General features: G+C 64.0%; 113 protein-coding genes, 1 pseudogene and 1 riboswitch (2 of these 115 running past the window's edge). Of the genes and pseudogenes, 62 read left to right on the top strand and 52 right to left on the bottom strand.

The genetic code is table 11. The annotated features are described in order from the left end of the window. The 6 genes from flgK to GWG65_RS03905 all read left to right on the top strand — a co-directional run. Positions 1–1,032, top strand: the 3' portion of a protein-coding gene (gene flgK / locus GWG65_RS03880) for a flagellar hook-associated protein FlgK (protein ID WP_275194056.1). Its footprint begins 852 nt before the window's first position; 1,032 of the gene's 1,884 nt are visible here — the last part of the coding sequence; its start codon lies beyond the left edge, outside the window; the stop codon is at positions 1,030–1,032. A gap of 20 nt (positions 1,033–1,052) precedes the next feature. Further along, a complete protein-coding gene (locus GWG65_RS03885) occupies positions 1,053–2,927 on the top strand; it encodes a flagellar protein (RefSeq protein ID WP_275194057.1) in 1,875 nt (624 codons plus the stop codon). 70 nt (positions 2,928–2,997) lie between these two features. After that, on the top strand, positions 2,998–3,780 hold the full coding sequence (locus GWG65_RS03890; RefSeq protein WP_275194058.1) for a hypothetical protein: 783 nt from the start codon (positions 2,998–3,000) through the stop codon (positions 3,778–3,780). Next, on the top strand, positions 3,770–5,419 hold the full coding sequence (locus GWG65_RS03895) for a hypothetical protein (RefSeq protein WP_275194059.1): 1,650 nt from the start codon (positions 3,770–3,772) through the stop codon (positions 5,417–5,419). The genes GWG65_RS03890 and GWG65_RS03895 overlap by 11 nt, the downstream gene beginning before the upstream one ends. Position 5,420: 1 nt before the next feature. Next, complete coding sequence (locus GWG65_RS03900; RefSeq protein WP_275194060.1) at positions 5,421–6,674, top strand: hypothetical protein; 1,254 nt, start codon at positions 5,421–5,423, stop codon at positions 6,672–6,674. After that, positions 6,671–8,170 carry an aspartate aminotransferase family protein gene (locus tag GWG65_RS03905; RefSeq protein WP_275194061.1) on the top strand — a complete coding sequence of 500 codons (1,500 nt, stop codon included), beginning with the start codon at positions 6,671–6,673 and terminating at the stop codon, positions 8,168–8,170. The genes GWG65_RS03900 and GWG65_RS03905 overlap by 4 nt, the downstream gene beginning before the upstream one ends. 76 nt (positions 8,171–8,246) lie before the next feature. Here the strand turns inward: GWG65_RS03905 and flbT are convergent, their stop codons facing one another. Beyond that, positions 8,247–8,684, bottom strand: coding sequence for a flagellar biosynthesis repressor FlbT (gene flbT / locus GWG65_RS03910; RefSeq protein WP_275194062.1), 438 nt, complete (start codon positions 8,682–8,684; stop codon positions 8,247–8,249). A gap of 324 nt (positions 8,685–9,008) precedes the next feature. Between flbT and GWG65_RS03915 the strand changes: the two genes are divergently transcribed. The 4 genes from GWG65_RS03915 to flaF all read left to right on the top strand — a co-directional run bounded on the left by GWG65_RS03915 (position 9,009) and on the right by flaF (position 16,968). Beyond that, positions 9,009–11,252 carry a DUF1522 domain-containing protein gene (locus GWG65_RS03915; protein ID WP_275194063.1) on the top strand — a complete coding sequence of 748 codons (2,244 nt, stop codon included), beginning with the start codon at positions 9,009–9,011 and terminating at the stop codon, positions 11,250–11,252. A 325-nt stretch (positions 11,253–11,577) separates the two neighbouring features. Next, positions 11,578–13,821, top strand: coding sequence for a DUF1522 domain-containing protein (locus GWG65_RS03920; RefSeq protein WP_275194065.1), 2,244 nt, complete (start codon positions 11,578–11,580; stop codon positions 13,819–13,821). Between the two features lie 246 nt (positions 13,822–14,067). Further along, positions 14,068–16,308: a DUF1522 domain-containing protein gene (locus tag GWG65_RS03925; protein ID WP_275194066.1), complete on the top strand. Its 2,241-nt coding sequence runs from the start codon at positions 14,068–14,070 to the stop codon at positions 16,306–16,308. 291 nt (positions 16,309–16,599) lie between these two features. After that, positions 16,600–16,968, top strand: coding sequence for a flagellar biosynthesis regulator FlaF (gene flaF, locus GWG65_RS03930; protein ID WP_275194067.1), 369 nt, complete (start codon positions 16,600–16,602; stop codon positions 16,966–16,968). Positions 16,969–17,060: 92 nt separating this feature from the next. On the opposite strand, the gene GWG65_RS03935 is transcribed toward flaF, so the two are convergent. The 4 genes from GWG65_RS03935 to GWG65_RS03950 form a co-directional block, all read right to left on the bottom strand. Then, complete coding sequence (locus GWG65_RS03935) at positions 17,061–17,420, bottom strand: hypothetical protein (protein WP_275194068.1); 360 nt, start codon at positions 17,418–17,420, stop codon at positions 17,061–17,063. Between the two features lie 159 nt (positions 17,421–17,579). Continuing rightward, positions 17,580–18,077 carry a hypothetical protein gene (locus tag GWG65_RS03940; RefSeq protein ID WP_275194069.1) on the bottom strand — a complete coding sequence of 166 codons (498 nt, stop codon included), beginning with the start codon at positions 18,075–18,077 and terminating at the stop codon, positions 17,580–17,582. A 12-nt stretch (positions 18,078–18,089) separates the two neighbouring features. Continuing rightward, positions 18,090–18,455, bottom strand: a complete 366-nt coding sequence (gene flgJ, locus GWG65_RS03945) for a flagellar assembly peptidoglycan hydrolase FlgJ (protein ID WP_275194071.1) — start codon at positions 18,453–18,455, stop codon at positions 18,090–18,092. After that, a complete protein-coding gene (locus GWG65_RS03950) occupies positions 18,455–19,579 on the bottom strand; it encodes a flagellar basal body P-ring protein FlgI (protein WP_275194073.1) in 1,125 nt (374 codons plus the stop codon). The genes flgJ and GWG65_RS03950 overlap by 1 nt, the downstream gene beginning before the upstream one ends. Positions 19,580–19,849: 270 nt before the next feature. Here GWG65_RS03950 and GWG65_RS03955 point away from each other — a divergent pair, with 270 nt between their 5' ends. Beyond that, a complete protein-coding gene (locus tag GWG65_RS03955) occupies positions 19,850–20,263 on the top strand; it encodes a flagellar assembly protein FliX (protein ID WP_275194074.1) in 414 nt (137 codons plus the stop codon). 3 nt (positions 20,264–20,266) lie between these two features. On the opposite strand, the gene GWG65_RS03960 is transcribed toward GWG65_RS03955, so the two are convergent. Beyond that, positions 20,267–20,638, bottom strand: coding sequence for a helix-turn-helix domain-containing protein (locus GWG65_RS03960; protein ID WP_275194075.1), 372 nt, complete (start codon positions 20,636–20,638; stop codon positions 20,267–20,269). Between the two features lie 154 nt (positions 20,639–20,792). Here GWG65_RS03960 and GWG65_RS03965 point away from each other — a divergent pair, with 154 nt between their 5' ends. The 3 genes from GWG65_RS03965 to GWG65_RS03975 all read left to right on the top strand — a co-directional run bounded on the left by GWG65_RS03965 (position 20,793) and on the right by GWG65_RS03975 (position 23,300). Then, positions 20,793–21,404, top strand: a complete 612-nt coding sequence (locus GWG65_RS03965; protein ID WP_275194076.1) for an NAD(P)-dependent oxidoreductase — start codon at positions 20,793–20,795, stop codon at positions 21,402–21,404. A gap of 213 nt (positions 21,405–21,617) precedes the next feature. Then, positions 21,618–21,983: an RNA polymerase-binding protein DksA gene (gene dksA, locus GWG65_RS03970; RefSeq protein ID WP_085966600.1), complete on the top strand. Its 366-nt coding sequence runs from the start codon at positions 21,618–21,620 to the stop codon at positions 21,981–21,983. Positions 21,984–22,520: 537 nt separating this feature from the next. Further along, positions 22,521–23,300, top strand: coding sequence for a fumarylacetoacetate hydrolase family protein (locus GWG65_RS03975; RefSeq protein WP_275194084.1), 780 nt, complete (start codon positions 22,521–22,523; stop codon positions 23,298–23,300). 304 nt (positions 23,301–23,604) lie between these two features. On the opposite strand, the gene flgH is transcribed toward GWG65_RS03975, so the two are convergent. From flgH to flgF, 4 genes are read right to left on the bottom strand one after another with little or no spacing between them, the layout of a single operon-like run. After that, positions 23,605–24,369: a flagellar basal body L-ring protein FlgH gene (gene flgH, locus GWG65_RS03980; RefSeq protein WP_275194086.1), complete on the bottom strand. Its 765-nt coding sequence runs from the start codon at positions 24,367–24,369 to the stop codon at positions 23,605–23,607. A gap of 3 nt (positions 24,370–24,372) precedes the next feature. Further along, positions 24,373–25,482: a flagellar basal body P-ring formation chaperone FlgA gene (gene flgA, locus GWG65_RS03985; RefSeq protein WP_275194087.1), complete on the bottom strand. Its 1,110-nt coding sequence runs from the start codon at positions 25,480–25,482 to the stop codon at positions 24,373–24,375. 10 nt (positions 25,483–25,492) lie between these two features. Beyond that, positions 25,493–26,281, bottom strand: coding sequence for a flagellar basal-body rod protein FlgG (flgG, locus tag GWG65_RS03990; RefSeq protein ID WP_148742065.1), 789 nt, complete (start codon positions 26,279–26,281; stop codon positions 25,493–25,495). A 16-nt stretch (positions 26,282–26,297) separates the two neighbouring features. Continuing rightward, the gene (gene flgF / locus GWG65_RS03995) at positions 26,298–27,059 is read right to left on the bottom strand and encodes a flagellar basal-body rod protein FlgF (RefSeq protein ID WP_275194088.1); all 762 of its coding nucleotides are present in this window, start codon (positions 27,057–27,059) and stop codon (positions 26,298–26,300) included. Between the two features lie 386 nt (positions 27,060–27,445). Here flgF and fliL point away from each other — a divergent pair, with 386 nt between their 5' ends. From fliL to GWG65_RS04020, 5 genes are all read left to right on the top strand, one after another. Further along, positions 27,446–27,946, top strand: a complete 501-nt coding sequence (gene fliL / locus GWG65_RS04000; RefSeq protein ID WP_275194089.1) for a flagellar basal body-associated protein FliL — start codon at positions 27,446–27,448, stop codon at positions 27,944–27,946. A 19-nt stretch (positions 27,947–27,965) separates the two neighbouring features. After that, a complete protein-coding gene (gene fliM / locus GWG65_RS04005; protein WP_148742071.1) occupies positions 27,966–29,168 on the top strand; it encodes a flagellar motor switch protein FliM in 1,203 nt (400 codons plus the stop codon). Beyond that, the gene (locus GWG65_RS04010) at positions 29,165–29,611 is read left to right on the top strand and encodes a DUF6468 domain-containing protein (protein ID WP_275194090.1); all 447 of its coding nucleotides are present in this window, start codon (positions 29,165–29,167) and stop codon (positions 29,609–29,611) included. Before fliM ends, GWG65_RS04010 begins: the two co-directional genes overlap by 4 nt. Before the next feature lie 9 nt (positions 29,612–29,620). Next, on the top strand, positions 29,621–30,382 hold the full coding sequence (locus GWG65_RS04015; RefSeq protein WP_275194091.1) for a flagellar protein FlbB: 762 nt from the start codon (positions 29,621–29,623) through the stop codon (positions 30,380–30,382). Between the two features lie 102 nt (positions 30,383–30,484). Next, positions 30,485–34,219 (top strand): tetratricopeptide repeat protein, encoded by a 3,735-nt coding sequence (locus GWG65_RS04020; RefSeq protein WP_275194092.1) that lies wholly within the window; start codon positions 30,485–30,487, stop codon positions 34,217–34,219. A 27-nt stretch (positions 34,220–34,246) separates the two neighbouring features. Here GWG65_RS04020 and fliP read toward each other — a convergent pair whose 3' ends face one another. Together fliP and GWG65_RS04030 are read right to left on the bottom strand one after the other, a co-directional pair. Next, positions 34,247–34,999, bottom strand: a complete 753-nt coding sequence (fliP, locus tag GWG65_RS04025) for a flagellar type III secretion system pore protein FliP (RefSeq protein WP_275194093.1) — start codon at positions 34,997–34,999, stop codon at positions 34,247–34,249. Further along, entirely contained in the window at positions 34,996–35,958 is a 963-nt protein-coding gene (locus GWG65_RS04030; RefSeq protein WP_275194094.1) for a flagellar biosynthetic protein FliO, read from the bottom strand. Before GWG65_RS04030 ends, fliP begins: the two co-directional genes overlap by 4 nt. A gap of 345 nt (positions 35,959–36,303) precedes the next feature. Between GWG65_RS04030 and flgB the strand changes: the two genes are divergently transcribed. From flgB to atzF, 10 genes are all read left to right on the top strand, one after another. Then, on the top strand, positions 36,304–36,708 hold the full coding sequence (gene flgB, locus GWG65_RS04035; protein ID WP_275194095.1) for a flagellar basal body rod protein FlgB: 405 nt from the start codon (positions 36,304–36,306) through the stop codon (positions 36,706–36,708). 12 nt (positions 36,709–36,720) lie between these two features. After that, positions 36,721–37,146, top strand: coding sequence for a flagellar basal body rod protein FlgC (gene flgC / locus GWG65_RS04040; RefSeq protein ID WP_275194096.1), 426 nt, complete (start codon positions 36,721–36,723; stop codon positions 37,144–37,146). A 17-nt stretch (positions 37,147–37,163) separates the two neighbouring features. Then, entirely contained in the window at positions 37,164–37,472 is a 309-nt protein-coding gene (fliE, locus tag GWG65_RS04045; protein WP_275194097.1) for a flagellar hook-basal body complex protein FliE, read from the top strand. Positions 37,473–37,629: 157 nt separating this feature from the next. Further along, positions 37,630–37,893, top strand: coding sequence for a flagellar biosynthesis protein FliQ (gene fliQ / locus GWG65_RS04050; RefSeq protein ID WP_015684971.1), 264 nt, complete (start codon positions 37,630–37,632; stop codon positions 37,891–37,893). A gap of 17 nt (positions 37,894–37,910) precedes the next feature. Further along, a complete protein-coding gene (gene fliR, locus GWG65_RS04055; protein WP_275194098.1) occupies positions 37,911–38,681 on the top strand; it encodes a flagellar biosynthetic protein FliR in 771 nt (256 codons plus the stop codon). A 9-nt stretch (positions 38,682–38,690) separates the two neighbouring features. After that, the gene (gene flhB / locus GWG65_RS04060; protein ID WP_275194099.1) at positions 38,691–39,770 is read left to right on the top strand and encodes a flagellar biosynthesis protein FlhB; all 1,080 of its coding nucleotides are present in this window, start codon (positions 38,691–38,693) and stop codon (positions 39,768–39,770) included. Positions 39,771–39,924: 154 nt separating this feature from the next. Beyond that, positions 39,925–42,501, top strand: coding sequence for a PAS domain-containing protein (locus GWG65_RS04065; protein WP_275194100.1), 2,577 nt, complete (start codon positions 39,925–39,927; stop codon positions 42,499–42,501). A 172-nt stretch (positions 42,502–42,673) separates the two neighbouring features. After that, entirely contained in the window at positions 42,674–43,669 is a 996-nt protein-coding gene (locus tag GWG65_RS04070; RefSeq protein WP_275194101.1) for a Tim44 domain-containing protein, read from the top strand. A 140-nt stretch (positions 43,670–43,809) separates the two neighbouring features. Then, entirely contained in the window at positions 43,810–44,499 is a 690-nt protein-coding gene (locus tag GWG65_RS04075) for a lectin (protein WP_275194102.1), read from the top strand. A gap of 307 nt (positions 44,500–44,806) precedes the next feature. Next, complete coding sequence (atzF, locus tag GWG65_RS04080; RefSeq protein ID WP_275194103.1) at positions 44,807–46,189, top strand: allophanate hydrolase; 1,383 nt, start codon at positions 44,807–44,809, stop codon at positions 46,187–46,189. A gap of 74 nt (positions 46,190–46,263) precedes the next feature. Here the strand turns inward: atzF and GWG65_RS04085 are convergent, their stop codons facing one another. From GWG65_RS04085 to GWG65_RS04100, 4 genes are all read right to left on the bottom strand, one after another. Further along, positions 46,264–46,989: a Crp/Fnr family transcriptional regulator gene (locus GWG65_RS04085; protein WP_275194104.1), complete on the bottom strand. Its 726-nt coding sequence runs from the start codon at positions 46,987–46,989 to the stop codon at positions 46,264–46,266. Between the two features lie 88 nt (positions 46,990–47,077). After that, complete coding sequence (locus GWG65_RS04090; RefSeq protein ID WP_275194106.1) at positions 47,078–47,938, bottom strand: ABC transporter ATP-binding protein; 861 nt, start codon at positions 47,936–47,938, stop codon at positions 47,078–47,080. After that, on the bottom strand, positions 47,938–48,786 hold the full coding sequence (locus GWG65_RS04095) for an ABC transporter permease (RefSeq protein ID WP_275194107.1): 849 nt from the start codon (positions 48,784–48,786) through the stop codon (positions 47,938–47,940). The genes GWG65_RS04090 and GWG65_RS04095 overlap by 1 nt, the downstream gene beginning before the upstream one ends. After that, positions 48,777–49,778, bottom strand: a complete 1,002-nt coding sequence (locus GWG65_RS04100; RefSeq protein WP_275194108.1) for an NrtA/SsuA/CpmA family ABC transporter substrate-binding protein — start codon at positions 49,776–49,778, stop codon at positions 48,777–48,779. Before GWG65_RS04100 ends, GWG65_RS04095 begins: the two co-directional genes overlap by 10 nt. Positions 49,779–50,098: 320 nt before the next feature. Here GWG65_RS04100 and GWG65_RS04105 point away from each other — a divergent pair, with 320 nt between their 5' ends. After that, entirely contained in the window at positions 50,099–50,806 is a 708-nt protein-coding gene (locus GWG65_RS04105; protein WP_275194109.1) for a glutathione S-transferase, read from the top strand. A gap of 64 nt (positions 50,807–50,870) precedes the next feature. On the opposite strand, the gene GWG65_RS04110 is transcribed toward GWG65_RS04105, so the two are convergent. The 3 genes from GWG65_RS04110 to GWG65_RS04120 form a co-directional block, all read right to left on the bottom strand. Beyond that, entirely contained in the window at positions 50,871–51,545 is a 675-nt protein-coding gene (locus tag GWG65_RS04110) for an isoprenylcysteine carboxylmethyltransferase family protein (RefSeq protein ID WP_275194110.1), read from the bottom strand. 123 nt (positions 51,546–51,668) lie between these two features. Then, entirely contained in the window at positions 51,669–51,842 is a 174-nt protein-coding gene (locus GWG65_RS04115) for a hypothetical protein (RefSeq protein WP_275194111.1), read from the bottom strand. A 302-nt stretch (positions 51,843–52,144) separates the two neighbouring features. Continuing rightward, the gene (locus tag GWG65_RS04120; RefSeq protein ID WP_275194113.1) at positions 52,145–52,624 is read right to left on the bottom strand and encodes a hypothetical protein; all 480 of its coding nucleotides are present in this window, start codon (positions 52,622–52,624) and stop codon (positions 52,145–52,147) included. A gap of 87 nt (positions 52,625–52,711) precedes the next feature. Between GWG65_RS04120 and GWG65_RS04125 the strand changes: the two genes are divergently transcribed. From GWG65_RS04125 to GWG65_RS04135, 3 genes are all read left to right on the top strand, one after another. Beyond that, complete coding sequence (locus GWG65_RS04125) at positions 52,712–52,951, top strand: hypothetical protein (RefSeq protein WP_275194114.1); 240 nt, start codon at positions 52,712–52,714, stop codon at positions 52,949–52,951. Positions 52,952–52,987: 36 nt separating this feature from the next. Next, positions 52,988–53,221 (top strand): type II toxin-antitoxin system RelE/ParE family toxin, encoded by a 234-nt coding sequence (locus tag GWG65_RS04130; protein WP_275194281.1) that lies wholly within the window; start codon positions 52,988–52,990, stop codon positions 53,219–53,221. Between the two features lie 115 nt (positions 53,222–53,336). Next, positions 53,337–55,007: a fumarate hydratase gene (locus GWG65_RS04135; RefSeq protein ID WP_275194115.1), complete on the top strand. Its 1,671-nt coding sequence runs from the start codon at positions 53,337–53,339 to the stop codon at positions 55,005–55,007. Between the two features lie 127 nt (positions 55,008–55,134). On the opposite strand, the gene GWG65_RS04140 is transcribed toward GWG65_RS04135, so the two are convergent. From GWG65_RS04140 to GWG65_RS04165, 6 genes are all read right to left on the bottom strand, one after another. Beyond that, positions 55,135–56,058, bottom strand: a complete 924-nt coding sequence (locus GWG65_RS04140) for an SH3 domain-containing protein (RefSeq protein ID WP_275194116.1) — start codon at positions 56,056–56,058, stop codon at positions 55,135–55,137. A 12-nt stretch (positions 56,059–56,070) separates the two neighbouring features. Further along, positions 56,071–56,367 carry a hypothetical protein gene (locus GWG65_RS04145; RefSeq protein WP_275194117.1) on the bottom strand — a complete coding sequence of 99 codons (297 nt, stop codon included), beginning with the start codon at positions 56,365–56,367 and terminating at the stop codon, positions 56,071–56,073. Between the two features lie 96 nt (positions 56,368–56,463). Next, the gene (locus GWG65_RS04150) at positions 56,464–57,018 is read right to left on the bottom strand and encodes a septation protein IspZ (RefSeq protein ID WP_275194118.1); all 555 of its coding nucleotides are present in this window, start codon (positions 57,016–57,018) and stop codon (positions 56,464–56,466) included. Positions 57,019–57,046: 28 nt separating this feature from the next. Next, on the bottom strand, positions 57,047–57,619 hold the full coding sequence (locus tag GWG65_RS04155; protein WP_275194119.1) for a hypothetical protein: 573 nt from the start codon (positions 57,617–57,619) through the stop codon (positions 57,047–57,049). Between the two features lie 75 nt (positions 57,620–57,694). Beyond that, a complete protein-coding gene (locus tag GWG65_RS04160) occupies positions 57,695–57,958 on the bottom strand; it encodes a hypothetical protein (RefSeq protein WP_275194120.1) in 264 nt (87 codons plus the stop codon). 142 nt (positions 57,959–58,100) lie between these two features. Beyond that, complete coding sequence (locus GWG65_RS04165) at positions 58,101–59,498, bottom strand: carotenoid oxygenase family protein (RefSeq protein WP_275194121.1); 1,398 nt, start codon at positions 59,496–59,498, stop codon at positions 58,101–58,103. Between the two features lie 105 nt (positions 59,499–59,603). Between GWG65_RS04165 and GWG65_RS04170 the strand changes: the two genes are divergently transcribed. Continuing rightward, entirely contained in the window at positions 59,604–60,332 is a 729-nt protein-coding gene (locus GWG65_RS04170) for a TetR/AcrR family transcriptional regulator (RefSeq protein WP_275194122.1), read from the top strand. Positions 60,333–60,356: 24 nt separating this feature from the next. On the opposite strand, the gene GWG65_RS04175 is transcribed toward GWG65_RS04170, so the two are convergent. Beyond that, the gene (locus GWG65_RS04175; protein ID WP_275194123.1) at positions 60,357–60,995 is read right to left on the bottom strand and encodes a hypothetical protein; all 639 of its coding nucleotides are present in this window, start codon (positions 60,993–60,995) and stop codon (positions 60,357–60,359) included. Between the two features lie 130 nt (positions 60,996–61,125). Here GWG65_RS04175 and GWG65_RS04180 point away from each other — a divergent pair, with 130 nt between their 5' ends. Next, positions 61,126–61,692, top strand: coding sequence for an SET domain-containing protein (locus GWG65_RS04180; RefSeq protein WP_275194125.1), 567 nt, complete (start codon positions 61,126–61,128; stop codon positions 61,690–61,692). Between the two features lie 140 nt (positions 61,693–61,832). Here the strand turns inward: GWG65_RS04180 and GWG65_RS04185 are convergent, their stop codons facing one another. Both GWG65_RS04185 and GWG65_RS04190 read right to left on the bottom strand, forming a co-directional pair. Next, on the bottom strand, positions 61,833–62,231 hold the full coding sequence (locus GWG65_RS04185; protein ID WP_275194126.1) for a hypothetical protein: 399 nt from the start codon (positions 62,229–62,231) through the stop codon (positions 61,833–61,835). Between the two features lie 42 nt (positions 62,232–62,273). Continuing rightward, on the bottom strand, positions 62,274–62,504 hold the full coding sequence (locus GWG65_RS04190; RefSeq protein WP_275194128.1) for a hypothetical protein: 231 nt from the start codon (positions 62,502–62,504) through the stop codon (positions 62,274–62,276). A 100-nt stretch (positions 62,505–62,604) separates the two neighbouring features. On the opposite strand from GWG65_RS04190, the gene GWG65_RS04195 reads away from it, so the two are divergent. Together GWG65_RS04195 and GWG65_RS04200 are read left to right on the top strand one after the other, a co-directional pair. Further along, positions 62,605–63,426: a helix-turn-helix transcriptional regulator gene (locus GWG65_RS04195; protein ID WP_275194129.1), complete on the top strand. Its 822-nt coding sequence runs from the start codon at positions 62,605–62,607 to the stop codon at positions 63,424–63,426. A 69-nt stretch (positions 63,427–63,495) separates the two neighbouring features. Then, positions 63,496–64,161 (top strand): DsbA family oxidoreductase, encoded by a 666-nt coding sequence (locus GWG65_RS04200; RefSeq protein WP_275194130.1) that lies wholly within the window; start codon positions 63,496–63,498, stop codon positions 64,159–64,161. 7 nt (positions 64,162–64,168) lie between these two features. On the opposite strand, the gene GWG65_RS04205 is transcribed toward GWG65_RS04200, so the two are convergent. The 5 genes from GWG65_RS04205 to GWG65_RS04225 form a co-directional block, all read right to left on the bottom strand. Next, positions 64,169–65,338, bottom strand: coding sequence for a GNAT family N-acetyltransferase (locus tag GWG65_RS04205; RefSeq protein WP_275194131.1), 1,170 nt, complete (start codon positions 65,336–65,338; stop codon positions 64,169–64,171). A 152-nt stretch (positions 65,339–65,490) separates the two neighbouring features. Further along, positions 65,491–66,930, bottom strand: a complete 1,440-nt coding sequence (gene ccoG, locus GWG65_RS04210; RefSeq protein ID WP_275194133.1) for a cytochrome c oxidase accessory protein CcoG — start codon at positions 66,928–66,930, stop codon at positions 65,491–65,493. A gap of 37 nt (positions 66,931–66,967) precedes the next feature. Continuing rightward, entirely contained in the window at positions 66,968–67,171 is a 204-nt protein-coding gene (locus GWG65_RS04215; protein ID WP_275194134.1) for a DUF2892 domain-containing protein, read from the bottom strand. A gap of 29 nt (positions 67,172–67,200) precedes the next feature. Beyond that, the gene (trxC, locus tag GWG65_RS04220) at positions 67,201–67,644 is read right to left on the bottom strand and encodes a thioredoxin TrxC (RefSeq protein ID WP_275194135.1); all 444 of its coding nucleotides are present in this window, start codon (positions 67,642–67,644) and stop codon (positions 67,201–67,203) included. Next, on the bottom strand, positions 67,641–68,927 hold the full coding sequence (locus GWG65_RS04225; protein WP_275194137.1) for an FAD/NAD(P)-binding oxidoreductase: 1,287 nt from the start codon (positions 68,925–68,927) through the stop codon (positions 67,641–67,643). The genes trxC and GWG65_RS04225 overlap by 4 nt, the downstream gene beginning before the upstream one ends. Before the next feature lie 110 nt (positions 68,928–69,037). On the opposite strand from GWG65_RS04225, the gene GWG65_RS04230 reads away from it, so the two are divergent. From GWG65_RS04230 to GWG65_RS04245, 4 genes are all read left to right on the top strand, one after another. Next, positions 69,038–69,337 carry a metalloregulator ArsR/SmtB family transcription factor gene (locus GWG65_RS04230; RefSeq protein WP_275194138.1) on the top strand — a complete coding sequence of 100 codons (300 nt, stop codon included), beginning with the start codon at positions 69,038–69,040 and terminating at the stop codon, positions 69,335–69,337. Positions 69,338–69,460: 123 nt separating this feature from the next. Beyond that, positions 69,461–70,450: an efflux RND transporter periplasmic adaptor subunit gene (locus tag GWG65_RS04235; protein ID WP_275194139.1), complete on the top strand. Its 990-nt coding sequence runs from the start codon at positions 69,461–69,463 to the stop codon at positions 70,448–70,450. Next, complete coding sequence (locus tag GWG65_RS04240; RefSeq protein ID WP_275194140.1) at positions 70,447–73,671, top strand: efflux RND transporter permease subunit; 3,225 nt, start codon at positions 70,447–70,449, stop codon at positions 73,669–73,671. The genes GWG65_RS04235 and GWG65_RS04240 overlap by 4 nt, the downstream gene beginning before the upstream one ends. 10 nt (positions 73,672–73,681) lie before the next feature. Beyond that, on the top strand, positions 73,682–74,038 hold the full coding sequence (locus GWG65_RS04245) for a carboxymuconolactone decarboxylase family protein (RefSeq protein ID WP_275194141.1): 357 nt from the start codon (positions 73,682–73,684) through the stop codon (positions 74,036–74,038). A gap of 105 nt (positions 74,039–74,143) precedes the next feature. Here GWG65_RS04245 and GWG65_RS04250 read toward each other — a convergent pair whose 3' ends face one another. Together GWG65_RS04250 and GWG65_RS04255 are read right to left on the bottom strand one after the other, a co-directional pair. Then, positions 74,144–74,470: a hypothetical protein gene (locus GWG65_RS04250; protein ID WP_275194142.1), complete on the bottom strand. Its 327-nt coding sequence runs from the start codon at positions 74,468–74,470 to the stop codon at positions 74,144–74,146. 111 nt (positions 74,471–74,581) lie between these two features. Beyond that, positions 74,582–74,986 carry a hypothetical protein gene (locus GWG65_RS04255; RefSeq protein WP_275194143.1) on the bottom strand — a complete coding sequence of 135 codons (405 nt, stop codon included), beginning with the start codon at positions 74,984–74,986 and terminating at the stop codon, positions 74,582–74,584. Between the two features lie 152 nt (positions 74,987–75,138). Between GWG65_RS04255 and GWG65_RS04260 the strand changes: the two genes are divergently transcribed. Further along, positions 75,139–75,372 carry a hypothetical protein gene (locus GWG65_RS04260; RefSeq protein WP_275194144.1) on the top strand — a complete coding sequence of 78 codons (234 nt, stop codon included), beginning with the start codon at positions 75,139–75,141 and terminating at the stop codon, positions 75,370–75,372. Between the two features lie 125 nt (positions 75,373–75,497). Here GWG65_RS04260 and GWG65_RS04265 read toward each other — a convergent pair whose 3' ends face one another. Next, on the bottom strand, positions 75,498–75,830 hold the full coding sequence (locus GWG65_RS04265) for a PilZ domain-containing protein (protein WP_275194146.1): 333 nt from the start codon (positions 75,828–75,830) through the stop codon (positions 75,498–75,500). 96 nt (positions 75,831–75,926) lie between these two features. On the opposite strand from GWG65_RS04265, the gene GWG65_RS04270 reads away from it, so the two are divergent. After that, complete coding sequence (locus GWG65_RS04270) at positions 75,927–76,220, top strand: HdeA family protein (protein ID WP_275194148.1); 294 nt, start codon at positions 75,927–75,929, stop codon at positions 76,218–76,220. Positions 76,221–76,299: 79 nt separating this feature from the next. Here the strand turns inward: GWG65_RS04270 and GWG65_RS04275 are convergent, their stop codons facing one another. Further along, positions 76,300–76,764 carry a PaaI family thioesterase gene (locus GWG65_RS04275; protein WP_275194149.1) on the bottom strand — a complete coding sequence of 155 codons (465 nt, stop codon included), beginning with the start codon at positions 76,762–76,764 and terminating at the stop codon, positions 76,300–76,302. Positions 76,765–77,127: 363 nt separating this feature from the next. Here GWG65_RS04275 and GWG65_RS04280 point away from each other — a divergent pair, with 363 nt between their 5' ends. After that, complete coding sequence (locus GWG65_RS04280; RefSeq protein WP_275194150.1) at positions 77,128–77,421, top strand: hypothetical protein; 294 nt, start codon at positions 77,128–77,130, stop codon at positions 77,419–77,421. A 102-nt stretch (positions 77,422–77,523) separates the two neighbouring features. After that, positions 77,524–77,778, top strand: a complete 255-nt coding sequence (locus GWG65_RS04285; protein ID WP_275194151.1) for a hypothetical protein — start codon at positions 77,524–77,526, stop codon at positions 77,776–77,778. 22 nt (positions 77,779–77,800) lie between these two features. Here the strand turns inward: GWG65_RS04285 and GWG65_RS04290 are convergent, their stop codons facing one another. Both GWG65_RS04290 and GWG65_RS04295 read right to left on the bottom strand, forming a co-directional pair. After that, on the bottom strand, positions 77,801–78,034 hold the full coding sequence (locus tag GWG65_RS04290; RefSeq protein WP_148744873.1) for a hypothetical protein: 234 nt from the start codon (positions 78,032–78,034) through the stop codon (positions 77,801–77,803). Positions 78,035–78,211: 177 nt separating this feature from the next. Beyond that, the gene (locus GWG65_RS04295; protein ID WP_275194154.1) at positions 78,212–78,400 is read right to left on the bottom strand and encodes a hypothetical protein; all 189 of its coding nucleotides are present in this window, start codon (positions 78,398–78,400) and stop codon (positions 78,212–78,214) included. A 419-nt stretch (positions 78,401–78,819) separates the two neighbouring features. Here GWG65_RS04295 and GWG65_RS04300 point away from each other — a divergent pair, with 419 nt between their 5' ends. Beyond that, the gene (locus tag GWG65_RS04300) at positions 78,820–79,059 is read left to right on the top strand and encodes a DUF2798 domain-containing protein (protein ID WP_275194282.1); all 240 of its coding nucleotides are present in this window, start codon (positions 78,820–78,822) and stop codon (positions 79,057–79,059) included. Between the two features lie 623 nt (positions 79,060–79,682). On the opposite strand, the gene GWG65_RS04305 is transcribed toward GWG65_RS04300, so the two are convergent. After that, a complete protein-coding gene (locus GWG65_RS04305) occupies positions 79,683–79,850 on the bottom strand; it encodes a hypothetical protein (RefSeq protein WP_275194155.1) in 168 nt (55 codons plus the stop codon). 286 nt (positions 79,851–80,136) lie between these two features. Next, positions 80,137–80,340, bottom strand: a complete 204-nt coding sequence (locus tag GWG65_RS04310) for a hypothetical protein (RefSeq protein ID WP_275194157.1) — start codon at positions 80,338–80,340, stop codon at positions 80,137–80,139. Positions 80,341–81,521: 1,181 nt separating this feature from the next. On the opposite strand from GWG65_RS04310, the gene recA reads away from it, so the two are divergent. Continuing rightward, positions 81,522–82,610 carry a recombinase RecA gene (gene recA, locus GWG65_RS04315; RefSeq protein WP_247386114.1) on the top strand — a complete coding sequence of 363 codons (1,089 nt, stop codon included), beginning with the start codon at positions 81,522–81,524 and terminating at the stop codon, positions 82,608–82,610. 396 nt (positions 82,611–83,006) lie between these two features. Here the strand turns inward: recA and gcvP are convergent, their stop codons facing one another. From gcvP to gcvT, 3 genes are all read right to left on the bottom strand, one after another. Continuing rightward, entirely contained in the window at positions 83,007–85,874 is a 2,868-nt protein-coding gene (gene gcvP / locus GWG65_RS04320; RefSeq protein ID WP_275194283.1) for an aminomethyl-transferring glycine dehydrogenase, read from the bottom strand. A gap of 152 nt (positions 85,875–86,026) precedes the next feature. After that, the gene (gene gcvH / locus GWG65_RS04325) at positions 86,027–86,395 is read right to left on the bottom strand and encodes a glycine cleavage system protein GcvH (protein ID WP_275194161.1); all 369 of its coding nucleotides are present in this window, start codon (positions 86,393–86,395) and stop codon (positions 86,027–86,029) included. Between the two features lie 9 nt (positions 86,396–86,404). Further along, a complete protein-coding gene (gcvT, locus tag GWG65_RS04330) occupies positions 86,405–87,553 on the bottom strand; it encodes a glycine cleavage system aminomethyltransferase GcvT (RefSeq protein ID WP_275194163.1) in 1,149 nt (382 codons plus the stop codon). Positions 87,554–87,698: 145 nt separating this feature from the next. Further along, positions 87,699–87,788: riboswitch (glycine riboswitch) on the bottom strand. A gap of 232 nt (positions 87,789–88,020) precedes the next feature. On the opposite strand from gcvT, the gene alaS reads away from it, so the two are divergent. Both alaS and GWG65_RS04340 read left to right on the top strand, forming a co-directional pair. Continuing rightward, positions 88,021–90,729, top strand: coding sequence for an alanine--tRNA ligase (alaS, locus tag GWG65_RS04335; RefSeq protein ID WP_275194164.1), 2,709 nt, complete (start codon positions 88,021–88,023; stop codon positions 90,727–90,729). Positions 90,730–90,733: 4 nt separating this feature from the next. Further along, the gene (locus GWG65_RS04340; RefSeq protein ID WP_275194165.1) at positions 90,734–91,960 is read left to right on the top strand and encodes a cyclic nucleotide-gated ion channel; all 1,227 of its coding nucleotides are present in this window, start codon (positions 90,734–90,736) and stop codon (positions 91,958–91,960) included. Between the two features lie 142 nt (positions 91,961–92,102). Here the strand turns inward: GWG65_RS04340 and GWG65_RS04345 are convergent, their stop codons facing one another. After that, positions 92,103–93,317, bottom strand: coding sequence for an NADP-dependent isocitrate dehydrogenase (locus GWG65_RS04345; protein ID WP_275194168.1), 1,215 nt, complete (start codon positions 93,315–93,317; stop codon positions 92,103–92,105). A gap of 335 nt (positions 93,318–93,652) precedes the next feature. Between GWG65_RS04345 and GWG65_RS04350 the strand changes: the two genes are divergently transcribed. Next, positions 93,653–94,858, top strand: a complete 1,206-nt coding sequence (locus tag GWG65_RS04350) for a TrmJ/YjtD family RNA methyltransferase (protein WP_275194170.1) — start codon at positions 93,653–93,655, stop codon at positions 94,856–94,858. Between the two features lie 413 nt (positions 94,859–95,271). On the opposite strand, the pseudogene GWG65_RS04355 reads toward GWG65_RS04350, so the two are convergent. Beyond that, positions 95,272–95,454: pseudogene (locus tag GWG65_RS04355) on the bottom strand (hypothetical protein); the annotation flags it as partial. A 518-nt stretch (positions 95,455–95,972) separates the two neighbouring features. Between GWG65_RS04355 and GWG65_RS04360 the strand changes: the two are divergent. Further along, positions 95,973–96,416: a DoxX family protein gene (locus tag GWG65_RS04360; protein WP_275194172.1), complete on the top strand. Its 444-nt coding sequence runs from the start codon at positions 95,973–95,975 to the stop codon at positions 96,414–96,416. A 6-nt stretch (positions 96,417–96,422) separates the two neighbouring features. Here the strand turns inward: GWG65_RS04360 and GWG65_RS04365 are convergent, their stop codons facing one another. Beyond that, on the bottom strand, positions 96,423–96,572 hold the full coding sequence (locus GWG65_RS04365; protein ID WP_275194175.1) for a hypothetical protein: 150 nt from the start codon (positions 96,570–96,572) through the stop codon (positions 96,423–96,425). Between GWG65_RS04365 and GWG65_RS04370 the strand changes: the two genes are divergently transcribed. Beyond that, a complete protein-coding gene (locus GWG65_RS04370; RefSeq protein WP_275194176.1) occupies positions 96,571–96,756 on the top strand; it encodes a hypothetical protein in 186 nt (61 codons plus the stop codon). The genes GWG65_RS04365 and GWG65_RS04370 overlap by 2 nt on opposite strands. 90 nt (positions 96,757–96,846) lie before the next feature. Here the strand turns inward: GWG65_RS04370 and GWG65_RS04375 are convergent, their stop codons facing one another. Further along, positions 96,847–97,515, bottom strand: a complete 669-nt coding sequence (locus tag GWG65_RS04375) for a TetR/AcrR family transcriptional regulator (RefSeq protein WP_275194177.1) — start codon at positions 97,513–97,515, stop codon at positions 96,847–96,849. 246 nt (positions 97,516–97,761) lie between these two features. On the opposite strand from GWG65_RS04375, the gene GWG65_RS04380 reads away from it, so the two are divergent. The 3 genes from GWG65_RS04380 to GWG65_RS04390 are packed head-to-tail and all read left to right on the top strand — an operon-like array spanning position 97,762 to position 100,385. Beyond that, positions 97,762–98,304, top strand: coding sequence for an OsmC family protein (locus GWG65_RS04380; RefSeq protein ID WP_275194179.1), 543 nt, complete (start codon positions 97,762–97,764; stop codon positions 98,302–98,304). Between the two features lie 36 nt (positions 98,305–98,340). Further along, entirely contained in the window at positions 98,341–99,453 is a 1,113-nt protein-coding gene (locus GWG65_RS04385) for an acyl-CoA dehydrogenase family protein (protein ID WP_275194180.1), read from the top strand. Between the two features lie 53 nt (positions 99,454–99,506). Beyond that, positions 99,507–100,385, top strand: coding sequence for a sulfurtransferase (locus tag GWG65_RS04390; protein ID WP_275194182.1), 879 nt, complete (start codon positions 99,507–99,509; stop codon positions 100,383–100,385). A gap of 222 nt (positions 100,386–100,607) precedes the next feature. Here the strand turns inward: GWG65_RS04390 and GWG65_RS04395 are convergent, their stop codons facing one another. Then, positions 100,608–102,542: a sigma 54-interacting transcriptional regulator gene (locus tag GWG65_RS04395; RefSeq protein WP_275194183.1), complete on the bottom strand. Its 1,935-nt coding sequence runs from the start codon at positions 102,540–102,542 to the stop codon at positions 100,608–100,610. Between the two features lie 159 nt (positions 102,543–102,701). Here GWG65_RS04395 and GWG65_RS04400 point away from each other — a divergent pair, with 159 nt between their 5' ends. The 4 genes from GWG65_RS04400 to cynS all read left to right on the top strand — a co-directional run bounded on the left by GWG65_RS04400 (position 102,702) and on the right by cynS (position 106,446). Beyond that, positions 102,702–104,084, top strand: a complete 1,383-nt coding sequence (locus tag GWG65_RS04400; protein ID WP_275194184.1) for a CmpA/NrtA family ABC transporter substrate-binding protein — start codon at positions 102,702–102,704, stop codon at positions 104,082–104,084. A gap of 40 nt (positions 104,085–104,124) precedes the next feature. Continuing rightward, a complete protein-coding gene (ntrB, locus tag GWG65_RS04405) occupies positions 104,125–104,964 on the top strand; it encodes a nitrate ABC transporter permease (protein WP_275194185.1) in 840 nt (279 codons plus the stop codon). Between the two features lie 5 nt (positions 104,965–104,969). After that, the gene (locus GWG65_RS04410; protein WP_275194186.1) at positions 104,970–105,890 is read left to right on the top strand and encodes an ABC transporter ATP-binding protein; all 921 of its coding nucleotides are present in this window, start codon (positions 104,970–104,972) and stop codon (positions 105,888–105,890) included. 73 nt (positions 105,891–105,963) lie between these two features. Further along, the gene (cynS, locus tag GWG65_RS04415) at positions 105,964–106,446 is read left to right on the top strand and encodes a cyanase (protein WP_275194187.1); all 483 of its coding nucleotides are present in this window, start codon (positions 105,964–105,966) and stop codon (positions 106,444–106,446) included. On the opposite strand, the gene GWG65_RS04420 is transcribed toward cynS, so the two are convergent. Beyond that, positions 106,433–107,260 carry an isocitrate lyase/phosphoenolpyruvate mutase family protein gene (locus GWG65_RS04420; protein ID WP_275194188.1) on the bottom strand — a complete coding sequence of 276 codons (828 nt, stop codon included), beginning with the start codon at positions 107,258–107,260 and terminating at the stop codon, positions 106,433–106,435. The genes cynS and GWG65_RS04420 overlap by 14 nt on opposite strands. A 112-nt stretch (positions 107,261–107,372) precedes the next feature. Here GWG65_RS04420 and GWG65_RS04425 point away from each other — a divergent pair, with 112 nt between their 5' ends. Next, the gene (locus tag GWG65_RS04425) at positions 107,373–108,347 is read left to right on the top strand and encodes a LysR family transcriptional regulator (protein ID WP_275194189.1); all 975 of its coding nucleotides are present in this window, start codon (positions 107,373–107,375) and stop codon (positions 108,345–108,347) included. An 11-nt stretch (positions 108,348–108,358) separates the two neighbouring features. Here the strand turns inward: GWG65_RS04425 and GWG65_RS04430 are convergent, their stop codons facing one another. Continuing rightward, positions 108,359–108,682, bottom strand: a complete 324-nt coding sequence (locus tag GWG65_RS04430) for a DUF1476 domain-containing protein (RefSeq protein WP_275194190.1) — start codon at positions 108,680–108,682, stop codon at positions 108,359–108,361. A 308-nt stretch (positions 108,683–108,990) separates the two neighbouring features. On the opposite strand from GWG65_RS04430, the gene purC reads away from it, so the two are divergent. After that, positions 108,991–109,758: a phosphoribosylaminoimidazolesuccinocarboxamide synthase gene (gene purC / locus GWG65_RS04435; protein WP_008974302.1), complete on the top strand. Its 768-nt coding sequence runs from the start codon at positions 108,991–108,993 to the stop codon at positions 109,756–109,758. A gap of 13 nt (positions 109,759–109,771) precedes the next feature. Then, positions 109,772–110,011 (top strand): phosphoribosylformylglycinamidine synthase subunit PurS, encoded by a 240-nt coding sequence (purS, locus tag GWG65_RS04440; RefSeq protein ID WP_275194191.1) that lies wholly within the window; start codon positions 109,772–109,774, stop codon positions 110,009–110,011. 171 nt (positions 110,012–110,182) lie between these two features. Here the strand turns inward: purS and corA are convergent, their stop codons facing one another. Further along, positions 110,183–110,835 carry the 3' portion of a magnesium/cobalt transporter CorA gene (corA, locus tag GWG65_RS04445; protein ID WP_275194192.1) on the bottom strand. 364 nt of this gene lie beyond the right edge of the window, so 653 of the gene's 1,017 nt are visible here — the last part of the coding sequence; its start codon lies off the right edge, out of view; its stop codon occupies positions 110,183–110,185.

The following is a 110,835-nucleotide window of genomic DNA, read 5'->3' on the forward strand; positions in this document are numbered from 1 at the left end:
GTGTCTTCGGGCCAGATCGCGGCCGATCTGAAGCTGCGCGACCAGACGCTGGTGCAGGCGCAGAACCAGATCGACCAGCTCGCCGCGACAATGTCGAGCGCACTCTCGGATAAGACGACGGCCGGCAGCGCGGTCTCCGGCCCACCCGCCGGCTTCGACCTTGACCTTGCCGGGGCAGCGCCAGGCAACAGTGTCAACATCACCTACACGGACACGACCACCAACACGCAGCGCCAGATCACGCTTGTCAATGTGACCGATCCCGCGGCGCTGCCGCTCCAGAACGCCACCAACGCCAACCCGATGCAGATCGGGGTGAACTTCTCCGGCGGCATGGGCGCGATCGCCTCGGCGCTCAACACCGCGCTCTCCAGTTCGCATTTGTCGTTCGCCGCCGCCCCGTCGCCGGCCACCGCGACGACGCTGCGCGTCACGGACGACAACAGCGGTCTCGCCAAGATCAATTCGGCGTCGAGCACCAAGACCGTCTCCTCGCTAACCTCCGGTGGTCCGCAGCTGCCGCTGTTCACCGACGGCGGCCAGGCGCTTTATACCGGCGCGAGCACGGCCTCGGGCTCGCAGATGACCGGCCTTGCCGGACGCATCGCTGTGAACACACAGCTGGTCAACGATCCGACCAGGTTGTCAGTCTACAGCACCTCGCCGGTGACACCCGCGGGCGACACCACGCGCTCGGACTATCTCTATTCGCAGCTCACCTCGGCGGTGTTCTCCTATTCGCCGCAGAGCGGTCTCGGCTCGGCGAGCCAGCCCTTCACCGGCAGCGTCTCGAACTATCTCCAGCAGTTCCTGAGCGTCCAGGGCAACGCCGCGACCCAGGCGACCCAGCTCCAGCAGGGCCAGAGCGTAGTGGTCTCGACGCTCCAAGCCAAGTTCAACTCGACCTCCAGCGTCAACCTGGACTCGGAGATGTCGAACCTGATCCAGCTCCAGAATGCCTATGCCGCCAACGCCCACGTGATGTCGGTGGTGCAGAGCATGATGAACACGTTGCTCCAGGCTCAAGTGTAACCAGTACAGGGCTCTGAAACATGTCGATCAGCAGCATCAACTACTCCTCGTCGATTCTCGGCTCGCAGATCCGCAACATCAATCAGCAGCTCACCGACCTGTCGACGCAGCTGTCGACCGGCAAGCTGTCGCAGAATTATTCCGGGATGGGCACCAACGAGGGCTTCGCGATCGCCTCGCGCGCGCAGCTCTCCAACATCGCCGCCTATACGGATACGATCACCAACGTCAACGTCAACATCAACCTCGCCAACACGGCGTTGCAGGCGCTGACGACGATCCGCAGCACGGTGCAGACGGGCGCCGCGAACACCGCGCAGTCCCTCAACGTCAACGGACAGACTGTCGCGCAGAACACCGCTGCGGCCCAGTTCGGCTCGATGGTCGGCGTTCTCAACACGGAGTCGGGCAACCGCTATCTGTTCTCGGGAACCGCCTTCAACACGCAGCCGGTCGCGGATGCCGGGGACATCATCAACGGCACCACCACGCAGGCCGGCTTCAAGACCGTGATGGCGGAGCGCCAGGCCGCCGATCTCGGTGCCAATGGGATGGGACGGCTGGTGCAGACACAGCCGACACCGAGCTCAGTGCAGGTGTCGGAGGACGCCGCCGGCTCGCCGTTCGGGCTCAAGATCGCCGCGGTCTCCTCGACGCTGACGGGTGCGACCGTCACCGGGCCGAGCGGCTCGCCGGTGTCGTTCTCGGTCGATCTCAACGGCACCAATCCGAGCAACGGCGACAAGCTGAGCCTCAAGTTCACGCTGCCGGACGGCACGACCGAGCAGATCGACCTGACCGCATCCACGGCCACGCCGACGCCGGTCGGCAGCTTCGCGATCGATACGACCACCCCTGCCAACACCGCCTCGAACCTCAATACGGCGCTCAACACCGCGATCCAGAAGCTCGCCAACACCTCGCTGGTGGCGGCATCCGCCATCGTCGCCGGCGACAATTTCTTCAACACCGCGAGCTCGGCGATCGGCGCGCCCGTGAACAACCAGGCGGCGACGCCTGCGCCGATCACCGGCGCGACGGCGCTGTCCGGGACGAGCCCCTCGGACTCGATCTCGCCCGGCTTCGTCGCCGGCGACAGCATCACCGTCAACGGCACCACGCTCACCTTCGTCAATTCAGGCGCGACCGGCAACCAGATCAACGTCACCGACAGCATCCAGAGCCTGCTCGGCAAGATCGACCAGATCACGGGGACTTCGAAGCCCTCGACGGTCCATGGCGGCGCGATCACGATCAATACCGACGATGCTGCTAGCCTGAACATCACGAGTTCGAATACGGGAGCGCTCGGTTCGCTCGGATACAGTTCGTCGCCGATCACCGCCACGCAGCCGCCGCTGCGCGTCGGCTCTTCGCCGGCGAGCTCCGCGACCAGCCTGGTGAACGGCTCGGCCAATACCGTGAAATGGTACCAGGGCAATGACGGCCCCGGCTCGCCCCGCTCGACCGCAATGGCGCGGGTCGACGATTCCATCACCGTGCAATATGGCGCGCAGGCCAATGAGGATGCGATCCGCCGGCAGCTGCAGGCGACCGCCGTGTTCGGGACGTTCTCGACCTCGCCGACCGGACAGTATTCGGGCGGACAGGTTGCGGCGCTCAGCCTGCGCACGACCCAGGCGCTGACCCAGCAGCCCGGGCAGCAGCGTATCGAGGACATCCAGACCGACATCGCGATGGCCCAGAACACGATGAAGGATGCGACCACGCGGCAGACCCAGGCCAAGGCCCAACTCCAGACCATCATCGACCAGGCGGAGTCGGCCTCGCCGGACCAGGTGGCGAGCGAGATCCTTTCGCTCCAGAACGCACTCCAGGCGTCCTATCAGACGACCTCGAAGCTCGCGCAGCTCTCGCTCGTCAAATTCCTGTAGGGCTCATTAAGGCGGCGTTAACCATGCCTGTTTACCTCTTGGTGAGGATTTGAGCGGGGCGGAGCCGTCGATGTCGGACAGGATGCAACTGGTGGTCGCGACGCCGTGCTTTGGCGGGCAGGTGTCGAGCATCTATGCAAGCTCGATCTTCGCACTCCAGCGCGCCGTGCATGGCATGTCCAATCTCGAACTGAAGGTGCTGCTGCGCGACGGCGACGCGCTGATCACGCGCGCGCGGGCCAATCTGGTCGCGATGTTCCTGGACGATCCCAAGGCGACGCATTTCCTGTTCATCGACGCCGACATCGGCTTCAAGCCGGAGCAGGTGTTCCGGCTGATCGAATGCGGGGCCGACGTCGTCGCCGGCTGCTATCCGATCAAGCGCGTCAACTGGGACAAGGCGAAGCGGGCGATCCAGGCGGGCAGGGACGATGTGCCGGCGGCCTCGCTCGACTACGTGCTCGAGATCGACGATCCCGACCGCATCGTGGTGGTCAACGGTTTTACGCGCGTACGTTATGCCGGCACCGGGTTCCTGATGATCCGGCGCCACGTGCTGGAGGCGATGTGCCGCCATCCGAACCACGCCGCTCTTCAGTTCTTCCGCGAGCATTCGCACGACTCGCTGGCGGCGAGCCAGAACCGGTTCGCGCTGTTCGAATGCATGATAGATCCGGTGACCGGCACTTATCTTTCCGAGGACTTCGCCTTCTGCAAGCGCTGGACCGACATCGGCGGCGAGATCTGGGCCGACATCCAGAGCTCGCTCGATCACGTCGGGCCGTCGGTCTTCCACGGCGACATCGCCTCGCAATTCGCGCCGACGCCCGCTGCGGCGGCCGATGCGGCGTGAGCGTTCCGGGATGAGCGCCAGCGCATCCCGTCCGTCAGACCCGGAGCGGGCGTCCAACGGCGGCTCGCGCTACCGCTTGCGCGATCTCTTCACACCGCTCGATACGCTGCTCGTCTGCGGTGGAGATCCGCGGCTGGCGCTCGATCCGACAGACCGCGTCAACGTCTATGGTTGTACGCCCTCGCCGGAGCCAGAGATCTGGAATTTCGCCTCCTCGACCGCGGCATCGATCTCGCAGGCCGCTTATGACCGCGCTGCGCTGGCGCGCGAAGAACTCATGCACAAATGTCTTTTCGACGAGGTCGAAGTCGCCTTCGATGCGCGTTGCGAGGACGTGCGCGGCGAATTGCGCGGCCACCTCCAACTCTCGCCGCGGGTGGACATCGTATTCTCGCCGTCCGGCACGGACTCCCAGCTCCACGCCCTGTTCCTGGCACGTGCGGTGCTCGGCGTGCCGCCGGTGACCATCGTGGTCGGCACCGACCAGACCGGTAGCGGGACGGCGTACACCGCGCGCGGTCGCCATTTCAGCGCGATGACAGCGGGCGGCTTTGCCGTGCGCAAGGACGGTGCGGTGGCGGGCCTCGCCGGCGACAGCATCGCGGTGCCGCTGCTCGACACCGCGTCCGACATTGCGATGCGTCCGGATGCGGATGCCGCAGTGCTGCGCGCGGTCGAGGTCACGATCGCGCAGGGCGCGTCCGTGCTGCTTCAGATCATGGATTCGTCAAAGCTCGGCTGGCGAGCGCCGAGCGCGGCCTGCCTCGACGAGATCGCGCGGCGTTGGCCCGGCAAGGTTCAGGTCGTCGTCGATGCCTGCCAGGCCCGGCTCGGGCGCCGGCGGCTGCGCTCCTACCTCGACCGCGGCTACATGGTGTTGATCACCGGCTCGAAATTCTTCGGCGGGCCAGCCTTCAGCGGCGCTCTGCTGGTGCCGAAAGGTCTTTCGCGGTTGATCGACCGGGCCGGTGGCATCGCGCCGGGATTGCTCGACTATGCCGGCCGCAGCGACTGGCCGCAGGCGTGGATCACCTTGCGCTCGCATTTCGAGCGCCGGCCCAATTTCGGCCAATGGCTGCGCTGGGAGGCGGCGCTCACCGAGATCGGCAGCTACTATGCCGTGCCGGGCGCCTTCCGTGCCAAGGCACTGGCCGAACTTGCTGCGGGCATCGACTGCATGATCGCGCTGTCGCCGTCGCTCCAGGCCGTTCCGTCCGCGCATGCGAAGGCCGGTGTGGACGACGAGGAATTCGCCCAAGCGACGATCTTTCCGTTCACGCTGCTGCGAGACGGCAGACCGGTCTCGAATGCCGAGACCAGCGCCGTTCATCGCGCGCTGGCGGCCGACATGAACGGCGAGATCAGCGGCAGTGCTGCTGACCGCCAGATTGCCGCGCAGCGCTGCCTGATCGGCCAGCCGGTTCGGCTGGAGCGGCCGGACGGCGCGTCGCAGGCCGTGCTGCGGCTCTGTCTCGGCGCACGGCTGGTGACGGAGGCCTGGTCGGCTGATGCCGCGCAGGCGCAACGCAATGTGCAGCACATCCTCGATCGTATCGCCCACGTCCTGGTGAAGATCGAGCTGCTGCTTGGCCGTGCGAGTGGTGCGGCCGTACCGAAAAAGTCCGCGTTCGAGGTGTGAGATGCAGCATCCAGTTTCTACGCCGATCGGTGTGACCGCGCCGGACTATGCCGACCGCATCGGCTTTGCGCAGTTGACGCGCCGCGCCTTCGAAGGTGTCGATCTGCACCCGTTGCGCGACCAGCTCGTCACGCGGATCGCGGCGGGGACGGCACTGGCGGGCGAAGGCCTCGATCTGTCGCTGATTACCCAGCTTCTCGGCGACAAGGCGCAGGGGCTTGCGATCCAGTCGGAGGTGCTCACCTTCCATCAATTGTTTCGTACACCCTGCACAGGGCCGAAACCCGGCTTGCGTGTGCTCGCGCTTGCGGCTGACATCGACATGGGCGGCAACACGCCGATCGAATTCCTGCTCGAAGGCTCCGACATCGAGCTGTTGACGCTTTATGTGGTCAAAGGCGTCGGCTTGCCGGAGAAATTGCCCGATCACGACGTTGCCATCGTGGTCGCATCCGATTCCGAGGAATGCCGCGAGGCGCTCGCGCTGATCGAAAAGGCCGCACCGCACTGGCCGCGGCCGCTGCTCAATCGCCCCGATCTCATCGGCAACCTCGATCGCGACAAGCTGTATCGGCTGCTGAAGGGCGTGTCCGGTCTCGATATTCCGGCGACGGTCCATGCGACGCGCGCGCAATTATCGAACCTGTCCGCGGGGCGGATCGCGTGCGAGGACATCGCGGGCGAATTGCACTTTCCAATGATCGCGCGGCCGCGCGGCTCGCATGCCGGCGTCGGGCTCGGAAAGCTCGACGACGCGTCGGCGCTCGCCGCCTATCTTGCCGAGCGGGAAGAGCAGGACTTCTTCGTTGCGCGTTTCGTCGATTATGCGAGCCCTGACGGGCTCTACCGCAAATATCGTCTCGCAATGGTCGACGGCAAGCCTTACGCCTGCCATATGGCGATCGCCGATCGCTGGGACATCTGGTATCTCAACGCCTACATGGCGTTCAGCGAGGAGAAGCGTGCTGAAGAAGCTATCTTCATGCTCGACTTCGATCACGCGTTCGCGGCGCGTCACCGCAGCGCGCTCGACGAGATGTGCAGGCGCGTTGGCCTCGATTATTTCATCGTCGATTGTGCCGAGAACCAGGATCGCGAGCTTCTGGTGTTCGAGGCCGACAATACCGCCGTCGTGCACAACATGGATTCGCCGGTCGTGTTTCCGTACAAGCCGCCGCAGATGCGCAAGATCTTTGCCGCGTTCGCGGCGATGCTGTCGCGGCACGCGAAAGCGAACGAGGGGCGCGCCACATGAACGAGATCGTCCGCAACACGCAACCGGCCGTCACCCATGCCTCGCTCGATCCGCAGGACTGGAACGAGGTTCGCGCGCTCGCCCATCGCATGCTGGACGAGACCATCGACAGCATTGCCAATGTTCGCGCGCGGCCGGTCTGGCAGCCGATACCCGAGGATGTTCGCGCGGCGTTCAGGACTGACGTTCCGCGCGGGCCAACCGGCCTTGCGGACGTCTATCGCGAATTCTCGGAGAGCGTCGCGCCTTATGCGACCGGCAATGTCCATCCCGGCTTCATGGGCTGGGTGCATGGCGGCGGCACCACGGTCGGCATGCTCGCGGAGATGCTGGCAGCGGGACTCAACGCCAATCTCGGCGGGCGCGACCACATGCCGATCGAGGTCGAACGCCAGATCGTCGACTGGATGCGTCGCCTGTTCGAGTTTCCGGAGGGCGCGAGCGGCATCTTCGTCACGGGCACATCGATGGCCAATCTGATGGCCGTGCTGGTGGCACGCACCAGCGCACTCGGCGCGCTGGCACGGCAGCACGGCATCGGCAACGACGGCGCGCTGCTCACGGCCTATACCTCGCAAGCCGCGCATGGCTGCATCTCCCGGGCGATTGATATCGCCGGGCTCGGCACCGATGCGCTGCGCAAGATCAGGGTTGATGCCGATCATCGCATCGACGTCGCCGCCCTGCGCACACAGATCGCGATCGATCGCGAGGTCGGCTTCAAGCCGTTCCTGGTGGTTGCATCCGCCGGCACGGTCGATATCGGCGCGATCGATGATCTCAAATCGCTGGCGCAGCTGTGCCACGAGGAGGGAATCTGGTTTCACGTCGACGGTGCTTTCGGCGCGCTCGCGATTCTCTCGCCCGAGCTTGCGCCATTGCTCGGCGGCATCGAGCTTGCGGATTCCATCGCGCTCGATTTCCACAAATGGGGGCAGGTGCCCTACGACGCGGGCTTCCTGCTGGTCCGCGACGGCGAGCAGCACCGACAGGCGTTTGCGCAACCGGCGGCCTATCTGCAGCGCGAGGCGAGGGGGCTTGCGGCCGGCGCGGTCTGGCCCTGCGATCTCGGCCCCGATCTGTCGCGCGGCTTCCGCGCGCTGAAAACCTGGTTCACGCTGAAGACGTTCGGCACCGAACGGCTCGGTGCAGTGATCGCGCGAAGCTGTGCGCTGGCAAAATATCTGGAGACGCGGGTTCTTGCCGAGCCGCGGCTGGAATTATTGGCTCCGGTCAATCTCAACATCGTCTGCTTCCGCTACCGTGCCGCCGATGAGATCAATCGCGAGATCGTCGCCGACATCCAGGAGTCCGGCATTGCGGCGCCGTCGAGCACGATGCTGGACGGCACATTCGCGATCCGTGCCGCGATCGTCAATCATCGCACGGACGAGGGAGACATCGATGCGCTGGTGTCGGCGGTCCTGGAGTTTGGCGCGCGGCGAACCGGCGATGGTCTGATCGAGGTCGAGGCGCCGCCGCTCGCGGCGCCGTGAGATCAATGCCGACTGAAATGAAAAACGCCCCGGACCAGGTCCGGGGCGTTTTTCGTTTGGATGCGCGGAAGCCTGCTCAGGCGGCCGAGCTGACGTCGCCCTTGACGTCGCTTTTGGGATGCGTGGCCTCGTATTGATCCCGGAGTTTGTCTTCATAAGCGATCAGCTTGCGGGCGTCCTTGAGGGCCCTGTACAGATCGCCGCTCATGATGTGGTTGTTGATGTCCTCGATGATCGGCCAGGCGCTCGGCACGGCGGTGACGATGTCACGCACCAGGTTGAAATAGGTGCCGTGCTGGCTCTGCGGATCCGGCGAGATGTACATCAGCTGCACCGCGAGATAGACGAGCTTGGCCGGGGTGTCGGCGGTTTCGGGCGTGAGGATGTCGCGCTCGCGCAGGATCGGCACGTTGTCGCCGTCGATCAGAAGGCGGGCGCGCTGATCGGTGTTGGTGATCACGCAGTTGCCGACAATGATGCGTTCGTGTGGTCTGAGTTCGACCTTGAGAGCCATGCCTGTTCTCCATCTGCCGCGTTGTAACGAGCCTCGCGCGTGCCCTGTCAATGATGGCTGCCGGCCCTGATTTGGGTCCAATCCTTGCTGAATGTGGTTAACGGGTTGTAAACGCCGGCCGTCATCGCGGAAACGTGAGCGATTTCAAAGCGCTGATTTCTTGCGCAGTCCGGACTTGGGCCTCCAGGGGGGCCCTCGGAGGCCCGGCGCAGACAAACCCGGGGTTTCATTTCACGGATTGTTAGAGGCTTGGACGCACGTTGCGCCCCGTCGTTTGATCAATCTTGGTCAGACAGGACGCGTAGCTACCAGAAAGGTAACAGTATGTCCGGTATCGTTCTCTCCTCCTCGGTTCGCCAGAACCTGCTCTCTCTCCAGTCCACCGCCGACCTGCTCGCCACCACCCAGTCCCGTTTGTCGACTGGCAAGAAGGTGAACTCGGCGCTCGACAACCCCACCAACTTCTTCACGGCGCAGTCGCTCGACAACCGCGCCAGCGACATCAACAATCTGCTCGATGGCATCGCCAACGGCGTGCAGGTGCTCCAGGCCGCCAACACCGGCATCACCTCGCTGCAGAAGCTGCTCGACTCGGCCAAGTCGATCGCCAACCAGGCGCTGCAGACCACGGTCGGTTACTCGACCAAGTCCAACGTCTCGACCACCATCGCGGGTGCGACCTCGACCGACCTGCGCGGCACCACGACCTACACCAGCGCGACCGCGCTCTCCAACGTGCTGTTCTCCGGCGCGGCTGGTGGCGTCACGGCAGCGACCTCGACGACCACGCTGGGCGCGTCGGCCGTGGCCAGCTATACGGGCACCGCGATCAACGCGGCGACCACGGCGGCCAGCCTCCTGAACGGCACGGCTGCTGTCAGTGACGCCAACGCCGGCGTTGTCGCGGGTGACACTTTCACTGTCAACGGCAAGACCATCACCTTTGCTTCGGGTGACGCGCCGGGTACGGCACCGACTGGATTCACCAAGGTCGCTGCGTCGGCCGGCGTGACCACCGGCAACGTCTATACGGATGCGAGCGGCAATTCGCTCGTCTATCTTGGTTCTACGACGAAGGCCTCGGTCGGTGACGTGCTGACCGCGATTGACGTCGCCAGCGGTGTGCAGAGCAACGTCGCCGGTACTTTGACGCTGAACACCAGCCAGACCGCCTCGACCGTCAACGGCAGCGGTGCGCTGCTCCTCGAGAGCTCGACCGGTGCGGATCTGAGCGTTTCGGGCAAGGCCGACATCCTCAAGGCTCTCGGGCTGACCACCGCGACCGGTACCGGTAGTGCCACTGTCACTGCGGCTCGCGTCACTGCATCGGGCAGCCTCGGCTCGTTCGTGCAGGATGGATCGACCCTGAACGTCAACGGCAAGACCATCACCTTCCAGAACGGTGGAACCCCCGCTGCGGCGCAGGTTGCGAGTGGCTCGGGCGTGAGCGGCAACGTTGTGACCGACGGCAGCGGCAACTCGACGGTCTATCTCAACAAGGGTACGATTGCCGACGTGCTGAAGGCGATCGATCTCGCCACCGGCGTGCAGACCGCATCCAACTCCGGCGGTACGGCGACCCTGAGCACCGCAACCGGTCAGACCAACTCCTCGCTGGTCGCCGGTTCGCTGCATATCTCCACCGGCGCCAACGCGGATCTGTCGATCACCGGCACCGGCAATGCGCTGTCCTCGCTCGGCCTGACCGGTTCGACCGGCACCGGCACCGCCTTCACCGCGAGCCGTTCTGCGGCGTCGGGCGGCGTCTCGGGCAAGACCTTGACCTTCTCCTCCTTCAACGGCGGCACGGCGGTCAACGTCACCTTCGGCGACGGCACTGGTGGCACGGTCAAGACGCTCGATCAGCTCAATACGGCGCTTCAGGCCAACAACCTGAGCGCCACGATCGACGCCAACGGCCTGCTCACGGTCTCGGCGACCAACGACTACGCCTCCTCGACCATCGGTTCGGCTGTCGCGGGTGGCACCATCGGCGGCACGATCACATCGGCTCTGAGCTGGTCGAACGCCACGGCGCCCGTCGCTGACGCAGTTGCCCAGGCCACCCGTACCAACCTGGTGTCCCAGTACAACAACATCCTGACACAGATCGACACGACCTCGCTGGATGCTTCGTTCAACGGTGTCAACCTGCTCAACGGCGACCAGCTCAAGCTGGTTTTCGACGAGACCGGCAAGTCGAACCTGAACATCACCGGCGTGACCTTCAACTCGAAGGGTCTGGGTCTGGCCGGCCTGGTGCAGGGCACCGACTTCATCGACAACGCCGCGACCAACAAGGTGCTGACCAGCCTGAACTCGGCCTCGAGCACCCTGCGGTCGGAAGCCTCGACCCTGGGTTCGAACCTCTCCATCGTGCAGATCCGCCAGGACTTCAACAAGAACCTGATCAACGTGCTGCAGACCGGCTCGTCCAACCTGACGCTGGCCGACACCAACGAGGAAGCGGCCAACAGCCAGGCGCTGTCGACCCGCCAGTCGATCGCGGTGTCCGCGCTGTCGCTGGCCAACCAGTCGCAGCAGAGCGTGCTCCAGCTGCTCCGCTAATAGCGGCTGACATCGCAATCAAGTCATGGCGGCGGGGCTTCGGCCCCGCCGCTTTCTTTTTGCGCAGAGCGATCGCGAAGGGGCCTGATCGCTCCTGGAAAAGTAACCGTTGGTTATGGTTAACGGGACGCAAACGCCACAAAATATCAAGGGATTTCAAGCGGATCATTATTGGGGCAAACGTGCTGGCGCCGCCTTATGGTGAACCAGCGCTTACGGTTGCCGAGCGGGTTTCACCCTTTGTTAGCCATGTCCGCGCAGGCTGTGCGCGTCACTCGATCCGAAACGGTCGAACGAAGACGCGTAAACCAGAAGGGTAAGAGTTATGTCCGGTATCGTTCTCTCTGCGTCGGTTCGTCAGAACCTGCTCTCTCTCCAGTCCACCGCCGACCTGCTCGCCACCACCCAGTCCCGTTTGTCGACTGGCAAGAAGGTGAACTCGGCGCTCGACAACCCCACCAACTTCTTCACGGCACAGTCGCTCGACAACCGCGCGAGCGACATCAACAACCTGCTCGACGGCATCGCCAACGGCGTGCAGGTGCTCCAGGCCGCCAACACCGGCATCACCTCGCTGTCGAAGCTGCTCGACAGCGCGAAGTCGATCGCCAACCAGGCGCTGCAGACCACGGTCGGCTACTCGACCAAGTCGAACGTCTCGACCACGATCGCGGGCGCAACCTCGTCCGACCTGCGCGGCACCACGACCTATTCCAGCGCGACCGCGCTTTCCAACGTGCTGTTCTCCGGCACAGCTGGTGGCGTCACGGCAGCGATCTCGACGACCACGCTGGGCGCATCGGCCGTGGCCACCTATACGGGCACCGCGATCAACGCGGCGACCACGGCGGCCAGCCTCCTGAACGGCACGGCTGCTGTCAGTGACGCCAACGCCGGCGTTGTCGCGGGTGACACCTTCACTGTCAACGGCAAGACCATCACCTTTGCTTCGGGTGACGCGCCGGGTACGGCACCGACTGGATTCACCAAGGTCGCTGCGTCGGCCGGCGTGACCACCGGCAACGTCTATACGGATGCGAGCGGCAATTCGCTCGTCTATCTTGGTTCTACGACGAAGGCCTCGGTCGGTGACGTGCTGACCGCGATTGACGTCGCCAGCGGTGTGCAGAGCAACGTCGCCGGTACTTTGACGCTGAACACCAGCCAGACCGCCTCGACCGTCAACGGCAGCGGTGCGCTGCTCCTCGAGAGCTCGACCGGTGCGGATCTGAGCGTTTCGGGCAAGGCCGACATCCTCAAGGCTCTGGGGCTGACCACGGCGACCGGTACCGGTAGTGCCACTGTCACTGCGGCTCGCGTCACTGCATCGGGCAGCCTCGGCTCGTTCGTGCAGGATGGATCGACCCTGAACGTCAACGGCAAGACCATCACCTTCCAGAACGGTGGAACCCCCGCTGCGGCGCAGGTTGCGAGTGGCTCGGGCGTGAGCGGCAACGTTGTGACCGACGGCAGCGGCAACTCGACGGTCTATCTCAACAAGGGTACGATTGCCGACGTGCTGAAGGCGATCGATCTCGCCACCGGCGTGCAGACCGCATCCAACTCCGGCGGTACGGCGACCCTGAGCACCGCAACCGGTCAGACCAACTCCTCGCTGGTCGCCGGTTCGCTGCATATCTCCACCGGCGCCAATGCGGATCTGTCGATCACCGGCTCGGGCAATGCGCTGTCCTCGCTCGGCCTGACCGGTTCGACCGGCACCGGGACCGCCTTCACCGCGAGCCGCACGCCCGCGTCAGGTAGTATCTCGGGCAAGACCTTGACCTTCTCCTCCTTCAACGGCGGCACGGCGGTCAACGTCACCATCGGCGACGGCACCAATGGCACGGTCAAGACGCTCGATCAGCTCAATACGGCGCTTCAGGCCAACAACCTTGCGGCCACGATCGATGCCAACGGCCTGCTCACGATCTCGACGACCAACGAGTATGCTTCCTCGACAATCGGCTCGGCAGTCGCAGGCGGCGTGATCGGCGGCACGATCACCTCGGCCCTGAGCTGGACGAATGCGACGACGCCGACTGTTGATCCCGTGGCGCAGGCCACCCGCTCCAACCTGGTGTCCCAGTACAACAACATCCTGGCGCAGATCGACACCACGTCGGTCGACGCGTCCTTCAACGGCGTCAACCTGCTCAACGGTGATCAGCTCAAGCTCGTCTTCGACGAGACGGCCAAGTCGACCCTGAATATTACCGGCGTGACCTTCAACTCGAAGGGTCTCGGCCTCGCCGGCCTGGTTCAGGGCAGCGACTTCATCGATAACGCCGCGACCAACAAGGTGCTCGTCAGCCTGAACTCGGCCTCGAGCACCCTGCGGTCGGAAGCCTCGACCCTGGGTTCGAACCTCTCGGTCGTGCAGATCCGTCAGGACTTCAACAAGAACCTGATCAACGTGCTGCAGACCGGCTCGTCCAACCTGACGCTGGCCGACACCAACGAAGAAGCGGCCAACAGCCAGGCGCTGTCGACCCGCCAATCGATCGCCGTCTCCGCCCTATCGCTGGCCAACCAGTCGCAGCAGAGCGTGCTTCAGCTGCTCCGCTAACAAACGACGGAAATCATAAGGTAAATATGGCGGCGGGGCCTCGGCGGCCCCGCCGCTTTTTTGCGTGTGCGGGAACCGCGCAGAGTCCGCGGTCCAAGCCGGGAAGACGCGCTAACCCGGCATTAACCGTATCCCTTAAACCGCCGTTAACCATACTTTAAAGGACAGCCCCTAAAACTGGACAAAAGCCCGCTTTCCAGATCGGCGAGCCCCGATTCGTACCCGGTTCAAGAGGAAGACCAGCCAATGTCCAACATCGTTCTCTCGGCGTCGGTTCGCCAGAACCTGTTGTCGCTGCAGTCGACGGCCGACCTGCTGGCCACGACACAGCAGCGCCTCTCGACCGGCAAGAAGGTCAACACGGCGCTCGACAACCCCACCAACTTCTTCACCGCACAGGGGCTGGACAACCGGGCGAGCGATATCAGCAACCTGCTCGACGGCATCAACAACGGCGTGCAGGTGCTCCAGGCCGCCAACACCGGCATCACCTCGCTGCAAAAGCTGATCGACAGCGCCAAATCGATCGCGAACCAGGCGCTCCAGACCACGGTCGGCTATTCGACCAAGTCGAACATCACGACCACGATCCCCGGCGCAACGCCTGCCGATCTTCGCGGCACCACGAGCTACACGTACGCAACTGCAACCGGTAATGTCATCACCAACGGTACTGCTGGTGGTACGACTCCGATCACCGGCGCGACCACGCTCGGTGGCATCTCGCAGCCACTGGCAGGATTTGCTGCTCCCGACGGTGCCGGTACGGCAAATAGCCTTGCGGCGGGCCTCACCTTGCTCGGCACGCCCAGTGCCACCACCATCGCGGCGAACGGCGCGCCGTCAGACGGCGATGTGATGATCGTCGACGGCAAGACCATCACGTTCAGGGCCGGCGCTGCGCCTGCGGTGGCCAGCGTTCCCGCCGGTTCCGGCAGGAACAACAACGTCGTCACCGACGGCAATGGCAATTCGACCGTTTACCTCGGGACAAATGCCATCCCGGCCGCGACCGTCCAGGACGTGATGGATGCGATCGATCTCGCGAGTGGCGTGCAAAAGGCCGCTATCACAGGCGGCACCGCGACGTTGTCGAGCTCGTCAGGCACCAACGCAGCCATCGCCGGCGGTGTTCTGACCCTCACCACCGGAACGGGCGCCGATCTCAGCGTCACCGGCAAGGCCGACTTCCTCAAGGCGCTCGGTCTGACGACCGCGACCGGCTCTGGCAACGTCAGTGTTACCAAGGCGCGGCTGACGACCTCGGCGACGCTGGGCACGCTTGTTGACGACGGCTCCACGCTGAACGTTGACGGCAAGACGGTGTCGTTCAAGAACGCGGCGGTTCCTGCTGCCGCTCCGACGGGGTCCACCAAGATCGGCAACATCGTGACGGACAACAATGGCAACTCCGTCGTCTATCTCCAGGGCGCAAGCGTTCAGGATTCACTGAATGCGATCGACCTGGCCTCGGGCGCCGGCATCGTCAGCGGCGGTGCCGTGGTTGCGGCGAGCGGTTCGTCGCTTTCTTCGGTCGTCAACGGAGCTCTCAAGCTCAGCACCGGCACCACGGCGGATTTGTCGATCACCGGCACGGGCAACGCGCTGTCCGCGTTCGGCCTGACCGGTCCGACCGGCACCGGCACGGCCTTTACTGCTGGTCGCGCGCCCGGAGCGGGCAGCATCTCGGGCAAGACCCTGACCTTTACCTCGTTCAACGGCGGCACGCCGGTCAACGTGACCTTTGGTGATGGTACCAACGGCACCGTCAAGACGCTCGATCAACTGAACTCTCAGCTGCAGGCGAACCATCTGACCGCGACGATCGACGCCAACGGCGTGCTCACGATCACCACCGTCAACGAGTATGCCTCCTCGACGCTCGGCTCGGTGACTGCCGGGGGCGCGGTCGGCGGCACGATCACGGGTGTGATCGCTTTCACGACCGCCCAGCCGCCGATCCAGGATCCGGTCGCGCAGACGGCGCGCTCAAACCTGGTCAACCAGTTCAACAACATTTTGGCGCAGATCGACACGACTTCGCAGGATGCTTCCTTCAACGGCGTGAACCTGCTTAATGGCGATACGCTGAAGCTGATCTTCAACGAGACCGGCAGCTCGACACTCGGCATCAACGGCGTGGTCTTCAACGCGGCGGGCCTCGGTCTCAGCAACCTCGTCAACGGTATCGACTTCATCGACAATGGCGCCACCAACAGGGTGCTGACCAGCCTGAACGCCGCCTCGAGCACGCTGCGCTCGGAAGGTTCTGCGCTCGGTTCGAACCTCTCGATCGTGCAGGTGCGTCAGGATTTCTCGAAGAACCTGATCAACGTGCTGCAGACGGGCTCGTCCAACCTGACGCTGGCCGACACCAACGAGGAAGCGGCCAACAGCCAGGCGCTCTCGACCCGCCAGTCGATCGCGGTCTCGGCGCTGTCGCTCGCCAACCAGTCGCAGCAGAGCGTGCTGCAGCTGCTGCGCTAATCCCGAGCTTGAGAATCTCCGCATCCGAAATCGCGGCGAGGCCAGGGCCTCGCCGTTCCTTTTGAGCGAGATTGCTAAGACAAGATTAGCCGAAATCAGCGCATGATAGACGCGATCGTTTACAGCGCACGCACGCGCATCTAGCTTGGGCTTGAGGAAGAATCCGCGGCCCGTAATTGTCCGGAGTGCTTCCACTCTCTCACGTAAGCAAATCTTAAGCGGTGCTGCCTAGGGTTGGGAACAAATCCTTAAGCGCGTTCAACGGGCTAGGTAACCTCCAAGGTGTGATTGATGTCGAATTCCGCTGCCTCGGCTTACGCGCGTGTTGCCACGACCACAGCATCTCCTCGCGACGTCGAGGCGCAGACCCTGCTCAAGGCAGCGAACAAGCTTCAGGATGCGATCAACAACGCCGATCCGCTCAGCGAGCAGACGATGCAGGCCCTGATGTTCAATCGCAAGCTCTGGACCATCTTCCTCAGCGAAGCGATGCGCGATAACAATCCGCAGCCGATCGACGTCCGGCAGAAGATCGCCAACATCAGCGTGTTCGTGCTGAGCCAGACCGCCGCGCTGCAGATGAGCCCGCAGTTCGATCACTTCCGCCCGTTGATCGAGATCAACCGCAATATCGCTGCTGGTCTTTCCGGCCGGCCGTGACCGACACCCGCAAAGCCCAGAACGTCGTCACAGATCCCGCGACCGGCTCGACGTATCTCGACACCGCCGTCGCGACGCTCGATGCGTGATCGTCAGGCGCTGAGGTCCGTATTGAGCGGACGCGAGGGCTCGGACTTCAGATCAAGTGCATGGAAATAGGCTCGCCGGCGCAGCATCGCTTCGTCGGGGAATTGATTGACCACCGCCTCGGTCCTCTCGTTGACGACCTGGAAGACGAAGGATGCAGCCGCCTGGTCGAACACGACCTGGCGCGAGACGTTTTCGTTGCTGTGCAGATCGTTGCGCACAGCCGCGCTGGTATCGCTTGCGGCGACCGTCTGGCTCACCGGCAAATCGGTCTGTACGGCCTCATTCGCCGCCGCGTTCGACGTCGTTACGATCTGCACGGGGGCCGGTATCCCCACCGGCCTGATGCTGAAATCTGTACTCATGGCAGCCTCCTGGTTGCCTAACGTGAGTCAAATCCCAACCCCTCTCAATACGCAACCATGGAACACCAGGTTTGAAGACCCGGTTAGCGAACGTACCTAATTGCGCGACGATATCGCCGCGTGAATTTTCGTAAAATTGCAGGTGGTTTTCGCGCCCGCTCAGAGCGAGCGGCTGACCGCGAGCGGCGTGATATGGCGCGGGCCCGGGGTCGCGCGGCGCCCCGCCGCCGTATAGGTGTTCGGCACGTTGCGCTTCTGGATCTCGGCATTGACGCCGCGCACGACGCTCTCGGAGACCGCGTGGGCGGTGGCGAGCACGGTGAGATTGACCTGGAGCATGGCGCGGAAGGCGTCGTGGTGGCGATGCAGCGTCGAGAGCAGCTCGGGCGCGGATTTCGCCAGCTGGGCCTGGTTCGCCTTGAGCTGACTGACGGCCCCGACATAGTTTCGCGACAGCTCCTGCTTCTTGCTTTCGAGTGTCATCGCCTCGCGGACCTTGCCGGCGCGGACGAGCTCGGTCTCATGCTCGATCAGGCCGAGCAGGGCGTTCATCGCATCCATCAGGCCTTCGGCAAGCTTGCGCGCCTCGGCGCTGCCGGGCGTGCTGTTCGGGCGCTGCCCGGGCATCGGCTGACGAGAGGCGTTGAAGTGGTTCATGTCGAGGGGACCTTATGCCGTGCGGATGGTTTTCGCCTGCTGCAGGATGAGGGTGCGGTAGACTTCGGTGGCGACGCCGACGCCGCCGGCCTTGGCGAAGTTCTTGGAATATTGCTCGGTCAGCATCGAGCGCCACACGCCGGTGCCCGGCGTGTCGCCGAAGGGGCCTTCGCCCTTCAGGCCCGAGGTCATCTGCGAGAACATGCTGTTGAGGAACATGGCCTCGAAATCGGTGGCGGTCTTCTGCGCCTTGGTCTGCTGCTGCGGCGAGACCTTTTGCAGCGCGGCGGCGAGCTCGAAATCGGGCCGACCGTTGCGGCTCTCCACGGAGAACGCAGAGGAGACGACGTGCGCGGTGTTGATCATGCCCGTCTGCATCACATCACCTCGATGTCGGCTTCGATCGCGCCCGCCGCCTTGATGGCTTGGAGGATGCTGATGAGGTCGCGCGGGCCGATGCCGAGGCCGTTGAGACCGTCGACGAGCTGCTGGAGCGAGACGCCGTCCTTGACGACGGCGAACTTCTTGCCGTCCTCGGTGACGGTGACGCCGGTTCGTGGCGTTACCACGGTCCGCCCTCGCGACAGCGGGTTGGGCTGGCTCACCTGCGGGCTCTCGGAGATGGTGACAGTGAGGTTGCCTTGCGCGACCGCGACGGTGGCGACGCGGACGTCGCGGCCCATCACGATGATGCCCGAGCGCTCGTCGATGATGATCTTGGCGGCGAGATCGGGATCGACCTGGAGCTGCTCGATCTCGGTGAGGAAGGCGACCACGTTGCCCTTGAACTCCGGCGGGATCGAAAGCTGTACGGTCGAGGGGTCGATCGGCTCGGCGGTCTTGACCCCGAGATAGTCGTTGACGGCCGCCGCGATGCGCTTGGCGGTGGTGAAGTCGGCGTTGCGCAGCGCAAGGCGTACGTTCGGCAGGCGATTGAGTGCGAACTCGATCTCGCGTTCGATGATGGCGCCGTTCGCGATACGCCCCACGGTCGGCACTCCGCGCACGATTTTCGCCGCTTCGCCCTCGGCCTGGAAGCCGGAGATTGCGAGCGAGCCCTGGGCTACCGCATAGACGTTGCCGTCGGCGCCGAGGAGGGGGGTAACGAGCAGGGTGCCGCCCTGGAGGTTCTTGGCGTCGCCGAGCGCCGAGACGGTGACGTCCATGCGCGTGCCTTGCGTCGCGAAGGCCGGCAGATTGCCGGTCACCATCACGGCGGCGACGTTGCCGGTGCGGATGGTGGCGCCGCGGATGTTGACGCCCATGCGCTCGAGCATCGCCTGCAGCGACTGCTTGGTGAAGGGAATGTTGTTGAGGGTGTCGCCGGTGCCGTTGAGGCCGACAACGAGGCCGTAGCCGATGAGCTGGTTCTGCCGGACGCCTTCGATATTGGCGAGGTCCTTGATGCGTGAGGTCGCATTGACGGACGCGGCCGAGAGCGCCAGCGCTGACAGCGCGGCGCAGGCCACCCCGAAAAATCTCACCCAACGAACGCCTGGCATCCTCTGCTCCCCGAGGCTCCTCAAATCTCGGACCTGTTCGACACTCCCATGACGAGCTGGTCCGACGCTTTCCTTGCGAGCGTTGTGCCAACGTCGGATAATGGGGTTAGGCGGTTGAATAGGTTGAATAAATCTGTTTCGACCGGTGTCAGCGGATGTTCGCCCTGAGGAGCGAAACTGCCGCCTGGCGGCAGTTTTTGCCGGGCTGTTTACGCATCATTAACCATAAAGCGGCGAAGCTTGCGGCCATCGACCACCCGGATTGCTTCGATGCGCATCTACGGACCGAACGGCACCACGCTCGGAACGCCGGCCAGCCAGGCCAGGCGGACGGGCTCCGGTACCTTCGTGCTGCCCGACACCTCGTCGGCGCAGGAGACGCGGGCGACCGCAGCGCCAAAGGCCACAGCCAATATCGACGCGCTGCTCGCGATGCAGGGCGTCGAGGAAGATCCGGTCGAGCGTCGCAAGCGCTCGGTCGCCCGCGGCAAGACCGCGCTCGACGTGCTCGACGATCTCAAGATGGGGCTTCTTGCCGGTAATCTCGACGCTTCGACCGTGATGCGGCTGCGCGATGCCGCCGCGAACCTGAAATCGTCCTCAGGCGATTCCGGCCTCGATGCCGTGCTCTCCGAGATCGAGCTGCGTGTCGAGGTCGAGCTGGCGAAGGCCGGGCAGGCGTAGCGCTTACGCCGCTTCCTCTTTCAGCTGTGAATCGTAGCGTCGCTGGGCGGCGAGCACGTCTTTCAGATTCTGTTCGGCCCAGTCGCGCAAGGGATCGACGGCAGCGGCGAGGGTCACACCGAGCTGCGTGATCGAATACTCCACTGTCACCGGCACGGTCGCGATGGCGCGGCGCTTGATCAGGCCATCGCGTTCGAGCGATTTGAGAACCTGGCTCAGCATTTTCTGCGAGATGCCTTCAATCGTGCGACGCAACCGGTTGAAGCGCATCGGCTCCTCCCGCAGCAGCAGCAGGATCAGCACCGCCCATTTGTCGCCGACGCGGTCGAGGATCTGGCGCGTCGGGCAATCGGCGGCATAGACGTCGGGCTTCATTGCTCGTTCCTCGCGATCCGTTTCGATTTGGCCTGCTGGTCGCGCTTACCGGTTACTCCCGCGTAATCAGGTAAGCACAAAGTGCTCTCTTAACACCAGCATTCCTTGCGATATCTAGTAACCACTAGTTACCACAGAAGCAAAGGAGCCTTCCATGAAAATCGCAGTTGCCGGCGCCTCGGGCCGGGCCGGGTCCGAAATTACCAAGGAACTGTCCCGCCGCGGCCATAGCGTCACCGCGATCGCGCGGAATCCCGAGAAGATTGCGGCGCTGCCGAACGTCAGGCCGACCAAGGGCGACGTGCTCGATCAGGCTGGTCTGAGCAAGCTGTGGGCCGGGCACGACGTTGCCGTGAGTTCCGTGCACTTCCTCGCCAGCGATCCACACAAACTGGTCGGCGCGGCCAAGGACTCGAAGGTGGGGCGCTACCTCGTCGTCGGCGGAGCCGGCAGTCTGGAGGTCGCTCCTGGCGTCAAGCTGGTCACAACTCCCGGTTTTCCGGCCCAATACAAGGCTGAGGCTGAGGCGGGTTCCGCCTTCCTCGATCTGTTGCGGCAGGAAAAGGACCTGAACTGGACCTTCATCTCGCCGTCGGCCCTGTTCATCGAGGGCGAACGGACGGCTAAGTTCCGGCTCGGGACGGATCAGCTTCTCGCAGATGCGAACGGCAAAAGCTGGATCACCTTCGCCGACTACGCCATCGCGCTCGCCGACGAGATCGAGCGTCCCGCCCACCTCAGGCAGCGCTTCACGGTCGGCTACTGAGTCTCGGCCGTCCCCGGGCCCTTGCGGATAAACCTTCCTGTGCAAGGGCTTGGGGGCGGGCCCCCAGATAGGAGGGAAATATTGTCTGTCACAGGACGCCGCTATATAAGCCCGGCTCAACGCACTCCGTTCCGTGTGCGAGTCGTTGCTTAGACAGATAGGCCGCCCTTGGAAAAGTTGAAAAATTACCGACCAACCGAAAAAGAGCCTTTCATGAACGACAGGCAGAAGGAGTACTTCCGTTTGAAGCTCCTGGCCTGGAAGGATGAGATCCTCAAAGAGTCCAAGCTCACCCTGCAAGCGTTGCAGGAGGAGAACGTGAACCACCCCGATCTCGCCGATCGGGCTTCGTCCGAAACCGACCGTGCCATCGAGCTCCGCGCCCGCGACCGCCAGCGCAAATTGATCGCCAAGATCGACGCCGCGCTCCAGCGCATCGAGGACAACACCTATGGCTATTGCGAGGAAACCGGCGAGCCTATCTCGTTGAAGCGGCTCGAGGCCCGGCCCATCGCGACGCTCTCGGTGGAGGCGCAGGAGCGCCACGAGAAGCGCGAGAAGGTCTATCGCGACGAATAAAGTCCGAGCCGCAGAGTTGCGGCTCTTTGTTTTTGTGGACGCAAAGCGCCGCCTCGCGCCGCGGTTGGCGTTGTGTGCTGTTTTTCAGCCGTCCGCCCCAAGCCCGCCGCCGCAATCGCGAAAACTGAATCGCGATCAATGGGCTAGACTCAACTCCTCCGAGCTCACGTGAGTTCAGATGAGAAACAGCATTCACCTCAAGTGCGAGAAGTTTTGCGAGTCGCATCAACGGGATCGACTCGAATGTTGAGGCGCCGGGCGAGCAACATCAAGCATCGCTGCACTCACGCGTTTCGCGTCATCTGCAGCAATGCTGCAGGATGAGCACCCCTCCATAAAGCCTCGCGCAACTCAAATTTTTCCTTAAACGCCGGCACGAGGCGGCAACTGTTCCGCGACGGGGTTGGCCTGCTCTTGCGGGTGGTCCGGCCTGGCTTGGTCGAGGCGGGACGCTGTACGGCCGCGCCCATGCTTGTCAGGCGGGGGCGGGGATGCTCCACTGCCACGCATGATCGCGTAGCGTGGGAGGCGGCGCCGATGGACAAAATTCTCCAAGCCGCAAAGGCGATCGCGCTCGCGCGCCGCAATCACGCGCCGCTCGCGGCGCTGGAGCGTCCTCCCGCCGACGAAGCCGAGGGCTATCAAGTCCAGCGTGCGCTCCACGATCTCCTGCTGCCGCATCTCGGGCCGCTGGTCGGCTACAAGATCGGCTGCACCAGCCAGGTGATGCAGGACTATATCGGCATCCCGCATCCCTGCGGCGGCGGGGTGTTCCAGAAGGGCGTGCATGAGAGCGGGGTGAAGCTCGCCGCCTCCGACTATGTCCGCGTCGGCGTCGAATGCGAAATCGCGGTCCGGCTGAAGCGCGACCTCGCGCCCGGCGAGGCGCCGTTCACGGCCGAATGGGTCGGCGAAGCCGTCGATGCCTATCATCCCGCGATCGAGATCGTCGACGACCGCTATGTGAAGTGGGAGACGATGGGCGCGCCCACGCTGATCGCGGACGATTTCTTCGCCGCCGGCTGCGTGCTGGGGCCGTCGGTTCCGCGCTCGTCCGTGCCGGACCTGAAGACAGTCAAGGGCCGCGCCATCGTGGGCGGCGAAGAGGTCAGCCACGGCACCGGCGCCGACGTGCTCGGCCACCCCCACAACGCCCTCGCCTGGCTCGCCAACCATCTCGCCGCCGAAGGCAAGGGGCTGCATGCGGGCCAGCTTGTGTTGACGGGCAGCCTCGTCAAGACGCTGTGGCTGAAGGCGGGCGACAAGGTGCGGATGGAGCTGGACGGGCTGGGGACGGTGGAGGCGGAGTTTACGTGATGGTGCAGCGGCACTCTCCATAGTCATTATAGTCATTCCCCGCGAAGGCGGGGAATCCAGTACGCCGCGTCACATGGATGCAACCACGGATGTCTCAGAGTACTGGATCGTCCGCCTTCGCGGACGATGACACTGGAGCGCGTGGCTAGGCTCGCGCTCATCATTATTCGTGGTCGCGGACCAATCGGCCAAATCGCTACCGCAAAATACATGCGGCCCTCGCCAGGGGAGCTAGCGAGGGCCGCGTCGTACATCGTCGTTCGCGCCTAGGTTCGCGAACACGATGTGGGAGCTTGGGAGAAGGCTAGAAGGGCAGCAGCACGTCCATGACTTGCTGGCCGTAGCGCGGCTGTTGCACGTCCATGATCTGGCCGCGGCCGCCATAGGCGATGCGGGCCTGGGCGATCTTGGTGGAATCGATGGTGTTGTCGCTCTGGATGTCCTCGGGGCGGACGATGCCGGCGACCACGAGCTCGCGGATCTCGTAATTGACGCGGATCTCCTGTTTGCCTTCGACCACGAGGTTGCCATTCGGCAGCACTTGCGTCACGACCGCGGCGACGTTGGTCTGCAAAGCTTCCTTGCGCTCGACGCTGCCTTTGCCCTCGCTGGATGCGGTGGAGTCGGCAGTCAGGATGCGGCCGGGCAAGATCTTGTTGGCCTGGGTGATCGTCTTGGCGCCGAGGAAGTCGCTGATCCCGGAATTTTCCGAGTTGGTGCGGCTGCGCTGGGTGTCGTTCTCGATGTTGGCCTTGTCGGTGATGTTGACGGCCACCGTCAGGAGGTCCCCGACCTGGTGGGCGCGTTGATCCTTGAAGAACGCGCGGCTGCCGCTGCGCCACAGCGAATTCGGATTGTAGGAGGCGACTTCCGGCTTCGGCATCGGCATCTGCACCGGCTTGTAGCCGGGCTGCGTCGTCGGATTGTCGATCGCCGACAGTTTCGGCTGCTCGCCGATCTGCGACAAGCGGTCGATCGAGGAGCAGCCGCTCGCGAGCGCACAGGTTGCGAGCAGCAAACCGGCGAGCGCGAGGCGACGAAGACGGGAAGCCGAACTGAAAGCGGACATGACTTACTCTGACTTGGCTTGAGCTTGCAGGAATTGAGCTGGCGGGATCTGGGTTTGCGAGATTTTGGTCTGCGAGGCCGGAGCAGGGGCAGCCGCGGCCGGCGTTTCGCGCTGGAGCGACGAGGTCTGCTCGACCGCAGGGGCCATCGGCACGGACTGGCTGGCGCCCTGGACCGTGACCTGGCCGCGGCCGGTGACGACGCCGGACAGCGTGCGCTTGGTCTGGATGTTGAGCACGCTGACGATGTCGCCTTCGGCTCCGCTCTCGACCGCCTTGCCGCGCGTGGTGAGGTAGAGGCCGGGCACCTGGTAAATGATGGTGACGTTCTGGTCGCGCTGCACGAATTCGGGCCGTGCCATGTCGGCAACCCGGATCGGCGTGCCCGCCCGCATCGGCCGGCGGAGCTGCATGCCAACCGCGCGGTCGCGCGAGGCGGGCTCGCCCGTAACCTCTGCTTTCGGCCGGCGCTCCAGAGCGACGTCGGAGGATTTCAGCATCTCGGTGCGCTCGATGTCCCGCGTCAGCACGGCGACCTCTACGGTCTCGATCGCGGTGCCAGTGAAGCGCAGCTTGGTCGGCGCCGGGTTGTTGTCGTTGCTGATCTCGAAGGTCAGGTCGAAACGGCCGCTGCGTGCGTCGTAACGCGTCGCGACCGGCTGGAGCGCGCCGCTGTTGGAGGCATCCAGCCGCATCTCGGAGATGCCGCGGTCGAGGGTGATGGTGATGTTGGCGGCATCGCCGAGGCCGAAGCGGCGCTCCAGCGCCGAGGCGACCGCGTTTTCGAGGTCCTTGTTGCCGAGCGTGCGGGCGAGGCGGGTGACCGCGACCTCCTTGATGTCGCCGGTCATTACGCCGATCACCTGCTTGGCCCGCAGCACGCTCAGGACCTGCGCGACCGGCAGCGCGCCGGTGGTGCCGAGATCGGGCGAGCGGTACACCGGGATCAGCGCGGCCGAGCCCGCATTGTCGATGAGATCGCCGACCCGCACCAGGTCGGAGGTGACGGTGACGCTGGCACGCAGCGTCGGCGCGGCAATGCCGTCGTCGGCGGCCTGCGCCGGCAGCGCCAACGCGACGAGGGCAGAGATGGTGGCGAGCGTGGTGCGGATCATCGTCATCACCTCAGCGGAACAGCGCCGTGGTCGATTGCATCATCTGGTCGGCGGCGCTGATGACTTTGGCGTTCATCTCGTAGGCGCGCTGGGCCGCGATCAGGTCACTCATCTCCGAGACGACGTCGACATTGGCCTGCTCCAGGCTGCCCTGCGTGAGCTTGCCGTAGCCTTCGGCGTTCGCGGTGCCGTCCTGCGGCGGGCCGGAGGAGGGCGTCTCGGTGAACTGGTTGTTGCCGACGGGCTGAAGGCCCGCCTTGTTGATGAAACGGGTCACGCCGATCTGGCCCTGGACGGCCGAGGTCGACGAACCCGGCAGGGTCACCGAGACCTGGCCCTGCTCGTTGACGGTGAGGCCGGAGGCGTTGTTCGGGATGGTGATGGTCGGCTGTACCGGGTTGCCCTGCGCGGTGACGATGCGGCCCTGATTGTCCATCTGGAAGGTGCCGTCGCGGGTGTACTGGAAGGTGCCGTCGGGCATCAGGATCTTGAAGAAGCCTTCGCCTGAGATCGCGAGGTCGAGATCGTTGCCAGTCTGCGACAGCGTGCCCTGCGTCATGCTGCGCGGCGTGCCGACGGTCTTGACGCCGCCGCCGATGTCGACGCCGACAGGCACGATGGTGCCTTGGTCCGAGGCCTGGGCGCCGACGCGGCGGACGTGCTCGTAGATCAGGTCCTGGAACGCCGCCGTCTGCTTCTTGAAGCCGGTGGTGCGCAGGTTGGCGATGTTATTGGAGATCACCTGAACGTTGAGTTCCTGTGCCGCCATTCCGGTCGCTGCGGTATGAAGCGCCTGCATGTCAGTTCTCCCTTAATCAGGCCGGAACGTCGGCGAGCTTCTCGATCGCCGACTTGTGCATGTCGCTCTGCTGCTGGAGCAGGCTGGCGATGGAGGTGTAGCTGCGCATCACCTCCACCATGCGGCTCATCTCGCCGACCGAGTTCACGTTCGACTTCTCGATGTAGCCCTGGCGCACGTTCGACCTGGCGTCGGCCTGCGGGGTCGCGGAGCCGACGTCATAGAGATTGGCGCCGAGCTTGGTCAGCCTGGCCGGATCGTCGAACGAGGCCATGCGGATCTTGCCGCGGATCGAGTCGGTCTTTGCCGTGCCCTCGAGCACGGTGACGGTGCCGTCGGGTGCGACGTTGATGTCGTGATCGGTCGGTTGGAAGGTGATCGGGCCGCCGGTGCCGAGCACGAGGTTGCCGTCGGAGGTGACGAGCTGGCCGGTGCTGTTGAGCGAGAACTTGCCATCGCGGGTGTAGCGCTCGCCGCCATTGGCCTGCACAGCGAAAAAGGCGTTACCGTCGATGGCCATGTCGAGCGGATTATTGGTCGGCTCCATCGGCCCCTGGCCGACGTCGCGGAAGGTGCCACGGTCCTGCACATAGGACACGCGGCGGTCGGAGCCGACGAAATTGTCCTCGCGTGCGTTCGAGTTGAGATACTCCTCGAACAGAGAATGGTCGGCCTTGAAGCCGTTGGTGTTGGCATTGGCGACGTTGTTGGCGATGACATCCATCTGCCGTTCCAACGTCATCTGCCGTGACAAGCCGATCAGAAGCGCGTTCTGCATCGGATCAATCTCCCCTGAGTGGGGCCCGCCGCGTCGCTCTCCCAAGCGTCTTGGCCAACCCCGTGAACGAGACCGTCAGGTTCTCCCAAACCGTTGGGTCTCGCTCCCTTCTGAGCGAAAGCCGTGCCAACTCGGAAAATATCGTTATTACAAATACTTGGCTGTTTATCGCGGGCGCCGAGGGGCGGCAGAAAGGGTCTGTTGACCATGTTTGCCCGGCAGAATTTTCCTAGCTGAGACCCAATCGAAAGATTCCGTTAACCATTATTACCGTAGCGTTTGCGTGCAAGAGGAGCGCATTGCGCTGGGGCATTCGTATCGCGTCATTGTCTGCCAGGGGGCTTCGCTCTTTCGATCCGACTTAGAGATGAGCGAGCCCGGCAACCATGGCAGAGAATGAAGCGGAAGGCGGTGCAGCCGCCGAAGGGGCAGAAGCCGCTGCGCCGAAGAACAAGCTCAAGCTCATCATCATGGCCATCGGCCTGCTCGCCATCCTCGGCGGCGGCGCGGCGACCTGGTTCTTCTTCTTTCGTCACGGCGACGATGAGCATCATGCCGAGGCGGCGGCGCCGCCGAAGCCGCCGGCTTTTGTCGACGTGCCCGACATCATGGTCAACCTCGCCGGCACGCCCGGGGAGCGCGTGCAATATCTGCGGCTGAAGATCGTGCTGGAGCTGAAGGAAGAGAAGCAGATCGAGGCGATCAAGCCGACGATGCCGCGCGTCACCGACATCTTCCAGACCTATGTGCGGGAACTGCGCCCATCCGACCTCAACGGCTCCGCGGGCGTCTTTCGCCTCAAGGAAGAGCTGACCAAGCGCGTCAATGCCGCGGTCGCGCCGATCCAGGTCGGCGCGGTGCTGTTCAAGGAAGTCGTGATCCAGTGAACAGGGTGGACTAGGGATCATGGCGGGCAACGACCAGGTCGATCAGGATGCAATTGCCGCCCAATGGGAGGCCTCGCTTGATTCCGAGGATCCCGCTGAGGCCGCGAAGGCTGCTTCCGAGAATGAATTGTCCGAGACCATGGCCCTGCAATGGGCGGCCATGGTCGAGGACGGCAGCCGCGATCTCGGCAGCGGCAAGAACTCCGGCGAGCGCGTGCTGTCGCAGGAGGAGATCGACAATCTCCTCGGTTTCACCGTCGGCGACGTCACCCTCGACGATCATTCCGGCATTCGCGCGATCATCGATTCGGCGATGGTCTCCTACGAGCGTCTGCCGATGCTCGAAATCGTCTTCGACCGCCTGGTGCGGCTGATGACGACCAGCTTGCGCAATTTCACCTCCGACAACGTCGAAGTTTCGCTCGACCGCATCACCTCGGTGCGCTTCGGCGACTACATGAACTCGATCCCGCTGCCGGCCGTCCTCACCGTCTTCAAGGCCGAGGAGTGGGAAAACTTCGGCATGGCGACGGTCGATTCCAACCTGATCTACTCGATGATCGACGTGCTGCTCGGCGGCCGCCGCGGCACCAGCCAGCTTCGCATCGAGGGCCGGCCCTACACCACGATCGAGACCGAGCTGGTCAAGCGCCTGGTCGAGGTGGTCCTGGCCGATGCCGAGCAGGCGTTCCGGCCGCTGTCGCCGGTGACCTTCACGATCGACCGGCTCGAGACCAATCCGCGTTTCGCCGCGATCAGCCGTCCTGCCAACGCCGCGATCCTGGTGCGCCTGCGCATCGACATGGAAGACCGCGGCGGCAACATCGAACTCCTGTTGCCCTATGCGACCATCGAACCGATCCGGGGCGTCCTGCTCCAGATGTTCATGGGCGAAAAGTTCGGCCGCGATCAGATCTGGGAAGGCCATTTCGCCACCGAGATCGGGCAGGCCGAGATCTCCGTCGACGCGGTGCTCTACGAGGCCGACATTCCGCTCAAGCAGCTGATGCGGCTGAAGGTCGGCGACACGTTGCCGCTCGAAATGCGGGCGGATGCCAACGTCACCGTGCGCTGCGGCGACGTCACCCTTACCGAAGGACGCATGGGCCGGGTCGGCGACCGCGTCGCGATACGGGTGACGAAACCCCTGCGCAAGCCAAGTACGACACTTGCGATGTTCGAGAAAGTGGACGAGCAGAACAAGATGATGGAGGCCCCATGAACCACTCCCTGGGAATGGCGATCGAGACGCTGGTGGCTATCCTGCTGATGCTCACGATCGGTTACTGTATCCTGCTCAACAAGCGGCTGATGCGGCTGAAGGCGGACGAGCACTCGCTGAAGGCGGTCATCGCCGAGCTGATCACCGCGACCGAGATCGCCGAGCGCGCGATCGGCGGGCTGAAGCTCGCCGTCCGCGACGTCAACGAGAATCTCGGCAGCCAGCTCGCCGCCGCCACCCAGATGTCGGACCAGCTCTACAAGCAGCTGGGGGAAGCCGACAACGTGGTGCGGCGTCTCTCCAAGATCGCGATCGCCGCGCGACCGGTCACGAATCCGGAAATGGCTGCCGCGCCCGCGGCCAGGCCCTCGGCGGCGAAGGCGGTTGCGGCTGCGGCCGAAGCATTCTCCGAGCGCCGAAGGTCCAACGGTCTGGCTGCATAAAGTCAAGGTATGAAGTCCTTTCGTAACATCCGCGTCATTCCCGTCGTCCTGGTTGCGGTCGCAGGTCTCGCCATGCTGAAGGTCGCGGGCCTCGCGATCAACGGCGGCTATGTCTTCGACTACAAGCCGAATTCGGCGAAGAAGTCGTGGGCACAGGAGAACCTGAATTTCCCGACCGGGCGGGAAGACCCCGACATCACGGGATCGACGCATGGTGCGCCGAAGGAGGCGCCCAAGCCGGCCGCGCCCGAGACCAAGCCCGAGGGCACCGTGGTCAAGGTCGAGGAGTCCCAACCGCAGGTCTCGGCCTCGGAGCGCGCGATCCTGGAGCGGCTGCAGTCGCGCCGCCAGGAGATCGAGGCCCGCCAGCGCGAGATCGACATCCGCGAGAGCCTGTTGAAGTCGGCCGAGAAGCGCATCGAGAACAAGGTCGAGGAGATGAAGGCGGTGGAATCCCGCATCTCCACCACCCAGGCCGAGCAGAAGGCCGCCGAAGCCCAGCGCATGAAGGGCCTCGTGACCATGTATGAAGGCATGAAGCCCAAGGACGCTGCGCGGGTGTTCGACCGGCTGGAGATGGGCGTGCTAATCGAGATCGCCTCGCAAATCGCCCCGCGAAAGATGTCGGACATCCTCGGCCTGATGTCGTCCGAGGCCGCCGAGCGGCTGACGGTCGAGATGGCGCGGCGTGCCAATGGCGGCGGAGACCAGTCCGCCTCGGCCGGAGATCTCCCGAAGATCGATGGCAAGCCGACGCAAAAGCCGAATTGAGGGCTCATACTTAAGAAGTCCTTAATTGCCAAAATCTACAGTTCACGGAACGGGCCGGCGCCAGTGCCGGCATGGACGGTCGAACCGGAAGAAATGCCGCCAATGGCGCGAGAGGCTGCCGCTGGATTGTTGTCGCGAGCCCGCGCCATGGCGCGAGGACTGTCGCGCCATGTCCGCAAGGCGCCCGTGCTGGCAGCCTGCCTTCTGATCGGCCTCAGCGCGGCTGCCCGTGCCGCCGACCCGATCCGCGGCGAGGCGACTTTCGCGGCCGGCGGCGGCTTTGCCCGTCTCGTGATCAAGCTCGGCGAGGATGTTCCCTCCGAGGTGACGACCGCGGGCTCGATCCTCATCATCCGTTTCGATCGCCCCGTCGACGTTCCCGTCGACCGCGTTCCGGAGGGCGCGCCCGACTACGTCAACTCCGCCCGGCGCGATCCCGACGGCGGTGCGATCCGGTTGTCGCTGGCGCGGCGTGTCACCGTCAACACCATGAATGCAGGTGAGCGCACCTTCGTCGACCTGCTGCCGGAGGGCTGGAAGGGACCGCCGCCGAGCCTGCCCATGGACGTCGTCAAGGAGCTCGCCGAACGGGCGCGCGTCGCCGAGCGGGCGCTGCGCGCCCAGCGTGCCGCGGCCGAGAGCAAAAAGCGTCCGACGATCCGCGTGCGTGCCTCGGTGCAACCGACCTTCGTGCGTTTCGTGTTCGAAATGCCCGACGGCGTCGGGGTCTCCTCCGTGCTCAACGAACAGAAGCTCACGCTGGCCTTTAACGCCAACCTCAATTTCGATCTTGCCGATGCCGTCGTGGCGGCGCCGCCGAACGTGGCCTCGATCAAGCAGAGGGCCGACATTGACCAGACCGCGGTCGAGATATCGCTGATCGGCGATTCCGACGTGCACTCCTTCCGCGACGAGAAGAATTACGTCGTCGACATCGCCTTCCAGCCGGACAAGGGCAAGACGCCCGAGGCGCCGATCGCGCAGGCCAAGCCGGCCGGTCACGGACCGGCACCGGCTGCTGAAAAGCCGGCGGCCGAGAAGAAAGACGCCCATCGCGAGATCATCCCGCCGACGTCCGAGACGATCGCGCGCGAAGCCAAGATCGACGTCAAGCCGGAATCCCTCGTTGCAGCGCCGCCTGCGGAAGCTCCGAAACCAGCACCGGCACCGGTTGCGGCCGCGCCCGAAGCTGCGCACGCTGCCGAAGCGCCCAAGCCTGCGGCGCCTGTCGCGGAAACTGCGGTTGCGCCCGCCAAGCCGGAGGCGTCTGCGGTCACCGAGGCTCCCAAGGAGGTCGTGAAGGAGCCGGCCAAGGAAACGATCAAGGACACGATCAACGAAGCGACCAAGGAAACGACCAAGGCTGCCGAGGCTCCGGCCGCGCCGCAGCCTGCCGCGGCCAGCGTCGATGCGCGCCGCGACAGCGACGGTCTGCGCGTGACGTTCCCGCTTCAGGTCGCAACGCCTGCGGCAGCGTTCCGCCGCGGCGATACGATCTGGCTGGTGTTCGATACGCCAAAACCGATCGACGTCGAGCCGATCCGCGCCAGGGGCGGGGCGATGATCGGCGAGGTCAGCCGCATCCCGCTCAAGAAGGGGCAGGCCGTTCGCATTCGCCTCACCCGGCCGCTGGTCTACTCGCTGTCGACCGAGGAGGTCGGCAAGGAGACGAACTGGCTGCTGACGCTCGCCGACAAGATCCAGGCGACGCCGCTGCCGCTGATGATGTCGCGCAACATCACCGATCCCGCGCTCGCCAACATCGCCATTCCCTTCGCCAATCCGGGCCTTCTGCACAAGCTGACCGATCCCGACGCCGGCGACACGCTCTATATCGTCACCGCGCAGCGGCCGGTCCGCGGCTTCATCAAGCGCCAGGACCTCGTCGATCTCTCGCTGCTGGAATCCGCGCACGGTATTGCGATCCGGCCAAACTCCGACGAGATCGGGGTTGAGGTCGGGGCCGACAAGGTCATTCTCGGCAAGAAGGGCGGCTTGACGCTGTCGCCGGTCGACATCTCCGCCGAGCGGGCGCCGACCGCGGTGCGGCCGATCTTCAGTCCAGAAAATTGGCGCAAGGGCCAGTCGGAGAATTTCATCACGCGCCAGGGCGATCTGATCACGGCGATCGCGGCCGTCGAACCGGCGATGCGCTCGCTGCCGCGGCTCGACCTCGCGCAGTTCTACATGTCACGTGCCATGTATCACGAGGCCAAGGCCGTCACCGACCTGATGCTGAGCGATCCCCTCAACAAGGAGGAGAGCGGCGCGCTGATCATGCATGCGATCGCAAGCATCCTGATCGGCCGGCCGGCGCAGGGCCTGAAGGACCTTGCCAATCCCGTGATCGGCAACAGCCACGACTCCCAGCTCTGGAAGGCGCTCGCCTATGCACGCCAGGGCAAATGGGCCGATGCGCGCGAGAAATTCAAGAACGTCGAATTCGCCATCGCCTCGCTGCCGCTGGACATCCAGCGCATCGTGACGATGGATGCGATGCGCGCCTCGCTCGAGGTCAAGGACTATGCCGGTGCCTCCAAGCGCCGCGGCGAGATCGAGGTGGTCGGCGTGCCGCCCGAGACGGCGCCCGCCTTTGCGGTGCTGCGCGGCCGGCTCGCCGAGGCGCTCGGTCACGACAAGGATGCGCTCGACGACTACAAGATCGCGGTCGCCTCGAACGACCGTCAGGCCGCGGCAGAGGCCAAGCAGCTCGAGGTCGCGCTGCGACAGAAGCGCGACGAGATCAGCAAGGAAGAGGCGCTGGGCGAGCTCGAAACGCTGTCGATGACCTGGCGCGGCGACGCGATCGAGGTCAAGACGCTCCAGCTGCTGTCGCGGATGTACTCGGAGAACGGGCGCTACCGTGACGCGCTCACCGCGGCACGCACGGCGACCAAACTTCAACCGAATGCCGAGGCCTCGCGCCTGGCGCAGGATCTCGCCTCCGACCTGTTCACGCAGATATTCCTGGGGCCGAAAGGCGACGAGTTGCCGCCGATCGAGGCGCTCGCGATGTTCTACGAGTTCCGCGAGCTGACGCCGATCGGCCGGCGCGGCGACGAACTGATCCGCCGCCTGGCCGACCGTCTGGCCTCGATCGATCTGCTCGACCAGGCTGCCGAGCTCTTGCAATACCAGGTCGACCACCGGCTCGAAGGCGCTGCGCGCGCGCAGGTCGCCGCGCGGCTTTCGATGATCTATCTTGCCAACCGCAAGCCCGACATGGCGATTTCGGCGCTGCGCGCGAGCCGCATCAGCGATCTCTCGGGCGAGCTGCGGCAGCAGCGCCTGCTGCTGGAGGCGCGTGCGCAGAGCGACGTCGGCCGCCATGATCTCGCGCTCGACATCGTCTCCAACGTCTCGGGGCGAGAGGTGCTCCGACTGCGCTCCGACATCTTCTGGGCGGCGCGGCGCTGGCGTGAATCCGCCGAGCAGCTCGAACTCTATTACGGCGAGCGTTTCCGCGACTTCAAGCCGCTCAATTCGGTGGAGAAGAGCGACGTCATCCGCGCCGCGGTCGGCTATGCGCTGGCCGACGACTCGATCGGCCTGTCGCGCTTCCGCGAGAAATACGCGCCGCTGATGAGCGAGAGCGCCGACCGGCTCGCCTTCGACATCGCGAGCAAGCCGGCCGGAGCCTCCAGCGCCGAATTTGCCGAGATCGCCAAGTTGGCTGCCAGCGTCGACACGCTCGACGGCTTCCTGCGCGAGATGAAGCAGCGCTTCCCCGACGCCACCGCCCGCGCGCCGGCAGCCCCCCAGGCCAAGGACGAAGCCGAGCATACCGGCTCACTGCCGAAGATCCCCGCCGTGCGGCAGATCAAGATGACGCGGTAGGGTGCCGCGCGAACGCCCTTCCGGCCGCTAGCCCCCGTAGCTCTGCACCAGACTCCCCGCTACCAGCGACCAGCCGTCGACCAGCACGAAGAAGATCAGCTTGAACGGCAGCGAGATCGTCGCGGGCGGCAGCATCATCATGCCCATCGACATCAGCACGGATGCGACGACGAGATCGATGATCAGGAACGGCAGGAACAGGAGGAAGCCGATCTCGAAGGCGCGCTTCAGCTCGGAGATCATGAAGGCGGGGACGAGGATGCGCAGGCCGAGTTCGTCGGGTGTGGTCGGCGGCGGCTCGCCCGAGAGATCAAGGAACAGCTTCAGGTCCTTCTCGCGCACGTTCTTCTGCATGAAGCCGCGCAGGGGCACCGAGGCCCGCTGGAGCGCGTCCTCGACGCCGAGCTGGTTGGCGACGAGTGGGCGAATGCCGTCGTCGTAGGATTTTTGCAGGACGGGGCCCATCACGAAGAAGGTGAGGAACATCGCCAGCGCGATGATCACCGAGTTCGGCGGCGCGGTCGCGGTGCCCATCGCTGTGCGCAACAGCGACAGCACGACCACGATGCGCGTGAACGACGTCATCATGATCAGGATCGACGGCGCGATCGACAGCACCGTGAGCAGCGCGATGAGCTGGATCGCGCGCTCGGTGACGCCGCCGCCCTGGCTGCCGAGATTGATGCTGATGTCCTGCGCATGCGCAGGGCTTGCGAGCGAGGCCGCGCCGATCAGGACAGAAAGAAGAAGAACTCTACGCGGGAGGGCCGGCAGCCTCACGAAGGTGGCTTTGGACGGCCGAGCAGGGAGGCCATCTCGTCTTCGAGGTTCTCGAAGCTGGTCTTTTCTGTGGCCGGTTTCGCTGGCGCGGCCGGTGCGGCGGGCGGTTCGGCGCGTGCCGCGCGCGGCGCAGGTGCCTCGGGCGCAACCGGAGGCGCGACCGTCTCGCCGGCCGGACGGCGCAGCGCGGCTTCGAGCCGCTGCGCCATTTCGGCGAGATTCTGCTCGGCGCTCGAGGGCGCCGCAGGGGCCGGGGCCGGCGGCGGAACGGGCGGAGCCTGCGGGATCGGCGGAGGCGGCGCGGCTGCACGCTCGGCGCGCACCGGCGGCACCTTCACCGGCTCGCTGTGGCGGGACGGACGCGGCATCAAGGGTGGTTCGCTGCGGGCAACGCGCGGCGGCGCCGGCTCGGGACGCGGCTCGCGTTCCGGGCGCGGTGCGATCGGCTCGGGCGTAAAGCCGGCGAGGGGATCGCTGCGGCGCTCGGCCAGAGCGGGCGCTGGCCGGCGCACTTCGTCGGCAAATGACGGCCGCGAGGGCCGCGGCGGCGGCTCCGGCATTTGCGGCTCGGGATGATCGAGCAGTTCGGGTCGCGGCGCTTCGTCGGCCCAGCCGCTGGTGTCGGGCATGGGCGCAAGACGCGGCGGTTCGGCGGCATTGGAACGCTGCGGCAGCTGGTCGCGGCCGGGCGCGGCGCGCACGATGTTCGGTTCGACGACGATGTCGGTGGGGCCACCGATCATCAGGAGATGCTCGACATTGTCGCGCCGGACCAGCACCAGGCGCCGGCGGCCGTCCACCGCGGCGGCATCGATCACGGCGAGCCGGGGCATCCTGCCGCGCTGGGTGTTGGCACCGAGCCGGCTGCTGGCGAATCGGCGAACCAGCCATGCAGCGACGCCAATCAACGCCAGAACGACGATGAACGCGACGATGAAGGTGATAGGGCTGCCTTGCATACTTGTCCCCGACAAATGGCGCTTTTCTCGTGCCCGTGGTCAGTTGCGCCGACCACTGGCGCGGGATGCCCCAAACTGCGATTTCTTAATGTCCCACGGCAGATTTTGCCGTCCCCAGCTCTTAATAACCTATGAATCGCCCGATCCAAAACGACTTCTTGGCCTGTGCACGGGCCGCCAAACGGTTGGGTTAATGCCGCTTTTCGGACCATAGAATCACGGGGGCAACGACTTGTCCCGGCAGGGGACATGCGCCTGCGCCACCTTTAACCACCCGTTAACCATACACGCGGCAAATTCTGCCTAGCTTCGGACACAGGTCCGGGGGCGGAAGGAGCCGCAACGATGTCCATCAACGACCTCCCGGTGCTGTCGGCGCTTCGCACCAAGATGCAATGGCACCAGGAACGCCAGCGCGTCCTGTCCGAGAACGTCTCCAACTCCGATACGCCCAATTTCCGGCCGCGCGATCTGGTCGAGCCGAAGTTCGACAAGACCGGCGCGGTCACCGGCTCGATGGGCCCCCTGGCCCTCGCCCGCACCAGCGGCTCCCACATGACGCCATCCGGCTCGCCCTCGGGCTTCGACCAGAACAGGAATGCGGGCTTCGAGACCCGCCCCGCGGGCAACGCCGTCAATCTCGAGGAGGAGATGATGAAGTCCTCGAGCAACCAGATGGACTATGCGGCGGCGACCTCGCTGTACTCGAAGAGCCTGCATCTGCTCAAGACCGCGATCGGCAAGGGCTAGAGGAGGTAAACCATGGCAAATGACAGCAGCGACTTTGCTCGCTCGATGGCGATCGCGACCTCCGGCCTGCGGGCGCAGGCCGGGCGGATGCGGGTGATCTCGGAGAATATCGCGAACGCGGATTCGACGTCGCAGACCGCCGGCGGCGACCCCTACCGCCGCAAGGTGCCGACCTTCTCCTCCGCGCTCGACCGTACGCTCGATGCGCAGGTCGTCACGCTCGGCAAGATCCGGCCCGACCAGTCCAACTTCCGCGTCAAGTACGAGCCGAACAATCCGGCGGCGGATGCCACCGGCAACGTCAAATATCCCAACGTGAACTCGGTGGTCGAGATGACCGACATGCGCGACGCGCAGCGGTCCTACGAGGCCAACGTCAACATCATCAGTGCGACGCGCCGGATGATCCAGCGCACGCTCGACATTCTCAAATCCTGAACGGGACACCTTAAGCCATGGCATCACCGACAATCGCAGCCAATGCCTATGCCAACCTTGCCCGCGTGCTGGAGAACAGCGGCGCCAGCAAGGGCACCGAGGCGACCGGGCAATCATTTGCTTCGCTCCTGAAAGACGCCGTCGGCAGCGTCATGGAGTCCGGCCGCAAGTCCGATGCGCAGACGGTGGCGATGGCCGCCGGCAAGGCCAACGTGATGGACGTGGTGACGGCGGTCGCAGACACCGACGTCGCCGTGTCCACGCTGGTGTCGGTGCGCGACCGCGTCATCGCGGCCTATGAAGACATCATGAAGATGCCGATCTGATTTCGGCGCCCGATCGTCATTGCGAGCGCAGCGAAGCAATCCAGAACCTTTCCGCGGCGGCAGTCTGGATTGCTTCGCTGCGCTCGCAATGACGGGGATAGGTCTTCACCTCGCTCGCAGGAGCGATGGGGAGGTGAGAATGAAAAGGAACTTTGTAATGACCGGACCTGAAACCCTCGACGTCGCGCGCGATGCGATCTGGACCATCGTGATCGTGTCATCGCCGCTGATGGTGGTGGGGCTCGTGGTCGGCGTCATCGTGTCGCTGTTCCAGGCGCTGACGCAGATCCAGGAGCAGACGCTGATCTACGTGCCGAAGATCCTGGCCATATTCGCCACCATGCTGCTGGCGTTGCCGTTCATGGCCGACGCGCTCCATTCCCACATGCTGCGGATATCATCGCGAATCATCGGCGGCTGAGGCAGAATGCGGGCGCTATGCGCATCGACGTCTCGCTGCTGCCGGCGCTCGCCGCAGCCTTCATGCTCGCTTTCGCTCGGGTCGGCGCGATGGTGATGCTGTTGCCGGGGCTCGGCGAGTCCAACATCCCGACGCGGATCAAACTGTCGATCGCGCTGCTGCTCACGCTCATCATCCTGCCCCTGCACCGCAACGCCTATCACGTCGACATGGGTTCGATCGCTCCGCTGCTGGTGCTGATGCTGCATGAGATCGCGATCGGCATCGTGCTGGGAGCGACCGCGCGCGTGACGCTGTCGGCGCTTCAGGTCGCCGGTGCCGTGATCGCGCAGCAGATGGGTCTGGGATTCGTCACTTCGGTCGATCCGACCCAGGGCCAACAGGGCGTGCTGGTCGGCAATTTCCTGACCATGCTCGGCGTGACACTGCTGTTCGCGACCGACAGTCATCATCTGGTGATCGCCGCGCTCAACGACAGCTATACGATCTTCTCGCCGGGCGAGACCGTGTCGAGCGGCGACGTCGCCTCGCTCGCGACGCGGGCGTTCGCCGCGGCGTTCCGGCTCGGCTTGCAGCTTTCGGGCCCGTTCCTGGTATTCGGCCTCGTCTTCAACATCGGGCTCGGCGTGCTGGCGCGGCTGATGCCGCAGATGCAGGTCTATTTCGTCGGCGTGCCGCTGTCGATCTTCGTGGGCTTTCTGGTGCTCGGCGTGGTGATCTCGGCGATGATGGGCACATATCTCGATTACTTCATCGGTGTCATGCACCAGATGATGCCGCTCAAGTGAAGGTGATCGATGGCTGAAGACAACGATCCCGAGAGTCAAACAGAAGACCCGACGCAAAAACGTCTGGACGATGCCCTCGAACGCGGCGACGTCGCCAAGAGCCAGGAGATCAACACCTGGTTCGTGATCGCGGGCGGCACGCTCGTGGTCTCGACCTTCTCGGGCTCGATCGGCGGCGGGCTGGTGACGCCAATGCGCGGTCTGCTCGCCAATTCCTGGATGATCAAAACCGACGGAAAGGCTCTGCTCGCGCTGATGCAGCAGCTCGAATTCGCGTTGCTTGCGGCGCTTGGCGTGCCGCTGCTGATGCTGGCGCTGGCGGCGATTGCCGGCAACATGCTTCAGCATCGCCTGGTGTGGTCGGCCGAATCCCTGAAGCCAAAATTCAGCAAGATCTCGCCCGGCGCCGGTTTCAAGCGCATCTTCGGCAAGCAGGCGGCGGCGAACTTTCTGAAGGGTATCGGCAAGCTGGTCGCGGTCGGCGTGGTCATGACCGTGATCCTGTGGCCGGAGCGGCACCGGATGGAGGCGATGGTCAGGCTTGATCCCGCAGCCATGCTCGGCGCGGCCACCAGCATGACCATCCATCTGCTCGGCGCGGTGGTCGCAGCGCTCGCGATCGTCGCCATTGCCGACTATTTCTTCCAGTACCGAAGCTGGTTCCAGCGGCAGAAGATGTCGCTTCAGGAGATCAAGGAAGAGTACAAGCAGTCCGAGGGCGACCCCCACATCAAGGGCAAGATCAGGCAACTGCGTCAGCAGCGCGCCAAGAAGCGCATGATGGCGGCGGTTCCCAAGGCCTCCGTGATCATCACCAACCCGACCCACTATTCGGTGGCGCTGTCCTATGAGCGCGGCATGCAGGCACCGATCTGCGTCGCCAAGGGCGTCGACAATCTCGCCTTCAAGATCCGGGAAATCGCGCGCGAGCACGACATCCCCATCGTCGAGAACGTGCCGCTGGCCCGCGCACTCTACGCCACCGTCGAGATCGACGAGGAAATCCCCACTGAGCACTACCACGCGGTCGCCGAAGTTATCGGCTACGTCATGCGGCTGAAGCGCGGATTCGGCGCCGGACGTCAATAAAGCTCCCGAAAAATACCGGAAATGGCTGTAATCTGGGAATCAGCGTACCTTTCACCCTTGCTGCCCTTGCGCCTGCGGGTCCGATTCAGGCAGGGAGGACCCGGCGCGCCCCGTAGCGCGTTGATTCTCTGCCGACAGGCTGCGCCGGCTTGATATGACTGCCGAGACCGACCACGACCTCACGCGAGAGCCCATTGCGGCGCACGAACCGTCGCCGCGCTCGGGCAGCATCGCGCTTGTGCTGCTGGTGGCCGCCGGCCTCGTCGCCGTCGCCGTCGGGCTGATGACGCTCGGGCGCGCGCAGGCGCAGCCCTATATTCTCGGCATCCTCGCCGTGCTGGCGATGGTCGGCCTGTTCAACCTGTTCGCCTTTGCCGCGGGCATCATCCGCTTCGTCGACCGCAATCTCGACGATCCGGTAATGGGGCGGATCGCCGACCATGCCTTCGATGGGCTCGCGGTGACCGATCCGCGCGGCCACGTAGTCTATTCCAACGCCGCCTATCTGACCCTGACCGGCGCCACCGGCCCGCAGGAGGTGCGCCCGGTCGAGCGCGTCTTCATCGGCAATCCCGATGTCTCCGAGGCGGTGTTCCGCCTGCTGAAAGCCGCGCGTGAGGGCAAACGCCAGCAGGAAGAGGTGCGCATTTCCGGTCATGACGGCAGCCAGGGGCGCTGGCTGCGCATGCGGGTGCGCCCGCTCGGCACCGGCAAGCGCGAAGCGAAATATGCGGTGTGGTCGATCGCCGACATCACCCGCGACCGCGAGCGCCAGGAGGACGTGTTCCAGGAACTCCAGCATGCGATCGAATATCTCGATCACGCGCCCTGCGGCTTCTTCTCGGTCAATCCGGCCGGCGAGCTCGTCTATGTCAACGCGACGCTCGCGAACTGGCTCGACTACGACCTCGCCGAGATCGGCTCCGGCGGCCTGAAGCTGACCGATATCGTCTCCGGCGATGGTACATCGCTGCTGACCTCGATCGTGGCGGTGCCGGGCGAGGTGAAGACGGAAGTCTTCGACATCGACCTGCGCATGCGCACCGGCAAGACCATGCCGGTGCGGCTCTATCACAAGCTCGCCTTCGGCGCCGACGGCGCGCCGGGGCCGTCGCGCACGCTGGTCATCAGCCGCGCCCGCGACGAGCGCAGCGATCCCGACCGCGCCGCCGAAGTGCGCTTCATGCGCTTCTTCGACCACACGCCGATGGCAATTGCGACCGTCGACCGCGGCGGCAACGTCGTGCGCGCCAATGCCCGCTACGCCAAGCTCGGGCAGGCCCTCGGGCTCGACAGCGCCAGCAAATCGATCTTCCGCGCGGTCAATTCGCGCGACCGGCACCTGCTGATCGCGGCCATCAACCAGGCCGCCGAAGGCCGCGGCGACGTTGCGCCGGTCGAGGTGGCGCTCGAGGGCACGAAAGAGCGCTGGGGGCAGTTCTTCGTCACGCCGGTCGACGAGGCCGAGCACGATACTGAAGCCGCCATCGTCCACATGCTCGAGACCACCGAGCGGCGCGCGCTGGAGAACCAGATCAACCAGTCGCAGAAGATGGAGACGGTCGGCCAGCTAGCCGGCGGCATCGCCCACGACTTCAACAACGTGCTGTCCGCCATCATGATGGCGAACGACTTCCTGCTGAACGCGCATAAGCCGACCGATCCGTCGTTCCAGGACATCATGCAGATCAAGCAGAACGCGACGCGCGCCGCGACTCTGGTGCGGCAGCTGCTCGCGTTCTCGCGGCGGCAGACCCTGCGGCCGCAGGTGCTCGATCTCGGCGATGCGCTGAGCGACCTTGCCATGCTGCTGCGGCGGTTGATCGGCGAGAAGGTCAAGCAGGAGACCATCCACGGCCGCGACCTCTGGCCGGTCAAGGTCGATGTCTCCCAGTTCGAGCAGGTGATCGTCAATCTCGCGGTCAACGCGCGCGATGCGATGCCGGACGGCGGCAAGCTGATCATCCGCACCGCCAATGTCAGCGCTGAACAAGCGGCCAAGCTCGCCTACAAGGGCATGCCGGCCGCGGATTATGTCCGCATCGAGGTGGCCGACACCGGCACCGGCATTCCCGCCGACATCCGCGACAAGATCTTCGAGCCGTTCTTCTCGACCAAGGAAGTGGGCAAGGGCACCGGTCTCGGGCTTTCCACCGTCTACGGCATCGTCAAGCAGACCGGCGGCTTCATCTATGTCGATTCCGAGCCGGGGCAGGGCACCTCGTTCAACATCTTCCTGCCGCGGCACCATGCCGAGCCGGACGCGCAGCTCGAGCAGCCCGCGGCGGTTGGCTCACCCAATGGCGCGAAGGAAACCGCGCCCGCGGCGGAGGCCAAGCCGCGCACCGATCTCACCGGACAAGGCACTATCCTTCTGGTCGAGGACGAAGAGGGCCTGCGCGCACTCAACGCGCGCGGCCTGCGCTCGCGCGGCTATACCGTGGTCGAGGCCGAGAACGGCGTCGAGGCCATGGAGGTGCTCGAGGAGCACAGCGGTGGCATCGATCTCGTCGTCTCCGACGTCGTGATGCCGGAGATGGACGGTCCGACGCTTCTGAAGGCGATGCGGGAGAAGAACCCCGAGATCAAGTTCATCTTCGTCTCCGGCTATGCCGAGGACGCCTTCGAGAAGAGCCTGCCCGAAGGCCAGCAGTTCGACTTCCTGCCGAAGCCGTTCACGCTCAGCCAGCTTGTGGCGGCGGTGAAGGAGACGATGGCGAAGGCGGGGTAACCGGCTCCGTCAACGCGCCGGTAGCGGGCGACCGCGGTTCCACGCGCTTTGCCGTCAAAACCCTCGCCAAATATGGGCTTTTGCCACATCCCCGCGACTGAGGGCCGCAGTCACAAGTTCCGAAACCGGCTTCCCTTTTCGGGAAGGCTGACCATCTTAGGGTCACGTCCCCATGCCGGGGACTTGGGAAAAGCACATGAATTTCTCGCAACGTAGCCGCAGTCTCTTCAAGACGATTGCCGTCGTACTGGCGCTCGGGCTGCCGACTGCGGTGGTGATCTCGTCGGCCGACGCCCGCGTCGGTGGCGGCATGTCGTCGGGTTCGCGCGGCTCGCGGACTTACTCGGCCCCGCCGTCGACCACGACCGCGCCGGGCTCGACGTCGCAGTTCAACCGCACCTACACCCAGCCGGGCGCAGGCATGAACTCGGCCGCAGCTGCGCCCCCGCGCGGCGGCCTGTTCGGCCGCGGCGGCGGCTTCCTGGGCGGCCTCGCGGCCGGTTTCCTCGGCGCGGGCCTTCTGGGCATGCTGTTCGGTGGCGGCCTGTTCGGCGGCCTCGGCGGCCTGTCCTCGATCCTGGGCCTGATCATCCAGATCGTGCTGGTGGTGGTCGTGGTGCGGCTGGCGATGTCGTGGTGGCAGCGCCGCCACACGCCGCAGGCGGCTTATGCCAACGCTGATGCCAGTGCCGGTGCCGATCCGGGACCGCAGACGAACTATCGCAGCGCTCTCGGTGGTTTCGGCTTCGGCGCCAACAACGCGCCGCTCGAGATCAAGCCCGACGACTATGAGGCGTTCGAGCGCCTGCTTGGCGATGTCCAGGCCGCCTGGTCGAACGAGGACGTGGCCAAGCTGCACACGCTCGCGACGCCGGAGATGGTCTCCTATTTCGAGCAGGACCTCGCCCAGAACCGCGCGCGCAACGCCGTCAACAAGGTGACCAACGTCAAATTGTTGCAGGGCGACCTCGCGGAAGCCTGGCGCGAAGGCGAGACCGAGTATGCGACGGTGGCGCTGCGCTTCGCGCTCACCGACAAGACGGTCGACCGCAACACCGGCGCGCTCGTCGCGGGCAGCGAACAACCGGGCGAAGCCACCGAAGTCTGGACCTTTGCCCGGCGGCCGGGCGCCGGCTGGGAACTGTCGGCGATCCAGCAGACCAACTGATCGCGCGTGAGGTAACAAATGAGGGCGTCGTGCTTCGGCATGGCGCCCTTTTTGTTGTGGGCGCCTTGGAGCTCGGAATAACAGGGCGTGCTTTGGGTTGAAGTCAGGCAGCCAACGACAAAATACAATCGGAGGAAGAGATGACCCGTTTCGACGGACCCGTGAAATCCCCGGCTCTTATTCTTGCCGCTGCCGCCTTTGCCTTGTTTGCCGCGCCATCCGCGCAGGCGCAGTCAGCCGACATGACCTTCTTCGTGACCTCGAGCGGCCCCGGCAAGGGAGCGGATCTCGGCGGCCTGGAGGGAGCCGATGCGCATTGCCAGAAGCTCGCCCAGGCCGCCGGCGCCGGCGCCAAGAGCTGGCGCGCCTATCTCTCGACGCAGGCCGCCGACGGCAAGCCGGCGATCAATGCGCGCGATCGCATTGGCAAGGGGCCGTGGCAGAATGCCAAGGGCGCGGTCATCGCCAAGGATGTTGCCGACCTGCATGGCCCCGCCAACAACCTCACAAAGCAGACGGCGCTGAGCGAGAAGGGCGAGGTCAACAACGGCGCCGGAGATACGCCGAACCGGCACGATATCCTCACGGGCACGCAGCCCGATGGCACTGCGTTCGCCGCCGGCGAGGACAAGACCTGCAAGAACTGGTCGTCCAGCACGCAAGGTGCTGCGATGCTCGGTCATGCCGATCGGAAGGGCCTGCGCGACGACGAGCCGTCGAAATCGTGGAACAGCTCGCATCCCTCGCGCGGCCCCGATGGCGGCTGCTCGCAGGCCGACTTGAAGAGCACGGGCGGCGTCGGGCTGCTGTATTGCTTCGCGTCGAATTGAGGCGCGGAACTCTCGCCGCCGTCATGGCGTTCGTAGTTGCGTGCTAAACTCGCCGCAACGCAATCACGGACTGCTTCCATGAAATACGAGCTCTACTGCTGGCCCGAGATTCATGGCGCCGCGATTCAGTCCGCGGCGCCATTTTAATTTCTCACGGTTTCATCTCTCACGGAAGGTATCCGGGCGCTCGCCGAGCGTGTGCGCTCGCCCCTGGTGACGACTCGCGTTCGGGCAAGGCACTTAATTGCTTGTTGCACAAGCAGCCCTCCCGCAATCTCGATCACGCCGGCCGACAGGGAGATACTCAGTGAGCCAGTCCATTGCGCGCTCCGGGACACGCCACGAAGTCATTGCGAAAAATTCCATGTCGCCGCTGGAGGCGATCGATGTGGCCTATGACCGGATCGAGGCCGAACGTGACCGCAACTGCTGGATCCATGTGCGTCCAAGGGATGAAGCACGTGAGGAGTGCCGCAGGTTCATGGCACGCGCGCGAGCCGGCGAGAGCCTGCCGCTGCTCGGCATTCCTTTTGGCGTCAAGGACAACATAGACGTCGCGGGAATGCCGACCACCGCCGGGTGTCCGGCATTCAGCTACATACCCTGGCATTCCGCGCGCAGCGTCGAGCGTCTCGTAGCGGCCGGAGCCATCTGCCTTGGCAAGACCAATCTCGATCAGTTTGCCACGGGACTCTCCGGAGCGCGCTCACCCTACGGCTCCTGCGCGTCAGTTGCCGATGCACGCTACGTCTCGGGCGGCTCCAGTTCCGGCTCGGCGGTTGCTGTGGCGGCCGGGCATGTCGCATTCGCGCTCGGCACCGATACCGGCGGCTCCGGCCGCATTCCTGCCGGCTTCAACGGCATCGTCGGGATCAAGCCAACGCTGGGGCTGGTGTCGTCGCGCGGCTTGGTGCCGAACTGCCCGACCCTCGATTGCGTTTCGGTGTTCTGCAATACCATCACCGACGGCGAGGCGGTCCTCGACGTCATCGAAGGGTTCGATCCCGAGGATCCCCACAGCCGTTCGCCCCAAGATTTGTCCGGCGGCAGGGTCGGGCCGTGGTTCCGGTTCGGCCGCATTGCCGCGGCCAATGTCGAATGCTTCGGCATGCCCGAATGCGGTGAACTGTACGAGCGTGCTTGTGAGCGTCTTTCGCAAGCCGGCGGAACACCGATCGAGATTGACTTCGCCCCATTCCGCGAGACGGGCGAGTTGATGTTCAATGGCCCTTGGGTTTCCGAGCGCCGTTCGGCCATCGCCGCGCTCATCGAAATCGAAGCTCCTCCCTTGCTCGAGGTCACGGGGGCCGTGCTGAAATCGGCGCTCGGCTATTCGGCAGTCGATGCGTTTGGCGCCATCCACTCGCTCTATCGGCTGCGCCGGGACGCGGAGAAGATCTTTGCCGGCATTGATGTGCTGATGGTCCCGACGGCGCCACGGCCGTTCACGCTCGAGGAGATGCACCGCGATCCGATCACCCTCAACAATCGCCTCGGTTACTACTCCTATTTCGCCAATCTGCTTGATCTCTGCGGCGTGGCTATTCCGAACGCGACGTTGTCAAACGGAATGCCGATGGGCGTGACGCTGCTGGCGCCGGCCTGGCAGGATCGAGCACTGATCGGCCTGGCGCGCCAGATCGAAGGCAAGTGCAGCAGCGCGGCGTTCGAGCTGAAATCCCGCGCGTGAGTGCGATCGACGCCTGAGCGTGATGGTCGATGGCTAAATCAGCTGCCAGCTCTCTTCCCTCGCTCTAAGAAGCTCTAGTTCATCTCGCGATCGAGCGTCGAAAGATCAAGAATCGAAATCATCGATCGATCGTAGGTGATGACGCCTTCCTCCTGGAGGCGCGCAAGTTGCACCGTCACCCACTGACGGGTGGATCCGATGAGGTTTGCGAGATCGCCGTGGGTAAAAGGCATGCCAATGACGGTTTCACCGTCGCGCTGCACGCCATAGACGTGCGAGAGGAAGATCAACAGCCGATGCAGCCGCTCGGTGACTGACCGCGTCCCCAGCATCTGGGCCATCGCCGAATAGCATCGCGCCTTGAAAGCGAGCGCATCCAGCAGGGCCACCGCGATCGATGCGGATTCCAGCGCGAGGCGCCGCAAGGCCAAGCCAGGCAGGAACGTCAGCAGGCTGCGCTCCGCTGCAACCGAGGTCCACATATGTGGACCCATTCCGAAGATATCGGGACCGCCGACGAAATTGCCCGCAAACCAGTAGGCGAGCGTGACCTCCCGTCCCGAGGGCGCCACGTAATAGCTGCGAACGCGCCCCTCGCGGATGAGATAGATTCCGCTCTGTGCATCGCCCTGGCTCCAGACCAGCTGCCCCGCTTCCAAGAGCTTTTCTCGTCCGATCGCGCGCAACCGCTTGCAATCGACGCTGCTTAGGCCATCCAACAGGCCGGGCAGCGGCCTCACAAGTTTGTCCGACTCCGCCAGCATCACGCCAGCCGCTACCGCGCTATTCGCCCTCTGCATCGCCGGCTCCACGTCAAGAGACGACTTCGATCATTCAAGAACCATGCCAGCGCGCTAGCGGTTTGGCGTCACGCGAGCATCGGCGCGGTCAGCTCGAGTCCGATTGATTGAACGCCCGTAACCCTTCCGCGCGAATGACTTCGAGGCAATCTCGCTTGAGCGCCAGGTAGGTCGGCTCGATCAGGATCGCGCTCGACCGCGGACGCGGCAGGTTGACGGCGATTTCCCGCAGGATGCGACCGGGCCCCGCGCTCATGATCAGGACGCGGTCGGCCAACACGATGGCTTCATCGATATCGTGCGTGACGAACACGATGGTCGCCTTGATCCGGTCCCGCAGCTCCAGCAGATTGTCCTGCATCACCGCTCGGGTCTGCGCGTCAAGTGCCCCGAAGGGCTCGTCCATCAGCAGAACGCGCGGCTCATTGGCAAGTGCTCGCGCAATTGCGACGCGCTGCTGCATGCCGCCGGATAGCGTGTTTGGATAGGCGTCGGCGAAGCGTTTAAGCCCGATCATCGCGATCAGATCGTCCGCGATGGCACCGGCCTCCTTCGCGGACTTTCCGAGCATTCGCGGGCCGTGGGCGATGTTTCTGCGAACGGACTTCCAGGGAAACAGATGCGGCTGCTGAAACACCATTCCGATATCAGGCCGCGGATGGCCCACAGGCGACCCCTCCACCAGGATTTCGCCTTCGAACGGCACCTCCAGCCCGGCAATCGTATTGAGCACTGTCGACTTGCCGCAGCCCGAAGGACCGACGATGCAAACGAACTCGCCGGCTGCGACGTCGAAGGAAACCCGGTCTACCGCGATCATCTGGCCGCGATTGGTGTCGAACACGATGCTCAGGTTTGAGACTTGTATCGCCGGTTGCTCCGACACCGTCTTGACAGACGGCTGCGAACTTGCGAGCGCCAGTTTTGTGGTCGACCGATATCCCGACATCAGCGCCACCAAACCGTTCGTTCTGCAAGAGCGGCAAACAGGCGATCGGCAATGAAGGAAATCAGCCCGAGCGCCGCCAGCCCGCCCATCACCTGGCCTGTCTGTAGATTTTGCTGCGCGATCTCGATCCGGTAGACCACGCCCGCAAACGTGCCGGCAAGTTCCGCTGCGACCAGCGTGTAGAAGGAGATGCTGACAGCAGTACGCAGCCCGACCACGATGTAGGGCAACGCGCCCAGCAGAATGATTTCCTGTAGCATCTGCCGCCGCGGCGTGCCGAGCATCAACGCGGCGCGGATCAAGCCGCGGTCGACCTTCTGAACGCCGATATGGGTCGACAGCCATACCGTGAAGAATACGCCCCACACGACGAGAAACAGCTTTCCTGCTTCCGACAGGCCAAACCAGAGAATGACGATCGGCACGAAGGCAATCGGCGGGATTGGCCGCAGGATCTGGAACAGCGGCGACAGCAGGCTGGAAACGACGGGAAATTGGCCCGTGAGAATGCCGAGCAGGACGCCGAGCGCGCTGCCGAGGAGGAAACCTGCGGTGACCCGATAGAGGCTTGCCGCCACGTCCCAAAAAAACTGTCCGCTTCGCATCCATTCCAGGACGGCTGCCGCAACCACGGTCGGTGGCGGGAATAGCACCATATTGACGATGCCCGATCGGGAGGTCAGCTCCCAAAGAATAATGAACAGGGGGATCGAAAGCACTCCAACGAGGACATTGAGACGACGAAAGCGGCCTGAGCTCGGCCGCCGGCCAGGGCGATCAGCCCCGGTCGTCACCGCAGCGCGCTTCGGAGTCTGGTTCTGCACGATCGCTTCGGCACCTATTTCCACGACAGGGTGACTCGCGCGGGATCGAGTTTCTTGAGCGGCTCCGCGGCGATGATGTTGCGGAAATCCGGCATCGTCGCACCCGGCGGATGATTGCCGCTTTCAAGGCGCCATGCCGCGTGTGTTCGAAGGATTTCGATCAGCCGGTCGTCAAGACGCACCCGGTAGACATACTCGGACCAGATCGCCGAGAGTTCGTCCCGCTTCATGCCGGCCGCATCCGCCACCACCGCGATCGCTTCGTCCGGATGCGCTTTCATCCAGATTTCGGCATCGATCAGTGCGCCGATGAACTTCTCGACCAGCGCGGGATTGGCGTCGAGATAAGGCCGCATCACTACGATATTGAAGGTCTCGGAGTAGGTCCCCTTTGTGTCGAGTTCGCCGGCAGCTTCGCCGAGCGCCTTCTTCGCGTTGGAGATGTGTGGCTCCCAGGTGTCGAACGCATCGATGCTTCCGGCCGCCAGCGCCGGCAGCATCTCCTGCGGGCGCAGATTGACCAAGGTGACGTCCTTGGCCGTCAAGCCCGCCGATTTCAACAGCGTCGCCGTATAGACCTCGCTGCCGGTGCCGGCGGTGAACGCGATCCGCTTGCCGCGGAGATCCGCTCTGGTTTTGATGCCGGCCTTGGCGGCAACCACGGTCTTGAGATCGGAATATTCCATGCCGGCCACGAAGGCGATCGGCTGGTTTGCCATCGCTGACGCGGTGACCGGCGCTTCCGCCGTCGTTGCAATATCCGCGCCGCCGCCAATCACGGTGTCGAGGCACTGCTTGCCGGAGGTGAAGTTCGATACCGTGATCTCCAGTCCATGCTTCTCGAAGATCCCTTTCGACTTGGCTACGATCGCAAGGCCGGAAATCGGCCCGAGGTTTTGCGCAAGGCGAGCCTTCAGGAGTTCCTCGGCGGAGGCGCAGTCCGGTCCGGCGGCAAGGCATGAAAGCGCGACATAGCTCGCAAGCGCTGCAATGCGGCTGGTGGTCTTCCGATGCATGAACGATCTCCCCTAGCGCCGCGGCTCGCGGCAAAGCCCGATCGCGGACACCGCCCTGAACGGCCCGCAGCAAATTGTCCCCACGTCCTCCCTGGGCGATCACTTTGCGATCGGCCAAGCTCGGCATGCTCGCCGGCCGCAGCGGTCTGGGGAAGCAATTAATCGACATGGGCTGTCCGGCTCCGTGCCGCAGGGGTGGCAATAGGGAATTCCGTCGCGCCGGTGAATCGAGCGTGTGTGTGCGTCAAGCGTCTAGCGCTGACGGAACCGTGGCCTGCGTGCTACATTGGTATGACCGCACCCACGTTCACGGACCTCTCATGAAATACGAACTCTACTACTGGCCCGAGATTCAGGGCCGCGGCGAATATGTGCGGCTGGCGCTGGAGGAGGCGGGCGCGACGTACGTCGATGTCGCACGCGGTCCGCGCGGCACCAGTGCGATGATGAAGATGATGGACGGGCGTGGCGGCACGCCGCCGTTCGCGCCGCCGTTTCTGAAAGCGGGCAAGCTCGTCATCGGCCAAACCGCAAACATCCTGCTCTATCTCGGCGTCCGCCACGGGCTCGCGCCGAAGACGGAAGCAGGCCAACTGTGGGTGCATCAGCTTCAGCTCACTATCACCGACTTCGTGGTCGAGATCCACGATACCCATCATCCACTCGGGCCTTCGCTATACTACGAGGACCAGAAGCCGCCCGCGAAGAAGCGAACGGCCGATTTCTGGAGCGAGCGCGTGCCGAAATATCTCGGCTATTTCGAGCAGCTTCTGACCGATCATGGCGATGCCTACGTCACCGGCCGCAAATTGACCTATGTCGATCTTTCGCTGTTCCAGATCGTCGACGGGCTGCGCTACGCTTTCCCGAAACGGATGAAGGCTTTCGAGACAGATATCCCGGGCCTGGTCGGACTGCACGACCGCGTCGCGGCGCGGCCGAACATCAAGGCCTATCTCGCCAGCGACCGCCGCATTGCTTTCAACGAGCAGGGCATCTTCCGCCGTTACCGCGAGCTGGATGATTAGCCGGTCCGTCAGTCGATCGGAGCACAAGATGCTTTCCCAACGGCCCGGCGTTATTGATGCGCGCTCACCAGACACCCGGCAGCAGGCGATAGGGCACCCGGGCCGCATAGTCGTTATAGCCCGGCAGGCCCTCTCTCAGCGTGCGCTCTTCGATGCGGATGCGGACCGCGAACAGGGCGAGGAAGACAGGCGTCATCGCAAGTCCCCACCATGACCCCAGCAGCAGCGACAGGCCGGCGAAGAACAGGATCATGCCGCTATACATGGGATGGCGGACATGGGCGTAAGGCCCGGTCGAGATCACGCGCTGCGCGCGCTCGGCTTGCAGCTTCACCACGGGCGCGGCGAATGAGTTTTCGCGGAACACCCACATCGTGAAGAATGTCGAGGCCATGAACAGCAGAAAACCGAGCGCCTGTAGTGCGAGCGGCACGTTGGACGCGAGATAGCGCCGGTCGATCCCCATGGCGGCCAGCCAGGCCACCATCGCCAGCACGAACACGGCCATGAAGGCCTTGTCGGCGGGCGGCTGGTCCTTCTGGATGACCGGACGAAGACGCTCGGCCAACAGCGCCGGATCGAGCCGGTAAAGCCACCAGCCGCAGAGCGGGCCGAACAGGGCGGACGCGAGCAGCATCGCCCAGGCGCCGGGCCAGTGTAGCGTTCCGGCGGACGCAAACAGCAGCGCGCCCATCCCGACAACGAAGATCGTATTCTGCAACAGCAATTTTGCGATCATGCGCGGTTCCCCGGGCAATGTCGCATAATGCATAATATTCGCTTGGCCATCCGGCAAAGATGGGGCCGGACGCGGAACAGGCCCGATCAACCGGATCAGGCGAATCATCGTCGGCGGGCCCGATCAGGCGAGCTGATCGATCCGTGTGCCCTGTCCCGGCGGCAGCGGCGCCGGCGGCGGCGGCTTGTAGGTCGGGTCGGTATCCTTGGCCTTGGTCTGATCGTCCTGCTGCTTGGTCGTGTCGTGGCTCGGGACCACGATCGCGATCGGCGGCGGTGCAACGCTGGAAACACTCATCCACACATCCTCACAGATGGAAACAATCCACACTGGCCTGCGAGGAACGAAACTTCCGTCAAGGCAATCGCTAAAATGCAAGGGATTGGCGCGCTGAGCGCTGCCTGTGCTTCCGTGAGCGCACGATTCGAAAGAGCGGTCACTCTCTCCTCCGTCATTGCGAGCGTAGCGAAGCAATCCAGAATCCCTCCGCGGAGACAGTCTGGATTGCTTCGCTTCGCTCGCAATGACGGAGTTTGTGGCGGGCAGCGTCTCGTACGCGCCAGCTGCGTGTGCGACGGAGCGGGACTGCAGGCGTGCGCCTACTCGTCCTTTGGCCGCGTGATCGCGATCGCGGCGTCCGTTTTCGTGCGCGCGCATTCCATGTTGAGGCGCTTGTACCGCATCGACACCTTGTCGCCGCGCAACAAGCCCATCCGCTTCAGGCAGCGTGTGGCGCCGGTCGTGGTGTCGCCCTTCGGCAGCGTGAAAATGATCGCGGCTGCGGACCCGACCAGATCATAGAACTGCGGCGTCGGCTTGCGGTCGCCCTTGGCATAGAGCTCGTTGGCGTAGGTCTTCCCCTGTGCGCGGCAGCCGAGCGACAGCTCCTTCGCCGCCGGGTGGTTGAGATAGATGATGTTGGCGGCCTTGAAGTTGACCTTCAGCTTGTCGATACCGCCCGCGAGCTGTTTGGCGATGTCGTCGCACTGGTCCGCGCGCGCAGGCGCGGCGAGGGCGACAAGACCGGTGATGGCGGCGGCAAGCAGAAGCGCGCCGCGGACGTTCAGTTTCAAAATCATGATGAAATGCCCCTTAGGGGGCCATTGAAGCGTCCGAGCGCGCGAAGTGCAAGGGCGGGTCTTTCATGTTGGCAGGTGCGTGATATTATGAAACACATGAGCAAAGAGCAGGTAAAGACCATCCTGGACCGCGTTCTGACCTGGCCGCCCGAGCGTCAGGAAGACGCGGCGAAGATGCTGATGCTCATGGAGTCGCAGGACGAGAGCGTCCATCGGTTGACCGATGAGCAGGTCGAGGAGGTTCGCCGCCGTCGGTCCGATCCGAATGCGCGCCGGCTCACCCTCGAGGAGTTTAGGGAACGGCTCGATCGGCGCCTCGGCGAATGAAGGTCGTTATTCACGAGTCGGCGGCTCGTGATCTCGATGCGGATCTCTCAGGATAGCCCGCGCGCGGCAGCCAGGGTGGCCGATCGCATCAGGACGAAAGTCGAGCGCCTTGCCGTTTCCGGCCTGTCTCACGTAGGTCGTCCGGGTTTGCTTGAAGGGACGCGAGAGCTGGTGGAGGCTCCCTACATCATCGTCTATGCGATCGATCAGCCAAACCAGCTAATTGACGTATTGGCCATTCTTCACGGGGCGAGGCATCGCGAAATCTAGGGCTCACCCATAACTTAGGCGAGCTTCCGAAGCGCTTCCTTTTACGGCAAAAAAGCTTAGAACGCTTCTATGCTAGGGGCCCGCGCGAGGGCTCCAAAACCCCGAGATTCGCCCCATGAACGCTCCCACCGCATTCCCCGATCCGTCAAAGCCCGTCCCGCCCTATAAGCACACACCGCTGTTCCCCCTCGGCAAGGACGAGACGCCCTACAAGAAGATCACGGCCGAGGGCGTCCGGGTCGAGAAGGTCCTGGGCAAAGACATGCTGGTGGTGTCGCGCGAGGCGCTGCGGGCGCTGTCGGAAGCCGCCTTTGGCGACATCAACCATTATCTGCGGCCCGGCCATTTGAAGCAGCTCCGCGCGATCCTCGAGGACGGCGAGGCCAGTCCGAACGACAAGTTCGTCGCGCTCGACTTTTTGAAGAACGCCAACATCGCCGCCGGCGGCGTGCTGCCGATGTGCCAGGACACCGGCACGGCGATCATCATGGGCAAGAAGGGCTGCAACGTCATCACCGACGGTGACGACGAGGCGGCGCTGTCGGAAGGCGCGCGTGACGCTTACCTGCGCCGCAATCTGCGTTACTCGCAGGTCGCGCCTCTGTCGATGTACGAGGAAAAGAACACCGCCAATAATATGCCGGCGCAGTGCGAGATCTACGCCGAGGGTGGCTCTTCAGAAGTAGATTCGGCCTACAAGTTCATGTTCATGGCGAAGGGCGGCGGCTCCGCCAACAAGAGTTTTTTATTCCAGGCCACGCCCTCGGTGCTGACCAGGGACCGGCTGCTCGCTTTCCTGAAGGAGAAGATCCTGACGCTCGGCACCGCCGCGTGCCCGCCCTATCACCTCGCCATCGTGATCGGCGGCACCTCGGCCGAGCTCTGCATGAAGACGGTGAAGCTCGCCTCGGCACGCTATCTCGATGCGCTGCCGACCCACGGTTCGCCCGACGGCAACGCCTTCCGCGACGTCGAGATGGAGCAGGAAATTCACAAGATGACGCAGTCACTCGGCGTCGGCGCGCAGTTCGGCGGAAAGTATTTCTGCCACGACGTGCGCGTGATCCGCATGCCGCGCCACGGCGCCTCGCTGCCGATCGGGCTTGGCGTGTCCTGTTCGGCTGACCGTCAGGTGCTCGGCAAGATTACCAAGGACGGCGTCTATCTCGAAGAGCTCGAGCACAACCCGGCGCAATATTTGCCGCAGGTCGAGCAGTCGCTCGGCGGCGAGGTCGTCAAGATCGACCTCAACCAGCCGATGAAGGACATTCTGGCGACCTTCTCGCAATATCCGATCAAGACGCGGGTCTCGATGACCGGCACCATGATCGTGGCGCGCGATTCCGCGCATGCCAAGCTGCGCGAGCGGCTGGAGAAGGGCGAGCCGCTGCCGGATTACTTCAAGAACCATCCGGTGTATTACGCCGGCCCCGCCAAGACGCCCGAAGGCTACGCCTCCGGCGCGTTCGGCCCGACCACCGCGGGCCGCATGGATTCCTTCGTCGACCAGTTCCAGGCCGCGGGCGGCTCGATGGTGATGGTGGCGAAGGGCAACCGCGCGCCGGCGGTGCGGGAGGCCTGCAAGAAATATGGCGGCTTCTATCTCGGCTCGATCGGCGGTGCGGCGGCGAACCTCGCCGAGCACTGCATCAAGAAGGTCGAGGTGCTCGAATATCCCGAACTCGGCATGGAAGCGATCTGGCGCATCGAGGTCGTCGACTTCCCCGCCTTCATCATCATCGACGACAAGGGCAACGACTTCTTCAAGGAGTTGAACCTGGGCTGATGAGGGAGGCCTCTCAACTCGTCGTGGCCGGGCTTGACCCGGCCATCCATCTCTCTTCAAGGAAAGATGAATGCGCGGGTCAAGCCCGCGTATGACACGATGAGTAGCCGGCGAAGTCCGGCGCGCGCTAACTGCAATTCGTGACCTGGTTGGAGCACAGCCCGCGCCACCAGCCGCGGACGCCGTCCTGGCTCTCGACGAGACTCCAAAAGCCGCTGCATGCGAGCAGCCGCTTCGGGCCGCCGTCGGTGTCGATAGGGTCGCCAAGCTCGCGTTGCGCCGGCATCCATCTGGCGTCGACGAAGGGGGCCTGGAATAGGCCGCCCATGCGCGTGCCGCCATTGGCGTAGGCCGCACCAACCTTGTTGGCTGCGACCCAGCCGCGTCCCGCATAGGGCTTTGGCGCATTGCGCGGATACTTTGTTTCGTCCTCGTAATTCTTGCCCGGCGGTTTGGCGCCTTCGATCAGAAACCAGCCGTCCCTGAAACCGATGATGCGGAATTCGGTGAGCCAGCCGCCCTCGGGCGTGTTCTCGCTGCCGCCGAGCTTCAGCCGGTAGGGCGGCGGCAGCGTGCCGAGCACGCGCGCCTTCACCGAGGGTTCGGCGCGCACGTTGAGGCCGCTCGGATCCTTGTCGATCGACCACGCGCCGAGATCGCAGGGCTCGGTACCCTCGGGGAGCGTTGCGCGTTTCGCCGCGAGATCGGCGTGCAGCTTTGCGGAATCGATGTCGTCGTCGTCGGGATCGGGTTCAGTGCGCGGCTTCAATTGAGCCGATACGGCCTGTTTTCCGTCCTGCGTAAGCGTGACCGTGAGCGCTTGGCGCGCAGCGAACACGCTCGCTGGCATCTTCGGGTCGTTCGACGTTGCCGGATAGACGGCGAGATAGCCGGTCGAACCGTCGGTTCGATATGCTGCGCCGGCCACGTAGCCTGCCGGCACCAGTGCGAGCGCGCTTGCGCGCCACGCCGGTTCGATGTCGTCCGCACGCCCTGCCGTCGGCGTCGCGACACACAGGATTGTCGCTGCGATAAGACGGAGAACGCGCATGGTCGCCGTGCTCTACGCGCGCGTGCCCGTGAACGGAAAGCTGCCCATCGGGCCGAGGCCCATCTCGCCGCTCATGCTGTCGCCGGACGCCGTTCCAATGAACTCGAGCGTCAACGGCATCGGATTGGTGATCGAGACCTTCCAGTTGACGGCGTCGCCGCTGATGCTGCCGTCGAAAATCTCGGCGGAATTGCCATCGTCGCCCAGTGTGCCCGTCAGCGTACCGCCGGAGCTCAAAAGGGTCAGCGCCGCCTGGCGCTCGCCCATTGGCGTCGTCATGGTCAGATTCCAGTTGCCGTCCACGGCCATTCCCGTCTCCCAAGGTCATCCGGCGAAGCGCGACGATCCGCGGCCGGTCCAGCGCCGAGCCTATAACCCAACTCGGAGCCCCTGCCTAACACTGTGTCAGGCGCGCGCAGCGGCGCGCAGTCGGCTTGTGACGATGAGCCGCAGAACGACATATTGCACGGCAAAAGCCAGGATCTTGGCGCCGCCGGCAACCACGGAAATGTAGAACGCCCACAGTTTCAGGTCGCCGGTGGAGGCGACCGCGATCGTGCCGGCGCCGATCACGAACATCAGCACCGACCAGGCATAGCCCGCAGCCGTCACATATTCCGGAACCGTCCCGGCGACGACCGGCGGCATGTAGCGCAGCATCCAGCCGCGCTTGAGCATGATGACGCCGATCGCGAAATGCGCGATCGCGGGCTTCGCCAGCATGAAGCGGGGATCGTTGGTAAGGAGCGTCATCGCCCCCAGCACGATGACGAGCGCGAGGCTCGCATAGGTCATAAAGCTCAACTGGCTTCCTTTGACGCGGGCGTAGATCACCTGTGCGATTGCACTGGCAATCGCCACCGAGGTTGCCAGGACGACATTGTCGGTGATGAGATAGATCGCCAGGAAGATGATGGCCGAAAGGAAGTCGGAGGCGAGGCGGGCAAACACGTCCTTCATCGTCGATCCTTTTCGGGTCAAGCTTCGATCAGCTGTTGGGCAGCGCCGCGGCTGCGGCGATGTCCTTGATCCTGCGATACTCAGGATACCACTTCGTAAAATATATCGCGCCGTTGCGGGCTGCAAATGCGATTGCGAGGCTCGACCAGATCGGGAGGCCGGGCACATAGAGCAGGACGACGTTGGCCGCCATCATCAACAGCATGGCGGCGGTCCAGGCCGCGGTGATCGTGTAGTTGGCGCGCAGGAAACCCGGCACTCCTGCGGTCTCCGCGGGCACTTCTTCCAGCGCATATTGCAGCGTGAAGGGACGGCGGACCAGCATCGAGCCCAGCGAAATGAGGAAGATGCCGGCGTCGACTGACACTTTGACCGCAATCTCGCTCAGCGCGGGATGGGCAAGGGCGAGGTAGAGGCCGATACCGGCGAACAGCATCGCCGAGCCGGCGGCGAGGATCTTCACCGAGCGGCCGCGCATCACGTCCACTGCGATGGTGGCGAGGCAGATCGCGGAGGCCGCGAACACGCTCACCGTCGCCGAGGTCACGAACAGCAGGAAGGTGTAGACGCCGTAGGGGGCAAGGATCAGGAAAATCGTCATGGGCCGTCTCGGTGGGTCAATCTTTACGATGTAAAGATAGCTAGTTCAGGGACCATGCGCGGTCAAGCGAAATCTTTACAGTGTCAAAATAATGTAAGCGACCTGCAAAAGATGAGCTGCAGCAATGGCTTGGTCGGATACCTCTTCGGCGAATTCCGCCCAGGGCAGAAGCGACAGTATCGGCAGCGCGCAGGCGATCAAGAGGCCTATGGAAAGCAGGATGCCGCCGCTGAAGGTGGTCTGGTTGCTCCGCCGCAGCCGGATCATCTGGAATGCGAGCGCGGCGCAGGCCAGGGCAAGGACTGCGAGGCAATCGGCGGTGATTGAGGGCATGCGCATGGGAGGCCTCTCTGGTGACACATCTAAGCTGTCATTCCGGGGCGACGCAAAAGCGTCGAACCCGGAATCCATCGGGCGGCAACACGCGTGGCGAAATGGATTCCGGGCTCGCGCCAATTGGCGTGCCCCGGAATGACGGGAGCTACTGCGCTCCCACCCAATTGCCGTGAAAACCATCGGGCACGCGGTGGCCGAGCTGTACCAGCGCGACGGGGCCGACCTCGACATCGGTGGCGTTGAAGATGGCGAGGTCGCTGCGGTTCTCCCGCGCGCGCCAGACCACCGCGAGCAGCCAGCCGTCGCCCTCGGGCGCGTCTTTCGATCGCTCGACGAACACCGGCTCGGAGATGGTGTCGCCCGCCGGAAGCAGATAATGGCCGAGCCGCCTGCCGGCGCCGTCGACATGGACGATGCCAGACAGCGCGCCGAACATCGGCAGCCTCGGATTGGCGCAGGCGTACCAGCCATGACGGTTCTTCAGCCCGGCGCGGCGATCGTCGATGCGCGGGAATTCGCCGGTGAGATCGTCCAGATAGGTTTGCTGGAAGCGGTCGGTATTCCCGGCAAGATCGAACGTCCAGCGACAGTGGCGTGCGCGCGATTTCTCGGGATCGGTCGGCCGGCCGTCGGGATGGGGAAACAGCGGCGCTTCCTCGAACTGCATGACGTCGGCGATGATGCGATCGCCATCTTCCCACGCATTCATGACGTGGAAGACGTAGCAGGCCTCCGCACGGAACCAGACGATGTCCTTCGCCGTGCCCTTGCGCTTCATCACGCCGACATAGGCGCCCTTGTCCGGCTCCCAGGCATATGGCGGCCGTCCGCTCATCGCACGCTCCATGCTGCCGGTGATCGGCAGGATCGGAAACAGGACGTGGTTTGCGGTGACGATGAAGTCGTGCACCATGCTGGCATAGGGCGCCTCGAAACGCTCGAAGCGTGTTGCCTTGCCCGACGCATCGATCGATCCGTAGGAGAGGGCGGATGTCAGCGGTCCCGCCGCGTTGTAGCCGAAGAACACGAGCTCGCCGGTGACGGGATCGATCTTCGGGTGCGCCGTGAAGCTGCCGGCGACGCGGCCCTGATAATTGTGATAGCCGCGCGTTGCCAGCGTGCCCGGCTCGATCTCGGTCGGCAGATGCGCTTCCTCCAGCGCCAAGAGCTTGCCGGCATGGAAGATGATGTTGGTATTCGCGACGCCGCTATCGCTGAGGTTTGCCGGCGCATCCGGCAGCTTGCGGCCGAAGCCACCGAACAGCGCGCGGCCGGCGTCGTGCTCGGCGAGCCACTTCGGCGTGCGGACCCAGCGGTTGCGGTAGCTGGCGCGGCCGTTTTCGAGGTGAAATGCGTGCAGCATGCCGTCGCCGACGAACCAGTGCGCGCCGGGAGAGTCGAACTGCGGATTGGGGCCGTTGCGATAGAGCGTGCCGTTCAGCTCGCGCGGCAATTCGCCGACGATCTTGAGGAAGGGCGCGTCGGCCTCGAACGGGATCGGCGCGAGATTGTTGCGGCGCTCGGCGACGGTGTCCTGCTGCACGGCGTATCCTCCCGATCTTTACATCGTAAAGATTAGGTAGCGCCGATGACCTTGCCCGTCAAGTGAAATCTTTACACTGTCAATATTGCGTCATATAGCTTGCCCATGGCCAAATCCGAAACGAAGACCGAAACGGCACGCCGCATCCGTACGACATCGCCCGCTTCCCGCGGGCGGCTTCGCCCCGCGCCGCGGACGGCGAGCGCCAAGGCCGAGACGCCCTATCACCATGGCGCCCTGCGCGAGGCGCTGCTCCAGGCGGCCGAACGGGTGCTGGAGCGCGAGGGCCTCGCCGGTCTCACGCTGCGCGCGGTGGCGCGCGAAGCGGGGGTGTCGCATGCAGCCCCGACGCATCATTTCGGCGACCTGACCGGTCTCGTCAGCGAACTCGCGGCGATCGGCTTCCGCCAGTTCAACGCGGCGATGGTCTCGGCCTGCGACGCCGCCACCACGCCGCTCGAGCGCATGCTGGCGCGGCCGAAGGCCTATGTCGCCTATGCGCAGGCCCATCCGGGCATGTACGGCCTGATGTTCCGCACCGAGCGGCTCGACCATTCCAGGCCTTCGCTGCACGAGGCGGCCGAGGCCTCGTTCGCCGGGCTCGCCAATGCGATCGGCGCGATGCGGCAGGAGCAGATCAGCGGCGATGCGCTAACGCTCGATCAGGGCGCGGCGATCGCGCGCGCGTGGTCAATGGTGCACGGCTTCACCACGCTGCTGCTCGACGGACGGCTCAAGGATATTTTGGAGCGGCTGCCCAAGGGGACCACGGCTGAACAGCTCCTCCAGGCGATGCTGACGTCGACGGTGACGCCGAAGCCGCCAGGATGCTGACCGGATCGGCCACCAGGCGAACGCCTAACGCCTGGTCGCGACCTCGACGGCGCGGCCGATCGCGCCGATGATCTTCGCCTCGTCCTCGCCGCATCGAAAACCGCGGGCAATCTCGTCCGCGGCCTTGCGCGCTAGCTCATTGGCGTTTGGATTGGCGACGGCGTCGACATAGGCGACATGGCAGACCGGTCCGGGCGGCAGCCGCGTGACGACGAGCATGGCCTTGGTGTTGGGCCGTCCCTGCTTGTCGAGGTCAGTCCCGTCAGCGATGTGCCAGCGCTGGATGATGGCGAACGGCTTTGCGCCATTGGTGCGCCACTCGACGGTGGTTTCGGACGAGTTGAATGGGCCGAACCAGAGCTTTGCCGCCGGTTCCTCGGCAGCGAGCTTGCGATTGCGGCCGACCGAGACGACTTCGCGAAGATCGTCCTCGGCGATCAGCACGATGAGGCCGTCCTTGCCCGGGCACACGCGCGTGGTGCTGCCGTCGAGCTCGCTGGGCTTGCCGATCTGGCGGCAATCCTTCGGCGCGGTGGAGGTGTAGGTGCTGCCCAGCGATTGGGCGGCGGCGCGATCAAGGCCGGTGCCCATCAGCAACAGGGCCAGGCACAGGGTGGCGATGCGGGTCATCATGAGGCCTTGATGCAGCGGAACTCCTTCCATCTGACGCGTTCATTGTGGGCAAGGTTCAAACAAGCCCGGGAGACACCTGACATGGGCGCGGAATCGTTCTAGAAGAGCGGCTTCGCTTGGGCTTCATCGAGCCTTGTTCGCGTCCTCTGTTTTACTGATCATGCCAACCACCTCGTCGAACAAACCTTACCGCGTCGGCCGCTCCAAGACCGGGCTCGGCCTCTTCGCCACCAAACCGATCAAGAAGGGGACCCGGATCGTCCGCTATTTCGGGCCGATTCTGGATTCGCGCATCCCCGAGCATGATGACATCGAGAACAAATACCTGTTCGAACTCAACGGCCGCTGGACCATCGACGGCTCGGTGCGCAAGAACCTCGCCCGCTACATCAACCATTCTTGCCGGCCCAACGCCGAATCCGACGTCCGTCCGCGCGAGCGCAAGGTCTATATCCGCGCCATCAAGAACATCGAGCCGGGCGACGAGATCAACTACGATTACGGCACCGACTATTTCAAAGCCTATCTGAAGCCGATCGGCTGCAAATGCGAGTCTTGCGAGAAGAAGCGCAAGAAGCTGCGCGCCGAAGCCCGGGCTGAGCGCGCCAAGGTCAAGGCGCGCGCGGTGCGCAAGGCCGACAAGACCGCTGGCAAGGCCCCGGCCGCGAAAAAGAAAAAGCTGAACGGCAAGCACTTCGGCGGCAAGGTCGGACGCTCGCGGGCGTAGCGCAAGCTCCTAACTCAGCGGTCATGCCCCGCGAAAGCGGGGCATCCAGTACGTCGCGGCTTGTCAGTAGACAATGACCGCCTCTGGAATACTGGGTCGCCCGGTCGAGCCAGGCGACGACTCCTAGTGATGGCTGACCTTCACACCGCCACCGCACCCTCGCTCTTCCGCAATCCCACATATTGCAGCTCGGCGAACACACCCGTCGCGATCGCCTGCGCCACAACCATGAGTTCGCCGGAAAGATTCGGCGACACCGCGTCCGAGAACAGCAGCGCGATGCTTCCGACGGTCCAGGCGGCGTTGCCGATCACGACCAGCAGGACAAGCGGCTTCGGCACCGCTGTGCGCGAGGCGAGCCAGCCGACCAGCGCGGTGTAGGCGACCAGGAACAGGCCGGTTTCGCGCAGCAGCGCTTCAGGCAGGTTGAAGAGCGCCGCAAACGCGCTCGCACCGAAGGTGAAGCCAAGGGCGGCGACGCCGCTGAAGATGGCGTCGGCGAGCAGCGCGCGGCGCAGGAAGATGGATGCATTAATCATCATGGTCTCCTCTCATGGTTTGGGGTGGGCTTGGGGTGGAACTCAGTGCTGTCCGCGCCACCAGGCTCGGACGAGAGCGGCGAGGCGGAAGGGACAGAGGCACTTGCAAACGCCATGTTCGAAGGCGACGACCTGCGCGACGACATAGTCGCCGGTCGAATGCACCAGCGGCTCGGGCATGTTGAGGCCGCGCGCGAGCATGCGGGTTGCGAACGTTGTGGCCCAGGGCTCGATGTGGTCTGCAAGGGTGCGGTAGAGCAGCAGCGCAATCATGGTCATCTCCTGTGCCAGGGAAGATGCGCTGGCCGGAGGCTCAATTCGATTACTTCGGAGGTAATGGATGGGGTGAAATCCGCATGCTAGGTTTTCGACCATGAACGCACATGCATCCACGGCCCGGACCGAACGCAGCCAGCCGATCCATATCGGCGATCATTTGCGCGAATGGCGGCAGCGCCGCCGCATGAGCCAGCTCGATCTCGCGGGCGAGGCCGAAATCTCCTCCCGGCATTTGAGCTTCGTCGAGACCGGCCGCGCCGCGCCCTCGCGCGAGATGGTGCTGAAGCTCGCCGAGCGTCTCAACGTGCCCTTGCGCGAACGCAACGTGCTGCTGGTCGCCGCCGGCTACGCGCCGGCTTTCCCGCAGCGTCCGCTGGAGGATCCCGCCTTGAAATCAGCCCGCCAGGCGATCGACCTCGTTCTCAAGGCGCATGAGCCCAATCCGGCGCTCGCGGTGGACCGGCAATGGAATCTCGTATCCGCCAACCGCATGGTGGCGCCGCTGCTCGAGGGCATTCCGCAGCGGCTGCTCGGCCAGCCCTTCAACGTGCTGCGGCTTGCCTTTCATCCCGAGGCGCTGGCGCCGCGCACGGTCAATCTCGCGGAGTGGTGCGGACATCTTTTGGAGCGATTGCATCGGCAATGCGAGGCGACGGCCGACCCGGAGCTGATCAAGCTCTACAACGATCTCAAGAGCTATCCGATTCCGGCGCGGTCGGGACCTTTGTCGAGCGACAACGTCGCGATCCCTTTCAAGCTCCGCCATCAGGGGGAGATTCTCAGTTTCTTCTCGACCACCATGGTGTTCGGCACGCCGGTCGACATCACCCTGTCGGAGCTGGCGCTGGAGACGTTCTTTCCGGCCGACGAGCGCACCGCCGAGCGGCTGAAGCAGATGGCGGCAAAAATGGGCTAGCGCTCTTGCCTCGGGGCGCCCTGGACTTATCTTGCGGGGAACCCGCATCGCCCGAAGGAGGCGCCTGATATGAGCACGCTGAAACCGCTCCAGATCGACGTCGTCTCCGACGTGGTGTGCCCCTGGTGCTACATCGGCAAGCACCGGATCGAGAGCGCGCTCGCGCTCGCGCCCGACGTTCCGGTCAAGCTCAACTTCCGTCCCTTCTTCCTCAATCCCTGGGTTCCGCGCGAGGGCATCAGCCGCGAGGACTATCTCACCAAGAAGTTCGGCTCGGTCGAGGCCTATAAGGGCATTGCCGGCCGCGTCGTCGCAGCCGCGGGCGAGGAAGGCCTCGTCTACCGGCCCGAGTTGGTCGCACGCCAGCCCAATACGACCGACTGCCACCGCCTGATCCTCTGGGCGGAAGCGATCGGCAAGGCGCCCGAGATGAAGCAACGTTTGATGGAGCTCTATTTCCGCGACGGCGGCGATCTCACCGACGTGAATGTGCTGGTGCAGGCGGCGGCCGATATCGGGCTCGATGCAGACGACGTGCGCCGCCGCCTTGCCACCGACGAGGACGTCGCGCGCGTCTCGGGCGATGCGCAGGAGGCAGCGGAGAAGGGCATCTCCGGCGTGCCGACCTACGTCTTCGCGCAGAAGTACGCCGTCTCAGGCGCTCAGGACCCGAACATGCTCGCGCGTGCCATTCGCGAAGTGTCGGCGGAGATCAATGCGCAGGCGGCGGAGTAGTTCGCTTTTATTTGCGCAGCAGGTGGATGACGCGCCGCGCTGTTTCGTACGCGAAGCCGTGCGCGATCAACGCCGCGTGAATCACGGCCACCATTGGATCGTTCCGCTTCAGCGGAATCAGCGCGTCGCCGATCGCCAAGCGCCCGCGCCAGATCGGGTTGATCATGGGATGATCGGCGCTTGCGGTGGAATCTGCGCTGGCGATTGACGGATCGGCGCAGAGATGGCGGGTGAGCTCGAGCGTGAGCTGCACGCCCGGCGAATATTTTGCGAAGCGCTCGTCGATGCCGAGCTTGAAGAAGAAGGCGCGGTCCTGATGCCGCAGCACGATGCCGGCGGCAACCGGCGTCGTGCCGGCACGCAGCGTGACGATCTCGCATTGCGCGGTCTCCGCCAGCGCCGGCACGGCGCGGCGGATGAAGGTCGCATCGCCGGCATTCTGGAGTAGCGCGGTGCCGCGCTTGCCTTTCCAGCCGCTGGCTTCGAGCTGCAGGAATGTTTCGAGCGCGGGCCCGATCTCGTCCGGCCGGCGCGCAATGTCGAACACGATTGGTCCGTGCTCCTCCAGGCGATGGCGCTGGCGGCGCAGCTCCTTGAGCTTCTTGGCGCCAAGCGCCTCGCGCAACAGCACGTCGCCGTCCTGCGTCGCATCGAGACTGGCGCGAATGTAGGAGCTGAGAATGCGCGGCTTCAATCCGGTTCGGCCGAGCACCTCGCGGAGCGACATCATCGCCGCGCCGTCGAGTGCGACGTCGCGCAGGATCAGCGCGTGTGCGCCGGCCTCGCGCGCCTGCTGCAATAGTCGTGTTGCAGCTTCAGTCGTAGCGTCGCGGTCGATCAGCGGACTGCACAGCGTGCCATAGGGATGCGCGCTCGCCAGCGCGGGCAGGGGGATCTTCCAGGCACGCCAGAGTGAGATGGCCGGCATCAGGCCGATCAGCCGCTTCGAAGAGCTGTCGAACGCGGGGAGCGCCGAGGCCTTGGTGCGGTCGCGCGCGGTTGCGCTGACGGCGAGTTCCCAACCGGGCAGGTAATAGCCGTTCGGCTCAATCGCCCGCTGCGCGAGCGCGCGCCACTGGCCGGGTTCGATCGCCGTGAGCGGGACGAGCGCGCGCGTCGTCGCGGCGCCCTCTGCCGATGCCGGATTGATCGCAGCCTGGTGCGCGATGTCGACCACGTCCCGTCGTCCCCGTTCACGCGGGCAAAATCCGCGCTACGCGGCCATGCTTAGCGCAAAGATTGGAAAATACGGTTGGCCCGCCGCTTCAATTCTAGCGGTAGTATTAACGTTGCGTTGAGCATCCGGCGGCACGCCGCCGGATAAGGGCGCTATCGGTCGGCCGGGACGAAATGGTCGCGGGCGCTGGCGCTTTCGCCGCTGGCGACATCAGTGATCCTGATCGCGATATCAGCCGCGTTCGGCGGCAGATGGGCGGGACCGACCTGCACCGATACCCTGACCTCGCGGGTCTGATCCTGTCCGACCTCGACGACCGGCTTGCGACCTGGCTCAGACTCGATGCCGGCGACGTGAACGGCCGCGCCCGGCAGGCCCGAGACCTCCAGCGTGAATGATCGCTGCACGCCCTTGTTGAGGAGCCGCACGGTGTAGTCGTTGCGGATCCCGCCGTCCGAGAGCTGCACGAACAGCGGATTGCGCTCGTGCAGCACGTTGACGTCCATCGTGCCGCGCGTGGCAAGCGCATAGAGCATGATGCTGCCGACGATCGCAATCGCGGCGGCATAGACGAGGGTGCGGGCGCGGATGATACGGTAGACCGGCGCCTTGCCTTCGCGGCGCCGCTGCATGTTGATGTCGGTGTCGTAGCCGATCAGCCCGGCGGGCCGGCCGATCTCGCGCATGACATTGTCGCAGGCATCGATGCAAAGGCCGCACTGGATGCAGCCGAGCTGGATGCCGTGGCGGATGTCGACGCCGGTCGGACAGACATTGATGCATTGGTGGCAATCGACGCAGTCGCCGGCGACGTCGCCATGAGTGCGGGCGAGTTCCGCTTTCTTCACCGACATGCGCGGTTCACCGCGATCGCGCCGGTAGGTGACGTTGAGTGCCCATTCGTCGGTGAGCGCCGCCTGGATGCGCGGCCACGGGCACATGTAGATGCACATCTGCTCGCGGGCGTGACCGGCAAAGACGTAGGTGGTGGCGGTCAGGATGCCGATCCAGAGATAGGCGGCGAAAGGCGCCTGGAAGGTCGCAAGGTCCTTCACCAAAGTCGGCGCGTCGGCGAAATAGAGCACCCAGGCGCCGCCGGTCCACCAGGCGATCATGATCCAGAGGAAATGCTTCAGTGCGGCCTTCCTGACACCGTCGAAGGTCCAGCCGCGTTTGTCTCCGAGCATGCGTTCGCGCCGGTCGCCTTCCACCCAGCGCTCGACGGCGTAGAAAAGGTCGGTCCACACCGTCTGCGGGCACATGTAGCCGCACCATAGCCGGCCCGCGACGGCGTTCATCAGGAACAGCATCATGGCCGCGATGATCAAGAGACCGGTGAAGTAGTAGACCTCCTGCGGCCACAGCTCGATGAAGAAGAAATAGAAACGGCGATGGGGGAAGTCGATCAGCACGGCCTGGCTCGGCAGGCCGGCGCCGCGATTCCAGCGCACGAACGGCAGCAAATAGTAGGTGCCGAGCGTGATACAGAGAATCGCCCATTTGATGCGGCGGAACTGCCCGCTCACCGACTGCGGATAGACCTTCCTGCGCTTCTCGTAGAGAGGCCCTTCGATGAAGGTGTCGTCGGTCATGGCAAATTCCCCCGCACTAAAGCTTACGTTTGCATGCTCACGAGAACGCGCAGCCGCCGCGCAGTCCGAGCTTCTTGAACACGATCGCGGCCGGGCAGAAGCCGGTAAACGAGGCCTGCATCATGTTCAGCCCGGCGAAGGCCGTCAGCAGATACCAGTAGGCGTTGACGTAAGTACCGAGCGCCAGACCGAGCAGGACGACGAAGCCTGCGAAGGCAAGGACAGCTTTATCGACATTCATGATTTACTCCTCTTGAAGATGCGGTGACGTTACGATTGGTTGAGGCTCGTTTCGGTCCAGGCCACGATGCTGCGCGCGTCCATTGCGCCTGCATGGCGGGCGATCTCGCGGCCGCCGCGCATCAGCAGCAAGGTCGGGATACCCGAGATGTTGAGATGCGACGACAAAGCGGGCGCCTTGTCCGAGTTGAGCTTCAGGAGCCGGACTTTCGGCTCCAGCTTGTGCGCCGCGCGCTCGAACATCGGCGCCATGGCGCGGCAAGGTGCGCACCAGGGCGCCCAGACGTCGACCAGCACGGGGATGTCGCTATTGGCGACATGGCGGCCAAAGGCTTCCTCGTCGACCTCGACGGGATGGCCGGTGAACATCGGCTGGTGACAGGCGCCGCAGCGCGCAGCTTCCGGCGCGCGCTCGGCCGGCAGGCGGTTGGTCCGCCCGCAATGACCGCAGACGATCTGGTGTGTCGCGTTCATGTGCCCGTCCGAACCTCCTTGATCTTGGCGATGTTCAGCTTGTCGAGCAAAAAGCGCTCATAGAACGGCGCGCTCTCGCCGCGTCGCATCTTGCGCAGGAAGTACTTTTCGAAGGCAACTTTGGCGTAGTGAACCCACTCGCCTTTGGACGACCAGTTGACGTTGCGCGGCGGAATCTGCGGTTGTGCCAGGAAGGCGACGCCGGAATCGCCAAAGTCGGCCAAACAAATCGCGTTCCAGGTCGGTTGCGCCGTGGGTTCGTTGCCACGGAGCAGGGCGCCGACATTGATTGCAGTCGCGGTCACCATGGATTCGATCATGAAACCGGTCTTCGGCACGCCAACCGGCACTGGTGTCGCCGCCACCGGCGGGATCGCAACGCAGACGCCGACTGCGAAGACGTTGGTGAAAGCGGGGTTGCGCTGGTACTTGTCGACGACGACGAAGCCGCGCGGGTTGGTCAACTTCTCGATGCCACGGACGGCCTCGACGCCGCGGAACGCCGGCAGCATCATCGAATAGGCGAACGGCAGTTCGTGCGTCTTACGCACCGCGCCGTCGTCGGCGAGTTCCTCAACGATCATCTTGCCGGCTTCGACGCCCTTGACGCGCGCGTTGGTGATCCACTTGATGTGCTTCTCGCGCATCTCGCTTTCGAGCAGGCCCTTGGTATCGCCGACGCCGTCGAGTCCGAGATGGCCGATATAGGGCTCGGAGGTGACGAAGATCATCGGCACCCGATCGCGCAGCTTACGCCGGCGCAGCTCCGTTTCCAGGATGAACAGAAATTCGTAGGCCGGGCCAAAGCAAGAGGCGCCCTGAACGGCGCCGATCACGACGGGGCCGGGATTCGACGCGAGCGTATCGAAGGCGTCCCGCGCATGGGAGGCGTGGTCGACGTGGCAGATCGATTCGGTGTGGCCCTGCGGCCCGAGCCCCGGAATCTCGTCGAAGGCGAGTTCAGGTCCTGTCGCGATCACCAGAAAGTCGTAGTCGATGGATGTCCCGTCGCCGAGTTCGATCTTGTTATCGGTCGGATGAACGCGTTTCGCACCTTGCGTGAGCAAGCGAACGCCCTTGCGCTTCATGATGTCGGCGAGATCGATCTCGATCTCGCTGCGCTTGCGCCAACCGACTGCGACCCAGGGATTTGAGGGGACAAAGTGATAGACCGCGCCCTGCGAGACCACGCTGAGGCGATCGTCCTTTCTCAACTGGGGCAGCAATTCATACGCCATCAACGTTCCGCTCAGCCCGGCTCCGAGTACGACAACTTCCGCCATGGGTACCTCCGTTGAAAATTCGCTCCGCCGGTTCAGTCCCGGCCCTTCTATGCTTGACTATATATTCGTAATTGCGTATATACGCAAGTATGAAAATAAATAGCGAAGTCATGGAGCGGGCGGCGGACCAGGCGAGCGAGTTGCTGAAGGCGCTCTCCAACCGGCACCGGCTCCTGATCATCTGCCAGTTGATCGACGGCGAACGTTCGGTCGGCGAACTGGCCGAATTCCTGAGCCTGAGGGACTCCACCGTCTCCCAGCATCTTGCGCTCCTTCGCAAGGACGGCTTGGTGTTCGCACGGCGCGACGCGCAAACGATTTTCTACTCGATTGCGAGCGAACCGGCGCGCGAGATCCTGAAGACGCTCTATCAGGTGTTCTGTGCACCGAAGTCTACAAAGACGAGATGAGCTTATGCGCGCTTAAGCGGCGGCGCGTTGAGCAGGATCAACGCCCCGCCTGACAAAACCGATGAAATGACAAAGGGACACCGCATCGCGGTGTGACGGTTCCATGATCGAACGGACATGCCCATGCGCCTCCTAGGATTTTTGGCGGTTCTCGCGGCCGTCGGCCTGCACGCCGGTCTCGCCGCGGCGGAAACGCTCACCGTAGCCGAGCATCCTGTCGCCGACGAAAAGGCGGTGTTTGCGACGGTCGAAAGTATCAGCGTAGTGCCGGCGCGCGGGCGCATCGGCGGAATCGTCGTCCAGCTTAATGTCAGGGAAGGGGACCGCGTCACCGCCGGCCAGGCAATCGCGACCATCGGCGACGAGAAGCTGGTCCTGCAAATGAAGGCCCTGGACGCACAGATCGAGGCGCTGCATGCGCAGGCCAATCAGGCGCAGATCGATTTCACCCGAATCGAGGGGTTGGTCGATCGCGGCACGCTGCCGCGCGTCAAGCTCGACGAAGCCCGGACCACGCTGAACGTGGCCGAGAACGGCCTGCGTGCGAAGACCGCCGACCGCGCCGTGATCGCACAGCAGCTCAGTGAAGGTCAGGTGTTGGCGCCCTCCGGTGGCCGGGTGTTGAAGAAGCTCGTCACTGTCGGCTCCGTGACGTTGCCCGGCGACGCCATCGTCACGATTGCGCAGCAGCATTTCAAGCTGCGGCTGCGGGTGCCGGAGCGGCACGCGCGCCTGCTCAAAGCCGGGGACAGGATTCGCGTCGACGGCGCAGAGCTCGGCGAAGAAGCGTCCAAATGGGGAGTCATCGATCTCGTCTATCCGCAAATCGAAGAAGGTCGCGTCATTGCAGATGCCAGTGTCGAAGGTCTCGGCGAATATTTTGTCGGGGACCGGCTGCGGGTGTGGATCCCCGGTGGCGCGCGGCCGGCTTTCGTCATTCCGGTAGGCTACGTAACGACCCGGTTCGGCATCGACTACGTGCGGCTTCGAAAAGCCGATGGGACGGTCGACGTGCCAGTGCAGCGCGGCCGTGAATTGCCGACGCCGACATTTCCCGACGGACTTGAAATCCTGTCCGGCATCCTTGCCGGCGACCAGTTGGTGCGCCCGTGAATCTCGGACTCTCAGGCCGGCTCACCAAAGCGACGATCGCGTCGCCGCTGACGCCGTTGTTTCTGCTCGCGGCGCTCGTCATCGGCCTCATCGCCGTCATCGTGATTCCGCGTGAAGAAGAACCGCAGATTAGCGTGCCGATGGTCGATATCCGCGTCAATGCGGATGGCTTGCGTGGGCCCGACGCGGTCGAGCTCGTCACCAAGCCGCTGGAAGCCATCGTCAAGGGCATCGACGGTGTCGAGCATGTCTACAGCCAAACCGAGGACGATCGCGTCATGGTCAGCGCTCGGTTCCTGGTTGGAACCAAGTCCGAGGACGCCATCCTGCGCGTCCACGAGAAGATCCGCGCCAATCTCGATCGCATCCCGATCGGCATCCCCGAGCCGCTGATCGTCGGTCGCGGCATCAATGATGTCGCGGTAACGGTGTTGACATTGTCCCCGAAGCCGGAGGCCGCCGAGCGCTGGACGGACCATGACCTGTTCGAACTTGCCGACAAGATGCGCTCGGAGCTCGTCAAGGTCGATAGCATCGGACTGACCTACATTTCGGGCGGCGCGGCGCAGCAGATCAGAGTCGAGCCGGATCCAGAGAAATTGTCGTTGTTCGGCGTCACACTGCAACAGCTCGTGGCCAAGGTGAAGGACGCCAATCGCTCGTTCCTGGCCGGCCAGGTCCGCGATTCGGGCGTCGTGCGCAATGTCGCGGCCGGCCAGACGCTCTCAGGCATTCCCGACGTTGGATTGCTCCTGATCTCGACCCGCGATGGGCGGCCGGTCTATGTCAAGGACGTGGCCTCCGTCATCATCGGACCGAATACGGTCGAGCATCGGGTCTGGAACGATGCGCGAGACGAGAAGGGGCAGTGGTCGCGGGTGCCTGCGGTGAGCCTCGCGCTCGCCAAGCGCGCCGGCGCCAATGCAGTGGTGGTCTCGGCCGACATCGCCCATCGTCTGGAAGGATTAAGGGGGCGCCTGATCCCCGACGACGTCCAGGTGACGGTGACCCGAGACTATGGCGAGACCGCCAACGAGAAGGCCAACGAGCTCCTTTTCCACCTTGGTCTCGCCACGATCTCGATCGTGGTGCTGATTGCGATTGCGATCGGCTGGCGCGAGGCGGTGGTGACTTTCGTCGTCATTCCGACAACGATCCTACTGACGATGTTCGCGGCCAATCTGATGGGCTACACCATCAATCGGGTCAGCCTGTTCGCGCTGATCTTCTCGATCGGCATCCTCGTCGATGACGCCATCGTGGTGGTCGAGAACATCGCACGCCATTGGGGCATGCGCGATGGCCGCTCGAGGTTGCAGGCGACCATCGAAGCGGTCGCGGAGGTCGGAAATCCCACGATCGTTGCCACGCTGACCGTCGTCGCGGCGCTGTTGCCGATGCTATTCGTGTCGGGCCTGATGGGTCCCTATATGGCGCCGATCCCCGCCAACGCGTCGGCCGCCATGCTGTTCTCGTTCTTCGTCGCGATGGTGGTGGCGCCCTGGCTGATGCTCAAGCTCGCACCAAATGACAATGTTGCGTCGACGCATCCGGCGCACGATGAAGGCCGGCTCGGCCGGCTCTACCGGCGCTTCGCCACGCCGATCGTGCGAAGCAAGCGGTCGGCCTGGATATTCCTGCTCGGTGTCGGCATCGCGACACTGCTGTCGATGACGCTGTTCGCGACCAAGTCGGTGACCGTCAAGCTGCTGCCGTTCGACAACAAGTCAGAGATCGCAGTCGTCGTCGATCTGCCGGAAGGCGCGAGCCTCGAGGCGACCGAGCGCACGCTGTTCGGTGCGGCCGAGATCGCCCGGCAAGTGCCCGAGGTGACCTCGGTGCAATCCTTTGCTGGCACGGCGGCACCGTTCAATTTCAACGGCCTGGTGCGGCACTATTATCTGCGCGAGCGCCCGGAACTCGGCGAAGTGCAGCTCAACCTGACGGCGCGCGGCGAGCGCAAGCGCACCAGTCACGAGATCGCAATCGAGCTTCGCGAGAAGCTAAAAGCGCTCGATCCTCCCAGGGGAACCAGCATCAAGGTGGTCGAAGTGCCGCCCGGGCCGCCTGTGCTTTCGACGCTGCTAGCCGAGGTCTACGGACCCGACGCGGCCACCCGCCGCGCGATCACGGCCGAGCTCAAGAAGCTTTTCGCCGAAGTTCCCTTCATCGTCGACATCGACGACTCCATCGGCGACAAGCGGCCGCGCCTGCGGCTGTCGATCGACCAGGACCGTCTTGAATTTTTCGGCGTCGAGCAGCGCGATGTCTACGACACGATACAGACGCTATTCGGCGGCACCTCGATCGGCTACTCGCATCGCGGCGAAGACCGCAACCCGATCGAGATCGCGGTTCATCTGGGCAAGCGTAACCTAGTCTGGGACGAGGCGCTGGCATCGACGCCGGTGCCCGCCAATACGGTGCCCGGCAGCAAGACAGTGGTCGAACTCGGCCAGGTGGTGAAGGCAACGCTGGAGGAAGGTTCGCCGACGATCTTCCGCCGCGACGGGCGCTTCGCCGACATGGTAACGGCCGAGCTCGCCGGGCGCTTCGAGGCGCCGCTCTACGGCATGCTTGCCGTAGCAGACCGCATCGATGCCCATGACTGGGGCAAGCTGCCGAAGCCCAAGATCGGTCTGCACGGGCAGCCTGCGGACGAGGCACATCCCACGCTGCTGTGGGACGGGGAATGGGAAATCACCTGGGTGACTTTCCGCGACATGGGGGCCGCCTTCGGCGCGGCGATCCTCGGCATCTACGTGCTGGTCGTCGCGCAGTTCAGGAGTTTCCGTTTGCCGCTCGTCATCCTGACGCCGATCCCGCTGACGCTGATCGGCATCCTGGTCGGGCACTGGCTGCTGGCTGCGCCGTTTACGGCGACCTCGATGATTGGCTTCATCGCGCTCGCGGGCATCATCGTGCGTAACTCGATCCTGCTGGTCGATTTCATCCGCCATACCGGCGGCGAAGGCAAGTCGCTGCGTGATGTCGTGCTGGAGGCCGGTGCCGTCCGCTTCAAGCCGATCCTGCTCACTGCGCTCGCCGCCATGATCGGTGCCGCTACCATCCTGCTCGATCCGATCTTTCAGGGGCTGGCGATCTCGCTGCTGTTCGGGCTGGCGTCGTCGACGCTGCTCACTGTGCTCGTGATTCCCGCGATCTACATCGCCTTGCGCGCGCCGCATGAAGCGACTTCCACGACTGTCAATCCCAGCTAGCGAGGGTCCGATGCACAAGAACTATCCCGAGATCACCCGGCAAATCTCCGCCAACATGCGCAAGCTGCGCAGCGATATTCCCGACACGATGAAGGGCTTTGCTGCGCTCGCCCAGGCAGCCAGTCGCGATGGGGCGCTGGACAAAAAGACCAAGGAGATGATTGCGCTGGCGCTCGGCGTCGCCGCGCATTGCGACGGCTGCATCGGTTTTCACACTGAGGCTCTCGTCAAGCTCGGCGCCACGCGCGAGGAGGTCGAGGAAACGCTCGGCATGGCGATCTATATGGGCGGCGGGCCGTCGCTGATGTACGCAGCCGATGCGATCGCCGCCTACGAGCAATTCCAGCAGCAAACGGTCAGCGCCTGACCTGTGCCGGGGGCCTGACGTGAAACGGACTTGACGTGAAAAGGATTGACGTGGAAGGGACCGGGCGATGGTCGCAACCCGGTCCCTTGCTCACGTCTTGATGGACTACCAGCGATCGCCAACACCGACGCCCACGCTGACGCCGGGCGTGCGAATGCCGACGCCAGCCCGCGGGCCGTCGTCCCAGTCGCGATAGGTGCGGCGCTCGTAATAGCGCTCGCGCGGCATGGTCGCATAGGAGTCGCGCACGATCACGCGCGAGCCGCCGCGGGTGCGATAGCAGTTGCCGGCGTCATCGCAGACAAGCCGCACTTCCTGGATGAGATCGGGGCTGGTGTATTCGCTGGTCGTGTAGATGTCGGCGGCCTTTGCTCCGCTCGCCGCAGCGAGCGCGCCGACGCCGGCCAGCAGCGCAATCGCAAATGTCCTCATCCTGTCCTCCTCGGAAACTGCCCTCGGCGGTAACAAGAAGGGGAGTCGGCGATCGTTCCGGTGGATCTGCAGGATTTTCCCGGAACCGGGCTTTGTCGTGGTCAATTGTTCCTAGATCGGCTCGTAGGTTTCCGTCCCGCAGGTGTCCTCGGCCTCCGCGCGCCGGCGGTCGATCACCCTTCCGCCGGTGATCGTCACGATGTAGGTCTGGGGGCCGAGCGTCGTTCCGGTCGCGGAGGTCAGCTGGGCGCGCACGCAGGCGGTCCAGCCCGGTCCGCGGACCTCGTGATGGGGCGAGGCGACCTGCACTTCGCGAGGGTAGGACGTCGTGAGAAAGACCACGTCGATCTGTTCGCGGACCACGCGTTTGACGTCCGGGGGCGGTTCGGGCAGCGGCTGTTCGGCTTCCTTCATGCGCATGAATTCGGGTACCGGCGCGCGGCTGTCGGCAAAGCCGCAGGCGCCAAGCGCAAGCGCGCCGGCGAGCAACGCCGCATGAGCAATGATCCGCAACATTCGTGAAGGTCCCCTGCGGGCCATCAGATAGGCAGGAATGCGATCCGGCGAAGTCCCGTCCGATCAACATTTGCTGAAGTCGGGGACGCCGCAGCATTGGCTATTACGGGATTGCGGGCTAATTTGTACCCCGGACGAGGGGGATTGCGCCAATGAGGATTTTGATCATCGCGGCGGCCGTGCTGGCGCTGACGGCCGTCTCGGCGCAGGCGCAGATGGGCGGCGGCAGGCGCCAGCCCAATGAGCCCGCGGCCAAGCCGGACAACAAGCCCAAGGTTGACGAAAAGGCCTACAAGGCGGCGCTCGAGCGCATTCCCGAACCCAAGGATAAGTATGATCCGTGGGGCGGGGCCCGCCCCACCGAACCCGCCAAGAAGCCGAAATAAAGCTGGCGGGCTGTAACGACCCGCCTGCGATATCCTGCCGCGACGCCGCCTTCGGTACAACGGACGCTGCCATATCGGGCAGACATGACGCTGTATCGTGTGCACGATGCGAACGTTCATTCACATCATGTGCACGACTGTACGAAGGCGAGGCCGACGCGTCTGCCGTTGCGCCACACCGGCCGGCAATTCCGCACGAATTTGTCGTGTGAAATCGACAGCGTGAACGATTGCGGCAACGTGACAGGGTTTTCGAGATCGATTGCGGCGCCCCCTGCCGACATGTTTCGCACCGTGCACGCAAAACCGCTATTTTCAAAGGCGATCGTGCCACCCTTGAAGACCCGGTGCCGCTGTGCCGTACGCTTTTCGATCATCCGCGTTAATCCATAGCGATGATTGTGAAATAGTGCATAGAAATTACCTTGAACTAAACTCAATACTGCCGCTACGTGCACCGCGCTTCAGACTTCATTTACGAAATCGAAGCGGAGCGTCTCTACGCCGACTTTTGCCACGAGCCTTTATGGCGCCGAGCGCCGATGGAGATATTGATGAAGACCACGCTTTCGATTTTGTTCGCCGCAGCTCTTTCGCTGTCGTCCGTTCCCGCCAATGCCACCAAGCTCGATCTCTCGACCATGAGCTGCAAACAGTTTCTCGAGAGCGGCGACGACACCATCAAGCTGGTGCTGACCTGGATGGACGGCTGGTACAAGGGTGACGAGGACAACGCGATCATCGACACCGACGTGTTCGTCGAGAATGCCAAGCAGTTCGGCACCTATTGCGGGAAGAACCCAACGGTCAGCATCGTCACTGCGGCCGACGAAGTGCTCGGCAAGTAACCCCCGAGGCCCGTACACTTCTCATCGAGAGCCGCGGTGCGCTTTGCGCTGATGCGGCTCTCGGCTTTCGGGATGATGCTTACCCCGACAGCATCGCGAACGCGCTCGACACCATGGCCACCGGCTTGTTGTCGGTGGCGGACAGCAGGGTGACGCGGCCGAAGCTCATGGTGCGCCCGAGCCGCACCACGCGTGCATCGGCCAGCACGTCGGATGAGGAGACGGCGCGCATGAAATGCGTGGTCTGGTCGACCGTGGTCATCGGACGGTAGCCGCGATTGGCGGCCAGGATCGCGATCACCATCGCTGTATCGGCCAGCGCCATCAGCGCCTGGCCGCACACCACGCCGCCGTGGCGGCACAGCCGGTCCGAAAACGCCATGCGCAGCAATGCGCCCGGTTGCCAGTCCGGCGCATCCGGCGGCGGGGCGTGCTCGATGCGCTCGACGGAGAGGTCGAGATCCTGGACCCAGGGCGCGAAGACATCGCCGAGGATCCGTCTGGCGTCGGCGATGCCGAACTCCGCTTCTGGCTGCGATGGCATGCTGTCGTTGTCCTCCATTGTTGCAGGATGTTTCGGCCATACTGCGCGCATCGGCGCGGCAAAGTCACCCGGTCTGCCCTCGGTCCCGTCGGCTTGAAAATGCCTGACTTCGCCCTCTATGATGCCGCGCTTGGGAATGGGGTGGACGATGTTGCGTCGATGTGTCCTGGTCTTTTGTCTGGCCGCGCTCGGCCTTGCGCTCAACGGGTGCACCAAATGCGGCCCGATCTGGGACGACTGGCTGAACGCGCCGAAATCGTGCAGATCGGACCGGCTCTAGCGGCCCCAAGGTCGTGACCGGGCTGAACAGGAACGACAAGGCGCTGGCGATCCGCCCTTCTATGGATGATCAAGGAGCGAATGATGAAGCTTTTCCGTATGGCCGCGGTGCTGGCCGTGCTGGCCGGACCGGCCTATGCGCAAATGCCCAATATCAACCTGTTGCAGGATGGCCCGGGCAAGACCCCGGAGGAGAAGGCCGTGGAGGCCGAACGTGAAAAGGCCTACAAGGAAACGCTGAAGAAGATTCCGGACTCCAAGGCGTCCAACGATCCCTGGGGCGGCATGCGCTCCGATCCGCCGAAGCAGCCGGTCCCGAAGGCATCGGCCGCGACCAGTGCGCCCAAGAAGTCCAAGACCGGCACAGCCGCCAACTGAACGATCACGGGTGGAGGCGGCTTGCGCCTCCAATCGGGACTCCTGTTCGCCCCGCCTGCTTCCTACATTCCCCAAAAGAGTGTTGCGTTGAGGAGGCATCACATGGCCGATCGGCCGCGGGATCTCGCCGAACGGATGGCGCGCCGGCGCAAGGCGGGTGGCAAGCCGGCCGAACAGAGCGGCGACGGCTATTTGCGCGAAACCTTCATCTTGCCCCGCCCGGCGGCGCGCGCAAGAGCGCAGGCCTTCTTCGCCCGCTATCCCAAGGCTGGTTATATGAGCGAAGTCGAACACTGGCGCGAATTGCCCGGCGGCGAGATCGAATTCACCATGCGGCGGCTTCCCAGCGCCGACTAGGGCCAGGCACGGGGACAAAGACCTACTCGAAGGTTTCGGCGACGATACGGATCCGGAACACGGGCTCCTTGGCTTCGTCGAGCAGCTCCATATGCCACTCCGAGTTTTCCTGGAGCTTGCGGGAGATGCCCGCGGCCATATCGGCGCAGACGCTGGTCATCTCCTTCCAGGCCGAATCGCGATCGGCAAATTCCGTCGCATGCTCGGCACAGCCGGAATAACGGCCGTTCCGGATTCGAAAGAAATAATGCGGCATGGCTGGCACCGGTCGCGTGATGGCCTGCCCCCAAGCCACAAGGCGCTCAATCCAATCCCAAACGGCCGGCAGATCAATTCCGGGCGTCTACGGAATGGCCCGTCCATGGCGGCTGCCTGCGAGCCAAGCGAGCCGCGCCGCGCCAAAATCGGCCTGAAAGCCGCCGATCCTGCCGGGTCAGGCCGTTTTGCGTGCGAGGGCTTTCAGCTCCCGATCGATGCGCAGCTGCACCCGCCGGATCGCCAATAGATCGATCTTGGTCTCGGTCCTGCCGCTCTTGATCTGGTCGCCGATGCAGAACTGCCACTGCCAGACACCCGGAATCGCCGTCTTGGCAACAGTGAAGTCGATGCCCTTGTGATTCATGGTCGCCTCCATGATCCACCTTCCATGACCGGAAAAATGTTGGACATCACATATTCCGCCGACAAGTGAAATCTTCCGGTAAACCTAGGATAATTCACAAAAATCTCGAAAGTGCGCGTGGCTCGCAACTAACGAAATCGGATTCCGAACGACGCGGGGGCGGAAAGCTTGCGGCGCGCCTGGAGCCGTCGTCCCCAGCGGCCAAGACGCTGCCGACGAGTTCCGCCGCAACTCGGGCAGATGGCCCAGGAACTCCGTTCATGGTCGGAGAACCACGGATAGGTTCGATGGGTGTATCGCTGACACGGCGGCTCCCATCGCGCGGAGGGAATGACCGGAAGCCGATGACCAAGCTGGCCTCATGCGATCCACGGCACATGCCTTGCTTGCCAGATAGACAAAGGCAACATGGGCGCATCATGCTCGGCATTCCCCGTCGCTACAGTCATTTCGTCTTCGGCGTCATCCAGTCCGGCCTGACCTCGCTGATCGCGGCGGGGATCGCCAGCTTTCCGGCGCAAAGCGCGATGCTCTTCCTTCGACATTGGACAATCTCGTGGCTGGTCGCATGGGCGGCGATGCTGCCCATCGTGCTGCTGGCAGCGCCGGCGATCCGCGCGTTCGCGCTGCGGCTGACGCGGGAGGAGGACACCGGCTGAGAGGTTGCAGAAACGAAAAAAACCCGCTTGGGGAGCCAAGCGGGGCGAGAGGCTATTGGAGGCTGAGGTGCTGGGCTGCAACACCATAAGCCGGACCATCGTAACCGGGGCTGCTTACGGCAGCCTGACAGGAGCGGACCGAACCGCAGAGCGCTGCGCGCTTCGACCGAGCATCGCGCCGTCATGAAGGAAGGGAGAGCTTTTTGAGGCGCTCCAACGTCCCAATTCGAACACCCGATTGCATAACTTACGACACACCCGTCGGCGAGATTCCGTCCGTTCGGCGAAGCCATGGGGGAAACGTGGTGCGCCGACAACGGGGTGGCATCATGGATAATGTAGAGCGGTCATTTGCCGCCGCGACGGCGGCTGGCTTCGTGGTACTGGTGATCGGCATCGCGCTGCTGGTGCTGATGTAGGGCGGTGCGCGCGTGCCGGCAGCCGGCGCGCCGATGGCGGGTTGCACCATGGACGCCGCCGCGTTTTTCGAAAGCTCGAAAACAACCCCATGCACAGTAGGTCGCTGGGCGATTTCGCTGCGTGATCAATGATTTAGAGGAGGTATTTGGATACCGCAACCGCATGCGATTCGCGTCCATGACGATGCGCATTGCCGGCGCGGCCTAATGGATATTGATCTCGTCCAGGGGAAGGCGGAGTTCGGCCGCGCGCTCCTCGCGGTCCTTCCTGCGAAACTCGTTTTCCTTCCGTTCGAACTTGACCATCTCCTCGAGCGCCGCTTCCAGGAGGTGATTGCGCCGAGCGAATTGGTGCTGCGTGTTGTTGGTCATGACCCAGATCCCCACCGCGGCGGTCCCATCCCCAAAAAGCCGGTAGCCGCGGAAAGATTCGTTGCTTCAGGATTGCGGAATTATGACGGCAACCCTGCTGCGTGTCTTTGATGCGCATCACCTTGAGAAGAGTTGCTCGACTTGATGCGGGACGCTCGGCGCAAATTCGGACCACGTGCTTCCCGCTCTCATTCGAGGAATCGAACACCCCGAGTGCTTCAACGGCAGGACGCGCGGCAATGATCGGCGAGCCGTTCTTGACGTGGCATGGCAAGCCCGGTCGCCTCTATGGCTTGGGCGGCTGCAAGCCGGGTGAGGTCAGCCACTCGGCAATGTGAGCCGTGACCTCGTCCTGTCTGGCCTTGCGGAGCAGGGTTTCTCGCAGGGAGCCGGGAGGCAGATTCCTGGCTTCCTCTCTCAGCCGTTCAGCCTCTTCGGCCAAACGTTCTTCGAGGGGGGAGCTTTGTTTGAACCGGCGGCGATACTTCATGGCTGGCCTTTGCATGCGGGTCCTAACCGCAGGGGTGTGCAATCTCGATCCTAATGCCCGTGCGCGCCGCTCGGTTCCAAAGTGAATACTTCGAATTGGAACATGCCAAGATTCTACTTTGACAGAGCTTTTCCTGGGGCATCGACTTCCAGCCCTGAGTTCGCGACCACTCTCAAATCCAACTTAGGCCAGGGGCAAAACAGGCCGAAACGTCGGTACTGGCATGAATAGGCCATTCGCAGATGCAAAACAGGCCACTGCTCCGGACTCCCACTTGGAACGGCTGCGCCAACTAATCGAGCTAGAAAACGGAGTGAGTCCAGCGGGCCGTGGGGATACTTTTGGCGAGATACTTTGCTGGGAAATTCACACGAACGGGATGACGTTCATTTGGCTCGCCGAGAAGTGGGGCCTAAGCCTCCCCATGCTCGGCGAACTGTTACGGGATCACTGTAAGAGGCTCGAAAAAGAGCCATTGGTAAACCGTGGATATGTTATCCGCTGATGGTTTTGCAACTACTCGGCATCGCTCAGGTATCGAAAAGTGAGGCAGAGTACGAGGGCCACGTCAGAAGAATTTTCGGCCAGCAATATGAAATGGATCTATGAAAGAGGCCGCCCACCGAGGCGGCCTCCTAGCATCCCTGTCAGTTGCTCTAATCACCACAGGACTGCCACGGTGCACCCGGCTTTCCACATCCTTTGCCAGTGGGGCCGTTGCGCTTTGACCAGACTTTTATGCAGGCATCCATGTTCATATAGTCGCCACGCGACACTGCACTCTGGCACTTTGCCGTGCATACACCGTTGCAAAGTGCGAATGATGGTGTGGATGTGATAAAAGTACTCAACGCCGCAATTGCCAAACCAAGAACCAAAAGCTGAATACGCATTGGCCCGTTCCTCCTTGGTTGCATCAAGAATTAACGGCGGGACTGTAGCAGCCAAATGGAACTCGGGGAATTAATCACTCATGCCCGCAACGGTCGTTACGGTCTGCTCGGAGCGAAGTTAGGCCACTGCGAAAATCAACTTGGGCCACTAGGGGTTAAAACAGGCCGAGACGTCGAAAAGAACATATTGCGAACCTGGAACAAATCGGGTACATTGATTTTACTGCCGGCCCGCCTCACCCACCGTTTGTCCCTCTAGCGAATCCTCGCCATAAGGAGCACGACCCAATGTCCACCACTGCCCTGCGTATCGTCGAAGGATCTTCCATGGACAAGAGTAAAGCTCTGGCCGCCGCGCTCTCCCAGATCGAGCGCCAGTTCGGCAAGGGCTCGGTGATGAAGCTCGGCAAGAACGACCGTTCGATGGATGTCGAGGCGGTGTCCTCGGGGTCGCTGGGGCTTGACATCGCGCTCGGCATCGGTGGCCTGCCGAAGGGGCGGGTTGTCGAGATCTACGGGCCGGAATCTTCGGGCAAGACCACGCTGGCGCTGCACACGGTGGCGGAAGCACAGAAGAAGGGCGGTATTTGCGCTTTCATCGATGCCGAACACGCGCTCGACCCGGTCTATGCGCGCAAACTGGGCGTCAATATCGACGAACTCCTGATCTCGCAACCCGACACCGGCGAGCAGGCGCTGGAAATCTGCGACACGCTGGTGCGCTCCGGCGCGGTCGACGTGCTGGTGATCGACTCGGTCGCGGCGCTGGTGCCGAAGGCCGAGCTCGAGGGCGAGATGGGCGATGCGTTGCCGGGTCTCCAGGCGCGGCTGATGAGCCAGGCGCTGCGCAAGCTGACGGCCTCCATCAACAAGTCCAACACCATGGTGATCTTCATCAACCAGATCCGCATGAAGATTGGTGTGATGTACGGCTCGCCGGAAACCACAACCGGCGGCAACGCGCTGAAATTCTATGCCTCCGTTCGCCTCGACATCCGCCGCATCGGCGCGATCAAGGAACGCGACGAAGTGGTCGGCAACACCACGCGCGTCAAGGTGGTGAAGAACAAGCTGGCGCCGCCCTTCAAGCAGGTCGAATTCGACATCATGTACGGCGAGGGCGTCTCCAAGATGGGCGAGATCCTCGATCTCGGCGTCAAGGCCGGCATCGTGGAAAAGTCCGGCGCCTGGTTCTCCTATGACAGCCAGCGTCTCGGCCAGGGCCGCGAGAATTCCAAAGCGTTCCTGAAGGCCAATCCAGACATCACCGCCAAGATCGAGACCGCAATCCGTCAGAACTCCGGCCTGATCGCCGAGCAGATTCTGGCCGGCACCCCCGAGCGCGACGCCGACGGCGACGAGCCGGCTGACGAGTAGGCTTTAGCGAGCAGAGTTTTCGCGAGGAGCGGGCGCTGAGGACGTTGAGTTGCCGACGTCTTCGGCGCCCGTTTCGTTTTGCCTGAGTTTTGAATTAGCACTGAACTCGATACAATCATTAATTGCATCTTGTTGCTGAGCGTATCCTGCGCCTGGTACGTTGCCTGGAGACTGGCGTCGTTCGTGAGTTGATGGGGTGGGCTATGCTTGTCGTTGAAACTCGGCGCGCCAAGCGCACGCGCAAATATTCCATACTGATCGCGATCATCCTGTTGGGGATGATCGGGTCGATCGCCGGAATAGGAGCGCTTCTCACGCTGCGCTGGGACGTCCTCCCAAAGAAGAAATAGAATTGGAATGTAGGACGGGTTCCGCTCAACCTATCCTACAAATCCGCTACTCTGCCGCCTCCGCGTAATCGCTCACCGGCGGGCACGAGCACACCAGGTTGCGGTCGCCATAGACGTTGTCGACGCGCCCGACCGGGCTCCAGTATTTGTCGGTGCGCGAGGTGCCGGCGGGGAAGCAGCCCTCAGTGCGGGTGTAGGCGCGGGCCCAATCGTCATCGGCGATGTCGTGCACGGTGTGTGGGGCGTGGCGCAGCGGTGACGCTTCGATCTTGAAGCGGCCGGCTTCGACCTCGGCGATTTCCTTGCGGATCGCGATCATGGCATCGCAGAAGCGATCGAGCTCGGCCTTGGATTCCGACTCGGTCGGCTCGATCATCAGCGTGCCCGGCACCGGAAAGCTCATGGTCGGAGCGTGGAAGCCGTAATCGATCAGGCGTTTTGCGATGTCGTCGACGGTGACCCCGGACGTGTTCTTCAGCGCGCGTGGGTCGACGATGCATTCATGCGCGACCCGGCCCTTCTCGTTCTTGTAGAGCACCGGGAAGTGCGCATCGAGCCGCGCCGCCACGTAGTTGGCATTGAGAATCGCGATCTCGGTGGCGCGCTTCAATCCTTCGCCGCCCATCATCAGGATGTAGATGTAGGAGATGGTGAGGATCGAGGCCGAGCCGAACGGCGCGGCGGAGACCGGGCCGACTGGCGCATCAACCTTTGTCGCCGGATGACCTGGCAGGAACGGGGCGAGATGCGCCCGCACGCCGATCGGGCCCATGCCCGGACCGCCGCCGCCATGCGGGATGCAGAAGGTCTTGTGCAAATTGAGATGGCTGACGTCTGCGCCGTAGTCGCCGGGCCTGGAGAGACCGACTTGCGCGTTGAGGTTGGCGCCGTCGAGATACACCTGGCCGCCATGGCCGTGGACGATGTCGCATATCTCGCGAATGTGCTCCTCGAACACGCCGTGGGTCGAGGGATAGGTGATCATGACCGCGGCGAGGTCGTTGGAATGCTTCTCGGCCTTGGCGCGGAGATCATTGACGTCGACGTCGCCGTTCTTCTCGCAGGCGACCACCACCACGTCCATGCCGACCATCGCGGCGGAGGCCGGATTGGTGCCGTGGGCGGAGGAGGGGATCAGGCAGATCTTGCGATGCGCCTCGCCGCGCGCGGCGTGATAGCCGCGGATGGCCAGAAGCCCGGCATATTCTCCTTGAGCGCCTGAATTCGGTTGCAGCGAGATCGCGTCATAGCCGGTGATGTCGCACAGCCATTTTTCCAGCCGCGCGAACAGCGCGTGATAACCCTTGGCCTGCTCGCGCGGTGCGAACGGATGCAGGCTGGAAAATTCCGGCCAGGTCAGTGGCATCATCTCGGTGGTCGCGTTCAGCTTCATGGTGCAGGACCCGAGCGGAATCATCGCACGGTCGAGCGCGAGGTCGCGATCGCTGAGCTTGCGCATGTAGCGCAGCATCTCGGTCTCCGACCGATGCGCGTGGAACACCGGATGGGTGAGGAAGGAGGTCGCGCGCTTCAGCGCGTCCGGCAGCGCCTCGCGCGTGGTCGCACCGATCTCGGCATACGTGAGCTTGCCGCCGAACGCGCGCCACACCGCTTCCACGGTCGCCGGCGTCGTGGTCTCGTCCAGCGCGATGCGCAAGATGCCATCACCAAGGCCGACATTGATCTTTTCGGCCGTCGCGCGCGCGACGATCTCGTCACGCTTGCCGCCGGCCTCGACCGTCACCGTGTCGAAGAAGCTGTCGGAGTGCAGCGCGAAGCCGAGCTTGCGCAGGCCGGCGGCGAGCACGGCCGCGCGGCGATGCACGTTGCGTGCGATCTGGGTCAGCCCTTCGGGGCCGTGATAGACCGCATACATCGAGGCGATCACGGCGAGCAGCACCTGCGCGGTGCAGATGTTGGAAGTCGCCTTCTCGCGGCGGATGTGCTGCTCGCGGGTCTGGAGCGCGAGACGGTAGGCGGGCGCGCCGCGGGAATCGACGGAGAGACCGACGATGCGGCCGGGCAGCGAGCGCTTCAGCGCATCGCGCGCCGCCATGTAGGCCGCATGCGGTCCGCCATAGCCCATCGGCACGCCGAAGCGCTGCGCCGAGCCGATGGCAATGTCGGCCCCGAGCTCGCCGGGCGAGGCGAGCAGTGTCAGCGCCAGCAGATCGGCGGCAACGATCGCGAGTGCGCCCTTGGCCTTCAGCGCCGCGATCGCGGGCCTGAGGTCGCGCACCGCGCCCGAAGAGCCCGGATATTGCAGCAGCGCACCCAGCACGTCCGCCTTGTCGAGATCGGCGAGGGGATCACCGACGATCAGGGTCCAGCCCAAGGGCTCGGCGCGGGTGCGCATCACCGCGAGCGTCTGCGGATGCACGTCCTTGTCGACGAAGAAGGCCTTTGCTTCGACCGGCGAGTGCCGCTCGGCGAGCGCCATGGCTTCGGCCGCCGCGGTCGCCTCGTCGAGCAGCGAGGCGTTGGCGACGTCGAGCCCGGTGAGATCGCAGATCATGGTCTGGAAGTTGAGCAGCGCCTCCAGCCGGCCCTGGCTGATCTCGGGTTGGTAGGGCGTATAGGCCGTGTACCAGGCCGGGTTTTCCAAAATGTTGCGCTGGATCACCGCGGGCAGGACCGTGCCGGAATAGCCTTGGCCGATCAGCGAGGTGAAGACCTGGTTTTGCGCGGCAAGCTCGCCCATATGCGCGATCGCCTCGGTCTCGCTCAAGGGCTTGCCGAGATCGAGCGGCGTAGCCTGCCGGATCGATGCGGGCAGCGTCTCCGCCATCAGCGCGTCGACGCTTTTGGCGCCGACGGTGTCCAGCATCGCGGCGACATCGCGCGCCGAGGGGCCGATGTGGCGACGAACGAAGCTGGCGGCAGTGTCGCCGTTGGATTTGCGGTGCGCGGTCATCATGGGTCCTCGCTTTTGATGTCTCTCGCCGTCATCGTCCGCGAAGGCGGACGATCCAGTACGCCGCGGCCTCTCGGTTCAATCCGTGCTGCCTGTGGCTACTGGATGCCCCGCCTTCGCGGGGCATGACGATCGCTTGGGTCTGCTTCATCTCACGCCGTGTGTGCCTTGTAGGCGGCTTCATCCATGAGGCCGCCGAGCTCGCTTTTGTCAGTAATCTTGATCTTGAAGAACCAGGCTTTGCCGCCTGCGTCCGAATTGACCAGTGCCGGCTCTGCCACGACGGCCTCGTTCACCTCGAGCACCTCGCCGGAGATCGGCGCGTAGACATCGGAGGCGGCCTTGACCGATTCCACCACGGCGGCGGCTTCCGCCTTTTTCAGCGCGCGGCCGACCTTGGGCAGCTCGACGAACACGACGTCGCCGAGCTGCGACTGCGCGTAGTCGGTGATCCCGACGGTGGCGACATCGCCGTCGATGGCCAGCCATTCATGGTCGGAGGTGTACAGCGTCGTGGTCATTTTCGATCCTCAGCGTTTGTAGGTGTTTTTCACGAAGGGCATGGCGGCGACCGTGAGCGGCAGAAGCTGGCCGCGCACTTCGGCGAACAATTTTGTATCGAGCGCGCTCAGCGCGGTGGGCACGTAGCCCATCGCCACCGGCGCATTCAGGCTCGGTCCGAAGCCGCCCGAGGTGACCTTTCCGATCGGCTGACCTCCGGTCGCATCCGCAAACAGCAGCGCGCCCTCGCGAACCGGCGCACGGCCCTCAGGTCGCAGGCCGACGCGGCGGCGGCTCGCGCCCTGGTCGAAATGGGCGAGAATCTGTTTCGCGCCGGGAAAGCCGCCGGCGCGGGCGCCGCCCGTGCGGCGGCTCTTCTGCACCGACCATTCCAGCGCGGCTTCGACCGGTGTGGTCGCGGTATCGATGTCGTGGCCGTAGAGGCAGAGCCCGGCTTCCAGCCGCAGGCTGTCGCGGGCGCCGAGCCCGATCGGCAGCACGTCGGGATTGTCGAGCAGGGTCTTGGCCAGCCGCTCGGCGTCGGCTGCGGGAACCGAAATTTCAAAACCGTCCTCGCCGGTGTAGCCGGAGCGGGAGACGAAACAGGCGATGCCGTCCACCTTGTGGGGGCCGGCGTCCATGAACTTCATGCCGGGCGACTCTGCACACAATTTCGCCAGCGCGGCTTCCGCCTTCGGGCCCTGGAGTGCGATCAGCGCGCGCTCGGCCAGCGAATCGATGATGCAGTCGTCCGAGAGGTGCGCGCGCAGATGCGCCTCGTCCGCGGTCTTGCAGGCGGCGTTGACGACCAGGAACAGGTGATCGCCGAAATTGGCGACCATCAGATCGTCCAGAATGCCGCCATCCGCATTGGTGAACTGGGCGTAGCGCTGCCGTCCGGGCGCAACTGCGACGATGTCCTGCGGCACCAGCCGCTCCAGCGCGCGGGCGGCATCCTCGACCTTGCCCGACTTCGGCCGGAGTGCGATCTGGCCCATATGAGAGACGTCGAACAGGCCGGCGGAGCTGCGGGTATGGAGGTGCTCCTTCAGCACGCCCGCAGGGTATTGCACGGGCATGTCATAGCCTGCGAACGGCACCATCTTGCCGCCGAGGGACACATGAAGCCCGTGAAGGGGCGTACGTTTCAGGGAGTCTTGGTCGTCGCGCGCAAGCATCACAGGGGCCCTCGGCGGTTCCCCGGGGAGGATTCCCCGATGGACACCAGTCGAAGCCCCATCTGTCGCTGTGCCTGAGAGTATTATCCCGTCGGCGGGTGCCACCCGGGTTTAAGCCCGTCGGCGCCTCTTTCCAGATGCTGTCAAAGCCACGCGGTCCGTTTGCCTGAGAGTTTCCGGGGCGGTTGCTCCTTCGGCGCCGGCGAACAATGCCGGTCTCTCCCGACGTGGCCGTACGATACAGATAGGTACAGACCACAGGCCGGCCAAGCCTGTCAACGCGGGTGCAGCGGCTTTCAACGGGATTGCAACGGGATTGCGCGCTTGCGGCAACCCTCTGATCTCTCTGCACAGTTTCTGGACAGCGAAGCTGGCCTTGTCTAAAAGCGCTTCTGTCCGCAGATATCAGCCTAATCTTTCGGTTTGGAGGGCGTGTCGCGGACCCAAGCACACCCGATTGGATGAACATGAGCGGCGTCAACGAGATCAGGTCGACCTTTCTGAACTTCTTTGCCGAGAACGGCCACGAGATCGTGTCGTCCTCGCCATTGGTGCCGCGCAACGACCCGACGTTGATGTTCACCAATGCCGGCATGGTGCAGTTCAAGAACGTCTTCACCGGCGTGGAGAAGCGGCCCTATCAGCGCGCCACCACCTCGCAGAAATGCGTGCGCGCCGGCGGCAAGCACAACGACCTCGACAATGTCGGCTACACCGCGCGCCATCTCACCTTCTTCGAGATGCTCGGCAATTTCTCGTTCGGCGACTACTTCAAGGAGCGTGCGATCGAGCTTGCCTGGAAGCTGATCACCGGGGAATTCGGGCTCAAGAAAGACAAGCTGCTCGTCACCGTCTATCACACCGACGACGAGGCGGCCGGCCTGTGGAAGAAGATCGCCGGCTTCTCCGACGACCGCATCATCCGCATCCCGACCTCGGACAATTTCTGGGCGATGGGCGACACCGGTCCGTGCGGGCCGTGCTCGGAGATCTTCATCGATCGCGGCGAGCACATTTGGGGCGGCCCTCCGGGCAGTCCGGAGGAGGACGGCGACCGCTTCCTCGAATTCTGGAACCTGGTGTTCATGCAATATGAGCAGGTGACGAAGGAGGAGCGCGTGCCGCTGCCGCGCCCCTCGATCGACACCGGCATGGGGCTGGAGCGCATGGCCTGCATCATGCAGGGCGTCGACAGCGTGTTCGAGACCGATCTGTTCCGTCACCTGATCGATGCGACCGCGTCCGCGCTTGGGACCGGACCGAACGTGCAGACCGTCGCCTCGTTCCGCGTCATCGCCGATCATCTGCGCTCCTCCGCCTTCCTCGTCTCAGACGGCGTGCTGCCCTCGAATGAAGGCCGCGGCTACGTGCTGCGCCGGATCATGCGCCGTGCGATGCGCCATGCGCAGCTGCTGGGTGCGAAAGACCCGCTGATGCATCGGCTGGTCTGGGCGCTGGTGCGCGAGATGGGCCAGGCCTATCCGGAGCTGGTGCGCGCGGAAAACCTGATCGAGGAAACGCTGCGGCTGGAAGAGACCCGCTTCCGCAAGACGCTGGTCCGCGGCCTTGCCATTCTCGACGAGAAGAGCGCGTCCCTGAAGAAGGGCGACATGTTCGACGGCGACGTCGCCTTCACGCTCTACGATACCTACGGCTTCCCGCTGGACCTGACGCAGGACGCGCTGAAGTCGCGCGGCATCGGCGTCGACCAGGCCGCCTTCACCGACGCGATGGACCGTCAAAAGGCCAAGGCGCGCGAGTCCTGGAAGGGCTCGGGCGAAGCGGCTTCCGAAGCGATCTGGTTCCCGCTGCGCGAAAAGCTCGGCGCCACCGAATTCCTGGGCTACGAGACCGAGAGCGCCGAAGGCGTTGTCTACGCGCTGGTGAAGGACGGTAAGGAAACGGGCAGCCTCAAGGCCGGCGAGACCGGCGCCCTCCTGCTGAACCAGACGCCGTTTTACGCGGAGTCGGGCGGCCAGGTCGGCGATACCGGCGTGCTGCTAGGGGAGGGCGGAATCAAGTTCCGCGTCACCGACACCCAGAAGAAGGTCGGCGATCTCTTCGTACACGTCGGCAAGGTGGAGAGCGGCGAAGTAAAGCTTGGCACCGCGCTGCAGCTCGAGGTGGATCATGGGCGGCGCTCGTCGATCCGCGCCCATCACTCGGCGACCCATCTCATCCACGAGGCGCTGCGCCAGGTGCTCGGCGACCACATTGCCCAGCGCGGCTCGCTGGTCGCGCCCGACCGGCTGCGCTTCGACTTCGTGCATCCGAAGCCGATCACGCCGGACGAACTCGCCCGCGTCGAGGACATCGCCAACAACGTGGTGCTGGAGAACGACGAGGTCACGACCCGCGTCATGGGCGTGGACGAGGCCCGCGAGGCCGGTGCCCGCGCGCTGTTCGGCGAGAAATATGGCGACGAGGTCCGCGTGGTCTCGATGGGCCGGACCGCGCGCGAGCGCGGCGCCAATGCGCTCGGCTGGTCGGTCGAGCTCTGCGGCGGCACCCATGTCAGGCGCACCGGCGACATCGGCCTGATCACGCTGACCGGCGAGAGTGCGGTCGCCTCCGGAGTGCGCCGCATCGAGGCGCTGACCGGCAATTATGCGCGCAGGCATGCCAACGAGACCATGGCGCTGGCGAAGACCGCGGCAAACGAGCTGCGCACCTCGATCGACGACGTGCCGGCGCGCATTGCCGCGCTGATGGAGGAGCGCAAGAAGCTCGAGCGCGAGTTGTCCGATGCCCGCAAGAAGCTCGCGATGGGCGGCGGCGCATCGAGCGGCAACGGCGCGGCCACCGGCGTGCGCGAGATCGGCAACGTCAAGCTGATGGCGCGCGCGGTCGAGGGCATCGAGATGAAGGATCTCAAGAGCCTCGCCGACGACGGCAAGAAGCAGATCGGCTCCGGCGTGGTCGCCATCGTCGGCGTCACCGAGGACGGCAAGGCCGGCGTGGTGGTCGGCGTCACCGCGGACCTCACCGCGCGCTTCAACGCCGTGAACCTGGTGCGCGTTGCCTCCGAAGCGCTCGGCGGCAAGGGCGGCGGCGGCCGGCCCGACATGGCACAGGCCGGCGGCCCCGACGGCGCCAACGCCGCTGCGGCGCTCACGGCGATCGAAAAAGCCATGTCTGGACAAAACATGTCTGAACAAAAATCGGCAGGCGCGTGAGACCGTGCGCCTCGTTCCCCGAGGACGTGGCTCAGCCGATCCCAACTTAAGGGATCGCATCTACGAATTACTGGAGCACGATCCCTTGGCCTACTCGGCCGGGTCGCGCTTCATCCAGCTGATCATCGGCGTCATCGTGCTCGACGTCGTCGCGATGATCCTCGCCTCGGTGTCGGAACTGGACGCGCAGTTCGGCACGCTGTTCGCAGGAATCGCCATCCTGGCCGTGATCGTATTCGCGCTGGAATATCTCGCGCGGCTCTGGACGGTGGCGGGCCACACGCCGCGCAAGGGCTCGGCGCTCGCCGACCGGCTGTCCTACGCCTTCTCCGCGCTCGGCATCATCGACCTGCTGGCGTTCCTGCCCGCAGGAATCGTGCTGGCGTCGGGAAGGCACGCAACGCTGGCCGCGCTTGGCGTGCTGCCGTTCTTCAAGCTGATCCGCTATTCGCCGGCGATGCGCTCGCTGCTTGCGGCCGTTCATGCCGAGCGGCGGGCGCTGATCGGCTGCATCGTCATCCTGATCGGGGCGGTGCTGACCTTCGCCTCGCTGCTCTACGCCATCGAGCGCGACGTGCAGCCGGACAAGCTCGGCACCATTCCGCAGGCGATGTGGTGGGCGATCGTGACGCTCGGCACCGTCGGCTATGGCGACGTCGTGCCGGTGACGGCGCTCGGCAAGCTCGTCTCGACATTCGCCATCATCAGCGGCTTTGCCATGATCGCGCTGCCGGTCGCGATCATCTCCACCGCCTTTGCCGAAGAGCTGAAGCGGCGCGATTTCGTCGTCACCTGGGGCATGCTGGCCCGCGTGCCACTATTCTCGCATCTGTCGGCGTCCGAGATCGCCGACATCATGCGGCTGCTCCGGGCCCGCACCATTGAGCAGGGCGAAATCTTGGTGCGTCGTGGCGATGCCGCCTCATCGATGTATTTCATCACCGCCGGCGAGGTCGAGATCGCGCTGCCCAGCCAACATGTGAAGCTTGCCGACGGCACGTTCTTCGGCGAGATCGCGCTGCTGCACAAGACCAAGCGCAGCGGCACGGTGACCGCGACGCGCAAGACCCGGCTGCTGGTGCTCGACGCCCAGGATTTTCACGCCCTGATCGCGCGCATGCCAACACTGGCCGCCCACGTCCACAAGACGGCCAAGGCGCGGCTGGAGGAGAGCGGCGATCTTGCGGCGGCAGAATTGGCGCAAGGAGAGCGCGAGGGCACCGACCGCTGAGCGGTCATTGCGAGGAGCCCTTGCGACGAAGCAATCCAGACTTTACCCGCGGAGGGATTCTGGATTGCTTCGCGGAGCCTGTCATCGGGCCGCGCTACGCGCGGACCCGTTGGCTCGCAATGACGGTGGCGAGAGAGCCAGCTTACGCCGCCAGCGCCTTGCCGAGGTTCTCGGCGACCTTGTCGAGGAAGCCGGTGGTCGACAGCCAGCGCTGGTCGGCGCCGACAAGGAGCGCGAGGTCCTTGGTCATGTAGCCCTCTTCCACCGTGTCGACACAGACCTTCTCCAGCGTGTCCGCGAACTTGGCGAGCTGCGGATTGTTGTCGAGCTTGGCGCGGTGGGCGAGGCCACGGGTCCAGGCGAAGATCGACGCGATCGAGTTGGTCGAGGTCTCCTTGCCTTTCTGGTGCTCGCGGTAGTGGCGGGTCACCGTGCCGTGGGCGGCTTCGGCTTCCACCGTCTTGCCGTCGGGGGTGAGGAGGACCGAGGTCATCAGGCCGAGCGAGCCGTAGCCCTGCGCAACCGTGTCGGACTGCACGTCGCCGTCGTAGTTCTTGCAGGCCCAGACGTAGCCGCCGGACCATTTCAGCGCCGAGGCCACCATGTCGTCGATCAGGCGGTGCTCGTAGGTCAGGCCCTTGGCCTCGAATTCGGTCTTGAACTCGCGGTCGTAGATGTCCTGGAAGATGTCCTTGAAGCGGCCGTCATAGACTTTCAGGATGGTGTTCTTGGTCGAGAGGTAGACCGGGTAGTTGCGCAGCAGGCCGTAATTGAGCGAGGCGCGGGCGAAGTCGATGATGGAGTCGTCGAGATTGTACATCTCCATGGCGACGCCGGCGCCGGGCGCCTTGAACACTTCCTTCTCGATCACGGTGCCGTCCTCGCCGACGAACTTCATCGACAGCGTGCCCTTGCCCGGGAACTTGATGTCCGTGGCACGGTATTGGTCGCCATAGGCATGACGGCCGATGATGATCGGCTTGCTCCAGCCGGGAACCAGGCGCGGCACGTTCTTGCAGATGATCGGCTCGCGGAAGATGCAGCCGCCGAGGATGTTGCGGATGGTGCCGTTCGGCGACTTCCACATCTGCTTGAGGCCAAACTCCTTCACCCGGGCCTCATCCGGGGTAATGGTGGCGCACTTGACGCCGACGCCGACCTTCTTGATGGCTTCGGCGGCGTCGATGGTGACCTGATCGTTGGTCTGGTCGCGGTGCTCCATCCCCAGGTCGAAATACATCAGCTCGACATCGAGGAACGGGTTGATCAGCTTGTCCTTGATGTACTGCCAGATGATCCGGGTCATCTCGTCGCCATCGAGCTCGACGACGGGGTTGGTCACCTTGATTTTTGCCATGATCGGGGAAGCCTCTTGGGAACGGCGCTATTGGCGCGCCACGGGAATATCCGCCGCCTCTTAGCACCGGGACGCGGCGGGCGAAAGCCAAGGGATTATGCAGTTTTAGCTCATCCAGCTTCCGCAGATGGGCAGCGGCCGCCCGCCGCTCGGTTGGGGTCGGCTGAGGTTTCAGGAGAGATTCAAAAGTCGAATCCAACCCGTTATTTCCCTTGAGAATTTTGTCAGGACAGGCAAACGACAGGCGCGCGGGACGGCCGGCCGGTGGCTGGCTTGAATCAAAACCTGAGGCGGCCGCTCCAAGGCCTTGAGAGAAAGCGTGAAAGCAAAGCAAGATGTCTGGGACTGACAAGAGCAAGGCGGGCCTCGCCCTCGATGGTCCCATCGTGATCCTGGTCGAGCCGCAGCTCGGCGAAAATATCGGCATGGCCGCGCGCGCCATGGGCAACTTTGCCCTGAGCTCCTTGCGCATCGTCAACCCGCGCGACGGCTGGCCCAACATCGCCGCCCAGCGTGCGGCGGCAGGCGCCGACCACATCCTGGAGCGAGTCGAATTGTTCGACACGGTCGAGCAGGCGGTCGCCGATCTCGACCTCTTGTTCGCCACCAGTGCGCGCGCACATGACCAGGCCAAGCCGGTGGTCGGGCCGGAGGCGGCCGCGACCGAGATGGCGGGGCACATCGCGACCGGGGGCAAGGCCGGCATCCTGTTCGGCCGGGAGCGCTGGGGCCTGACCAATGAGGAGGTCGGCCTCGCCAACCGCATCGTCACCTTTCCGGTCAATCCGGGTTTTGCCTCGCTGAACCTCGCCCAGGCCGTGCTGCTGGTCGGCTACGAATGGTTCAAGCGCGCGACGTCGGGCGCGCTGCCGCACAGCATGCCCGAGCGATCCGAGCGCGCCTCGCAGCACCAGATCCAGGCCTTCTTCGAGAACCTGATCCGCGAGCTCGACAAGGTCGAGTTTCTGCGCCCGGCCGAGAAGCGCGACACCATGCTGGTCAACCTGCGCAACATCTTTACCCGCATGGACCCGACCAAGCAGGACATGCACACCCTGCACGGCGTGGTGATGGCGATCGCGGAGGGACGCAAAGGCCCTGCCAAGGGCGGCGTGCTCGATGGCGAGCAGGCGACGCGGCTGCGCGCGCTTCTGGCCGAGCACGGGCAGGGTGGGGCACCCGACAGCGGCAGCACGGTGCGCGGGCTCGCGCGCCTGCTCCGCCGCAACCCGACTGATGCCGAGCGCCTGCTGTGGCAGGCCCTGACCCGCGACCGCCGCTTCGCAGGTGGGTTCAAGCGCCAGACCCCTGTGGGGCGGCACATCCCGGACTTCGTCTCATTCCCGCACCGGATCGCGATCGAGCTGGTCAATCCGGGCGAGGGCGAGACGATTGCCGCTGACCGCGCGGCGCGGCGCAGCTGGCTCGAGGCACGCGACTATCGGGTGATCGAGATGCGGGCTGCGGACGTGGAGCGGGATCTGGCGGCCGAACTGGCGCGGCTTGAGAGGATGATCGCCGAAGGATCGGGTGCTTCGTAGCGGGTAGCTTAGGGCGTGTCCGCTCTACCCTCGGGAGGCAGGACTACCGCATATGAACAAGAACGTGGCTGGAAGCTTGCCCGCGGCCAATCCTTCGAGACGCCCGCCTACGGCCGGCCCTCAGGATGAGGTCGCGTTCTGCGGCGAGAGATCTGCCCCCTCATGGTGAGGAGCCCGCCAAAGCGGGCGTCTCGAACCATGCAGGCCGAGCGCGTCCGGCGGCCTCCCGCTATCATATGCGATAGCTTTGCGAGCGAAATCAGCCGGTCCAAATAGTAAATTTATAGATCTCGTAGGTGGGCAAAGCGAAGCGCGTCGATCAACGAGGTGAAACAGAGTTGGTGGGCACGGCGCTACGCGCCTTTGTCTACCCTACGACGCTGCGCGAAGCGCGGTCCGCATGGCGTAACCTACTACTTCTGTGGCCGGGGAAATTGAAGAGGTGGATTACGCTCCGCTAATCCACCCTTCGAAGTGCGTCCGAGCTGCACCTCGCGCTCCACCGCAATCCATGTTGTTCGGGCCGCGGCCAGCAGCTTCCCGGCTTCATCGTGGAGCGCGGCTTCGGCGGTGCGCTTGCGGCCGTCGCGGCTAGTCCGAGAAGAGGTTTTGGAGTTCGCCGGCTGGCGAAATGACCAGCGAAATCAGCCCGTCCAAATAGTAAATTTATCGTCCGCGGCAATGTCAGCTCCGGGCTCGAGATGCGAAATGCCGAAGCCTTCATAAGTCTGGTTCAGCCGTCAGAAGCGGACGTCCCACACAATGAGTGCACGCGTACCCGCTGGAGCGAGATATCGCGGCGGAGCTGGATCGGCTTGAAGGGATGATCGCCGAAGGATCGAGTACTTCGCAGGGGCACGCTTTGGGCGCGTGCTCGTGCTCCACTCAGCGCACAAGATACGTCACGTCCACTGACCTTAAGAGGGACAGTGGCGGCTCGTCCTGTCGAGCTGCGAAGCTCCATTTCAGATGGGCCCCAATTCTGACGAAGCAGGCTTCTTTTGCTCGCGCCAGAGAGACGGTGACAGCGCTTCGTGTGATCCGCCAATCATGATAGGCTGGCTCTCGGCAGAGGAAGTGTTCAGCCGGTCCTGGACAACAAGGGGGGCTAGCAGTGAAATCCTATCTTCAGTCGCCGGCAGTCGACGAGTTCGCCACGAGGAGAGCTGACGTACTGATCTTGATTGGCCGTATTCTACTTGCCTGGGTATTCGTCGGGAGCGCGTACGCAGCGCTAGCCAACTTCAGCGGCTCGGTGGGCTATTTGAGGTCCCTGAACCTTCCAGCACCTGAGCTGTTCACTATCGTGAATCTCGCAGTGGAAGCACTGATATCCGTTGGTTTGATATTGGGCGTCGGTACGCGCTACTGCGCCGTCCTGACGTTCGTGTTCGTATTGGCGGCAACGATTGTTGCACATCGTTACTGGGAATATCCCGCCGGTGCGCAGCAGATGGGTCAATACAACAATTTTTTAAAGAATATCTCGATCATGGGAGGCGCGATGTTGATCTTCGTCACCGGGCCAGGCCGTTTCAGTTTCGATCGGACCTCATAGCGGGCATCACTTCACCTTGAGCTTGAACGCGTCCCCGATCGCTCGGCGGATGCTCTTTGCGAGCGGCTTCAAAGCATTGCCGACGAAGGCGAAGAGAAGCATCAGCCACGTCGCGAGCGCGGCACACCACAGCACCAATTCCAGTATCTCAGGCATGACGCCTCTCAAAAATATCTTCTCTGAAATGCGGCAAGTGTTGCTCAATGGCGCCGACACCGCAAGTCGTCTTCAAAGTGGTGGCGCGCCGAAAACACTCGGAATAGGCTTTGGGAACGGCTTGCTGGCTGCCGGCAGCCTTGCGTCCACGGAAGCAGACCGCGCCGACGACCGCGAAGAGTGATGTCGGTCACGCCAGCTCTGGGCCAGGAGGCGTGACAAGAGGCGAGAGAAGCGTGGGTTATGCTTCGCTAACCAACCACCTGCTAAGGACTCACACCGCCTCAAGCTGGTCTGCGCTACGCTTCTTCTTTGCCTTCGACTGGCTGAGCAGGGGGCCTGCCGCGAGCGCGGCCGTATCGGCCACGCCGGGATCGCGCGAGATCATCGCCGCGACGATGGCGCCGTCGATCAACAGGCCGAGTTGGTGCGCGAGCACGGCGGGCTCGGCCGAGCCGAGCTCGCCGGCGAGCTTTTCGATGTGGCCGAGCACGATCTTCTTGTGCTTCATCGCGATGTTGCGGAACAGCTTCTGGTCCTTGTCGTGCTCGCCGACCGCATTGATGAAGGGGCAGCCGTAGAAGCGCTCCTCGGCGAACCAGCTCTTCAGCGCGGGGAAGATGCGCGTGAGCTTGGCCTGTGCATCGCCGCCGCCTGCTTCCATGGCGCCGATGAACCATTCGCGCCACTGCTTGCCTTCGCTCTCCAGAACCGCGTTGACGAGATTGGTCTTGGAGCCGAACAATTTGTAAAGCGTGGTTTTCGCGGTGCCGGCCTCCTCGATGATCGCATCGATGCCGGTGGCGTTGATTCCGTTTTTGCAGAACAGATGCGTCGCCGCGCTCAGCAGACGCCCGCGCGCGGATTCGTCGTCGCCCACGCCTGTGTGCGGCGAATTCGATTTCTTCTTCGATGACATCTTGTTCAGTGACGATTTGGCCATGGGCTGCAACTTAATCGCAGCCGCGCCGCATCAGCAAGCCGCATCTGTTCCGAGCTGAAAAGATTCGCATGGCAAAGCGCATCTGCATCGCCTTTGAGCAGGAAGCCCCTGATCAATACGCAGGCAGCGATCGCTAAGCGGCTCCAATGCTTCGCATTTTGATTTTGCACCGGTCTGGCACGCTCCATGCAAGGAAACAGACCGTTCGGTATCCTATCGACTTTCTGATTCCTAGGGAGAAAACTGATGACTGCGGTCGTTCAAAAAACGGTGCTGACAGGCTGCCTTGCGCCGATCGACAGAGGCGGGCTCGAGCAACTGATCGCTAGCGGCAAGGCCAATCCGAAGGTCATCAAGACCTTGAAGTGCAAGACGGTCGCGGAAGGAAAATTCCGCCACGCCAACTATATCCGCAACCTGCCGCCCTACATCGTCGACGAGCCGCCGGGCCTGCTCGGCGATGACACCGCGCCGAATCCGTCGGAGGCTTCGCTCGCCGCGCTCGGCTCCTGCCTCGCGGTCGGCCTGCACGCTAATGCCGTGCACCGCGGCTGGATCGTCAACAAGCTCGAGCTTGAGCTCGAAGGCGACCTCAACATCACCGCGGTTTGGGGCACCGGCGACGTCTCCGACAAGCCGGTCGGCTTCACCGACGTGCGCGTCAGGGTCGACATGGAATGCGAGGGCGTCTCGCCGGACGAGATCAATGCGCTGGTCACCCACGTGAAGAAATGGTCGCCGGTCGCCAACACCTTCACCCGTCCGGTCAATCTTGAGGTCGGCATCTAGCGCGCGGCGGCAGTGGAAAAGGTGCGGGAGACGATCATGGGGACACTAGCTTTATCGCGGGTCGAAGCTTTGGATCAGCCCGCACCGTCCATTGCGGGAGAAGTGGCGCGGATCGCGCGGGAGCAGCTTGCGCCGCTCGCCGCCGGCGTCGACGACGGCTCGGTCTATCCGGCCGAGCTGCTGCGCCGCTTCGGCGAGGTCGGCGCCTGGGGCAGTCACGTGCCGCATGAAGGGCCCGCGGACTTGCGCTGCGCGATCCAGGCGATGGCGGCGATCGGCGAGGTCTGCGGCGCCACCGCCTTCATGGCGTGGTGCCAGAACACCCTGGTCTGGTACGCCGCCAATTCGACCAATATGAAGCTGGCAAAGCGCTTCGGCGACGGCTTTTCGACGGGCCGGCTGCTCGGCGGCACCGGGCTGTCCAATCCGATGAAAAGCTTCTTCGGGATCGAGAAGCTCAAGCTGAAGGGACGCAAGGTCGAGGGCGGCTACGTCGTGCGCGGCGCGCTGCCCTGGGTCTCCAATCTCGGCCCCGATCATTATTTCGGTACCATCTTCGAGCGCGAGGACGAGCCGGGCACCGTCATGTTCCTTGCCGACTGCGCCGATCCCGCGATCACCCTCGCGCCTTGTAAGCCGTTCCTTGCGATGGACGGCACCGGCACGTACGGCGTGCAGTTTCGCGACGCCTTCGTGCCGGACGATCTGATCCTGGCCGATCCGGCGGCGCCCTTCGTGAAGAAGATTCGGGCCGGCTTCATCCTGCTCCAGGCCGGCATGGCGCTCGGCCTGATCCGGGACTGCATTAACATCATGGACGAGGTCGATCGTCCGCTCGGCCACATCAACCGCTATTTGCCGCAGCAGCCAGTGAATTTCCGCGATCTCGCCGCCGAGCTCGAGGCCGAAACCATGGCGCTGGCGCGCGATCCCTACAATGAAGAGGACACCTATTGGCGCAAGGTGATCGCGCTGCGTTTGCGCGCGGGCGAAGCCAGCGTCGCGGCGGCGCATGCAGCGATGCTCCATTGTGGCGCGCGCGGTTATCTGAAGAGCCACCGCGCGCAGCGGCGCCTGCGCGAGGCCTATTTCGTCGCGATCGTCACGCCCGCCACCAAGCAGTTGCGCAAGATGCTCGCCGACGCCTGAGTCTACCCGAGTCCACCCCCGAAGACCACTTAACCTCAACGGAGAGGCTGCCAATGACGGACGTTCTGATCTCTGCCAGCGAACTTGCCGATCTCTTGAAGACCGAGCCGTGTGTCGTCATCGACACCCGCAACCCCGACGCCTACGGCGCCGGGCACCTGCCCAACGCCGTAAACGTGCATGAGATTTTCACCTTTCTCGCGACGTCGACGCCGGAAGGAATGAGCGAGCTGAAGACCAAGTTCGCCGACGCCTTCGGTGCCGCAGGCCTCTCCGGCAAGGAGACGGCTGTGGTGTATGAGCAGTCGATGAACTCGGGGTTCGGCCAGTCCTGCCGCGGCTACTATCTGCTCACCATGCTCGGCTACCCCAAGATCAAGGTGCTGCATGGCGGTTTTGATGCCTGGGCCGCAGCTGGCCTGCCGGTCACGAAAGATGTGCCGGCGCCGGCGAAAGCCTCGTTCTCGATCGTGCCCGAGGCGGGCGAGATCCTGATCGACGCAAAGACCATGTTAGGCGCCCTCGGCAAGCCCGGCATCGCCATCCTCGACGTGCGCGACGTCGATGAGTGGATCGGCGACAGCTCGTCTCCGTACGGTAAGGATTTCTGCCCGCGCAAGGGCCGCATCCCCGGTGCCGTGTGGCTGGAATGGTATCGCATGATGAAGCCGACCGCCGAAGGCCCGCGCTTCAAATCCAAGGACGAGATCCTGGCAGAGTGCGCCACTGTCGGCATCTCGACGACCACGCCGGTCTATCTCTACTGCTTCAAGGGCGCACGCGCCTCGAACACCTTCCTCGCGCTCAAGAACGCCGGCGTGAAGGACGTGCGGATGTACTTCGGCTCCTGGAACGAGTGGTCGCGCGATCCGTCGCTGCCGATCGAGCAGGGCTTGCCGATTGCGACGGAGGTCACCACCAAGGCGGCGTGACAGCGCCCCAGGCCGCCAGACCCGGTCCACCTCTCCCGTAGGGAGAGGTCGGATCGCATCGCAAGATGCGATCCGGGTGAGGGGTTACGGCCCCAGTGATTGCTGCGGCCCCTCCCCCCGATTGCGCTGGACGACGCTTCGCATCGCCAGACGCAATCCGACCTCTCCCCGCTGGGGAGAGGTGAACCTCGACGCATCGACCGTTTCCAGTCTCACCACTCTCTAGCCGCTCGAGCCCGCGCGGGTGCGGGGCGCAATCCCAAGCGCTTTGATCCGCGATGCCAGCGTTGTCGGCTTGAGATCAAGAATTTCCGCTGCGCCGCCGGGGCCAAAGACTTTCCCTGAGCAGGCCTCGAGCGCCGCCAGGATGTTGGCGCGCTCGTGGTCGCGCATCTCGGGCGCGGTCATGACCGCCGGGCGCGCATCGGCCCTCTGGCGCGCAGCTCCGGGTGCGATCTGGGCTCCGGACGAATCCGGCAGGTCGACCCGCAGGCGACCGCTCTGCGACAGGATCGCGGCGCGCTCGATCACGTTCTGCAATTCGCGAACGTTGCCGGGCCAGTCGTAGCGGGTGAGCCGCCGGGCGTCGCCCTCGGACAGGCGCAGGTTGGATTTGAGAGCCTTACTCTCGCGGGTCAGGAAGTGTTGGGCCAGCAGCGGAATGTCCTCGCGCCGTTCGCGCAAGGGCACCGACTCGATCGGGAATACGTTGAGGCGGAAATAGAGGTCCTCGCGAAACCGTCCGCGCTGCACCTCCTGCTTGAGATTGCGATTGGTCGCGGCGATCACGCGGACGTCGACCGTGCGGGTGCGTTCCTGCCCGACCCGCTCGAAATTGCCTTCCTGCAACACCCGCAGCAGCTTGCCCTGCAACTCCAGCGGGATTTCGCCGACCTCGTCGAGAAACAGCGTGCCGCCATCGGCAAGCTCGAACCGGCCGATGCGGTCGCGCATTGCGCCCGTGAAGGCGCCGCGAACGTGGCCGAAGAACTCACTCTCGAACAGCTCGCGCGGGATCGCGGCGCAATTGACGCGGATCAGCGGCCGGTCGCTGCGGCCCGAAGCGTCATGGATGGCGCGCGCAATCAGCTCCTTGCCGGTGCCGGATTCGCCGGTGATCATCACGGCTGCGGTGGTCGGCGCCACGAGCTTGACCTGGCGCAGCGTCTTCTGGATCGCCTCGCTTCTACCGATGATGCCGCGTGGATTGGTCTCGATGCGGATTTCCTCCTGGAGATAGGCGTTCTCCAGCTCGAGCCGCTCGCGCAGGCGATCGACCTCGGCGAGAGCCGCGTGCAGCTTCTCGTCGGCCTCGCGCCGCTGGCTGACATCGCGAAACACCACCACCGCACCAACAACCATGCCGCGGTCGCGGATCGGGGTCGAGGTGTATTCGACCCAGGCCGGCGAGCCGTCCTTGCGCCAAAATACCTCGCCGTCGACCTGATGAACGGCGCCGTCGCGGAAGGCCGCGTAGATCGGGCAATCGTGGTCGTGATAGTGGCTGCCATCGTGATGGGTGTGATGCACGATCGGGTGAATTTCCTTGCCCACCAGTTCCTCGGCAGTCCAGCCGAGCATCCGCTCGGCGGCCGGGTTCACGAAGGTGGTCTTGCCTTCTGCATTTACGCCGTAGATGCCTTCGCCGGCCGCGCGCAGGATGAGCTGGTTCTCACGCTCGATGTCCTGAAACACTCGCTCGACACGCTGCCAGGTCGCAATGCCGCCGCGCATGTGGTCTTCGGCCGCGGCATCGACGTTGCGGCGGCGGCGGGCTTCGAGATCGGTCAGCGTGAGCAGCACCAGTGTGCGGCCGTCATGGGGCAGGAGGCAGCCGGCATATTCGAGCCGGAGATTTTGACCGGTGGCATGGCGCGGGTTGAGCGCCGTGGACCAGTAGGCGCCCTTGTGCAGCACAGCCTGGGTGAACACGGTGAGGGCGGGAAGCTGGCCGGCGTGAAGCGTGCTGGCCTTGGTCTGCCGCAGCAGGGCGCGGTCATAGCCGAGCAGGGCGCAGGCAGCCGGATTGGCATCCACGATCTGGTCGCCATAGGGATCGATCAGCAGCGTTGCTTCGACCGAGGATTCGAACGCCGCGACGCGCGGATCGAGCCCGGGGGCCACATCGTCGTGGGCAGGCATTGGCGTCGTTGCCATTGCGAAATCTCGTAATTGAACTACGAATTTTCGTTTATCACGAGTTTTCGTAGCAGCCAAGCGCTGCCGAAAGTGCTGTGTCATCAAGGCGCTGGCCGGCCGGGAGGCGGTGGCATGCTCCTTGCGTAATGCTTGCTGCAAAGTCGCGCAGGAGATCCGATGTCCACCTTCGACAATCCGTTTGATCCCGACCGTAACCTCCGTGGCGGCTGCGAATGCGGCCGCCATCGCTCAGCTGCCGAACATGAGCAGGCCTCGCCGGCGCTGCGCTGTGATCCCGTCGAGAGCGAGGAGAAGCGTTACGAGGGCGTCGTCGCCTCCGCGGTCATGCGCGCGATGTTTCCGCAGGATGCCGCGCGTCGCGCCTTCCTGAAGTCGGTTGGTGCATCGACCGCACTTGCCGCGCTGTCGCAGTTCTTCCCGCTCAAGACTGCGACCGAGGTGTTCGCGGCAACCGGCACGCCGGAGAAGAAGGACCTCAAGGTCGGCTTTATCCCGATCACCTGTGCGACGCCGATCATCATGGCCGCGCCACTTGGGTTCTATTCAAAACATGGCCTCAACGTCGAGGTGGTCAAGACCGCCGGCTGGGCGGTGATCCGTGACAAGACTATCAACAAGGAATACGACGCCGCCCACATGCTGGCGCCGATGCCGCTCGCGATCTCGCTCGGCCTCGGTGCCAATGCCATTCCATTTGCGGTGCCCGCGATCGAGAACATCAATGGGCAGGGCATCGTGCTGGCGACGAAGCACAAGGACAAGCGCGATCCGAAGGACTGGAAGGGGATGAAATTTGCGATCCCCTTCGACTACTCCATGCACAATTACCTGCTGCGCTACTATCTCGCGGAGCACGGGCTCGATCCCGATACCGACGTGCAGCTGCGCTCGGTGCCGCCGCCGGAAATGGTCGCGAACCTGCGCGCCGACAACATCGACGGCTTCCTCGCGCCCGACAACATCTGTCAGCGCGCGATCTATGACGGCGTCGGCTTCATGCATCTGCTGTCGAAGGAGATCTGGGACGGCCATCCCTGCTGCAGCTTTGCCGCCAGCCGCGAATTCATCACCACCGCGCCGAACAGTTTTGCTGCGCTGACGCGGGCCATCGTGGATGCGACCGCGTATGCATCGAAAGCGGAGAACCGCAAGCAGATCGCCGAGGCAATCGCGCCGGCCAATTACATCAACGCGCCGGTGACGGTGCTGGAGCAGGTCTTGACCGGCACCTACGCCGACGGCCTCGGCGGCGTGAAGACGGATGCCAAGCGCGTCGATTTCGATCCGTTCCCCTGGCAGTCTTTTGCGGTGTGGATGCTGACGCAGATGAAGCGCTGGGGCCAGATCAAGGGCGATGTCGATTACAAGGCGGTCGCCGAGCAGGTGTATCTGGCGACCGACACCAGGAAGCTGATGACCGAGATGGGCCTGTCGCCGCCCACCGACGCCTACAAGTCGTTCGCGGTAATGGGCAAGACCTTCGATCCGGGCAAGCCGGAGGATTATTTGGCGAGCTTCAAGATCAGGAAGGCGTCGTGAGAGACACCACTCACCCAACACCGTGGCGAGGTCTTGCCAGATGACCTCCTCCCTCCGCCTCCGCGCCGGCCTCGTCTCCATTGTGCTGCTGGCCGGATTCCTCGGCATCTGGCACCTCGCCACGCGCTCGACCGGTACCGTCGCCACGATGAGCCCGGAATACGCCAAGCTGATGGGCCTGACCGCGACGCAGGGCAAATCCGCGATGCCGGGCCCGCTCGATGTCGGGGCAAAGCTGTGGGAGCATTTGAGACGGCCGTTCTACGATAACGGGGCGAACGACAAGGGGCTCGGCATCCAGCTCGGCTATTCCATCGCGCGCGTCGGCACCGGCTATCTCTTGGCCGTGCTCGTCGCCATTCCGCTTGGCTTCCTGATCGGCATGTCGCCGCTGCTGAGCAAGGCGCTCGATCCATTTATCCAGGTTCTGAAGCCGATTTCGCCGCTGGCCTGGATGCCGCTCGCGCTCTACACCATCAAGGATTCCTCGATCTCCGCGATCTTCGTCATCTTCATCTGCTCGATCTGGCCGATGCTGCTCAACACCGTCTTTGGCGTCGCCAGCGTGCGCAAGGAGTGGATCAATGTCGCGCGCACGCTTGAGGTCGGCACGCTGCGGCGCGCCTTCACCGTGATCCTGCCGGCGGCGGCGCCGACGATCCTGACCGGCATGCGCATCTCGATCGGCATCGCCTGGCTCGTGATCGTCGCGGCCGAAATGCTCGTCGGCGGGACCGGCATCGGCTATTTCGTCTGGAACGAGTGGAATAATCTGTCGATCACCAACGTCATCATCGCGATTCTCTTGATCGGAATCGTCGGCATGCTGCTCGACCAGATCCTGGCGCGTTTCACGCGCATGGTCACGTTTCCGGAGTAGGGGCCATGACCGAGAAATTCATCTCCATCGAAGGCATCGCAAAGCGCTATCCGGGCGCGGGTGGCGGCACCACGGCCGTGTTCGAGAATCTGTGGCTGTCGATGCCGCGCGGCGAGTTTTGCTGCGTGATCGGCCATTCCGGCTGCGGCAAGACCACGGTGCTCAACATCCTCGCCGGCCTCGATGCGCCAAGCGAGGGCGCCGTGATCGTCGACGGCCAGGCCATTTCCGGCACCAGTCTCGACCGCGCCGTGATCTTCCAGAGCCACGCGCTGTTGCCCTGGCGTACCGTGCTCGGCAACGTCGCCTATGCCGTCACCTCGAAATGGCGCAGCTGGGACCGCGCCAAGGTGAAGGCGCACGCGCAAACGTTCATCGATCTCGTCGGCCTGACGGGTTCTGAGCACAAGCGTCCGTCGGAGCTGTCCGGCGGCATGAAGCAACGCGTCGGCATCGCGCGTGCGCTCTCGATCACGCCAAAGATCATGCTGATGGACGAGCCGTTCTCGGCCCTGGACGCGCTGACGCGCGGCACGCTTCAGGACGAGGTGCGACGGATCTGCCTGGAGACCGGGCAGACCGCATTCATGATCACCCACGACGTGGACGAAGCGATTTACCTGGCCGACAAGATCTTTCTCATGACCAACGGTCCGGGCGCGGTGCTGGCGGAGGTCGTCGAAAATCCGCTGCCGAAGGATCGCGGCCGCACCGATCTGCACCGGCACCCGCTGTATTACGCGCTGCGCAACCACATCGTCGATTTCCTGGTCAGCCGCAGCAAGAATTTTGCGGCCGAGAAGCCCGATCACGATCCGCGCAACGTGCCCGTCGTACACATCGGCAAGCCTGGATTGACGATCGCCGCCAGCGACGAAGAACGACCGACCTGGACATCCGGGACCAGTCCCGGCCTGACCGCCTGATTTTGGAGACGCATGGATCTTCGGAAACCCGCTCCACACGTTTCCGGATCATGCTTTTAGAGGAGACCCTGACATGAAACGCGAAGACCTGACCGAAAAGCTGCTCGACATCAAGCGCGAGAAGGGCTGGAGCTGGAAGCACATCTGTGAGCAGATCGGCGGCTATTCCGAGGTGCTGATCGTCGGCGCGATCCTCGGCCAGATGAAGCTGACCAAGCCGCAGGCGGCCAACGCCGGCGAACTGTTCGGCCTGTCGAAGTCGGAGGTCTCGATGCTGAACGAGACGCCGATGCGCGGCATGCCGATGCCGCCAACCGATCCGCTGATCTATCGCTTCTACGAGTTGGTCATGGTCAACGGCCCGGCGTGGAAGGCGCTGATCGAGGAGGAGTACGGCGACGGCATCATGTCTGCGATCGACTTCGACATGGTGATGGAGCGCCTGCCCAATCCGAAGGGCGACCGCGTCAAGATCACGATGTCCGGCAAATTCCTGCCGTACAAATATTACGGCGCCAGCGGCAACGTGCCGGAATACGGCTTCAAGGAAGGCTGACCGCGGCGAACGCGTCGCGCAGTTCCTTGATCGGTGCCATTTCGCGAACATAGGTGAAGGAGCCGTTCTCCTTCATCTCGCGCGCGCTCTTCAGGAATGCGGCCAATGCGTATCGCGACATCGCGCCGCCGACGCTGATGCGTTTGACGCCGGCCGCCGCCAGTTGCGGCAAGGTCAGCGCCGGATCGGCAAAGCCCATGACGAGGTTGAAGGGCTTTTTCAATGACGCCACCACGGTCTTGATCGTTGCGAGGTCGTGGACGCCCGGTGCATAGAGCACATCGGCACCGGCGGCCTCGAACGCCTGCAACCGTTTGATGGTGTCGTCGAGGTCGTTGCGCCCGTGCAGAAGATTTTCGGCCCGGGCCGTCAGCGTGAACGGAATGGGCAGGGAGCGCGCCGCCTCCACTGCGGCCTGCACGCGCTCCACGGCCAACGCGAAATCATAGATCGGGCATTCTCGCTCACCGGACGAATCCTCGATGGATCCGCCGACAGCGCCGGTTTCGGCAGCGCGCCGGATCGCGTCCGCTGCGCGCTTTGCCTCATGCGCGCCGCAATTCTCGAGATCCACGCTGACCGGGAGTTCGGTTGCGGCGGCAATCGCGCGGCAATTGTCGAGGATGGCATCAAGGCTGACCGTCGAACTGCCGAACGTGTTGGCAAGACCGAGGCTTGTCGTCGCGAGCGCCTCAAAACCCATCGCCGCGAGCAGTTTTGCCGTGCCGGCATCCCACGGGTTGGGAATGATGAAGGCGCCTGGCCGTGTGTGCAGCGCCCGAAACGCTTTGGCCTTCTCCAATTGGCTCGTCATTGATCGCTCCGGTTATCCTGATCGATGTGCATCAGCCATAGGCGCCTTTCCGCCATCCAACAAATTTGTTATTTCTCTTGACGTCATCAGCTTTTTGCATGAGGTGGCGGCGATGGACAGCGATGCCCTCAACACCTTCCTGGCGGTTCACCGCCGGGGAGGGATCTCGAACGCTGCGAAATTCCTGCACCGCTCGCAACCGGCGATCTCGCGCCGCATCGCGCTGTTGGAGCAGGACCTCGGTGTGCCGCTGTTCGAGCGCGTGGCGGGTCGCACGCTGCTGAGCGATGCGGGACGGGTGCTGATTCCTTACGCAGAGCGCGCCGTCGCTGCCGCGCAGGACGCCGAACAGGCGATCCGGGCGCTGACCAAACAGAATGCCGGTCCGGTATCGCTCGCCGTGACCGGCACGCTCGCCGACAGTCGCCTGTCGAAGATCATGACGGGGTTCGCGAAGGAAAATCCCGGTGTCGCGCTCACGCTGCGCACCGCGACCAGCGCGGAGGTCAGCGGTCTCGTTCGCCGCGGCGAGGCGACGGTCGGCCTGCGTTACAACATGGATCGTTCGCGCGACCTCGACTGCGAAGCGGTCATGACCGAGACATTGCAGGTTGTCTGCGCACCTGATCATCCTCTCGCCGGCAAGCGTGTGAAGCGGCTCGCCGAGCTCAGCGGCGAACGCTGGATCGCGTTTCCCGAAATCCCAGGTCGGCGCGAGATCGCGGCCGCGCACGTTTTTGCGCTGTTTCTGACCCGCGGCCTGGGCGATGTTGAATGGACGGCAGTCGACAGCCTCACCGCCCAGAAGAGACTCGTCGAGTCCGGCTTCGGCCTCGCGCTGCTGGCAGAAAGCCACGTGGCCGAGGAGTTGAGGTCTGCGGCCATCGCCGCCATCCCGGTCGGTGATCTCGTCGCCAGCCACGACATCGCCGTCGTGACGCGGCGCGGCGGGTTCTTGAGCCTGGCCGCCCAGCATTTGCTGGAGGCCATCCGGCGGCATTACGGCGCAACCGACGCCATGACGATTCGGCAGCCCGGAAAGCAACGGCCGGCGCGCAAGACAATTGCACGCCGGCGCGCCAGATAGAAAACAGCGGTTTATTTCCCCGCTTTCACCTCGGCGACTGCCACCGCCACCAGCTCGTTCATCTTGGCGCGAATCGCCTGCTCGGTGATGGCAACGTTCTTGGCGGCGAAATCGGCCGTGACTTTGCGCAGGACGTCGGTATCGCCGGCTTCCTCGAAATCGGCCGCGACCACTTCCTTGGCATAGGCTGCCGCCGCATCGCCGGTGATGCCGAGCTTTTCGGCCGCCCACAGGCCGAGCAGCCGATTGCGGCGGGCTTCGGCCTTGAATTTCTGCTCCTCGTCGAGAGCGAATTTCTTCTCGAAACCTTCCTCGCGCTTGTCGAACGTGCTCATGCCTTGTTCCAACCCTGCTGAATGAAGCGGGACGCCTCGTTGCAGCATCCCCGGTGCATGCCTAGATAGGGGGCACGAATCGGCAAAACAACGGGCCGTTAAGCCGCAGGCAAGGCGGTATAAGTTGGCATCGGATGGGCCGGATCGATTGTGCTGGGACGGCCAATCGGATAGGTTGCCTGAAGGCGTGGTTCCTGTTCTGTTTCCATGGGTTCCGGGCTGTTCACGGCAGCTCCGCCGTGGGTCGTAGTTCTCGTAAACCGGAGCACACCAAATACATGGATTTCAACAAAACACGGTACATCCCCATGAGCCGTCGGCGTCGCATTTATGAAGGCAAGGCAAAGGTTCTTTACGAAGGCCCGGAGCCCGGTACCCTGATCCAGCACTTCAAGGACGACGCCACCGCGTTCAACGCGAAAAAGCATCAGGTGATCGAGGGCAAGGGTGTCCTCAACAACCGGATCTCGGAGTACCTGTTTCAGCACCTCAACGACATCGGGGTGCCGACCCACTTCATCCGCCGCCTCAACATGCGCGAGCAGTTGATTCGCGAGGTCGAGATCGTGCCGCTCGAGGTGGTGGTGCGGAACGTCGCGGCCGGCTCGCTGTCGCAGCGCCTTGGCATCGAGGAGGGTACGCAGCTGCCGCGCTCGATCATCGAATTCTACTACAAGAACGACCAGCTCAACGATCCCATGGTGTCGGAAGAGCACATCACCGCCTTCGGCTGGGCCACGCCGCAGGAAATCGACGACATCATGGCGCTCGCCATCCGTGTCAACGACTTCCTCACCGGTCTCTTCCTCGGCATCGGCATTCGTCTCGTCGACTTCAAGATGGAGTGCGGGCGCCTGTTCGAGAACGAGATGATGCGGATCATCGTCGCCGACGAGATCTCGCCGGACTCCTGCCGCCTCTGGGACATCAAGTCGAACGAGAAGCTCGACAAGGACCGCTTCCGCCGGGATCTCGGCGGGCTGCTCGAGGCCTATACCGAAGTCGCCAAGCGCCTCGGCATTCTGATGGAGAACGAGCGTCCGGCGGGCTCCGGCCCGGTACTGGTGAAGAGCTAAAGGGGATTTCGACGTGAAGGCACGTGTCACCGTTACCTTGAAAACGGGCATCCTCGATCCGCAAGGCAAGGCCATCGAAGGCGCGCTGAAGTCGCTCGGCGTCGACGGCGTCGCCAGCGTCCGCCAGGGCAAGGTGTTCGACATCGAGCTTGCCGGCGCCGACAAGGCCAAGGCCGAAGCCGCGCTGAAGGATGCCGCCGACAGGCTGCTGGCGAATACCGTGATCGAGAATTATCGCGTCGAGATCGTCTGAGTCCGCCTCGTAAATCCTCATGGTGAGGAGCGCAGAATGCGTGTCTCGAACCATGCAGGCCCGGCTTTTGCAACTCGGCCTTCATCCTTCGAGACGCGCGCAGAGGGCGCGCTCCTCAGGACGAGGAGCCGGAGTGGCTAACACGCGCAGTCGGGCGAGGGCCGCCGGCCCTCACAGCCACCCAACGTGGCGGAAGCGCCAGTAGAGCGCGATGCACGACACCAGCATCAGGCTCAGTACGGCGTAATAGCCGTACTCCCAATCCAGCTCCGGCATGTGCTTGAAGTTCATGCCGTAGATGCCGGCGAGCGCGGTGGGGATCGCGATGATGGCGAGCCAGGAGGCAAGCTTCTTCGAGACTGCTGTCTCCTGGGCTTGGCCGACCAGCAGGCTCGCTTCGAAGGCGAAGGCGAGCACCTCGCGCATGGAATCGATGCGCTCCTGGATGTTGCGGACGTGGTCGGTGACGTCGCGGAACAGCGTTTGCATGGCCGGGCGCACCATCGACAGCTCGTCGTGCTCGAGCCGGCGGCAGACCTCCACCAGAGGGCCGATCGCATTCCGCAGCCGCAACAGGTCGCGACGCAGCATGTAGAGGCGCTCGATCTGGGCCTTGGTGATGGCGTGGGAGAGCACGTAGTCTTCGATTCCCTCGACCTCTTCGTGAATGCTTTCGAGCACCGGCGAGTAGTTGTCGACGATGAAATCGAGGATGGCATAGAGGATGTAATCCTCGCCGCGGGCGAGCGCCCGCGGGCAGCTCTCGCAGCGCTCGCGTACCGCCGTATACGAGGTCGAGGCGCCGTGGCGGACCGTCACGAGAT

It is taken from the genome of Bradyrhizobium sp. CSA207, assembly GCF_029051685.1.
GTDB lineage: Bacteria > Pseudomonadota > Alphaproteobacteria > Rhizobiales > Xanthobacteraceae > Bradyrhizobium.

What these genes read in the sequence shown, in the direction of transcription:
- GWG65_RS03885 (WP_275194057.1), top strand. Translation starts at nt 1,053, where the DNA reads ATGTCGATCAGCAGCATCAACTACTCCTCGTCGATTCTCGGCTCGCAG.
- GWG65_RS03890 (WP_275194058.1), top strand. Translation starts at nt 2,998, where the DNA reads ATGTCGGACAGGATGCAACTGGTGGTCGCGACGCCGTGCTTTGGCGGG.
- GWG65_RS03895 (WP_275194059.1), top strand. Translation starts at nt 3,770, where the DNA reads ATGCGGCGTGAGCGTTCCGGGATGAGCGCCAGCGCATCCCGTCCGTCA.
- GWG65_RS03900 (WP_275194060.1), top strand. Translation starts at nt 5,421, where the DNA reads ATGCAGCATCCAGTTTCTACGCCGATCGGTGTGACCGCGCCGGACTAT.
- GWG65_RS03905 (WP_275194061.1), top strand. Translation starts at nt 6,671, where the DNA reads ATGAACGAGATCGTCCGCAACACGCAACCGGCCGTCACCCATGCCTCG.
- flbT (WP_275194062.1), bottom strand. Translation starts at nt 8,684, where the DNA reads ATGGCTCTCAAGGTCGAACTCAGACCACACGAACGCATCATTGTCGGC.
- GWG65_RS03915 (WP_275194063.1), top strand. Translation starts at nt 9,009, where the DNA reads ATGTCCGGTATCGTTCTCTCCTCCTCGGTTCGCCAGAACCTGCTCTCT.
- GWG65_RS03920 (WP_275194065.1), top strand. Translation starts at nt 11,578, where the DNA reads ATGTCCGGTATCGTTCTCTCTGCGTCGGTTCGTCAGAACCTGCTCTCT.
- GWG65_RS03925 (WP_275194066.1), top strand. Translation starts at nt 14,068, where the DNA reads ATGTCCAACATCGTTCTCTCGGCGTCGGTTCGCCAGAACCTGTTGTCG.
- flaF (WP_275194067.1), top strand. Translation starts at nt 16,600, where the DNA reads ATGTCGAATTCCGCTGCCTCGGCTTACGCGCGTGTTGCCACGACCACA.
- GWG65_RS03935 (WP_275194068.1), bottom strand. Translation starts at nt 17,420, where the DNA reads ATGAGTACAGATTTCAGCATCAGGCCGGTGGGGATACCGGCCCCCGTG.
- GWG65_RS03940 (WP_275194069.1), bottom strand. Translation starts at nt 18,077, where the DNA reads ATGAACCACTTCAACGCCTCTCGTCAGCCGATGCCCGGGCAGCGCCCG.
- flgJ (WP_275194071.1), bottom strand. Translation starts at nt 18,455, where the DNA reads ATGCAGACGGGCATGATCAACACCGCGCACGTCGTCTCCTCTGCGTTC.
- GWG65_RS03950 (WP_275194073.1), bottom strand. Translation starts at nt 19,579, where the DNA reads ATGCCAGGCGTTCGTTGGGTGAGATTTTTCGGGGTGGCCTGCGCCGCG.
- GWG65_RS03955 (WP_275194074.1), top strand. Translation starts at nt 19,850, where the DNA reads ATGCGCATCTACGGACCGAACGGCACCACGCTCGGAACGCCGGCCAGC.
- GWG65_RS03960 (WP_275194075.1), bottom strand. Translation starts at nt 20,638, where the DNA reads ATGAAGCCCGACGTCTATGCCGCCGATTGCCCGACGCGCCAGATCCTC.
- GWG65_RS03965 (WP_275194076.1), top strand. Translation starts at nt 20,793, where the DNA reads ATGAAAATCGCAGTTGCCGGCGCCTCGGGCCGGGCCGGGTCCGAAATT.
- dksA (WP_085966600.1), top strand. Translation starts at nt 21,618, where the DNA reads ATGAACGACAGGCAGAAGGAGTACTTCCGTTTGAAGCTCCTGGCCTGG.
- GWG65_RS03975 (WP_275194084.1), top strand. Translation starts at nt 22,521, where the DNA reads ATGGACAAAATTCTCCAAGCCGCAAAGGCGATCGCGCTCGCGCGCCGC.
- flgH (WP_275194086.1), bottom strand. Translation starts at nt 24,369, where the DNA reads ATGTCCGCTTTCAGTTCGGCTTCCCGTCTTCGTCGCCTCGCGCTCGCC.
- flgA (WP_275194087.1), bottom strand. Translation starts at nt 25,482, where the DNA reads ATGATCCGCACCACGCTCGCCACCATCTCTGCCCTCGTCGCGTTGGCG.
- flgG (WP_148742065.1), bottom strand. Translation starts at nt 26,281, where the DNA reads ATGCAGGCGCTTCATACCGCAGCGACCGGAATGGCGGCACAGGAACTC.
- flgF (WP_275194088.1), bottom strand. Translation starts at nt 27,059, where the DNA reads ATGCAGAACGCGCTTCTGATCGGCTTGTCACGGCAGATGACGTTGGAA.
- fliL (WP_275194089.1), top strand. Translation starts at nt 27,446, where the DNA reads ATGGCAGAGAATGAAGCGGAAGGCGGTGCAGCCGCCGAAGGGGCAGAA.
- fliM (WP_148742071.1), top strand. Translation starts at nt 27,966, where the DNA reads ATGGCGGGCAACGACCAGGTCGATCAGGATGCAATTGCCGCCCAATGG.
- GWG65_RS04010 (WP_275194090.1), top strand. Translation starts at nt 29,165, where the DNA reads ATGAACCACTCCCTGGGAATGGCGATCGAGACGCTGGTGGCTATCCTG.
- GWG65_RS04015 (WP_275194091.1), top strand. Translation starts at nt 29,621, where the DNA reads ATGAAGTCCTTTCGTAACATCCGCGTCATTCCCGTCGTCCTGGTTGCG.
- GWG65_RS04020 (WP_275194092.1), top strand. Translation starts at nt 30,485, where the DNA reads ATGGCGCGAGAGGCTGCCGCTGGATTGTTGTCGCGAGCCCGCGCCATG.
- GWG65_RS04030 (WP_275194094.1), bottom strand. Translation starts at nt 35,958, where the DNA reads ATGCAAGGCAGCCCTATCACCTTCATCGTCGCGTTCATCGTCGTTCTG.
- flgB (WP_275194095.1), top strand. Translation starts at nt 36,304, where the DNA reads ATGTCCATCAACGACCTCCCGGTGCTGTCGGCGCTTCGCACCAAGATG.
- flgC (WP_275194096.1), top strand. Translation starts at nt 36,721, where the DNA reads ATGGCAAATGACAGCAGCGACTTTGCTCGCTCGATGGCGATCGCGACC.
- fliE (WP_275194097.1), top strand. Translation starts at nt 37,164, where the DNA reads ATGGCATCACCGACAATCGCAGCCAATGCCTATGCCAACCTTGCCCGC.
- fliQ (WP_015684971.1), top strand. Translation starts at nt 37,630, where the DNA reads ATGACCGGACCTGAAACCCTCGACGTCGCGCGCGATGCGATCTGGACC.
- fliR (WP_275194098.1), top strand. Translation starts at nt 37,911, where the DNA reads ATGCGCATCGACGTCTCGCTGCTGCCGGCGCTCGCCGCAGCCTTCATG.
- flhB (WP_275194099.1), top strand. Translation starts at nt 38,691, where the DNA reads ATGGCTGAAGACAACGATCCCGAGAGTCAAACAGAAGACCCGACGCAA.
- GWG65_RS04065 (WP_275194100.1), top strand. Translation starts at nt 39,925, where the DNA reads ATGACTGCCGAGACCGACCACGACCTCACGCGAGAGCCCATTGCGGCG.
- GWG65_RS04070 (WP_275194101.1), top strand. Translation starts at nt 42,674, where the DNA reads ATGCCGGGGACTTGGGAAAAGCACATGAATTTCTCGCAACGTAGCCGC.
- GWG65_RS04075 (WP_275194102.1), top strand. Translation starts at nt 43,810, where the DNA reads ATGACCCGTTTCGACGGACCCGTGAAATCCCCGGCTCTTATTCTTGCC.
- GWG65_RS04085 (WP_275194104.1), bottom strand. Translation starts at nt 46,989, where the DNA reads ATGCAGAGGGCGAATAGCGCGGTAGCGGCTGGCGTGATGCTGGCGGAG.
- GWG65_RS04090 (WP_275194106.1), bottom strand. Translation starts at nt 47,938, where the DNA reads ATGTCGGGATATCGGTCGACCACAAAACTGGCGCTCGCAAGTTCGCAG.
- GWG65_RS04100 (WP_275194108.1), bottom strand. Translation starts at nt 49,778, where the DNA reads ATGCATCGGAAGACCACCAGCCGCATTGCAGCGCTTGCGAGCTATGTC.
- GWG65_RS04105 (WP_275194109.1), top strand. Translation starts at nt 50,099, where the DNA reads ATGAAATACGAACTCTACTACTGGCCCGAGATTCAGGGCCGCGGCGAA.
- GWG65_RS04110 (WP_275194110.1), bottom strand. Translation starts at nt 51,545, where the DNA reads ATGATCGCAAAATTGCTGTTGCAGAATACGATCTTCGTTGTCGGGATG.
- GWG65_RS04115 (WP_275194111.1), bottom strand. Translation starts at nt 51,842, where the DNA reads ATGAGTGTTTCCAGCGTTGCACCGCCGCCGATCGCGATCGTGGTCCCG.
- GWG65_RS04120 (WP_275194113.1), bottom strand. Translation starts at nt 52,624, where the DNA reads ATGATTTTGAAACTGAACGTCCGCGGCGCGCTTCTGCTTGCCGCCGCC.
- GWG65_RS04125 (WP_275194114.1), top strand. Translation starts at nt 52,712, where the DNA reads ATGAAACACATGAGCAAAGAGCAGGTAAAGACCATCCTGGACCGCGTT.
- GWG65_RS04130 (WP_275194281.1), top strand. Translation starts at nt 52,988, where the DNA reads ATGCGGATCTCTCAGGATAGCCCGCGCGCGGCAGCCAGGGTGGCCGAT.
- GWG65_RS04135 (WP_275194115.1), top strand. Translation starts at nt 53,337, where the DNA reads ATGAACGCTCCCACCGCATTCCCCGATCCGTCAAAGCCCGTCCCGCCC.
- GWG65_RS04140 (WP_275194116.1), bottom strand. Translation starts at nt 56,058, where the DNA reads ATGCGCGTTCTCCGTCTTATCGCAGCGACAATCCTGTGTGTCGCGACG.
- GWG65_RS04145 (WP_275194117.1), bottom strand. Translation starts at nt 56,367, where the DNA reads ATGGCCGTGGACGGCAACTGGAATCTGACCATGACGACGCCAATGGGC.
- GWG65_RS04150 (WP_275194118.1), bottom strand. Translation starts at nt 57,018, where the DNA reads ATGAAGGACGTGTTTGCCCGCCTCGCCTCCGACTTCCTTTCGGCCATC.
- GWG65_RS04155 (WP_275194119.1), bottom strand. Translation starts at nt 57,619, where the DNA reads ATGACGATTTTCCTGATCCTTGCCCCCTACGGCGTCTACACCTTCCTG.
- GWG65_RS04160 (WP_275194120.1), bottom strand. Translation starts at nt 57,958, where the DNA reads ATGCGCATGCCCTCAATCACCGCCGATTGCCTCGCAGTCCTTGCCCTG.
- GWG65_RS04170 (WP_275194122.1), top strand. Translation starts at nt 59,604, where the DNA reads ATGGCCAAATCCGAAACGAAGACCGAAACGGCACGCCGCATCCGTACG.
- GWG65_RS04175 (WP_275194123.1), bottom strand. Translation starts at nt 60,995, where the DNA reads ATGGAAGGAGTTCCGCTGCATCAAGGCCTCATGATGACCCGCATCGCC.
- GWG65_RS04180 (WP_275194125.1), top strand. Translation starts at nt 61,126, where the DNA reads ATGCCAACCACCTCGTCGAACAAACCTTACCGCGTCGGCCGCTCCAAG.
- GWG65_RS04185 (WP_275194126.1), bottom strand. Translation starts at nt 62,231, where the DNA reads ATGATTAATGCATCCATCTTCCTGCGCCGCGCGCTGCTCGCCGACGCC.
- GWG65_RS04190 (WP_275194128.1), bottom strand. Translation starts at nt 62,504, where the DNA reads ATGATTGCGCTGCTGCTCTACCGCACCCTTGCAGACCACATCGAGCCC.
- GWG65_RS04195 (WP_275194129.1), top strand. Translation starts at nt 62,605, where the DNA reads ATGAACGCACATGCATCCACGGCCCGGACCGAACGCAGCCAGCCGATC.
- GWG65_RS04200 (WP_275194130.1), top strand. Translation starts at nt 63,496, where the DNA reads ATGAGCACGCTGAAACCGCTCCAGATCGACGTCGTCTCCGACGTGGTG.
- ccoG (WP_275194133.1), bottom strand. Translation starts at nt 66,930, where the DNA reads ATGACCGACGACACCTTCATCGAAGGGCCTCTCTACGAGAAGCGCAGG.
- GWG65_RS04215 (WP_275194134.1), bottom strand. Translation starts at nt 67,171, where the DNA reads ATGAATGTCGATAAAGCTGTCCTTGCCTTCGCAGGCTTCGTCGTCCTG.
- trxC (WP_275194135.1), bottom strand. Translation starts at nt 67,644, where the DNA reads ATGAACGCGACACACCAGATCGTCTGCGGTCATTGCGGGCGGACCAAC.
- GWG65_RS04225 (WP_275194137.1), bottom strand. Translation starts at nt 68,927, where the DNA reads ATGGCGGAAGTTGTCGTACTCGGAGCCGGGCTGAGCGGAACGTTGATG.
- GWG65_RS04230 (WP_275194138.1), top strand. Translation starts at nt 69,038, where the DNA reads ATGGAGCGGGCGGCGGACCAGGCGAGCGAGTTGCTGAAGGCGCTCTCC.
- GWG65_RS04235 (WP_275194139.1), top strand. Translation starts at nt 69,461, where the DNA reads ATGCGCCTCCTAGGATTTTTGGCGGTTCTCGCGGCCGTCGGCCTGCAC.
- GWG65_RS04245 (WP_275194141.1), top strand. Translation starts at nt 73,682, where the DNA reads ATGCACAAGAACTATCCCGAGATCACCCGGCAAATCTCCGCCAACATG.
- GWG65_RS04250 (WP_275194142.1), bottom strand. Translation starts at nt 74,470, where the DNA reads ATGAGGACATTTGCGATTGCGCTGCTGGCCGGCGTCGGCGCGCTCGCT.
- GWG65_RS04255 (WP_275194143.1), bottom strand. Translation starts at nt 74,986, where the DNA reads ATGTTGCGGATCATTGCTCATGCGGCGTTGCTCGCCGGCGCGCTTGCG.
- GWG65_RS04260 (WP_275194144.1), top strand. Translation starts at nt 75,139, where the DNA reads ATGAGGATTTTGATCATCGCGGCGGCCGTGCTGGCGCTGACGGCCGTC.
- GWG65_RS04270 (WP_275194148.1), top strand. Translation starts at nt 75,927, where the DNA reads ATGAAGACCACGCTTTCGATTTTGTTCGCCGCAGCTCTTTCGCTGTCG.
- GWG65_RS04275 (WP_275194149.1), bottom strand. Translation starts at nt 76,764, where the DNA reads ATGCCATCGCAGCCAGAAGCGGAGTTCGGCATCGCCGACGCCAGACGG.
- GWG65_RS04280 (WP_275194150.1), top strand. Translation starts at nt 77,128, where the DNA reads ATGAAGCTTTTCCGTATGGCCGCGGTGCTGGCCGTGCTGGCCGGACCG.
- GWG65_RS04285 (WP_275194151.1), top strand. Translation starts at nt 77,524, where the DNA reads ATGGCCGATCGGCCGCGGGATCTCGCCGAACGGATGGCGCGCCGGCGC.
- GWG65_RS04290 (WP_148744873.1), bottom strand. Translation starts at nt 78,034, where the DNA reads ATGCCGCATTATTTCTTTCGAATCCGGAACGGCCGTTATTCCGGCTGT.
- GWG65_RS04295 (WP_275194154.1), bottom strand. Translation starts at nt 78,400, where the DNA reads ATGAATCACAAGGGCATCGACTTCACTGTTGCCAAGACGGCGATTCCG.
- GWG65_RS04300 (WP_275194282.1), top strand. Translation starts at nt 78,820, where the DNA reads ATGCTCGGCATTCCCCGTCGCTACAGTCATTTCGTCTTCGGCGTCATC.
- GWG65_RS04305 (WP_275194155.1), bottom strand. Translation starts at nt 79,850, where the DNA reads ATGACCAACAACACGCAGCACCAATTCGCTCGGCGCAATCACCTCCTG.
- GWG65_RS04310 (WP_275194157.1), bottom strand. Translation starts at nt 80,340, where the DNA reads ATGAAGTATCGCCGCCGGTTCAAACAAAGCTCCCCCCTCGAAGAACGT.
- recA (WP_247386114.1), top strand. Translation starts at nt 81,522, where the DNA reads ATGTCCACCACTGCCCTGCGTATCGTCGAAGGATCTTCCATGGACAAG.
- gcvP (WP_275194283.1), bottom strand. Translation starts at nt 85,874, where the DNA reads ATGACCGCGCACCGCAAATCCAACGGCGACACTGCCGCCAGCTTCGTT.
- gcvH (WP_275194161.1), bottom strand. Translation starts at nt 86,395, where the DNA reads ATGACCACGACGCTGTACACCTCCGACCATGAATGGCTGGCCATCGAC.
- gcvT (WP_275194163.1), bottom strand. Translation starts at nt 87,553, where the DNA reads ATGCTTGCGCGCGACGACCAAGACTCCCTGAAACGTACGCCCCTTCAC.
- alaS (WP_275194164.1), top strand. Translation starts at nt 88,021, where the DNA reads ATGAGCGGCGTCAACGAGATCAGGTCGACCTTTCTGAACTTCTTTGCC.
- GWG65_RS04345 (WP_275194168.1), bottom strand. Translation starts at nt 93,317, where the DNA reads ATGGCAAAAATCAAGGTGACCAACCCCGTCGTCGAGCTCGATGGCGAC.
- GWG65_RS04350 (WP_275194170.1), top strand. Translation starts at nt 93,653, where the DNA reads ATGTCTGGGACTGACAAGAGCAAGGCGGGCCTCGCCCTCGATGGTCCC.
- GWG65_RS04370 (WP_275194176.1), top strand. Translation starts at nt 96,571, where the DNA reads ATGACGCCTCTCAAAAATATCTTCTCTGAAATGCGGCAAGTGTTGCTC.
- GWG65_RS04365 (WP_275194175.1), bottom strand. Translation starts at nt 96,572, where the DNA reads ATGCCTGAGATACTGGAATTGGTGCTGTGGTGTGCCGCGCTCGCGACG.
- GWG65_RS04375 (WP_275194177.1), bottom strand. Translation starts at nt 97,515, where the DNA reads ATGGCCAAATCGTCACTGAACAAGATGTCATCGAAGAAGAAATCGAAT.
- GWG65_RS04380 (WP_275194179.1), top strand. Translation starts at nt 97,762, where the DNA reads ATGACTGCGGTCGTTCAAAAAACGGTGCTGACAGGCTGCCTTGCGCCG.
- GWG65_RS04385 (WP_275194180.1), top strand. Translation starts at nt 98,341, where the DNA reads ATGGGGACACTAGCTTTATCGCGGGTCGAAGCTTTGGATCAGCCCGCA.
- GWG65_RS04390 (WP_275194182.1), top strand. Translation starts at nt 99,507, where the DNA reads ATGACGGACGTTCTGATCTCTGCCAGCGAACTTGCCGATCTCTTGAAG.
- GWG65_RS04395 (WP_275194183.1), bottom strand. Translation starts at nt 102,542, where the DNA reads ATGGCAACGACGCCAATGCCTGCCCACGACGATGTGGCCCCCGGGCTC.
- GWG65_RS04400 (WP_275194184.1), top strand. Translation starts at nt 102,702, where the DNA reads ATGTCCACCTTCGACAATCCGTTTGATCCCGACCGTAACCTCCGTGGC.
- ntrB (WP_275194185.1), top strand. Translation starts at nt 104,125, where the DNA reads ATGACCTCCTCCCTCCGCCTCCGCGCCGGCCTCGTCTCCATTGTGCTG.
- GWG65_RS04410 (WP_275194186.1), top strand. Translation starts at nt 104,970, where the DNA reads ATGACCGAGAAATTCATCTCCATCGAAGGCATCGCAAAGCGCTATCCG.
- cynS (WP_275194187.1), top strand. Translation starts at nt 105,964, where the DNA reads ATGAAACGCGAAGACCTGACCGAAAAGCTGCTCGACATCAAGCGCGAG.
- GWG65_RS04420 (WP_275194188.1), bottom strand. Translation starts at nt 107,260, where the DNA reads ATGACGAGCCAATTGGAGAAGGCCAAAGCGTTTCGGGCGCTGCACACA.
- GWG65_RS04425 (WP_275194189.1), top strand. Translation starts at nt 107,373, where the DNA reads ATGGACAGCGATGCCCTCAACACCTTCCTGGCGGTTCACCGCCGGGGA.
- GWG65_RS04430 (WP_275194190.1), bottom strand. Translation starts at nt 108,682, where the DNA reads ATGAGCACGTTCGACAAGCGCGAGGAAGGTTTCGAGAAGAAATTCGCT.
- purC (WP_008974302.1), top strand. Translation starts at nt 108,991, where the DNA reads ATGAGCCGTCGGCGTCGCATTTATGAAGGCAAGGCAAAGGTTCTTTAC.